Source organism: Bradyrhizobium sp. CCBAU 53340 (assembly GCF_015291645.1).
In the GTDB taxonomy this organism is placed as follows: Bacteria; Pseudomonadota; Alphaproteobacteria; order Rhizobiales; family Xanthobacteraceae; genus Bradyrhizobium.
In genome coordinates this window covers 288358-401174 of sequence record NZ_CP030056.1, presented here as the reverse complement: position 1 = coordinate 401174, position 112817 = coordinate 288358, and the positions used below count along the sequence as shown (strand labels likewise).

Below are 112817 nucleotides of genomic sequence, written 5' to 3'. Positions count from 1 at the left end.
ATGAGGGCGGTGCGGATTCTGCCGCCGATATCTCGTCAAACAGCAATGAGAAATAGCCCGGAAGCACAAAACGGATTTACTTTGCTTGAGATGGTCTGCGTGTTGTCCATCGTCGCAATGCTGGTCGGTATCCTTCTGCCACGGCTTTCGCCTGGAACGTCGCGGCCGCGGCTCGAGGCATCGGCACTCGAAATCGCGTCCCTATTGAAGATCGACCGGAACGCGGCAGTTAAGAGCGGGATGCGCGTGCTGACCAGAATCGACGCGAGCACCCGGCGCCTGCAATCAGGTTCGAACGGCAGCGTTCTCGTGGTACCGGACGATGTGACGCTGGACGCACTATTGCCACGGGATTGCGAAGGACGACCCGCCCTTTCGACCATAAGTTTTTTCCCGAGCGGGTTCTCGTGCGGTGGCACGCTTAGACTCTCGCGTCTGAATACTGTCTACGAAGTTCGTGTGAATTGGCTTACGGGGGGAATCGAGATTGTGCGCGTTCCGGCTGTGTAATGCCTCCCGCAGCGTCGCGGGGTTTACGATCGTCGAGGCATTGGCCGCTCTCGCGATCGCCACCGCCATGCTGGCGGCGATCGGCTCGCTCATGTCGACCAGCATAAAAGGCGCGCGGAGGATTGATGATCGCATGGTCTTGGTGGAGACGGCGCGCACTCTGGCGGCAGCATTGCCGCCGCGCGGCGACGCAACCACGGGCGTAACGTCGGGTGAACTCAACGGCATTGTCTGGCGCGTCGATATATCGCCCTTGCTCAGGACAGCGTCCGACAAGCAGCAATGGGTGCCGAAACGGGTCCGGATCCAGGTTAAATCTTCAGCAGGTACGAGCTTCGCCCTGGAAACTGCGCGTCTGGGCCGGAGGTCGCAGTGATAGCCCGGGATCACCTCTCCCAAGCCTTGCACCGCGCGAGTATCGCGGGGTTCACGCTGTTCGAAGCTCTCGCGGCGATCGTACTTATGGGGATTGTTGTTTTTTGTCTAAGCACAATCGCGACGCATTGGCTACCCAGCTGGGATCGTGGCCTGGCGCGCGCGCAACGCGCCGAGCTTATTGGCATCGCCCTTGACCGTTTAACCGCCGATCTTGCGGCATCGCAGTTCATTTCCGCCAACGGCGGAAGCAAAAAGCCGCTGTTCAACGGCACAGAAGGATCTGTCACTTTTGTGCGCACGGTTACAAGCCCCAACGCCAAGTCGGGCCTCGAGATCGTTAAAATCGAAACAATCAAGGACCCTACTGGTCTCGTCCTCATACGCTCTTCGAGGCCCTTCGTCTTGTTTGAAGGTGCGATTGACCCGTCTGGCTTTGGTAATCCCGTCGTCCTGCTGCGATCGCCCTATCGGGCCGAGTTCGCCTATGCGGGACCCGGCGGCGTGTGGAAGGCGAACTGGCTGAATGTCGGCCACTTGCCGGCCGCCATCCGCCTCACGGTCCAAGATCACACCCTTGGGGAGGCGAGGGTAATCTCGACCACGACGCTTATTCATGTTGACGCGCCTGCACTATGCATCAGCGGAAAGAGCACGGATTGCACGGGAGAGCCCGACACTAGTCCCGATACGGCTCCCGCAGCGGACTCTCTCGAGAGCCGTCGGACCTGAGGCCACAATGATATTTTGCAATCCGCAGGAAGGACACTTATCTGGGGGGCGGGAGGGCTTTATCCTCATTGCGGTCCTCTGGATGTTGATTGCACTCGCGACACTTGCGTCCATCTATTCGATTTACATAGGCAGTTCTTCCTGGTCGAGTTCGGTGATCGAGCGCCGTCTGCAAGCCGATCAATTGGTGTCAGCCAGCCTTAATCTCGCGACCCAACGCCTTGCTGTGGCAGACCAGCGCGATCGACCTACGCATGGCCACTTCAGCTTCCGGCTAGGCCAAGCCAACGCATCGGTCAGATTCGTTTCCGAAGCGGCCCGGCTCGATCTCAATCAGGCCCCGCGCGAACTACTATCGAGTTTCTTCATAGCGATCGGCGCATCGGAGGAGGATGCCCCGCGTTTTGCTGCGCGGATTGTTGGTTGGCGAGAGCGCTTAAGACCATCCGATCGCGCTAATGAAGCGCAGCTTTACCGCGCCGCCGGCCGCGGCTATGGACCGCGAGGCGCTCCCTTCGCACATGTAGGAGAGTTATGGTTAGTTCAAGGTCTGCCGCAGGTCATCATAGAACGAATGTTGCCTCTGGTGACCGTTTACAGCGGCAGGTCCGATATTAACGTCTTCGACGCGCCGCCCGAGCTTGTTGCGGCTTTGCCTGGCATGACCCTAGATCGTCTGAATGGTTTTCTTGGCCAACGGCAGCTCGTGGCTCCCAGTAAGGACGCTCTAGTCCGACTGCTCGGTTCAGATCAAACCGCCGCGACCGCCGATGCAAGTGACGCGTTCCGGCTGGACATAAAAATAGGGGGCGCAGGGGGATGGAATAGCTGTGCGGAAGCGGTCATCTTGCTACAGGGTCCGGACGATCCTTTTCATATCCTTGCCTGGGATGACAGTTTGCGCGGTGACTGTCGTCAGGGCATGGCAACGGCGAACCCGCCATGATCCTGTTTAATTCGATAGCGGCAGGCCTCGCTTCGTGGGTACAAGCCGTGGCGTCCGAAGTTTCATCGCTCTCGAACGGCTTGCGCCGACGCTCGCAGGTTCGGATGGTGGAATTCGAGAAGGATCAATTCACCCTTCATCTCGTGACCGACCCCAAAAACGCGAAAGCGCCTGACCACGCGCTCGCGGTCCTGGAGGGAGCGGTTGCTAGCCCAATCCCTCCAGCATGGAAGTTAGCTCTGACTGGAAGTCAGCTTGAACTTGTCCTTCACCCGGCGCGATTTCTGTTTCGCCCGCTGGATTTGCCGAGGCGCGCTGCCGAATATGCGGCGGGTGTCGTGAGGTCCCAAATCGACCGACTAACCCCGTGGGATGTGCAAGAAGCGGTCTATGGTTGGAGTGCTTCACCTGACGAGACTGGCGACCGCATTCAGCTGACAATCGCTGCCACGCCTCGCGCTAAGCTAACGCCCTTGCTCGATGCTATCGGATCGCTTGGGACTTGGTCAATCCTGGTCTCCACGTCACGTTCGAACGTGCCAATTAGGATCGTTGAGACACAAATACACGGACCGACCGATTTCCGTCGTGTTCGTACGTGCCTGATGGTAGTTCTGCTGTTAAGCGGCTTTGCTGCCACTTCGTCGCTTTGCATTTCAGCGCTCATTTCGGACGGTTTGGCCCTGAGACGGGAAGAACTCTCTCGAAAGATATCGGTGCTCACAAGAGCGTCGCAGAATGTTGTTGCCGAATCCGCTTTGCGAGAGCTCGAACAACAGAAGCGCAACACTCCTTCGCCCGTAATGGCGATTGAGGCGCTGTCGGATCTACTGCCAGACAACACGTTCCTAACGGAGCTGCGTATCGATCACGCGAAACTACAGATAGCGGGCCTTACGAGCGACGCCGCATCGCTCATCCGCCTGATCGAGCAGTCGCCCCAGTTTTCACACGCGATCTTCTTCGCTCCAACCACACGGTCTGAAGGAGCAACCAAAGAGCAATTCCACGTCGAGGCTCAAATCAACCCCGCATTCGCCGCTATCCATGAACCAGACCTACCGCATTAGACGCTACGTCAGCGCCATTCCGTTCGTTGCCACAATTTGTTACGCGGCAATGACGGGATTTCTATTGCTGATCACGGGCTGGACGGCGTTGGACCTGGCGGAACAGCATCGTACGCTGGCGAACGCGAACGAAATGTTCGACAGGTTGCAGTCACAACAGCGGGCGGCCCGCAGCACGAACGACGGGGCGCTCGCTGTGAGTCCACCAGTTGTCGAAGGTCCCACGGTCACAGTCGCGGCCGCCGTGGTGCTGCAGCACGTTTCTGCAGAAGCGACGCGGATGGGAAGCAACATCTTATCGTCGCAGGTCGATCTGCAGGACGCAGGAGCACAACACGGGATCGTCAGAGTCTCTGTCGATCTCGAGATCGAGCAGCCGGCCCTTCAAGGCCTCCTTTACGAGCTGGAGGCGGGATCGCCCTTCCTGTTCATCGATCAATTGGTCATACAGGTACCCGAGTCGTCGACAAGACACGCCGCGACGAAGGTGCGCGTCGCAATTGTCGTCTCCGGATGGTGGCGGAGTGTCAAATGAAGTGCCCCCTCACGATTCAAGCTCTCGCGCTGGCCTTCCTGATCTTGGCAGTCGAATCGGGGAGGCGGCCTGCCGAGGCGAGTCAGACTTCAACGGCTACTGGCCTGAATCCGCCAGTGTCGCCCACAATGGAGTACCTGCTTGCGAAGGAGCCATTCGAGGCTACCCGATCGGAGCATAATCCCATTGCCAAAGTCCCCCTTGCGCAGCTCAATAAAACGCAAGAGCGCCCGCTATTCTCTCCGTCACGCCGCCCTCCGTCTCTGCCGCCGCCGAACGCGCCCACTATCCCCGTTGTCGTCGCGGCTCCCAAGCCGCTCGAGCCTGAGCTTCCGCCATTTGAACTCGTGGGCACGATAACTGGGGGCGCCGACAGCATCGCCGTCTTTGTGAATCGCGCGACTGGCGAGACGGTGAAGTTGCGGCAGGATGAAGTTCAATCAGGATGGACGTTGCGCGACATCGGAGCGCGTGAAGCCACGCTTTCGAACGGCGAGAACATCAAGGTTCTGGCTCTCGCCTTGCCCGGCACGACCGCAGATCCGGCGCCTGTGGAAGCCAGCACCGCTTCAATACGGCATCCTGCGAAGCGTTAAGGGTAAATGCGATTATGTTAGCGGATCAATCGCAACCGCCAAGTGTGCCGCGCTGCGATGGGTCGCCTTCAGGTACACCGACACGACGATCTCGTAGCCGCTCGTGCCATTGCGTGCAATGCCGCAGACCCTACGTTGCAGCGCACAGAGGCAATTCATCTTGACAAGCAACACTTCGTGTCGCTCGACAACACACCTCAGATATTGATGTCCGTCATTCAGTCCCTAGCATCGCGAGAAAGCGCCTTATGAACCGCTTTTCGTTTGGCGCGGCTGGCGGGGGACTTTCAAACATCAATGGCCCGATCCGATCTGTCGCCTATCTACTCGGAAACACGAGCGAGGCTTTTCGAGATGGCGACCTTCACTCTAACGATTGAACAACCGAAAGAGGAACCTTTATATGTTACGCAGGAACTCAATCCCAACCAAGTGTGCCTTGGCTTTGGCCGCGACGCTCATGGCAGGTTCGGCGTTGTCGACCACGGCTCACGCAAACAATGGCGACTTGATCGCAGCGCGTCAGAAATTTTTCGGCGACGAGAACGTCGATCCCGAGTCCGGGCGGGTCAGTCCCGACAAGGTCATCTTGTCGTGGCTCTCGAATTCAACTCTGGCGGCTTCCATTGCCGGCCACGTTTTGCTTTTGGACACTTACGTCACTCGGCTCGAAGTTTCGCCGGGCCGCACGCCCTTCGTTATCGGCGATTTGGTTGCTCTCAAACCAGAAGGCCTTCTAATCGGGCATGGTCACTTCGATCACGCGGACAACGCGGCCTACATCGCTGCGATGACCGGCGCGAAACTCTACGCCACCGCGGAAACCTGCGTTGCCCTGCAAGCCGATTTCGCGCGCGAGCAGGCCGACCCGGCGATTCAAGGTAATCCGGCTACGGCGTTTCCTCACAAGGCGTCGATCTCCTGCAACACGGTCACGACGACCGGTTCGGTTCCCGGCACCCAAATTGTCAAACTGGACTTCCTGGAACCGGACGCCTGCGTAATCGCCTTCCGACACTTGCACTCGGTTGCAGTCCCGGTCGACCCGACCTGGCCGCGGGCACCTAATCCGTCCGTTTATTATGCGGTTGACCCGCGCGATCCGGGGCTGTTTCCGGCCGGAACGCCGCTTGCGCCCGGGAAAAGTGGGACGCTGCCTGGGCAGATCAACATTGCTACCAGCGGCAGTGGTGGTCCGGGTGGCCCTATTCCGCTGTTTTTCGATTTTGTGTTGCGCGAAGGTCGTCACTTCACCTTTGCTTGGTATAACTCGTCGGGAGCACTCAAAGAAGGATTGGGAAGCGGGTGGCCCAACGGCACGCCAGCTGACGGCCAGCGTATCACGAACATCCTGAAGAGTTTACCGGCCACCGATGTGGATGCCGGTACGATTGCGACAGCCAATTTCGATAACAATTCTTATCGTGATCCCTTCGCGTATATTCAAGCGCTGAACCCGAAGATCTTCATTCCGTTGCATCTGACCACCGGGTCGACCTTCAAGGAATCCATCTCGCCCGCCGTTTACGGCGGATACCTGGATCAAATTAAGCGCCTCGGCCTGACACTCGATCAATGGCCAGACACACGATGGCTCGTTGATCCCGAAGATTACGCAAAGCCCATCGTCTACGACATTCGGGACCCGCGCTGGGACAATCCAAAGAAGCTGCCCGCCATCAAGCATTATTGCGGTTCTGATCCAGACGACCACCACGACGACCACGGGAAGCCGTGACCACCGCGCCGACGGCTGCTCGAAAAGAGGAGCCGTCGCGCCCTTCCACGATCCGCGCGCCGGATGCAACTGAAATGATGCAATGAAACGCTCTCTGATTTGGTTCGTAATCGTCGCAACGCTGTGTGTGTGCATCCACGCAAGGCACGTCGACGCTCATCCGGATATATTGGTTCACATGCATGATGCGGTTATCTTTGATGGAAATGGCTCTATCAGCGGCGTCCGCGTATCTTGGACCTACGATAGGGAAACGTCGGTGACGGCATTGCGAAGTAGCGGCCTCAACGAAAGCGCCCCACACCTCGGGCGTGACCAGCTTGATCCGCTGGCCAGGGCGACGGTTAATTCGCTGCGCGCGTCTGACTTCTATACGTTCGCGCGCGTCAATGGCACCAAGCAGCCATTCGATGGCGCATCCGATTCATGGCTCGAGTGGGATGGATCGGTGCTAACATTGCATATGGCTCTCAACTTCAAGCAGCCCGTGAGCAACAGCAATTTCACGCTCGAGCTCTTCGATGAAACAGACGAGATCGAGTTCGATTTCCAAGAAGGAGACGCCGTCATCATGACGAAGGCACCCAAAGACTGCGCGCTCGTCGTCGCACGGCCAGGCGATGCCGCCGCTCAACGGGAACTTCTCGGCGATGCTTATCTCAATCCCAACGTTCAACCGGTCGGTTGGGATGCGCAATACTCAAACAAGGTTTCGGTGCGATGTCTAAGTTAGAGGCAATTACAGCCTTGCTCAACCGAATGAAGTCGCCGCTCGACGCTGAACAAGCTGTCTTATGAGCGATTTCGCGCGCGGAGACATTGCTTTGCAGAATTGTCACGGGCGAAACGAAAGTGTCGGTGCAGCGATATTGTTGCATGCGGCTTAGCCGTTGCGACAACAACATAAGGAGTAACGTCAATCATTGAGAAGATTGGGCGCCGCGCGGTTCACGCGCTCGACGATCTGCTCGCATTTGTAATGAAGACGCGAGAGAGTGAGAGGCTACGCGCTATGTTGACACGCCTGCACCGTTTGCGATGTGGCGCGAAGCTGAAGAAGACAATTGCCCTAGTTGCCGCGGGGGCTCTGACGGGATGCGGCGCGCCACTCACGTGGCAGGACACTCACACCAAACCTGACGTAATGGATGAGGTTCGTAATCAGGATCTGCTTCCCCGATTTCCGGAACGCACCGCAGAAGCCGATCTGCAAGGCACTGTCCGGCCAGGTCGCGCCCAACTCTTTTCGGCCGAGCCGGTCTCTTCTATGCAGGCAATCGTGGCCCCGGCGACGAGTACCGGCACCGGTCCCGGGTATGAACTGAATTTCGAAAACGCCACGATTGCGTCGGTTGCAAAAACTGTACTCGGCGACATCCTGAAGACGAGCTACACAATCGACCCGCGTGCTCAGGGCAATATCAATATTGCGTCGGGAAGGCCGGTTCCGAAGCAGGACTTGCTGTTCGTGTTCGAGAGTGCGCTCCGATTGGCAGGAGTCGCGCTCGTCCGCGACGGCGCCGCTTATCGAATTGTCCCACAGACAGAGGCACTCGCAGCCGGCAGTCTTGATTCGCAGCCTGCAAACGTGGAGCCGGGATTTGGCGTCTCTGTCGTGCCGCTTCAATACATATCGGCCGGGACGCTGATGCAGCTCCTGGATAGTTTTGCTACGAAGCCCGGTGCGGTTCGCGTGGATAAGGCTCGCAACATGCTGCTGGTTCAGGGCACAGGGCCCGAGCGTCGCACGGTCGTCGATACGGCTGTTGGTTTCGACGTTGATTGGATGCGGGGGCAGTCAGTCGGTATCTTTCCACTCCAGAACAGCGCTCCTGAGCCTGTCCTGACAGAACTCGAAAAAATCTTGAATTCAAAGGAAGGCGACGTTGGGCACGATCTTGTCAAGTTTCAGGTAATGGAGCGCCGCAACGCGATTTTGGCGGTAACCTCCAAGCCGCAGCTCCTGCGAACGGTCCAGACTTGGATTGGCCGACTCGACGCATCAGATCCTGCCCGTGTTGTTGTACATGTCCGCCGGGTCAAGTACGGCGACGCCCGGCAGCTCGCGAAAGTGCTCGGCGAAATCTTCGGCGGAGGCAGCTCAAATGCAACCGACAGCGCGGCGGGACAGGTCGCGCCTGGGAGCGGTTTGGTGAGGACATCGTCCAATGCCGACCGACTACCAGCCATCTCAACGACTTCCAGCTCCTCCACAAGCACAAAAGGCAATACTGATTTCGGCGGAGGCGCACTCGGGGGCGGATCGCGAACAGGGAACGACACTGGCGGCTCGGAGCTACAGAGCGCTGGCCTTAGCGGCAGGCCCGTGATGGAGGGGATTCGCATCGCAGCCGACGTTTCCACGAACTCCCTGCTTATCTATGCGAACGCTCAGAATTACCGGACCGTCGAACAGACCATACGCCAGCTCGACCAACCGCAGGCTCAAGTCGCGATCGATGCGACCATCGCTGAAGTTACGCTCAACAACAATCTGAGCTACGGGGTTCAATTTTTCATCCAAAGCAAAAACCTCGGTATGGCTCCCGATCGAGGCTCCGCCCTGAACGTCCCAAGCTCCCCCCCAGGACAGCAGTCGAGCGTCCTCAATGGCGTCGCATCCGCTTTCCTTAACCGCGCCTTCCCAGGCTTTAATTTCCTCGTCGGCCCTGAGGCGCAGCCCAACATGATCATAGATGCGCTGCACGCGGTGACAGATGTCAAGATATTATCGAACCCTTCGCTGGTTGTGATCGACAATCAGGTCGGCACACTACTCGTTGGGAACGAGATCCCGGTATCGACCGGCACCGGCAACGTTCTCAATTCGGCGACCGGCACCAACAACACGATCATCAACTCAATCGACTATCGCAACACCGGCATTATCTTGCGCGTCATTCCTCGGGTTAGTCCCGACGGCAACGTGCGCCTCGATATCGAGCAAGAAATCAGTCAGGCGACGAACGCGACCGCGAACTCGCTCACGCCGACCGTCTCGCAACGCAAAGTGAAGAGCTCTGTCGCCGTGCCGAACGGGCAAACCGTACTCTTGGCAGGCCTCATTCAGGAAAACACTGAAGTCGATCGTGGTGGGATTCCGGTTCTCGACGAGATACCGAAAATTGGCGACCTCCTGTCGCACCAGAACAAGACGACGACCCGGACCGAGCTCATTATCTTCATCCGTCCGCAAGTCATTCGGGACAGCATTGCCGCCCACTACGTCGCCGAGGAGTTTCGGGCAAAGCTGCGCGGAACGGTCGAGTCCCTTCCTTCCAAGGGAAGACAACCGCCACTACTTCAATGAAGGAGCAACGAGGAAAATGCCGGAACGCCTCTCGCGTTGCTCGCAAAAGTTTCTCACGTTCCGAGCACCGACCCACGTCACGGTCACGGCGGCATTCGTCCTCTGCGCCGTCTGCATGGCGACGAGCGTCGCAGCGGATCCGAGCTCCGCAGGCCTCCTCGGGGCGGCATTCTCCGCCGTTGCCATCGCAATCGCCGTTATAGATGCGCGACTCTTCGTAATACCAGACGAACTGACCATCCTGGCGCTTGTACTCGGATTGGCAAACGTGTTCGTGCAACCTCCAGACTGGATGGTGCCGACGCTCGCGACGGCAGCATCGCGCGGAGCGGCATTAGCCGCGATGTTCTGGCTATTGCGCATCGCCTACAGGTCCGTCCGTCTGCGCGACGGCATCGGGTTGGGGGACGTCAAACTCGCCGGCGTTGCTGGAGTCTGGCTCGATTGGAATCTGATTCCAATCGCAATCGAGGTCGCGGCCGGATCAGCTTTAATCGCCTGCGGAATTGCGGCGCTTCTCCGTCGCGACAGCATCCAAGCCATCACCCGGCTGCCGTTCGGTCTGTTCTTCGCGCCAGCCATTTGGGTCACATGGCTGATATGGAAGGTCTGGTGAGGTTCGAATGATCGTTGCAGATTGCAAATCGACTCGGGAACATCTATGAAGAATGCACGCCCCCTGATCGGAACTTTGTTCCTCACACTGTGGACTATCGGCAACGTGTTCGGCGCCGAACTCTCCGAAAACGGGCGCTCATTCGCGCGGCGACATGTTTCGGCGGCGGGCGGTGCGATTGAAGCATGCCGGTCCGCTCGAGCCGCAGCTGTCTTGGGCTTCAGGCACGAACATGGCTTCAATGTCCCGCAGTCCTACGAGATAGCCGCGGCGTATTACCACACGGCAGCCGCATGCGGTGATCCGACAGGCCAATATTTGTTCGGCCTCTCCTACGATAAGGGGCATGGCGTTGCGCAGGATGGCGTTCTTGCGTACATGTGGCTGAATTTGGCTGCCGCCCACGCTCCTCAGCTACGGCGCCCGTATTACCTTCGAACAAGAGACGCGGTAGCCAATAATCTCACGCCTGCACAACTCAGCCAAGCTCAATGGCTAGCCATTCAATGGCGGCCCGGAACGGCACCTTAATCCCACTTTTCGAGGTTCCGACCAGGCCTTCTTCGATCATGTGCGAATGGTGCTAGCCGTCGCTTTTCGCGGCGCAGCTAGGATGCATCTGTAGACTCTCGGTTCGGCGGCGTGGCGGTCGACGTCGGTTCTGATCTGCTCGGGTTCGGCGCACGAGCCACCGGTCTTGCGCGCCTTCTGCTCAATTCCTTCGCTCGGAATAGCGAAATTCACAGCGAGCAGATCATTGCCGTGCCTTCTTAAGTTACGCCTTGCTTGCGTATTCACGTGGAGCCAGCCCGGCAATTTGGCTATAAAATGCGGAAAGTCAGTCCCATGGGCGGGTGACAAGGTCTGCCGGAGTTGCCGCCCCGGCGCCGAGCGGTTTTGGCGGTCCCAATCCGTCCAACATGATTGCATCGCCTTCCGGCGGCACCAACCTACTCCGCATGCGCCGGCTCGGGCTGTCCTGTGTTCGTGCTGAATTCGTTACTGGGCGTCGTTGCCGAGTAAGAACTCTGCGGCGTAGCACTATATATATCGCGTCAGGGCCCAGAGTTGTGTTACCGCACACAGTTCGAGGGGATGACGGAGCGTGCGCGGTAAGACCCTCACGATCCATATTCGGCCGCAGCCAGTCCAAGAAGGATAGCCAGCACGAAACTTCTTGGGCATCGTTTGAACGCGGCTGCTGGAAGTCGCCTGAGTTGCCGATGCGAAGCGCGGGCCCCCGAGCCCTAGAGACCGATCCGGTCACGTCTTGTACAAGCTATACAGATTGGATTCGAAGCTCGCTTCTGCGACCCTGAACCAGGTCACGATGTCCTCACGAAACTTCAGCCATTCGCTGTAGATCTTGCGAAACTCGGCATTCTTCTCCGTCTCTTCGGCGTAGAGCGAGAATGCCGCGCGATAGCCGCCCTCCATGATCTCGCGCGAGAATGGCCTGAGCTCGGTGCCGTTTGCGATCAGCCGACGCAGCGGCGCCATGTTGCTGGCGTCGTAATGCGACAGCATGTCCCAGGAGGCCTCCGCGGCGGCCACCTCGAATGCCCGCTGATAATGAGCAGGCAAGGCCGACCAAGCCTTCGCTCCTACATAGAAGGCCAACTGCCCCGTGCAATCCCACCAGCCCGGGTAATAGTAATATTTTGCGACTTTGTTGAAGCCCAGCTTCTCGTCATCGTAGGGGCCGACCCATTCGACCGCGTCAATCGTGCCTCTTTCTAGTGCAGCATAGGTGTCGCCGCCGGCAATGTTCTGAGGAACGACGCCGAGGCGTGCGACCACGTCGCCCGCAATGCCGGGGATGCGCATCTTGAGGCCCTTCAGATCATTGAGCGTATTGACCTCGCGGCGAAACCAACCGCCCATCTGCACGCCCGTGCTGCCGCCGGGAAAGTTCACGACGCCGTAGGACTTGAAGAACTCCCTGAACAGTTCGAGCCCGCCGCCGCGATACATCCACGACAGATGCTGGCGTGGCGTCATTCCGAACGGCAGCCCGGTGTCGATCGCAAACGCCTTGTTCTTGCCGCTGTAGTAGATCGATGCCGTGTGTCCTATCTCGACCGTTTCGCTCTGCACGGCATCGAGTACCTGCAGGCCTGGCACGATTTCCCCGGGGCCGAACACCTGAATCTGGAAGCCGCCATCCGTCATCTCCTCGACGTGCTTGGCAAGGCGAACGGCGATACCGTGAATGGTGTCGAGGTTCTTGGGATAGCTGGACGCCAGGCGCCAGCGGATCGTGGCCTTTTGCGCTCGGACGACAGAGGGGGCGGTCAGCGGCAACAGGCCGACCGCGGCAACTCCAACAATAGCTCGACGGGTCTTCATGGTTCCACCCTGGTTCTTTATGATTGTTGATTGTCGTAGGTTGGATCGCTGACGGCGTGCCCGCTCCTCCGGCGCGCCGTCCGCCAATCTAGAGCTTCCGTTCCATCACGGCATCGAAATTGGTGACGGGCGGAAAGGCTTCCTTGTCGATGACGACGTCGATCACGAACGGATTGGATGCCTTCATTGCGACCGCCATGGCTGCCACAAATTCCTCGCGATTGGTGGCGCGTGCGCCCCTTGCACCCAGCGCGATTCCGGCCGCGGCGAAGTCGACGCGCCCGAAATCGTTCGCTTCCGCAACCACATTTCCCTTCCAGCGATATTTCTCGTGATATTCGAAGGCGAGCGCGCTGTTGTTCATGACGATGATCACGACCGGCAGCCTGTAGCGAACCGCCGTCTCGACATCAGCCAGGTGATAGCCGGCGCCGCCGTCGCCGGTAATGCATACCACCTTCTCCGATCGCGCGATCTGGACGCCGAGCGAGGCGGGGAGCGCCCAGCCGAGCGATCCGACTGCGCGGAAGAAGGCGTCGTAACGCAGCGTCGGGAACAGCACGCCGGTCCAGGCAGCCATGTAACCTGTGTCTGCGACCAGCGTGATCTCGCTGCCATAGCGGGAGAGCTCGTCGAGCACCGAAAGCGGGGAGAGGGCCGTGTTGCCACCTGACGCAGCGAGTTGTTCGCGGTGATTAGCTGTCCATTTATCAGTATCGCGGCGGCAGCGGTCCAGCCAGGCGGACGATGTCCGCAAATTCTGCTGTTTAACGAGGTCAAGTAGGTCGGTGAGGAAGATCTTGATGTCGGCGCGGACACCGAGGCGTGGCGCGTAGGTGTTAATGAGGGAAGCCGGATCATGGTCGATCTGGATCACGGTCGCCTTGCGGCTCGGCAAAGTGTAGCCGTTGGTTGCCAGTCCGCCCAATCGGGTCCCGAGAGCGAGGGCGCAATCGGCCTCTGCCACGAGCTTGTTGGCGCTCACCGAGGAATAGCGTCCGACGATGCCGCAGAAATTCGGGTGTGACGTCAGAATGGCCGGCTTGCCGCCAGCCGTGGCGACGATCGGGATGCCCGCAAGGTCCGACAGCAGTGCCAGTTCGGCCCACGCGCCGGCAAGCCGCACGCCCTCGCCGACAAACAGAACCGGGCGCTCCGCGCGCTTGAGGAGGTCGAGCGCCGTAGCAACCTCGGTGCCGAGCGCACGCACCTTGCTGGCGGCATTTGAGTAGGAACGTTCTAGCCGGTTCGCGGTTTGCGGGTCCCCGGGCAGCGCGAAGAAATTCTTCGGCACGTCGAGATGGGTGGGTCCGCATGTCGGTGTCGCCGCGATGTGAAGCGCCTGCGAGACGAGACTCCCAGTCATCTCAGGAGCGGCGACGGCACCGTTCCACTTCGTGACGGGCTGGAAAATGACATGTTGGTCGAGGTCCTGATACTCGTTCATGTGCAGGGCTTGCGTCGCGGTCGCTCCTGTCAGCGCGAATACCGGCGATTGGGCCCAGACGGCATCTGCCAGTGCGGCCGCGACGTTGGCGGCGCCGGGCCCGGCCTGCCCATAGGCCGGCGCGACGCGGCCGCTGGCGCGGGCATAACCGTCCGCCATGTAGACCGCGCTGGCCTCGCTGCGTGCGACCACCATTCGAATTCCGGCATCGCGAAGCGCGATCCACAACGGCTGGTCGCCGCCGGTGAGGAGGAAGAAGTTCTCGACACCGGCATGCTTTAGCGCAGCGGTGATGTCGGTGGCCACGTTGTTTGTCATTCTAGTCCTCCCCGCGCGGGTTCGTCGACCTGCAACGTCAATAAAGTATGTCATACCGTATTATTGCAAAAGATATTTTGTCAAACCTCCCTCAGGGCGCGTAGTAAGCAATAGCTTGACCTCACTAAAAGCCAATAATACGATATTATGATTCCAGATATTTATGCTGCAGGGAGGCGTTCCGTGAAGAAGTACCAGATGTATATCGGTGGAAAGTGGGAGGATCCGGCCTCGGGCGAGTGGTTCGAGACCATGAATCCCTACACCGCCGAGCCATGGGCGTTGATCCCGCGCGGCAATGCCGAGGATGCCGCGCGCGCAGTCCAGGCGGCGCATCGGGCGATGAATGTGGGGCCGTGGCCCAAGCTGAATGCAACGCAGCGCGGCGCGCTGATGCGCAAGCTGGGGGACCTGATCGCGGCGAATGCAGAGCGGCTCGCCGAGATCGAAGTGAGGGACAACGGCAAGCTGATCAGCGAGATGCGAGGGCAGCTCAATTACATTCCGCAATGGTACTATTACTTCGGCGGCCTCGCGGACAAGATTCAGGGCTCGGTCATCCCGATCGACAAGCCCAACATGTTCACCTACACCAAGCACGAGCCGGTCGGCGTCGTCGTCGGTATCATCCCCTGGAATTCGCCGTTGATGCTGGTCGCCTGGAAGCTTGCGCCGGCGCTGGCGGCCGGAAATACCGTGGTGCTCAAGCCCTCGGAATTCACCTCCGCATCGCTCCTCGAGATGATGGCGCTGGTGGAGGAGGCGGGCTTCCCCCCTGGGGTCATCAACGTGGTTACCGGCTTTGGCAATGAGGTCGGGCCGGCGCTGGTCGAGCATCCTCAGGTCGCCAAGGTCGCGTTCACCGGCTCCGATGCCACCGGCCAGAAGATCTACAAGGGCGCTGCGCGCGGCCTGAAACGCGTCAGCCTGGAGCTGGGCGGCAAGTCGCCCAATATCGTGTTCGACGACGCCAATCTCGACAATGCGGTCAACGGCGCCATTGCCGGAATCTTCGCGGCCGTCGGGCAGGCGTGCATCGCCGGTTCGCGAATGCTGGTACAGGAATCTGTCCACGACGCCTTCGTCGAAAAGCTCCTGAAGGCGGCGGCCACGATCAAGATGGGCGATCCAATGCAGAACGAAACACAGGTCGGGCCGGTCGCCAACCGGCCGCAGTTCGACAAGGTCCTCGCCTATATGGAGATCGGCAAGAAGGATGGCGCGCATCTGGCACTCGGAGGCGATCGTGCCCATCGGCCGGAATGCGGCAAGGGTCTCTTCGTCGAGCCCACGGTCTTCACCGGCGTCAAGAACAGCATGAGGATCGCGCAGGAGGAGGTGTTCGGCCCGATCCTGTCCGTGATCCCATTTCGCGATGAGGAGGAAGCCGTCGAGATCGGCAACGACATCCTCTTTGGTCTGGCCGCAGGCGTCTGGACGCAGAACATGAAGCGCGCCCATGTCATGGCTGACCGGCTAAAGGCCGGCATGGTCTGGGTCAATACCTACCGCACGGTGAGCTACATGGCCCCGTTCGGCGGTTACAAGCGCAGCGGTCTCGGTCGCGAAAACGGCATCGAGGCCATCAACGAATACATGCAGACCAAGACCGTCTGGATGAGCAGCGGCGACGAGCCCTATCCGTTCGTGCTGCGATAAATCGCTGAGTTAGGTGATCCAGGGCGCATCGTCTCGGGATCAATTGCTAATTGCTCGTAATATAGTACTATAAGATTTAATGGCCCCTGGGACCAACCCGTGGGGAACGAGGAAACAGGGAGGAGCGCCGCATGAGAGCCGCATCGGTCGTCATCTTGGCCATCGCGGGCCTGTGTCTATCGGGCATGCCGGGACAGGCGCAAACAAAGTCAGTCGTCCTGAAGGGAGCCACTCTGATCGACGGAGCGGGTGGAAAGCCGCTTCCCGATTCCGTCTTGGTCATTCGCGACGGACGCATCGCGGCCGTTGGGTCCGTAACGGCGGTGCCGGTGCCATCCGATGCCGATGTCGTTGACCTCAAGGGCAAGTCCATCATCCCCGGCATGATCTCGGATCATTCCCATGTGGGTATCGTCAGGGGCCTCAAGGCGAGTCCGGACAACTATAATCGCGACTACATCTTGTCCCAACTTCGACAGTGGGAGGCCTATGGCGTCACCACGATCACGTCGCTGGGCCTGAACGCACCTGAATTCTACGATCTGCGAGCGGATCTACATGCCGGCAAGGCGCCAGGGGCCGACATCTTTGGCGCCGACCGCGGCATTGGGGTTGCGATGGGAGCACCGCCCGTGGCGATCGTTCCCGTCGGCCCGAACCAGATCTATCGCCCGGATACGCCCGACGCAGCGCGCGAAGCGGTGAGGGAGATGGCGGGACGCAAGACCGACCTGATCAAGATCTGGCTTGACGACTTCGGCAAGCTGCTGCCAGTCAAAGTGAAGCCGGAGGTCTATACCGCCGCCGTCGACGAGGCCCACAAGAACGCGCTTCGGGTCGCCTTCCACATCAACGACCTCGAAGATGCTCAGGCCGCCCTGAAGGCCGGCGCTGACATTCTGGCGCACGGCATCCGTGACAAAGAGATCGATCCGCCGACGATCGAATTGATGAAGAAGAATGCCGCCTGGTACGTTCCCACCTTGGCGCTCGACGATTCAAATTTCATTTTTGCCGACAAGCCGCAGGTCTCGGCGGATCCGTTCGTGAACCGGGCACTGGATCCCGCCGTGAAGACGCAATTGGAGGATCCGGCTTGGCAGCAGAAGGTCCATGACGCACCAGCTTCCGAGCGCGCCCGCAAGGCGCTGGCGATGAACCAGAAGAACCTGATGACGCTTTACAAGGCAGGTATCGGCATCGGGTTCGGATCCGATTCCGGCGTGGGCCTGCGTTTCCCCGGCATTGCCGAACATCGTGAGCTCGATCTCATGGTTGAAGCCGGCCTCACGCCGATGCAGGCGCTGACCATCGCGACCAGCGGCGCGGCGAAGCTGCTCAAGCTGGATGACCGCGGTGTCCTGCTAGCTGGCAAGCTCGCCGATCTCGTCGTGCTCGACGCCGATCCATCGGCCGACATAGCCAACGTCCACAAGATCTCGGCGGTCTGGCACCGCGGAAAACCTGTTGCAGGGCCGATCGCAACGTTTGCGCAGCGATAAGGAGAATGGGCGGGGCCGGCGACGCTTGCATGCCGTCCTGGGCCACCCCCCGAACTGTTGGTCCGAAGTCTTGTTCTCGATCATCACCTCGGGAGAAACACATGGGACAACTGACACGACGTGCCGTGCTCGCCGGCGCACTCGCCACCCCCTTTGTTGCCAGGGCAGAGGACTGGCCTGCGGGTCAGATGAAGTTCATCATCCCGTTTCCTGCCGGCGGAACGCTGGACGCTATCGCCCGTCTGGTTCAGCCGGGTTTGCAGCAGAGACTGGGAACGACGATCATCATCGAAAACCGTCCGGGCGCAGCGGGCAGCATCGGCGCGGCGGCAGTGGCGAAGTCACCGCCAGATGGCCGCACGTGGCTGTTCGTATTCGATACTCACGCGACCAACCCGGTGACGCAGCCGAGCCTGCCATATAATTCCGAGACAGATCTGGATCCGGTCATGCTGGTCGGTACGGCGCCGAACATCATTGCCTGTCAGCCGTCACGCCCTTACCAGACTTTGGCTGAGTTGATCGCTGCGTCGAAAGCCAAGCAGGGCGGCTTCGCATTTGCGTCGGCTGGAACGGCGAGTCTTGGCCATCTCACGATGCTGCTGCTTGCCAAACGCTCCGGCGCGCAGTGGAGCCACGTTGCCTATAAGGGAGCAGCCCCCGCGGTGAACGACGCGATTGCGGGACATATTGACCTGATCATCGCAGCGACCACGGTGCTCAACAGCCAGATCGACGCCAAGTTGCTGCGCCCTCTCGCTCAGACCGGCGCAACACGCCACCCGACCCTTCCCGACGTACCGACGCTCGCCGAAAGCGGGTTTCCCGATCTCGTCGCGACGCCTTGGTGGGGACTGTATGCGCCCGGGAAGACGCCCAAACAGATCATCGCGCGTTTCAATACAGAGATGCGCGCGGTTCTGAAGGACGCCAGCGTGACGGGACGGATCAACGCGATGGGGCTGACGGTCGCTGCGAGCGATCCGGACTACATGCGCAACTTTTACGCGGAGCAGGCGCATATTTGGGGGCAGGTGGTTCGAGACAACGGTCTCCAGGCCGAGGGTGGATAGCAGATAGACCATCGCGCGGACCGGTTTTTACATCGTCACCCTACCGACCGGATTATTTGGTGCCGCGTCACGGCGCGGCCGTCCCCGCGGACGTTTCGCCCGAAGCGCGGCTTCCGCGTCCAGCGCGGCCTGGTGTTCCGCCGCCACCTCCAGCTGCTCCAGCACCTTGAGGGTTGCTCTCGCGCCCATGTTGACGTGATTGACGGCAGCCTGCCACGCCGCCTGCGGCTTCCGTGTGATGATCGCGTCGATTATCGCATGGACCTCGACAGCGTTTTCCTTCAGGCGTTCGGGCTGCGACAGAACAATGGGACGAAGATAGCTGAGACGTGCGCGAATGACGCTCACGAAGCCCTTGACGACGCTGTTGGCCGAAACGCTCATCAGGAATTCGTCGAGCTGATTCTTGCATTCGAGCACCTTAGCAACGCTACCTGATTTGAAGGCGCGGTCCAAATCTCGTTTGAGCCGGTGCAAGTCCTTGATTTCGCGCTCAGAGATCCGCTCGGCGGCGGTCCTTGCCGTCAGCCCTTCCAGCATACCCCTGACTTCATAGTGTTGCCGCGCCTCGTCGGGGGATACCCGCGCCACCACGGGTCCTTGATTGGGGATGTTGTCGACGATGCCCTCGGCCTCCAGTTGCCGCAGGGCTTCACGGACGGCAGTCCTACTGACGCCGGTCCATGCACACAGCTCGCCTTCCTTCAACCGCTCGCCTGGTTGAAAGCGGCCATCAATGATGGCGGTGCGCAGATTGCTTGCGACCTGTTGCCGGAGCGGTGCGGCCTTGGCCGGTACGCGCTGGACTTTGGAAACCTTCACGCAGTAATTCCTTGTACTAATTCGGTAATTGGTATCATACAATACTAGTTGATTATCCTGCTGCCTAGCTGCGATTTAGTCTCCTCAGGCTTGAGACGCTCGGACTGACATTGCCGAATATCCAACTTGCACTGGGCGAGAACGAGCCGCGGTCGAAAGAGTTGCCGCCGCACGCGCCTTGCCATCCTTGCTCACCAGGCGTCAAGGTCGGAAAGGGGTCCTGCGGATTGCGGCTCAACGAAGCACGTTCTCGCGGTCCTTTTCGCAGATCGCCGTTCAGGCCCCGCAGACCCATTCATACCTACGATGCCGGAGAGCTCGGCAGCCGCCGCCCTTGCGATGCGTTTGCCCAAGCTAGCTGGCGAATGGGCGAGGAAGAAACCAACGTCTACTGGTGCGCTCTGCCAGGCTCGCATAAGCTGAGTGGCTAACATGTGAGGGCCAAAAATTCATGCGGCAAGCTCGGTTTGACGGTTGGTTGCAGAGCTGTCGCGGTCCCGTCCGCACAAGCCGAACGGCATTTGCTATGTATCAATTCGCCCGTTCATAAGCCATGGACCTACGACAGCTTCGGTACTTCGTTTTCGTCGCGGATCTGAAGAGCATCGCCCGCGCTTCGGCTCACCTCGGCGTAGCAGGCCCTGCCATCAGCCGGTCAATCAGTGCTCTCGAAGACGAACTGCGAACGCCGCTGTTCGACCGAGACGGGAGAGGCATGCAGATGACGGAAGCAGGCCTCATGCTGCACCGAAGCGCATCCCAAATCCTGCGCGACGTGGAGCTTGTTCGTCAGGAGGTCATGGCCGAAGGAAAACACCTGACCGGCGACGTGATTATCGGAGCCACGCCGTCGGTTATCGCCATGGCGGGAGCGGAGCTCATCAGGGCCTGTCGCGAACGTCTGCCTCGCGTTCGTCCGCGCTTACTTGAGGGATATAGCGCTTATTTGCAAAACTGGGTGCTGACCGGCTCGATCGATGTCGCATTAGTCAACGGCCTTCAGCCAGATAGCCCGCGCCTCGTCAGTGAGTGCCTTGCCGTCGAGCGGCTGTTCGCCATCGGGCCACCAGGGATGTTCGCTGGCGATCCGGTCGGCCTTGCGAGCCTCCTTGAACATGCTCTGCTGCTTCCGTCGGCTCAAAATCCGATCCGAAGTTTGCTGGATGCGGGCGCCGCTGGCCTCAATCTCTCCGTATCCACGGTGCTGGAGATCGATTCCGTTACCCTTCTGAAAGACCTCGTGCGACAGGGCCTTGCTCCCGCTGTCCTCCCCTTCGGCGCTGTCAAATACGAGCTCGAGACTGGCGTCTTGAGCGCCAGCCCCATTGTCACCCCCGAAATCAGAAGCGATCTGGACCTCATTTACCTTGCCGATCGTCCGCCAACGCGAGTGGCATCCGAGGTGATCGACATGCTTCTGGAAATCCTACGCCAGATCGTTTCCAAAAAGGAGCCGAATGGTTTCGTCGAGATCCGGCATCGCGCCAGCGTCCGCCGCAAGGCAAAGACGTAGCCAAATCGCCGACAGCCAGAAGCGCGTGCCCACATAGCTCGATAGTGTCCACTGCTCGTAAAGGCCGGTGCGCAACACTCGAAACGAGGCAATGGTACCGGAGCCAAAGGCCATCATGGGTGTTAAGCGCTGGCGACTTCGCAATGAAGGCGTGATCCCTTTGTCGGCCTAACTGTTTCTGCGCGTTTGAGATGGGGCGTCTGAGGTTGACCTTCGCCAAACCGTCGCACGGATTCCGGCCGCCGTGAACGGCAGCAACTCCAGCCAAGGCTCAATTTCCCAGACCGTGATCTTCACTGGCCTTTCCGCGTCGGAATTGTGGGGCAGGCAGGGGTCAATGTCGATTTCACCAAGCGTAAGTTTCATGTTCATGAGCGCGCCGACGAATACAATCAGCTCGGCCGCCCGAAATCAGGCTCGGAGGAGCGTTCGTCCCATTGCCGCCGATCGCATTCAATGCGTTGCGTGAATGGAGGCTGCAATGTCCCAAGCCCGATCTCGGATCGGTGTTTCCAGTCCGGTGAAGGACGTCGAGATCGTCACCCGCGATTACATGGTCAAACGGGGCCCTGTGACCGGTGCAAATCGCCGCCGGTATCACCAAGTTAGGTAAGGCTCCAACGAGAAGGCCATGGACGCCGCAAAATATCCGGGCTTCACTCTCTTTCGGCACTTCTTTGCGAGCTGATATATAAACCGCAAGGTTGATGGCGGGCTTGAATTGCGGCGCCTAAGGTGGTCCAGGAGCGGCTCGGCCATTCGGTACTGGGGCAGTTGGATTGTGACGCCATTAGAGTGCGTCGATGGCAGTTTCGATAGGGAGGAAAAATGTTCGGGACCCAATCGGACTTTCTATGAATTCCGCTTCTTTCCAAAAAGCGGCAGCCTTCTCATCGATCGCGTGTACCAGGATGGCGCGAATACCGATCGTTTCAGATGCGTGAACGATTTGGTGGAGGGCATGTTGAAGCAGGTCTTGGCCGAGCCCCTTGCCCTTGTAGGTAAGATCTCGCGCCAAGCGGCCTATAATGGCTACAGGTACGGGATTTGGGAGTCCGTGCCTTTTTATGGGCGGCTTGGGAATTGCAGCCCTCTCAACACTTCCAGAGGCGATGCAGTAGTAGCCTACGACCGAATTGCCCTCGCAAACAACATAGGTGCGAGCAGTCTTGCCCTCGCTGTCGAGGGCGCGATTCTTCAACCAATCGGTCAGGGCTTCATTACCGCAATCAAAGCGGCTAAAGTCATGCGTCGGCTTGAGAAGCGTGGGGGAGGTTATGCCCGCACGCTTCCTCGGATGTTCGATTACTTCTGCCAAAGCGGCTTACGCTTCATCAGTGCCTTCAACTTGGTCCCGGCCGGAGGCGGGTTATCAAGTGCATTCAAGAAGGCATCGTGCTTCTCTGGATCAAGGACAAATAACCTTTGGTCCAAAAGCACATCGATGGCATGTTGCCGCGCACTATCCAGCATGAATTCGCTAAGCGTCTTGCCCACCGCCACTGCAGCGGTATCGATCAAGTGCTTTACCTGTGCGGTAGCGCGAATGTGGATATTGGTTTCGCTCCGGACGCGGCGCGACCTTACTCGCGCCGCAGGGCGCTGTAGTGCTGCTTCCATTGCGGTTACTCCTCACTTCTTATGAAGCGTTATATTGCATTCGTGTACACAATGTCAACACGGTTCGAATGGTTCCGAAGAAACTATCCAAAAAAGGGCCGAAGAGGACATAAGTGACCAATGGATCAACCGAAACGTTCACATAACCCAACTTAACTCCCCAAGTCGATTCTCAACGGGCGAGGTCCCTGGCAACGGTCGGAAAACCAAAAGCGGAAAAAACCCAGCTGCGGTCGAGCGGGGTCGCCGCTTGCTTGGTCAATGCCAAACTAAGCCGCTGTCGGCGTCTCAAATGATTGGACATCCCGGCGCAGATGTCGTCGATCGGCGACATTCTAAAATGTTGTCAAACGCTGACATTTCCGATTGTCAGCGAACGGCGACACGGTAATGTAAGCGATCGCTGACATTTGGATGTTCCATGCTCACACGTACCGCAGCCGATCTTGGCGCCGTCATCCGCGACCGGCGCAAGCGCCTCAAGCTCGATCAGTCGACGCTAGCTAAACAGGTTGGTGTCAGTCGCCAATGGATCATCGAAGTCGAGCATGGCCACCAGCGCGCAGAACTCGGGCTCATCCTTCGCGTCCTTGATGCTCTCGGCATCAAGCTCGATGCAGACAGCAATCTCTCCTCGGGCCACGCCGCCCCGAAGTCCGCCGTCGATCTGGATGCCATTGTGGCGAAAGCCAAGAAAGGCAAGCCATAATGGCCGAGCTCATTGCACTCCTTGAACGAAGTCGGTCGCGTCCGTAGTGATGCACGCGGCCGGCTGATCGTCGACGTTGGAAATCAGTGCATTGAACGTCATGCGTCGAAAAAGTTCTTTCGCATCCTTTCCCGGCTCCTCCGTGACCCGGCGCATCTCTTCCGCCATCAACACATAGGACCAGCGATCGCGCATCTCGACGGCTTCATCAGCTCGCAAACCGGTTAGCCCGCTGATCATCCGCGAACGCAAATATCCCTTGCCCGTCTACGTGCGATCAAAGCGCTTGACGAGAAGAACGTCCTTCGCTGCAAACCTTGGCCAACTCGAGCATCGCGCGTTCGACGCGAGTGTTGTTCCAGCGGTCGTCCGGACGATTGAACTTTGCGATCCAGAATCCGTGGTCATCTTCGACGACAGCTTTCGGACGGGCTCCGCCCATGGAGGTGCCGAGCAGCATCCAGTCTCGAACCTGGGCGCCTTCCTCGGTTTTACATCTTCCTAGAGCATCAAGGCTTCGGCGATTTCCTGAAGCTTTGCAAGTTCGAGCGTCTTGTTGAATTTGCGACGTGGTGCCGGAGGTTGTTGACCAAGTCCAAACCAAGCGCCCCTACGCCGTCGTCGGCTGAATTCAGCAGATAGTCGAGTTCGCCAAGCTGGGGAACCCCGGCATGCTTCTCGATGACGCGGCGACCCCAATAGTCCGAGCTTGCATCGCGTAACGCGCCAAAGACCGCCATTCAGTCGGCCTGTTTCGTAAGTCTCATCCGATAATTCAAGCTCGATAGGATCAATCGCGACCGCATCTCCGTTTGAGAGGTACAACTTGCCGTAGACGAAGCGAGCCAATGCATTGCCACGGCGATCCTTAGCGAGCTAGAATCGGGCCGGCGGTTATCGGTTCGGTCTGACACGGCAGCGTGATGTAGACGAAGCATTCGGTGTTGCTTTAGAAGTCATTGTCGAGCCCTCCGGACTTGCGCGCCCGCTTGCGTTCCCGCGTCGCTTGCAGAGCAATCCCTTCCCTGTCCTTTGAGGGGTCAGCGAGTTCTTCGAGGGGCTGGAGCATATCGTAGAGCCACAGCAGCCCGGCATACACCACGATACCCGTCGATGCTTTGCCCTTTTCGGCGTCCATAACAGCGCGCACGCCCGTTCCAATTCTGCTGGCTGCGTCCTGCATGGTCATGTTGCGGCGGATGCGTGCAGTACGCAGATCCGCTCCCAATTGCGTGAGCGTCCGTGACACCGGGTAAGGGGGCGCCTTTTGAAGTTTGTTGGTTGCTACCATGCTCTTGAAGGCCATTAAGCAGATTATTATGCTCTTAAGAGCATACAGCAATTTCCTGCAGTTTGCCATATTTTGCTTTTAAGAGCGCTTTATGTGCGATAATTTGCTCTCAAGAGCACTTATTCCATTTTCTAGTGCCGTAAATATATCAACGGGATATGTAACCAAAATATGCAGCTATTAGTTGTGAAAGTTCCTATGATAATCTATTTGGGAAGCTCTTTGACTCGTCAGGGGCAGCCATTTGGGACCAGCACCGAGGGTGCCGCCAGTCACGACTAACCAGGCGGGTCGGAATCCAGAAACATGTCTGGAGCCAACAACGAACAGCTTCGTCCGCCGCCGAGCTGGGACAAATTCGAGGAAATCTGCGCGGATCATTTTTCGCGCATCTGCAAGGACAACCAACACGACCGTGCCGGGCAAGGCAACTCGGCGTCGATGACTACGGCAAGGATAGCGGAGCTGATGCGAGATGAAGCGTGAGTTGACCTCCGAGATCGTCACGCGCGTTGTCAAGGAGGTGCGAAGCACTAATGTTGTTGCTGGTCCCAGCCCTGCGCAGGCACCGACCGGTCGGTCTGATCCACTGGACAACGGCTGACGGAAGCGCTCGAGCGCGACTACGCTGCGCGTTGCGAACCCCTTCTCCAGCAATCGGTCTTTCCCGAACTCCACAAACGAGACGAGCTCCCGCCGCTCCTTCCGATTTGCTGGAAACGAAAGGCAGGCCGCGTACGCTTCTCCCGGCACAGACGCTCGCGTCCGTGAATCAGTCGCAGAGATCCAGGCTTCGCCATCGTCTCCGGATCTCTCGCGAAATACGGCCTTGCTGACTTTGTCGCGTGACAGATTGGCCCTCCCAGGCTTGTCACCGTACGCATCAAGACTCTGGAGAAGAGGCTGCTTAGATGGGCACGGAACGGGAGGAACTCTTCTCACACGATGATCAAGAAGGGGGCGTCGGGCACGCCGCCGCCGCAGCAGGCAGCCGCGGGCGGAGGACTAATGCTCCCTTAAAGCTGGATTGCCCAAACGGTAATTCGGCTGTCACCCCATAGTCGCTAATCCTACCAAATCCTGAATTTGGAGGAGCGGATGCGTTTAGGCGCCGATATTGGGGGAACTTTCACAGATATCGTCCTGGTCGACGATGAGACCGGTTTATTTCGGCTCGGTAAGGTCCTGACAACTCCAGATCAGCCTGACAATGGCGTAATCAATGGAATTAAGCAGGTCATCAACGGTGATGCAGGCCAAGTTTCGCATGTTGTGCATGGGACGACGCTTTTCACCAACGCGCTGATCGAGAGAAAGGGGGCGCTGACCGCTCTCGTCACGACCCGCGGATTCCGCGATGCCGTCGAAATTGCGCGCGAGCACCGCTACGACATGTACGACCTTCGGCTGCGTCGTCCCGCCCCGATTGCCCGGCGGCGTCACCGGTTTGAGATTGCCGAGCGAATTCTGTCGGATGGAACAATCCGCCAGGCCCCCAACGAAGACGACGTCGCGCGCATCGCCGAGGAGATGCGCAGAATAGGCATCGAAGCGGTTGCCGTCAGTCTCATCAACGCCTACGTTTGTCCGGATCACGAGCGCATCGTTGGCCGCATCCTACGGGAAAAGCTCCCCGGCGTTGCGATAACTCTCTCCAGCGACATCTCCCCGGAAATCAGGGAATTCGAGCGTTCGACGACGGCGCTCTGCAATGTCTATGTCAAGAGCATCGCCGAGAAATATCTGACGCGGCTCGAAGCGCGTACGCGCGACGAGCTCAGCGATGCAGCCGGTCTTTATGTGATGCAATCGAATGGCGGTCTGCTCACCGCCAGCCAAGCCATCGAAGCGCCGATCCGTCTTGTTGAGTCGGGACCTGCGGCCGGCGCGTTGGCTGCGGCACATTATGCCAAGTCACTCGGACTTTCAGACGTGCTCTCTTTTGACATGGGCGGCACCACCGCCAAGGCCTGCCTCATCGTCGATGGCGAGCCTCTGCTGGCCCCGGAATTCGAGGTCGATCGGCAATATCAGTTCAAGAAAGGCAGCGGTCTCCCAGTCAAGGTGCCCGTCATCGAAATGATCGAGATCGGCACGGGCGGCGGTTCGATCGCGCAGATCGATGCACTCGGCCGCCTCAAGGTCGGGCCGCATAGCGCCGGATCCGTGCCAGGACCTGCCTGCTACGGGGCGGGCGGGGAACGACCAACGGTCACTGATGCCGATCTGCTGCTCGGTTACCTCAATGCAGGCTTCTTCCTCGGCGGAGATATGAAGCTCGACAAGACCGCCGCAGAACGTGCCATTAACGAACAAGTCGGGGCCTCGCTTGATCTCGACACGATAGCCGCAGCCTGGGGAATCCATCAACTGGCAAACGAAGCAATGGCTTCTGCTGCACGCATCCACGCCATCGAGCGGGGGCGCACCATTTCCCAGTTTCCGATGTTTGCGTTTGGTGGCGCGGGGCCGGTTCACGCCTACGGCGTCGCGCGCGTCCTGAAGTTGCCGAAGATCATCTATCCGTTCGGTGCGGGCGTCATGTCGGCCGTCGGCTTCCTCACCGCGCCACTGGCATTTGACTTTGTGCGATCAAGCCCGGCACGGCTGGAACAACTGGATTGGGGCGCAGTCAATCGGTCTCTCAAAGAAATGGAGGAGGAGGGGCGAAGCCGTCTTGCTCATTCAATGGGTGATCGAGAGGTCTCGTTCCGTCGCTGGGCCGATATGCGCTACCGCAAGCAAGGCTTTGACATCCGTGTGCCGATTCCCTCCGGTAAACTTGGGCCAGACAGCATCGCGGAAATCACCGCTTCGTTCGAGCGGGTCTACACCGAACTCTACGGACATACCGTACCCAACACGCCAATCGACGTGATGTCATGGCGAGTGGTCGCATCGGGGCCCAAGCCTGACTTCAAGCTACCGGTCAATACGTCGAAGTCCGACGGTCCACTCAAGGGCTCCAGAAAGATCTACGTCCCTGACGCAGGACTCATCGACGTGCCGGTCTACGACCGTTATCGCCTTGGAGCCGGTGATCGCCTGCAGGGGCCAGCCATCATCGAAGAACGTGAATCGACCGTTGTTATCAACGGACCCGGCGAAATTAGCGTCGATCAGAACCGTAATCTCATTGTCGATCTCGAGGTGGCCCGATGAGCGCCAAGGAACTGGACCCCATTACGCTCGATATCATGTGGGGGCGGCTCATTGCCGCCGTGAACGAGCAGGCCGCGGCCCTGATGCGTTCGTCCTTTACGTCCATCGTCCGGGACGCCGAAGACCTTTCTGCGTGCGTGTTCGATCGCCGCGGCCGGATGGTGGCCCAATCGGTCACGGGCTCGCCGGGGCACATCAATTCCATGGCGACAGGAATGGAACACATCTTGAAGACGTTTCCGCTGGATACGCTCCAGCCCGGGGACGTCATCATCACGAATGATCCTTGGATTACGGTCTCTCAGCTTCACGACATCACGATTGCAACGCCCGTATTCCACAATGGGCGAGTCGTTGCGCTTTTTGCAAACTGCTGTCACGCGCTCGATATCGGCGGCAGGGGGCTGTCGTGTGATGCCCGCTCCGTCTATGAGGAGGGTCTCTTCATCCCGATCATGAAGTTGCATTCGAAAGGAGAACCCGTCGAAGCCGTTTATCGGCTGATCGCGGCCAACGTGCGGACCCCCGATGAAGTGATTGGCGATATTCATGCACAGATCACCGCGAACGAAGTCGGAGCAAAGCAGCTCAAGTCTTTCCTCGAAGAGTTCGATCTTGCGGATATCGAAGGGGTGGCAGACGCCATCGTCGCGCGCACCGAAAGGGCGATGAGAGCCGCCATTACGGCTCTGCCCAACGGATCGCATCCGTTCAAGATCACCATTGACGGGTTCGACAAGCCGATCGAGATTCAGGCCAAGGTCACTATCAAGGACGATGAGGTCATCGTCGACTATGAAGGGTCTTCCTCAACGGTTGATCTCGGTATCAACGTCGGTTTCAATTATACCGTTGCTTACACCACCTATGGCGTGAAGTGCGCAATTGCGCCAGACGTGCCCAATAACGCCGGTTCGTTCACGCCGATACGCACGATCGCCGCCGTCGGGTCAATCCTCAACGCTCAGCATCCTGCTGCCGTCGCTGGCCGTCATACGGTCGGTCACTTCCTCCCTTCAGCCATCATGGGCGCGTTGTCAGGTATCCTGCCGGATAAGGTGATGGCACCCGGCGCCGACAGTCTCTGGAATACGCATATCAGCGGCTTCGATAAGCGCGACAATCAGTTCTTCTCGTACACTTGGTTCTCTACCGGCGGAACTGGCGCCCTCAAGGGACTCGATGGCCTCTCGGCCACCTCCTATCCAAGCGGTGTCGCCGGTGTGCCCGTGGAAATCATCGAAGCTTTGACGCCTCTGGTCGTACGGCAAAGAGCGCTTCGACCTGACTCCGGCGGAGCCGGCGAACATCGTGGTGGCTTGGGCCAGACAATGGAAGTCGAGGTTCTGACCGAGAAGCCCTATCTCTTCTCAGGCATGTACGATCGATGTCACTATCCAGCACCAGGTTTGTACGATGGCAAATCCGGCGCGACCGGTTCGATCGCCAGTTCGAATGGCGAGGAGGTCCGCCCCAAGCTGAGCCGCATGTTGCCGCCAGATACGGTTTTAACGCTCTCGCTACCCGGCGGCGGCGGATTCGGTGACGTTAAACGTCGGGACCGGGAGGCGATCCTCAACGACGTGCTGGACGGTTACGTAACGCCGGAGGCGGCGAAACGTGACTACGGCTTTGAATACACTCCTCCTCACAAGTAGCAACGGAGCGCTTGATGCCGATCCAATCCCGCTTTGTCCTGATTGCTTCAATGGACGTCGATCCTGCGCACGAAGATCTCTTCAACGAGGTGTACGATGGGGAACATGTCCCGCATCTCCTGAAAGTGCCAGGGGTTCACAGCGTTACGCGCGTCAAAGGAGTTCCCTTCGCGTTCGCCATTGCCAACGGCATCAAGGATATGCCGGCGCCCAAGCCGATCTATACGGCCATTTATGAGATTGACCATCCGGACGTCTTGAAGAGCGCCGAATGGGCAAAGGCAGTCGAGGCGGGCAGATGGGCAAGCGAAGTGAGGCCGCATACCCGCAATAGGCACCACGCTGTCTATCAGAGGCAATCCACTAGCCCATAGAGCACAATCACCAATCAAACGTCGTGACGCTTGCCGGGGCGCCAACGACGGGCAGATCAAATGATAACGCGCAGGAGATAGGGATGACGACAAGCGCAGAGACGACATTGACGCCGCAGCTCGACACTGTCGGCCCAAGCACGGCAGGAAAGATGACGCGGCTTGCACTCGCCAGCATGGTGGGTACCTCGCTGGAATGGTACGAGTTCGTAATCTACAATTCCATGGCAGCTCTGATCTTCAATAAGCTCTTTTTCCCGTCATTTGATCCGATTGTCGGTACAATTCTTGCGTTTTCGACTTATGCCGTAGGTTACATCTCGCGTCCCATCGGCGGAATTATCTTCGGTCGCCTCGGAGATAAGGTCGGGCGTCGTGCCGTCCTCGTCTATACGCTCGCTTTGATGGGCATTTCTACCCTGGCGATGGGCTTGCTGCCTACGTACGGGAGCATCGGAATCGCCGCGCCCCTGCTGCTCGTTAGTCTCAGGACCATTCAGGGCATCGCGCTCGGTGGCGAGTGGGCTGGCGCCATCCTTCTTTCCGTGGAGCATGGCAAGCCACAAAATCGCGGGCTCAATGCGTCGTGGACGCAAGTCGGCCCCTCTGCCGGTACTCTTCTCGCCGCAGGGGCCATCGCCGTCACGACGACGCTGCTGAATGAGGCCGATTTCCTGTCCTGGGGCTGGCGCCTTCCGTTTCTGGCCAGCACCGTGCTGGTGTTCTTCGGATTCTGGATCCGCTGGAGCGTTGAGGAAACACCCCACTTCCATCAGCTGCAGGCCGGCCATGCGACGACCAAGGCGCCGGTTGCCGAGGTCCTGAGGGACCATTGGCGCAACCTGTTAGTGGCCGGTAGCGTTCGAATCGGTTCGGACGTGGTGTATGGACTGCTTGCCGTATTCACCTTGACGTATGTCACTCAGAAGCTGGGTTTGAGCCGCACATTGGCCCTGACCGCTGTTCTGATCGGCGCCGGCGTGCATGCCATATCCGTTCCCCTGCTTGCGGCGCTCTCTGACCGGATTGGTCGACGCACTGTCTATGGGCTCGGTGCTCTGGCATCTATCATCGGCAGCTTCCTCCTGTTCGGCTTGTTCGATACAAAATCACCAGCCATCATCATTGCCGCAGTTTCAGTCGGCATGGTGTTTCAAGCCGCGATGTTTGGTCCGCAAGGTGCTTTCGTCACTGAGCAGTTTCCAACACGTGTGCGATACACGGGGTCCTCGCTCGCCTACACCTTCGCAGGTGTCCTCGGTGGCGGTTTTGCCCCGCTGATCTTCGCCACCTTGTTGAGAGAGTATCCCGACACGTATGCGATTCCAGCCTACGTGACCGGAGCCCTCGTCATCACGCTCATTGCTTTGTTGGCAGCAACGGAAAAAGCCGGCCGCGAGATCGATTAGCCACCTTGTGCGATTTGGCGCCGCACATTTGCGATGCGGCGCCAGATCGCCGGATTGACCGGATGTGAACCATGAACGTCAAAACCGCGCTTGCCAGCGTGCCAAAGCCGCCTTCCGCTCTCATTGAAGCCTTCAAAGATGCCCCCACTTCGGTCATCTCGGACAATCTCGACCGATTGGCGGGTGCTGTTGGCTTGAGGCCATTCCATCGTTCCGGACGGTTGGTCGGAACGGCTTTCACCGTGCGGACGCGTCCTGGAGACAACCTCGCAATTCACAAGGCGCTTGAACTGGTCGGCCCCGGGGATGTCATCGTCGTGGACGGAGGCGGCGACGAGACGCGGGCACTGGTGGGTGAGATCATGAAGAATATCGCAGAAGAGAGGGGAGCTGCCGGCTATGTAATCGACGGCGCCATCCGAGACGTCGCGGCCTTCAGCGGTTCGGATTTCCCCTGCTTTGCCCGCGCAGTGACCCACCGCGGCCCCTATAAAAGTGGCCCAGGCTGCATCAACGTGCCAGTGTCGATCGGTGGGTCACCGATCGCCCCTGGCGACATCGTCGTTGGCGATGAGGATGGCGTTGTATCCTTTCCGGCCGCGATGGCAGATTCCCTGATTGAGGCTGTTCGTGCCCAGATCGCGCGCGAAGAGGAGACCATGAAGGCTATTCGCGAGGGGCGTTACGAGGGCTCTTACGGACGGTAGTAACCAGAACCAGAGGACGACATGACTGACCAGAAAAAGGAATTTCACAATCTTGATACACCGGATGACGGCTTGCTTCGCGAGCTGGCGCCCGGACTCACCACGCGCATCTTTTCGGGCGAACACGCGATGCTCTCGGTGGTGAGCTTCGCACCGCACGCCGAAGGCGTGCTCCATCATCATCCTGAGGAACAATGGGGCGTGCTGCTGGACGGCACTGCCATTAGGATTCAGGGAGGGGAGGAGATCCCTGTGCGCAAGGGCGACTTCTGGCGTACGCCCGGCAACGTCCCTCACACCATGCGAGCTGGTCCCGAGGGCGCCCGTGTGCTCGACATCTTCAGCCCACCCCGGCCCGAATATAAGAAGCCGGGATCCGGGTTCGGACAGACTTAGCCAGTGGCCTGGCTCTTGCTGCAAAGCGAGAGCCAGCTTTGCCCGTTAACGCTTCAAAGGGAAAGCCGTGCCGGAAAACCGTGAACTGGCCTTGGTTCGGTTGCCGTCACAAGTTGATGGCGTCGAATTGAACCTGTCAGCGATTCATCGCGCCGGAAAAGCGGCGCCAATCGTCTTCCTGCACGGCTTCGGATCTACCAAAGAAGACTACGCTGACATCGTGCGCCACGAAGCTCTCGCGGCGCATCCGTTTCTCGCCTATGACGCACCGGGTTGCGGAGAGACGTATTGCGCGGATCTATCAGACATTTCAATTCCGTTCTTGTTAAAGACTGCGCAGCGCGTAATCGAGCATTTTAAGCTCGACCGATTTCATCTCGTTGGCCACTCCATGGGTGGTCTGACGGCACTTCTGCTCGCGCACAAGTATCCCCAACACGTACTCAGCTTCGTCAATATCGAGGGAAACATTGCGCCCGAGGACTGCTTCCTCAGCAGGCAGATCTTGCAATTTCCGGAGCAGAACGTGGAGCGGTTCTTCGCCGATTTTATCGACCGAACCCGGCATATGCCAGCCTATGCCAGCGCGCTCTACGCTTCCAGTCTTCATCACAAAGTGAGGGCGGCTGCGGTACCTGGAATATTCCGCTCGATGGTCGATCTGTCGGACAGTGGAAAGTTGATGCAAAAGTTTATCGGCCTTCGCTGCCCGAAGATGTTCATGTACGGCGAACAGAATGCGACGTTATCCTATCTCGGCCTGCTTCGCACAAATGGCGTACGCCTTACCGAGATTCCGGCGTGCGGCCATTTCCCGATGTATTCCAATCCGATCGCCATGTGGACGCAAATTGCAGCGTTCCTGGCTGACGTTTAGAGGTCCCGGCGATCGCTAAAGCGCTCACCGAGGCTGTGCGCAATGAGGCCTTCGGCGGCTGAACGCGGGGTTGCTATTCGAGTGGATTCATCAGCAAGATCGTAATGAGCAAAGGAAGCGTCACTGCCGACAAAAGCGTGCCTAAAGCAACCGCAGCAGACGTTGAGTTCGCCAGCAATTTGTACTGCGTGGCGAACAGGTACGCATTGGCCCCTGCCGGCATGGCCGCAAATAGAACGATGACGTCGCCAACCAAGGGCGGCAGATGTAGAACGGGAAAGGCCAGCGTCCAGGCAACAAGGGGCATGATGATGAGCTTCAGAAAGCACATGACCGCGAGGCTCAGTGCTTCTCCGCGGAGTTCGAATCGCATAAGGCCGACCCCCAGCGCGATCAGAGCTGCCGGAGACCCGGCTTGAGCGAGTTGCTCGCAAGTCCGATCTACCAGCGAATTCAGTCCTGCCCCGGTCATTCGCCAAAAGAAGCCAGCTGCAATCGCGATTATGATCGGATTGCGCAAAAGATCTAACAGGAGGCGAAGCACAAGTGCCCAAATCGAGGCGCCATCTTTCCGCTCGATCCAGGCGATCTGAAGTGTTCCGCTGAGCCATAACAACGGTGTGTTAATGGCAAGGATCAGCGCCATTGGCCCCGCCGCCTTCGGACCGAACGCCGTGAGCGCGAGCGGAATACCGAGCATCGCTATGTTGCCGTACACAGCGCTCGTGGCTGCGACAACGCCGGCCGCGGGCGTCACGCGAAGCAGGCGTGCCGACAGAGCTAGAGCGGCGATCCAGGTGAGGGCGACAGCGCCATAGTAGGCGCCCCATGCCAGCAAAGGATTCATAGCAGGAAATTGCGAGATGACGATGGTCCGGAAGAGAAGCGCTGGTATTGCAATCGAGAATGCGAACTCGGAAATGCCCTTCTGCGCACCTTCTGAAACCAGTCCGCTAACAGCTGCGGCGTAGCCCACAGCAATGAGCCCAAAGGTCGGAGCAACGATCGCAAGTACATTCATATCGGGGTTGACGAGCAGACTGATTGTGATGCCGACGATTAGTCCAGACCGGCGCCGCGGTCCACCCGAAATTCAATAGGCAGTCTGTTTGAATTTCGATGAAGCGCAGCGAGCGAAAAAGCGGTGAGGTGCACCTCGCTCTCGACCGCCTGGCACGCGGCTTCGTTCCAGCAGCAGACTAACTTCGATGTCGAGGCGCATGCGCATCAGCTCGCGCTAAGGCCAGTCGTGGCATCCTGGTGAACTTGGCGCGAGGATGCGCGCGCATCAGCCGCCTGATTGCGAATGGCCAATGTCTTCTCCTTGTAAACGATACGGTCAAGATTTGATTAAGAGTCTAAAAGGGGCAGATCCGATTTAGCAGGCCGATCAAAGTGGATCGCTCCGTTTCATTAAGGGGAGCAAGCATTCGGCGGTTATAGGGCGCCGTGAGCCGGACGGCGTCCCTCATCAATTTCTCGCCTTTCGACGTCAATGTGATCTCAATCGCACGCCGGTCGATTTTGGACCGGCTTCGCTTCACCAGACCCGCGTCCTCGAGCTGGTGCAGAATTTTTGTCAAATTCGGGAGTTGAAGCCGCAACAGTGCTGCGATGCTACTCGGAACGACCCCCGGGTTGTCCCGCACCAGCATGAGGATTGCGTAGGTCGCAGGCGTCAGTCCGAGCTCGGCGAAGGTCTCATAGAAGCCGTCGAAGAACTTCAACTGGATCAATCGGATCACGAAGCCCGGGACGTTGCGAAGTGCGGCCAAATCGAGCTGCTTCTCTGCCGCCGTTGTTGCTATTGTCATTAGCTCCCCTGGGTCATCCACGTTCGCATCTATCATGACGCATGCCGAATTGACATCGCCCAATATACTTATAAAATATAAGTATTATGCGGCTGAGACCGCAACGGTAGCCGGGAGGAGTATCCATGAGGGTGACAAGCCTATTGGCGACGTGCGTCTCCTTGCTTGCGCTGATTTGCGGATCGGCCGATGCGCAGGAAACGGTGAAGCTCGGCGTTCTCAATGACCAGTCCGGAGCATTTGCAAGCTATCAGGGCATTGGGTCCGTCATCGCGGCTCAATTGGCTGTCGAGGATTATGGCGGAAAGGCTGGCGGCAGGCAGGTCGAAGTCGTCAGTGCGGATCACCAGAACAAGTCGGACACCGGCGTCAACATCGCGCGTCGCTGGTATGAGAATGAGGGCGTCGATGCAATCTTCGACGTCCCCAACTCGGCGATTGCGCTGGCAGTCGCGGGGATGAGCGCCGAAAAGAACAAGGTGTTCGTCGGCTCTGGCGCCGGTACGGCATTGTTGACTGGAGAAAAGTGTACGCCGAATACGGTGCACTGGACTTACGACACCTATGCTTATGGCCGCGGGCTCGGCAAGACCATCGTCGAGCAGGGCGGCAAAAAGTGGTTCTTCATCACGGCCGATTATGCCTTCGGCCACGATCTGGAGAAGCAGGCGTCCGAATCGGTCAAGGCATCCGGGGGACAGGTCCTCGGAGCCGTCCGTCATCCCCTCGGGACGGCCGACTTCGCCTCGTTCCTGCTGCAGGCGCAGGCTTCCGGCGCCGACATCATCGGTATCGCCAACGCCGGCGACGATACGATCACTTCGATGAAGCAGGCCGCCGAGTTCGGCCTGACCAAAGATCACAAACTGGTCGGTCTGATTCTGGGCATGAACGGCATTCCGTCTCTCGGGCTGCAATTCGCCCAAGGCGCCCAAATCATGAATCCGTTCTACTGGGACCTCAACGAGGCCACCCGGTCCTTCGCCAAGCGCTTCTCGGAGCGCATCCCATCCAAGGCCTATCCCAACGACATGCAAGCCGGCGTCTACGCTGGCGTCATTCACTACCTGAAGGCCGTCGACAAGGTCGGTGGCGCGAAAGACGGTAGGGCGGTCGTTGCCGCCATGAAGGAGCTTCCGACCGACGATTCCTTGTTCGGCAAAGGTTTCATCCGCAAGGACGGACGTAAGATCCATCCGCTCTATCTCCTCCAGGTCAAATCGCCCGACCAGTCGAAATCCAAGTGGGACCTCCTGAAGGTTGTCGGGATCATCAAGGGCGAAGATGCCTTCAGACCCGAGAACGAGGGCAATTGTCCTCTCAGCAAACAATAAGTCGAGGGGCCGCCATGAGCCAGTTTGCTTCTACTCGGATCGATCCGTTCGCTGATGAGGTGCTGAGGGATCCGTATCCGGCGTACCAGACCTTTCGCGAACTGGGACCGGTGTTCAGGATCGAGCCGTACGACATCTGGGCCATGGCGCGGTATGAGCAGGTTGATTCCACGCTCAAGGATTGGCAGACCTTCATCAGCGGAGAGGGCGTCGGCCTAAAGGGTATGAACCCAGCGCTGCCCCGGCCGATGACGCTACAGATCGACCCGCCCGATCACGAGAAGGGACGCCGAATCCTCGCCCGGACCATGTCACCGGGCGTAGCGAAGAACCTGCGCGACACCTTTCAGAAGGAGGCCGAGAGGAAAATCGGCGAGCTCGTCGAGCGGGGGACCTTCGACGCGATGACAGATCTGGCCATAGCTTATCCCCTAAAGGTGTTCCCCGACGCCATTGGCGTCTCAGAGGAGGGACGCGAGAACCTGCTTGCCTGGAGCACGTTCGTCTTCAACAGCTTCGGACCGGATAATCACATTCTCGCCAGATCTCGTGATCCAGGGCTGACCGCGCAGAAATGGATCATGGACCGTTGCGCACGCAGCGCGCTCAGACCCGATGGCATTGGAACGATGATCTACGAAGCTGCTGATGCAGGTGAGATTACTGAACACGAGGCCACGCATTTGGTCCGGCCATTCCTAACTGCGGGTGTCGACACGACGATCAATGGACTGGGGAATACCTTGCTTGCACTCGCAAGCCATCCAATGCAATTCGCCAAACTACACGAGCGCCCGGCACTCGCCCGCAATGCGTTTGAGGAAGGGCTACGCTATGATTCACCTGTGCAGACCTTCTTCCGCACCACCTCGCGTGAAGTGGAAATGGCGGGCGATATCATACCAGCGAGGACCAAAGTGCTGGTCTTCATGGCATCCGCCAACCGTGATCCGGCTCGTTGGCAAGAGCCCGAGCGCTTCGATGTGGAGCGACCTGTAACAGGACATGTGGGCTTCGGCTCCGGCATTCATGCTTGTGTGGGCCAGATGATCGCACGCTTGGAGGGTGAGTTGGTTCTAACGGAACTTGCGAAGCGGGTAAAATCAATTGAACTCATTGCCGAACCCGAGCGCATGCTAAATAACACCCTTCGGGGGCTCAAAAGTATGCCAGTCCGCGTGACTGCTGCCTGAGCGACCAATGGTGGCACTGTCCGATCTTGAGACCACCATCATCGACAGAGCAATTCCCATGCTACCAACTAGGGTCGGCCGCGAGGCGGGCAAGCCGCAGTTGGTTTGCTGCCCTGTTCAACAGCGTAGCCTCTCAGGCCTTGAAACGTCGCAAGACTACCGTTTTCAGGAGGCGCCAAGTCAAGGACAGACAATCGGCAGAATTTCAGCGTTGGTGCCAAACGACAATGAGCGAGACGATCACGCACTTGTCCCGAATTGGGCTCGCGATGCATGCGGCCTGAGCAATACAAAGGCGCAGTGTCAGGTCAAAAAAGACGAGAGGGAGCTCCGCCAAAAGACCGGTTGTCTGCCCCCTCCCTGACTTGGCCGCCACAAGAGTGTAGGGAGGTCCTTTCAGGCATTCGGGCTTTCTAGAATAGCGTGAAAAGCTTCAAAGCCATGATCGGAGTAGGCAAGGCGTTTTGTTGCCTGAGGGCTGTTTTGTTCTCCTGATCTCCTCGTTGAGTCTCTCCTGCCAGCATGTAGACTAGCTTTGCCCCCAATGGCTACATCAGTAGCGGCCCGCCGCGGTGTTGGCGCGAACGGCTCGAAGTGTTAAGGTGCATCAAGACCTCAGCGGGTGGCTTCCGCTTTAAAATAGCCGAGGGGTTCTCGAACCTTGGGCAGCTCCAGATTAGGCAACAGCTTTCAGCTCCTCAATGACGCGGATCAGCTGCGCCGCAGGCTGGGGGTAAGCGATGAAGTAGCCTTGGGCTTGCGTGCAGCGTTGGTCACCAAGAATCCTAAGCTGCTCAGCTGTCTCAACCCCCTCAGCGACAATGGTCATGTCCAAGGCTTGCCCCAACTCGGAAATTGCCCTGACAATCGCCGCCGCGCTCGTCTCGCGGCTGAGATCCTGCACAAAGGATCGGTCGATCTTGATCTTGTCCAATGGGAAGCTCCGCAGATAGCTCAATGCGGAGTAGCCTGTGCCGAAGTCATCTATGGCGATGTGAACTCCTAGCACCCGCAACCTATTGAGAATGTCGCGCGTGATCTCTTCGTCGTGCAGCAGAATGCTCTCGGTAATCTCCAGTTCGAGACGAGACCCATGCAAGCCCGCAGCAGCCAGGGCGCGGGTCACGGACAGTTCCAAGGCTCCGCGCCTGAATTGAACAGACGACAGATTGACCGCAACTCTTACGTCTTGCGGCCATGATGCGGCATCGCGGCAGGCCTGCTGAAGCACCCAATCACCAATCGGAACGATGAGCCCTGTCTCTTCGGCGAGGGGAATAAAGGTCGTAGGGGGTATCGTCCCTTTTTGCGGATGATGCCAGCGTAAGAGCGCTTCGAACGTGACAATCTGCTTGGATTCGATATTCACGATGGGCTGATAAAACAGTTCGAACTCAGATCGTTGCAAAGCCTGGCGAAGGTCTACCTCGAGCTGCAGGCGCTCTTGCAAACGGACGTTCATTTCGTTCTGGAATATTCGATAGGTGCCGCGTCCATCGGACTTTGCCTGATAGAGCGCCACATCGGCATTCTTAATCACTTCGTCTGTTCCGTTTTCGGAGCATGCCGTGATATTTATGCCAATGCTCGTGCCAATCATCACCCGGTGTTCATCGAGGAAGTAGGGTTCGCCAATGGATGCGAGGATTCTCTCAGCGAGGCTGCTGGCGTCCTCAGGATCGGCGGCATCAACCCGCAGAATCGCGAACTCGTCCCCGCCAAGCCGAGCGACGAGGTCTGTCGTCTTGGCGCAAGATTTCAATCGCTGCGCCACCTCAAGCAGCAGGGCATCGCCAACGCCATGTCCAAGCGTATCATTGACGCTTTTGAAGCCATCAAGGTCCAGACACAAAATCGCAATGCGCTTGTGCCGCCCTCGTGTTCCAACCGCGCGCTCCACAAGCTCGTGAAAGCTGCGCCGGTTGGCCAGTCTTGTGAGGGGATCGTGGGCCGCCAGAAATGCAATTTGCGCCTCGTGCAGCTTGCGCTCGGTCACATTCCGGCAGGTGCCTCGATAACCCTGGAATTTACCCCTCGCAAATGTCGGATTGCCGTTGATCTCCAGCCAAAGCTCGTCCCCCGCACGTCCGTCCAAGCAGATTTCGAACCCCCGAAATGGCTTTCGATTGGAAAGAGCCTGCAGATATTCGATCCAGGATTTGCTCGCGAGCGGATTGATCCCCAAGGCCTCCGCCAACTTGATTCCAATTTGGCCGGCCGGCAGCCCGAGGTCTTCCTTGCCGCTTGTAATCGTCAGCTGGTCATCGGTTTCCCAGACGACCTCCGAAGAGGTATCAAGGAAATCGCTCAGGCGTTTGAGCTCGCGCCTCAAACGGTCATTGTCCAATCTAAGCTGCTCGAGCGGGCCGGCTTCGCCAGAGCGACATGATTCTAGCGGGCTAGGCTTTGCTGCAGTCAACCAACAGCGGACATCGTTCATGCAGCTTGCAAGCGCCGCCGCGATAAAGTTGACCGGAAATGCCATTTGCACTGCCCCCAAACAGCGAGGCCGCGATAGTAAGTGGGGGAAGCTGCGAAAAGGTTGCCGGCCTTTGGGGAATTGCGGCGGGGTTAATTGCGGGTTCACGGACCTGCCGAACCACTATGGACAGCGCAAGCCTCGCGAAGTTGATTTATCTTGCAGATATTGCTAACCTGCTTTGCATTTTGGAAAGAATGTTGCATGCGCGACCTGCAAACAGTGCTGATCATCGCGCGGAGCGGCCCTGAATGGGCTGCCATCGCAGACACCTTGTCAGACCAATACGACTACCGCGTTCTTTCCGCCGATTCGGTCGAAAATGCGAGGGCATCCCTGGCCGACGCCCAAGTAGACATTGCTCTCGTCGAGTATGGCGAAGGCAAAGGTCTGAAGTTCCTCGTTGATCTACGAGTATCTCATCCTGACGTGATCCGCATCCTGGCGCTCGAGGCCAAGACCGAGATCGGCCAACGGGAAATGGCGCCCGCCGGCATCTATCAGCTCATCCGTAAGCCGCTGGACGCCAACCAGATTGGACTTATGGTGGAGCGTGGCCTTGAGGCCCGTGAACTTGCCCGTCGACATCGCCTTCTTACACGAGAGTTCAAATTTCCAGCGAATGCCACAGGCATTCACGCAAGGCCCATTCTGCCGATGCAGCCGGAGAGCCGCCGTTTCGAAAAGCTCGTCTACGTCAGTGAAAAACTACACAACCTCAGCGAGCTCGCGCGAAAAGCAGCCAAAACGGAGCTGCCTATCTTGATTCAGGGGGCAACGGGGACGGGCAAAGAGCTTCTCGCTCGCGCCATTCATTACAACTCTGGCCGCCGCGACAGCCCGTTGCTGGTCCAAAACTGCGGGGGGATGTCCGATGAGCTCTTACAATCCGAGCTCTTTGGGCACAAGCGCGGCGCTTTTACGGGCGCTGTCTCAGACCGGCTGGGCCTTTTTCGCGCCGCGGACCGGGGAACGGTATTCCTCGATGAAATATCCGAGGTGTCTTCATCTTTTCAGGTGAGCCTGCTTCGTTTCCTGCAGGAGGGAGAGGTCAAGCCGCTCGGCTCCGACAAGATCGTCACCAGCAATGTCCGCATTATCGCTGCCTCCAACCGTCCTCTCCGCGCGTTGGTCGCCGCGGGCAAATTCCGACAGGATCTCTATTTCCGCCTGCGGGGATTCGAGCTGGAAGTTCCCTCGCTGAGTGATCGCCGAGAGGATATCCCGGTGCTAGCGGAGTTCTTTGCCGCCAAGCACAGCGAGGCGATGGGGCGCAAGATCCTTGGAATTTCTGCAGCCGTTCTCGAAAAGCTCTCCGCTTACGACTTTCCGGGAAACGTTCGAGAACTTGAGAACGAAATCCGCCGCATGGTGTCACTGACGGAGGAGGGGGAGTACGTCACCACCACGCACATGTCGCCCGCTATATTGGCGGCCCCGCCGCGCTCCCGCTTCAAGTCAGCCGGCGGGTACGAGCTGCGGGGCACCACCTTGAAAGAAAAGGTCGAATGCCTCGAAAAGCAAGTTGTCGCCGAAGTGCTGTCGCGGCATCGGTGGAATCAAAGCAAGGCTGCGAACGAACTTGGACTCTCGCGCGTTGGACTTTCCAACAAGATCAAGCGCTATAGCCTCGATGAGGCAGAGTGAGACAGCCGATGGTACGCAACGAAGATCAGTTTAAGAGGGATCCCTCACCCAACCTGGTGCGCTTCCCCCAGTCGCGAGTTTCGCCTGCTCGCAGGACGCCAGCAAAGGATCTCGGGCTGAGCCTGCTTTCCAGAAGGCTCGGTCTGCCGGAGCGCCAATTGACTGGACATTGGTGCAGCCGCTGCGAGGGCATCTGGTACGGTTATCTGCTCGAGGTCGATTGTCCTGCATGTGGCAATCGTCACGGCTGAGTACCGCTGCTCGTCTTCAAAAAATCAGCACCGAACGAGCGATACTTCAGCCTGCCTCAGGGAAGGAGCTTTGGGCACCGTCACCCCGTAACAAGGACTAATGCCAACCCTTGCAATATTTGATGCGCTGCAACGATCATTGCTTACATTGACAAGCTGGTATGCATAGCAAACTTAGTATGCGCGGCGTCACACACCGTAGATCGCCCTGCGAAGTCAGCTGACGCTTAGAATCCTTGAGCTTTTTGAAAATTGCAAGGTACGAGCCGCTCGGCATGGTCCTTGCTACCTCCTTCCGACAAAGATGCCATGCCAGCGCGTCTGATTTGGTGGAGGAAATAGATGACTAATCTTCTTTGGCTCCAGGGGGGAGCGTGCTCCGGCAACACGATGTCGTTTCTCAATGCCGAGGAGCCAAGCGCCTGTGATCTCGTCACAGATTTCGGCATCAACGTCCTATGGCACCCATCGCTCGGCCTTGAGCTCGGCGAGAATCTGAAGAAGCTTCTCAACGCGCTGACATCAGGACAGATGCCGCTCGATATTTTCGTGTTCGAGGGCACGGTGGTCAACGCGCCGAATGGCACTGGCGAATGGAATCGCTTTGCGGGCCGCCCGATGAAAGATTGGGTCACCGATCTTGCCAAGGTCGCCGGCTATACTGTCGCGATTGGCGACTGTGCAACATATGGCGGTATTCCCGCGACTGCTCCCAATCCGTCAGAAAGCCAAGGACTACAATTTCTCAAACGTCAGCAAGGTGGCTATCTCGGCACAAGCTACCGATCAAAGGCAGGCTTGCCCGTCATCAACATACCGGGATGCCCAGCCCATCCGGATTGGATCACGCAAATTGTCGTCGCGGTGGCGACCGGCAGAGGTGCTGAACTCTCGCTCGACGAGTTTCAACGCCCAAAGACGTTTTTCACGAGCTTCACCCAGACCGGCTGTACGCGGAACATGCATTTTGCCTATAAGGTCTCAGCCACGGAATATGGCCAGCGAAAGGGGTGCCTGTTCTACGATCTCGGCTGCCGTGGACCGATGACGCATTCACCCTGCAACCGCATTCTCTGGAATCGGCAATCGTCGAAGACCCGAGCAGGCATGCCGTGCATGGGCTGTACCGAGCCGGAATTTCCGTTCTTTGAGCTGGCCCCCGGGACGGTATTCAAGACCCAGACTCTGATGGGCGTGCCCAAGGATCTGCCGTCCGGCGTTGACAAAGCCGGTTACGTCAAGCTGACCGCGGCCGCGAAAGCCGCCTCACCAGCATGGGCCGAGGAAGACATCTTCGTCGTCTGACGAGTGTCCTGCTCACAGACCTGTCGCTCAACCATCAGTCATCAGGAACCGATTCACATGCCAAGCGCAGTGCAAACTCTGGACATTTCGCCGGTCGGCCGGGTCGAAGGCGATCTCGACGTGCGTGTCAACATCCAGGATGGGGTCGTGGTCGACGCCTGGACCCAAGCGGAGCTGTTTCGCGGTTTCGAAATCATTCTGCGTGACAAGGATCCCCAAGCCGGCCTCGTTGTCACACCGCGCGCCTGCGGCATTTGCGGCGCCTCGCATCTGACCTGCGCCGCATGGGCGCTCGATACGGCCTGGCAGACCGAGGTGCCACGCAACGCCATCCTGGCCCGAAATCTCGGCCAGCTCGTCGAGAGTCTGCAGAGCCTTCCGCGCCATCACTACGGGCTCTTCATGATCGACTACACTCACAAGAATTATTCGAGCTCGAAATATTATAAAGAGGCGGTGAGGCGCTACGCTCCCTTCACCGGCGCAAATTACGAAATCGGCGTGACGATTTCTGGCAAGCCCGTCGAAATCTATGCTCTGCTGGGCGGGCAATGGCCCCACTCGAGCTACATGGTACCGGGCGGGGTGATGTGTGCCCCGACGCTCACCGACGTGACGCGCGCCTGGTCGATCCTCGAGTATTTCCGCCGCGAATGGATGGAAAAGATATGGCTAGGCTGCTCGCTCGAGCGGTACGAACAAATCAAAAGCTATGACGATTTCATGGCCTGGCTTGATGAAACGCCGCACCACGCCAATTCTGATCTGGGCATGTTCTGGCGGATGAGCATCGATTGCGGCATGGACAAGTATGGTCAAGGTCACGGCCGCTTCGTGTCCTGGGGATACCTTCCCCACGAGGACAAGTATCAGAAACCGACGATCGAAGGCCGCAACGCCGCGGTCATCATGAAGAGCGGCGTCTACGATGGCCGTAGCGATACGTTCAAGCTCATGGACCAGAACTTTACGCGCGAAGACACAGCCCATGCTTGGTACGATGAGCCGGGTGGGCTGCATCCGTTTGACCGCAAGACTGTACCGACCCAGAAGAACGCCGTCGACATGGGTGGAAAGTATTCCTGGGCCACCGCCGTGTGTCACGATGAAAGCGGCCGGCTCGAAGCTGGGCCGCTATCGCGGCAGCTGATCGCAGGCGGCAAGCACGGCGAGAGCTGGCAACATTACGATCCGCTGGTCCTTGATATGTACAAGAAGCTGGGGGGCGCCAGCGTCATGCTCAGGCACTTCGCCCGCATGCACGAAGGTGTCAAGTTATACCGGCAAGCTGAACACGCGCTTCGTGAGTTTCGGCTGAACGACCCGTGGTATATCAAGCCCAACGAGCGCGACGGGCGCGGCTGGGGCGCCACAGAGGCAATCCGAGGAGCGCTGTGCCATTGGATCGACGTCAAGGACGGCAAGATCAAGAACTACCAGATCATTGCGCCGACTACCTGGAATGTTGGACCGCGGGCGGCGGACGGCACCCGAGGACCGATGGAGCAGGCCTTGATCGGCTCGCCTATCAAGGATCCGAGCGATCCCGTTGAAGTCGGCCATGTCTGCCGCTCCTATGATTCGTGCTTGGTTTGCACGGTCCACGCGCACGACGCAAAGACAGGAGAGGAACTGGCGCGCTTTAGAACAGCCTGACCGCAAACTCGCTCGAGTCACTGGATTGCATCAACAGGCTTCGTTTGGTCATTCTCGCAGGCCGAGCGAACCACGGTGGATCACTACGTCAAAAGGCGCGTCGCACAATGGCGTCCGAAAACGGGGCTACCCTGAAAGCCATCGCCGATATGCTTGCGGATGGGCTCGAAACGCAAGTCGAGCCCTTTCCCGAGACGGACAAGGAATTTGCGGAAATTTTGCTGCAGCTGCGTCAGCTCGATACGAAGGACCTCAAGGCCAAACTCGTGATCTCGGGGTTCCTCGACCATCCTTACGGACCTGACAGGCAACGCTGCCTGGAATGCATGTACTATCTCGTGCACCGCAAATGGTGCGATCTGCCAGAGCTGTCTGTGCCTGTCGAGCCGGACTGGTGGTGCCGGCTATGGCGCATCTAGCTTCTCACCCGAGGCGCTCGTCATGGCCTCCGCCAGCGATGAAAGCTTACGTTCCCGCATCATCGGTCTCCTGACCTCTGGTCTTGCCACGGACGTGTATCCGCGCGCAGACAGCCATGAGCAAGTTCAGCGGCTTGTCTGCGACCTTCGCCTTGCAGGCGATGATCTGGAGGCTAAGCTCAAGCTCGCGGGGTTTACCTCATATCCGATTGAGCACGCCGGCATTACGCAGCTTTGCGAAACTTGCATGTACTACAAGGTGCACCAGCGCTTCTGCGAGCTGCCGGAACTGAATGTGCCGGTCGAACCCGATTGGTCCTGTAAGCTCTGGCGCATCTGATGCGCCTCATGGAAAGGGCACGCCGTGATTGCCGTGGTTGCTTGTGGAAATCCAAATCGTTCCGACGACGGCGCCGGTCTTGCTGTTCTCGGGCAGCTCAAAGATCGGGGGTTCGGACAGAATGCTGACATTCGTCTGCTCGACGCTGGCACCGACGGGATGGCGGCGATGTTCGCTGCGCGGGGCTGCCGAACGCTGATTATCGTCGATGCCTGCAGATCCGGCTCCGAGCCGGGCGCAATCTTCGAGGTCCCAGGACACGAATTGACCAAACCTTATGGAGGTGGACTTAATCTGCACGACTTTCGCTGGGAGCACGCACTTTTCGCCGGAAAGGCGATATTTCGCGATGCGTTTCCCGACGATGTCATCGTATTTCTGATCGAGGCAGAGCAACTCGATCTTGGTCTGTCGCTATCTTGTCGTGTATCGCAGGCGGTCATGAAGGTCGCCGCTAGGATCGAAGAGTTGCTGCGAACGCCCCAGGAGGCCGTGCCGGTGGGCTGATGCCAAATCTTGCGGTCACCATCAAAGACGGCTCGCTCTACTTTTCTGCCGCGCTCTGCAGACGCTTCTTCGATGGCCTTCAATGCGTCATCCTGCTCCGACGAGACAACGATCTTTGCATCCTGCCAGTCCGTCACCAGGCGGGCGGTGGATATCTGTTGAAGATGCGCAACATCGCTGGTGATCGCGTGGTGCATGCACCCGACTTCTTCAGCGAGCACAATGTCCCGATAGACGTCCGCGAGTTCGCAGCCGAATGGTCCTCCGCTGACCAAGCTCTCATCATCGCGCATGCGTTCGATTTGTAAACTTTCTTTACATTTCGCTTATTGAGTAGACAGACTGAAAATTTGGCTGCAAGATTGATCCGCATCAATGACGCGCGGCAAATCAAGCGCTCGGTCCGGGAGGACACCTTGGCGGCAGGCCTTCTGAGCGAACAGGTACGCGCAGCCTTGCAAGCAGCGGAGGCCGAGACGGCTACGCCGGCCGAGCGAGCCGAGATGCTCATGGAGATCGGAATAGGGCTGCAAACGAGGCCCAAGTCGCCGGATGAGATCAACTCCGCAATAGAACTCTACGACAAAGCCCTGACCGTCTGTCCCGGTGAGCTGGCTTTGCTGCGATCTCGTATTCTGGCGCGCAAAGCAACGGCGCTGCAGGCGATGCCCGAGCAGGGCACAAAGTCAATCGAGCTCGCTCGGTCCATCTTCGAAGCCATCATGCCAGAGCTCACTCAACTCGCAACGCTTGAAGAAACCGCGGAAGCCGAGATGAATCTCGGGCTGTGCATCCAAAGCCTCGCTGCCGTTGGCCGCGCAAAGATCTCTGAGGCGATAGCAGCCTATCAACGCGCCCTTCGTACCTTCACTCGAACGAGCCACCCCAAAGAGTACGCCATTCTTCAGAACAATTTGGCGACGGCCTTTCTCTCCATGCCGATGACCGATCAGCGCGGCAAAATGCGAGAGGCTCTTGCTGTTCAAGCCTTCGAGGAAGCGCTCAAAGTCGTGACTCTCGTCGATGATCCTGTCGAATACGCGATGTTGCAGAACAACCTCGGCAATGCCCTCCAATATGTCGCCTCGAGCCACGTGCTCGAGAATAATCTTCGCGCGCTTGAGGCCTATGACGAGGCACTTAAGGTCCGCACCCGCGAGACGATGCCGATCGAGTACGCGAACACCATCTCGAACAAGGCAAACTGCCTGTGGAATCTGCCCGGTCATGCCTCGAACTCGGAAACCGGCAGGGGCATCAATCTCTCAATGGCCCTCGTCTATTACAGAGAGGCGCGCGAAATATTCCTGGCCCATGGAGATCCCGGTCGCGCTCAGATCGTCAGCGAGGCCTCCATGCAGATCGAGCGCGAGCTGATGGAGCTGTCGGCGCTTCTCGATCGACCTACCACCCTGCATTCCTAGCAAATCTGGATCGAAGGAGTTCTTGCAAATGAGCGTGTCACTTACTCCGGCAATATTCGCCTTAAGTCTCGGTCTGGCGATGATTGCATCAATCGCAGGAGGAATGGTCGGCGGCCTCATCGTCGGCGGAAAAGTGCTCGGAAATGAGCTCGCAGCGCTGCTCGGTGGTTTCTACGGCCCGTTGGCTGGAATTGCCGGCGTTTTCGTCGGCCTTATCGCTCTTTCGATCATCGCTTGAGGAAGATGACATGTGGGCAATGACACAGAACTCCATCTTGTTGTTCTTCCGCGGAAAGCTTTTCGCAGACCCAGCCAAGGCTTACCGGCAAATTGCGATCGGGGTGGCGGTCACAGCCATGCTGCTCATCATTCTTACGCTGGTCGGGGCGCCGATATGGGCGGCTTCAGCCCTGGCAGCAGCAATTGGTGGGGGCTTGCAGCCTTATCTCTTCCGAAACCTCCGCTATAGGTGAGGAGCGCGGCCGGCGCGAGATCGCATGAACGCTCACGAATCGACACCAACACTTCGGGAGGATCTCGCCGGCTTTGTCGGCGATATCGAGCGGTTGGAAACGGTCGTGGCGACCTGGGATGAAACGCAGCGGGGCGTCGTTTCCGCCTACAAGATCGCGATCGAAGCGCTCAATGCGGAAGCGTTCCGGCGCCTGATACGTGCCTTGAAGGCCGATCCCGCCGCGCTGGCCGCCATGAAGAGCGCAGCTTCGGACGAGCTCGTCTACGCGGTGCTGCGGCGCTACAACCTCTTGAGGGCGGCCCTCAACGAGCGGGTCGAGCAGGCACTCGAAAGCGTCCGGCCGATGCTGAAATCGCATGGTGGGGATGTCGAACTCGTCTCGGTTCGCCCGCCGGCAGTGGAGGTTCGGTTCAAGGGAGCCTGCGACGGCTGTCCCGCCTCGGCGCTGACATTCCATGCCGGCGTGAAGAAGGCGCTTCAGGATGTCTGCCCCGAGATCACCGACGTTATTCAGGTCAAGGGGCTGGCCGCGGCGAGCGAAGGCGGCGTTCGGTTCATCAGCCCCTTCGCGCTGAATGCGGAAGGACAGTGGATACCGGCGGGAGCTTGGGCGGATTTTCCGGAGGGCTTGGTCCGCGCGATGGAATTGGGCGGACGCAAGATCATCCTGTCACGTAGTGGGGAATCGATCTCCTGTTTCGAGAATGCCTGCGCGCATCTCGGCCTTCCGATCCATGATGGCGAGGTGCAGGGCGGCATCATCACCTGTCCCTATCATGGGTTCAGATACGACCTCGCCAGTGGCGAATGCCTGACCGCGCCTGAGGTGCAACTGCAGCCGCACGCGGTCAGGATCATCGGAACCAGGGTTGAAGTGAGGATAACGGCATAGCCATGATCACTTCAGCCGCAACCATTCGCTTGGACCGACCGCGCGCTAGGATGCGCGACAACCACGTGCCACGCCGGTTTCTCTCGCCGGCCGGCGCCCGCGTGATTCTGGGTGGAGAGGTCACGCCGGACGGACTTGTGCAATCGATCGTTCCGTCGGCCCAGACGTTGTTCGGCCCGCGTGGGGTGTGTCTCGACAAGAACGGGCCCATGTTCGTCTGCGACAGTGGCCATCATCGGCTGCTGATCTGGAGCCGCTGTCCGTCCTCCGATCAAGCGCCCGCCGATATTCTGATCGGTCAATCCGACTTCTCGCGCGAGGGCCGCAACGCCAAGCGCGACATCGGCCCCGACACGCTCAACTTCCCGACCGGCGTCGCTGCCGCAGACGGCATCCTGGCCGTGGCGGATGCATGGAATCACCGGATCCTGATCTGGAATCGCTATCCATCCGCCTCGAACCAGCCCGCCGATGTGGTTCTAGGTCAGGCGGACTTCGTCTCAGGCCTAGCCAATCGCGGAAGAGCGGTGTCTCGCTCCGACACACTGAATTGGTGCTACGGGGTCGCGATCTTCCAGGGCAGGCTGATCGTCTGCGACACCGGAAATCGCCGCGTTCTGATCTGGAACGGCATTCCGACCGCCAACGGCACGCCGGCCGATCTGGTCCTCGGCCAAAGAGACTTCGTCACCCGTGATGACAATGCCGGCGGCGACGTCTGTGCCACCAGCATGCGGTGGCCGCACGGCATCGCCTGCCATGACGGCGCACTCGCGATCTCGGACGCGGGCAACAATCGCGTCATGGTATGGCGCCATTTCCCCACCGTCAGCGGGACGCCGTGCGATTTCGTGCTGGGCCAGGACGATTTCGCGGGCGTCGATCACAATCGCAGCTCGTACGATCCATCCTCGAGCGCGATGAGCATGCCCTATGGTCTCGTCATCTGGGATGGCCAGCTCGTGGTCTGCGATACCGCAAATTCGCGGCTGCTTGGCTTCCATCTCCAGGACCTCGCCATGGATGCGCCGGCCACAGGGCTGGCGGCCCAGAACGGCTTTGCCGACAAAGGTGACAATCGCTGGCGCGCGGCAAGTCGCGACAGCCTGTGCTGGCCTTATGCTGCTTCGGCAGTCGGTCGGACTCTGGCGATCGCCGACACCGGCAACAACCGGATCCTGATCTGGGACAAAACACCATGAGCAGGCTCAACCTCGCCGCGCCGCAGAACCCTGTCGAGGTCGTTGAAATCCGGTTTCGCGGACGTGTGCAGGGCGTCGGCTTCCGGCCGGCGGTCTGGCGCCACGCGCGGGAACTGCGGCTTGGCGGCGAGGTGCTGAATGACGGAGAAGGCGTTCTGGTTCGCGTGCAGGGAGAACGGGCGATCATTGACATGCTCGTCGACCGCATCGCTGGCGATCCGCCGCCGCTGAGCCAGATCGAGGCAATCGAGATCACCGCCTATGCGGGCGTGCTGCGCGACGATTTTGCGATAGTCGAGAGCGCACATGGCGGGGCTCATACCGAGATTTCACCTGACGCGGCGCTCTGTGCCGATTGCGCGCGCGAAACCACCGATCCCTTTGCGCGCCGCTTCCGCTACCCCTTCACCAATTGCACCAATTGCGGGCCGCGGCTGAGCATCGTCGACGGCATCCCCTACGATCGCGCCAAGACCGCGATGTCGCCGTTTGCAATGTGCGCCGACTGCGCCCGCGAATACCGCGACCCTTCCGACCGGCGGTTTCACGCCGAACCGATCGCCTGCCATGCCTGCGGGCCCAAGGCGAAGCTGGTCAGGCTCGACGGGCGTCACTTTACCTTCGAGCAGTTTTCCATGCTTGACGATGTGGATGCGGCGTGCAGCCTGATCCAGAAGGGCGAAATCGTCGCCGTCAAAGGGCTCGGCGGCTACCAGCTCGCCTGTGACGCCACCCAGGCCGACACGGTCAGGAGGCTGCGCAAACTGAAACAGCGGGACGGCAAGCCGTTTGCCCTGATGGCCAGGGACGTTGACGTTATCCGCCGGTTCTGCGATCTCGCCGAACACGAGTTGGTCGCGTTGACAAGCCCGGCGGCCCCCATCGTGCTCCTGCATGCGAATGGGCCGGAGCACCTGCCTGACGAGATTGCACCGGGATTGCGGACGCTCGGTTTCATGCTGCCGACGACGCCGCTGCATGTCTTGCTGCTGCGGCGGATGGACCGGCCGGTCGTCATGACCAGCGGCAATTTGTCGAGCGAGCCGCAGGTGACGGGCGATACGGAGATGACGGAGCGCCTCGCGGGGATTGCGACGTTCGCGCTCACCCACGATCGGCGCATCGCCAACCGTGTCGACGATTCTGTGGTCCGGGTGGTGGCGGGCGGGCCGCGGCTCCTGCGTCGCGCCAGAGGATACGCACCGGCGCCGATCGCCCTGCCCAGGGGGTTCGCGAAAGCGCCCGATCTGCTCGCCATGGGCGGGGAGCTGAAGGCCACGTTCTGTTTGCTCAAGGACGGCGCTGCGATCCTGTCCCAGCATCAGGGCGACCTGGAGGATGTCGCGACATTCGACGATTACAGGAAGAACCTATCGCTCTATGCCGCGCTCTTCGAGCACGAGCCTACGGCAGTGATCGCCGACATGCACCCCGAATATCTGTCCTCCAAGCTCGCGCGCGAGCACCTGGCGGGCGGGACGCTGCCTTTGATGGAGGTGCAGCATCATCACGCCCATGTGGCGGCCTGTCTTGCCGAGAACGGATATGCGCTCGACGGCCGTCCGGTCCTCGGGATCGTTCTCGATGGTCTCGGATGGGGCGAGGACGCGACGTTCTGGGGCGGCGAGTTCATGCTCGCCGACTATGTCGGCTACACGCGGGCCGGTACGTTCAAGCCGATCCCGATGCTTGGCGGCGTCCAGGCCGTGCGCGAGCCCTGGCGCAATCTCTATGCGCATCTCATGGCGGAGATGAGCTGGGCCGAGCTGACAATGAATTTCGCCGAGCTCGAGCTCCATTCATATTTGGCGGCAAAGCCGCGCGCGCTGCTGGATTCGATGGCGCGCAACCGCATCAACGCTCCGCCAGCATCATCCTGCGGGCGCTTGTTCGACGCCATGGCCGCCGCCCTCGATGTCTGCCGGGACGCGCAGAGCTATGAGGGCGAGGCGGCGGCGCGGCTGGAAGCCATGGTCGACGAGAAAACTCTCGCCGATGAAGACGAGGCGCTGGCCTATCCGCTGACGATCCCCAATCTCGCCGGCACGGGTTTGCCCTATATCGAGCCGCTCGCGATGTGGCATGCGGTGCTGGGTGACCTGATCCTGAAGACACCGGCGCCGGTGATGGCTGCACGGTTCCACAAGGGGCTGGCCAAGTCCATCGCCGCCATGACACGCAAGCTCGCCGGCTCCCCCGAGGACGGCGAGCGACGCTTCTCGACCGTCGCGCTCACCGGCGGCTGCTTCCAGAACCGCATCCTATTCGAGGAGGTGGTGCGCCGGCTGGAGCGCGAGCAGTTCACTGTGCTGTCACATGCGCGCGTTCCGTCCAACGATGGCGGACTTGCTCTCGGCCAAGCCGTCATTGGAGCTGCGCATCTGATGAAATCAAACAAAGACTTCAGGGAAGGAAAGCCGTCATGTGTCTCGGTATTCCCGGGCGGATCGTAAGGATCGACGACGAAGCGAGAAAGCTTGCGACCGTCGACGTCAGCGGCGTCAAGCGGCAGGTCAACATCGCCTGCATCGTCAGCGAGGATCATCCGCCGTCGGCCTGCCTCGGCGACTGGGTGCTCGTCCATGTCGGATTCGCGATGAGCCGGATCGACGAGGAAGAAGCCGCGCAAACGCTCAAGATTCTCACAGAACTGGGTGAAGCACAGGCTGAAATCGAAGCCATGAAGCGTTCGGCAGCTGAGCCGGGAGGGTAGCGCCATGTCAGGCAACAGCGACCTGAAGGAACTTTATCCGTTTCTGCATGGCGGACAGCAGGAGCCGGCGCGGCTGGATGCCGCCCTCCTGCTCTCGGTCGAAGAGAAGGCACGCGATTCGCGCGACACCAATGCGCGCTTCTTTGCCGAGAACGCCGCGGTGCTGATCGCCGCGGCGAAAACGGTCGCGGATGTCTATCGCAACGGCGGACGGCTATTCTCGATGGGCAATGGCGGCTCGAGCTGCGACGCCTCGCATGTCGCCGTGGAGTTCGTCCACCCGATCACGGCGGGCAGGCCCGCACTGGCCGCAACCAACCTCGTCGCCGATCTGGCGATGATCTCGGCGGTCGGAAACGACCTCGGTTTCGATCACGTCTTCGTCCGCCAGATCGTGGCCCAGGGGCGGAAAGGCGATGCGCTCATTGGCATCTCCACCAGCGGCAATTCGTCGAACCTGATGGCCGCCTTTGCCAAGGCGAAGGAGATGGGCCTCGTGACCATTGGGCTTGCGGGCGGCGACGGCGGAAAGATGAAAACCGCGGGTGTCGTCGACCATTGCCTGGTCGTCCCGACGACGTCGATCCATCGCACCCAGGAGTGCCATGTAACCGCCTACCACATCCTCTGGGATCTCGTTCACACGCTCTTGGCTGACGACCGGGGATCGGCGCGAACGAAGGGAGCCGTGGCATGAAATATGTCGACGAATTCCGCGACGGCGAAAAGGCGCGCGTACTCATCGGCGAGATCGAGTCGCTGGTTTCCGGCATGAAACTTCCGGAGGGCCGGCCGCTTTACCTGATGGAGGTCTGCGGCGGGCACACCCATTCGATCTTCCGCTATGGGCTCGAGGGCATGTTGCCCAAGGCTATCGAGCTGGTTCATGGTCCGGGATGTCCGGTCTGCGTCCTGCCGATGGGACGGGTCGATGATTGCGTCGCGATCGCGGAGAACCCGAAGGTCATCTTCACAACCTTCGGAGACGCGATGCGCGTGCCCGGCTCGCGGAAGAGCCTCCTGCAGGCCAAGGCGGATGGTGCCGACGTGCGCATGGTCTATTCGCCGATGGACGCGCTCCAGCTCGCTCGGCGCAATCCCGCTCGCGAGGTCGTTTTCTTCGGCCTCGGCTTCGAGACCACCATGCCGTCGACCGCATTGACGATCCTGCAGGCGGAGAGCGAGGGGATCCGGAACTTCTCCGTGTTCTGCAACCACATCACGATCGTTCCGACCATCAAGGCGATCCTCGACAGTCCCGGCCTGCAGCTCGACGGCTTCCTCGGGCCCGGCCACGTGTCGATGGTGATCGGCACGGCTCCTTACGAGTTCATCGCCAATTTCTATCGCAAGCCGATGGTGGTCGCCGGCTTCGAGCCGCTCGACATCCTCCAGTCTATCTGGATGCTGCTGAAGCAGATCGCGGAGGGGCGGGTCGAGGTCGAGAACCAGTATGCCCGCGTCGTGCCGAGCGAGGGCAACAACGCGGCGCTGCGCGCGGTGGCCCAAGTATACGAATTGCGCGAGTTCTTCGAGTGGCGCGGGCTTGGATCGATCGATCATTCCGGCGTGCGCCTGCGCGATGCTTATGTGCATTTCGACGCGGAGCGCAAATTCGCGATTCCCAACGTCAGGATCGCCGACCCGAAATCGTGCCAGTGCGGCGAGGTGCTGAAGGGCGCACTCAAGCCGTGGCAATGCAAGGTGTTCGGCACCTCATGCACGCCGGAAACGCCTCTCGGAGCACTGATGGTGTCCTCCGAAGGAGCCTGTGCTGCCTACTACCAGTATGGCGGCCAAAAGCGCCAAGCGGAGGTCGTATGAATTTCGTCCCCTTCGTCAAGACGCGCACGCGCGGCAAAGTCAATGTCAGCTCGGTGACGCTGGCTCATGGCGGCGGCGGCAAAGCCATGAAGGACCTGATTGACGACGTGTTTCTGACGGCCTTCGGCGAGCACGCCTGTGAGCCGCTCGAGGATCAGGCGCGGTTCGATCTGGCGGTCTTCGCAGCCCATGGCGACAGGCTCGCCTTTACGACCGACTCCTTCGTGGTCGATCCCCTGTTCTTCCCGGGCGGCGATATCGGAAAGCTCGCGGTTTGCGGCACGGTGAACGATCTCGCCGTCGGCGGGGCGGTGCCCATGTATCTGTCCTGCGCGGTCATCATCGAGGAGGGCGTGCAGATCGATCTCTTGCGACAGGTCGCGCTTTCCATGGCGCGAACGGCTTCGCAAGCGGGGGTGCAGATCGTCACGGGCGACACCAAGGTCGTGCCACGGGGAGCGTGCGACAAGATCTTCATCACGACCACGGGCGTAGGCGCGATCCCTGCCTCGCTCGCGCTCGGCGTGGACAAGGCCCGCGCCGGCGACGCCGTCCTCGTGAACGGACTGCTGGGTGACCACGGTGCCGCCATCCTGTGCGCCCGCGGCGACATGGCGCTCGAGACGCCGATCGCCAGCGATTGCGCCTGTCTGCACGAGCTGATCGGCGCGATCCTCGCCGCCGCACCGGGCACTCGCTTCATTCGGGACGCGACGCGCGGCGGCGTCGCGACGGTGCTGAACGAGATCGCGGACGGCTCGGGGGTCTCCATCGAGATCGAGGAGGGCATGACGCCGATCCGCGAGGAAGTGAAGGCGTTCTGCGAGGTGCTTGGGCTCGATCCGCTCTATCTCGCCAATGAGGGCAAGATCGTCGTGATCGTTCCCCCCGATCAGGCCGAAGCCGCGCTGGCTGCCATGCGGCGAGATCCACTGGGTTTGGATGCCGCCCGTATCGGCCGGATCACCTCGGACCAGGATAGCCGCGTCATGATGCGGACGAGCTTTGGCGGACACCGAATGGTCGACATGCTCGTCGGCGAACAGCTGCCTCGGATCTGCTGAGAGGACCCATGCACGAGCTCGGCATCACCCGTAACATCGTGGCGATCGTCAGCGATGCCGCCAAGGGCCGCAAGGTCCGCCGCATCACCGTCGATGTTGGAGATCTCTCCGGCGTGATGGGAGAGGCGATCGCATTCTGCTTCGAGACCGTCGCCCGCGGGACGCCTCTTGACGGCACAGCGCTCGACATCAGGCGCGTGGCCGGGCGAGCGCTGTGCGCGACGTGTCGTTCGGAATTCGAGCAGGCGAGCCTGTTTGCGCCGTGCCCTTGTGGCTCGCGGCAGTTTACGCGCCTTCAGGGCGAGGAATTGAAGATCAGAAGCATGGAGATCGAAGGGGAGGCTGCCTGATGTGCGGACATTGCGGTTGCGGCGCCAAGGCGGGTGCCACGGTGATCAATCTCCAGACCGGACATGAAGCGAGCCTGGGCGGTGGGGAGACCGGTGAGCACCTGCATGATCATTTCCATGTCCACGCGGATGGCGTTGCTCACGCCCATTCGCATGACCATGATCCCGCCCACGTCCACTCTCACGCTGGACACGGCCATGATCACCATCATCATGACCATCATGATCACGGACATCATGGACGCCGACATTCGCATGACCATGCCCACGAACACGGGCATACCAATCATGACGAAGCTGCGGGCCTGGTGCTCGATCTGGAAGCCCGGATCCTCGCCAAGAACGACGTTTTGGCAGCAAGGAACCGGGCCTGGTTCGCCGGTCGCGAAATCCTGGCCCTGAACCTCGCAAGCTCGCCCGGCGCCGGCAAGACCACGCTGCTGGAGCGAACCATTGGCGACCTTCATCACGAGGTCAATCTCTTCGTCATCGAAGGAGACCAGGTGACGGCCAATGATGGGGAGCGAATTCGACGCGCAGGCGCCCCAGCAGTCCAGGTCAATACGGGCACGGGTTGCCATCTCGAGGCCGACATGATTGCGCGCGCTCTTTCAGAGCTGCGTCCACCGCCGGAATCGATCGTGATGATCGAGAATGTCGGAAATCTAGTTTGTCCTGCGATGTTCGACCTTGGCGAACATGCAAGGGTCGTCATCCTCTCAGTGACCGAGGGAGAGGACAAGCCGATCAAATATCCTCACATGTTCCGGTCGGCTGACCTCATGATCTTGAACAAGCTCGACTTGCTTCCGCATGTGGATTTCGATGTCGATCGCGCGGTGGCATACGCCAGAGACGTCAACCCGGCCATCGAGGTTCTGCAGGTCTCGGCCAGAAACGGCGCAGGATTTGAGGAGTGGTACGGTTGGATACGACGGCAAAGCAAGTTGCTGAAGGACACCGTATTTCCCTCTTGATGATTGGATCTTGCCATGTTCGGAATATTGGGGCTGGGACTGCTGCTGGGCATGCAGCACGCGCTCGAGGCCGATCACATTGCGGCGGTATCGAGCATTGCGGCGCGCCGCAGCGATGTGGGCGAGATCGTCAAGCATGGGTTGACGTGGGGAATTGGACACACCATCACTTTGTTCCTGTTCTCCGGGGCGGCTTTGGTGCTCGGATATGCAATTCCGCCGGGCGTTTCGCAACCGCTAGAGGCGGCCGTCGGCTTCATGTTGATTCTGTTAGGAAGCAACGTCATATGGCGCTTATGGCGCGAACGTGTCCATGTTCACCATCACATCTCAGATTTTCGTGCTCCTAGTCACAAGAGCGAAATTTGGCGCCCTGAGGCGCGCGCGCATGATCATGACCATGGTGCGCGCTGGCGGACGCTGGCGGTCGGGCTCATGCATGGGATGGCAGGCTCAGCCGCGCTCCTCGTCTTAACCGTCTCACAAGCGCCGAACCATCTAGCGGGGATACTTTACGTGTTACTATTTGGTATGGGCTCGATGATGGGGATGGCCGCACTGTCGTCGCTGATTGCGGTTCCCTTAGTCATCTCAGCCCGAACCTTAACTTGGGTCAACCGGTCTTTGCAGTTCGTTATCGGAAACATCGCGATGGGACTTGGCCTCTTGACCATCTATGGAACAGTCGCCGCCGCTGGCTAGCGAGAGGTCAGCTACCCTTCGCCATTTGAATGCGTCTTTTTTCTAAGGATGGTCCGGAGAATCGATACCGGGGGTGTCTCGACCGCCCCTAGCAGCGCGCTGCTCTCCTCGGTCGTGCCGCTTGGGTGCGACCCGGTAGATACGCTGCGCGAGCCAGCAAGCTCCCAATGACGGCGGCTCCCTTCGCTCTCGCATTTACGGACTTTATCTCTTCATCCTCTCGGCAGTCCCGGGTTGACATTAAACCGCTAGCGCCGTCTCGAACTTGGCCTCTATGTTAGTAGCGATCCTTTCCGATGGCTCGACATTGAGCATCTCGCCGCGCGCGCTGCCAGGATGCTCTGCCAGACGGCGGATTGTCGGCCCCTCGCAATCGACAAAGGGTCTATAAGCGGTTGCCGCCTATCCGCGAACCAGGAGAGGTTCGCGAATAAGGAAGGGAGGGTTCAAGCCGGAGGCAAAGGTTTTTTGTTGCCTAGGCAACTAATTCATGCGAACCTTCGCGCAAGGGAAGATGGCGGGACAACCGCTACGCCTTTCCTGGGAGGACCGATGTTCGGCAGGGATGGTATCGCCAGCAAACGCCGGCGCAAGCGTGAAGGTAACGAAGCCTTGCGTGCACATCGTGCTGTGCGCCCTGGCTTAGCTATCGGTATCCGTCACCGCGCCGAGATTTTCATGCAAACGGCGCAGCAGCCCGATCAGTATTTCCTGCTCATCCCTGGAAAGGCACGACAGCAGCCGCCGCTCGCGCCCAAGCGCCACGGCGATCACCTTGTCGTGGGTGGTGCGCCCCTTCGCTGTCAGGGAGATCGAATGGGTGCGGCCGTCATTCGGGTCGATGCGGATCGCGATCAGGCCTCGCTTCTCCATGGCGGCGAGCGTCCTGCTCACCGGCCCCTTGTCGAAGCCGATGACGTGGCAGATGCGGGCGGCCGGAATGCCTGGCTCGATTGCGAGCAGGGCAATGATGCGCCACTCGGTGACGTTGACGCCGAACGCGGGCTGATAGAACGCGTTCGCGCTCTTGGACAATTTATTGGCGATGAAGGTGATCAGAGCCGGGATGTAGCGGTCGAGATCGAGCAGCGGCGCATCGCCTTCAGTCGCGGTGTTGTGTCTCGATTTGCTGGTCGGTGGCTGCATCACGTCGGGGCTCGCTTCATGCGCTGCTCCAGAAATAAGGACATGCGCGAACGCTTCACAAGCCCAAATTTGCGAGGACTGCAATGACTGTACCGAGCGCCTGTGCTTCGACCGCCGGTCCAATGGCCATTCCACACCTTGACGTCGACCCCTTCGCGATCTCGTTCTTCGACGATCCCTATCCGACCCATGAAAGGCTGCGAGAGGCCGGCCCTGTCGTCTATCTCGATAAATGGAACGTCTACGGCGTGGCGCGTTATGCCGAGGTCTATTCAGTCCTCAACGATCCCCAGACCTTCTGTTCCAGCCGCGGCGTCGGTCTTTCCGACTTCAAGAAGGAAAAGCCCTGGCGGCCGCCGAGCCTGATCCTGGAGGCCGATCCCCCCGCGCACACCCGCACCCGCGCCGTGCTGTCAAAGGTGCTGTCGCCCGCGACCATGAAGCGGATCCGCGACGGCTTCGCTTTGGCGGCCGAAGCCAAGATCGACGAGCTGCTGCAGCGGCGCAAATTCGATGCGGTCGCCGATCTCGCAGAGGCCTATCCGTTGTCTGTATTTCCGGATGCGCTCGGACTGAAGGCGGAAGGGCGCGAGCACCTGATTCCTTATGCTGGTCTCGTCTTCAATGCCTTCGGCCCGCCAAACGAGCTACGTCAGACCGCAATCGAGCGATCGGCGCCGCACCAGGCCTATGTCGCCGAGCAGTGCCAGCGACCGAATCTTAAGCCTGGCGGCTTTGGCGCCTGTATCCATGCGTTCTCCGACACTGGCGAGATCACGTCGGATGAGGCGCCGTTGCTCGTGCGCTCACTGCTGTCCGCAGGCCTCGACACCACAGTCTATGGCATCGGAGCCGCTCTCTATTGCCTGGCACGCTTTCCGAAGGAATTCGCGCGGCTGCGGGCCGATCCGTCGCTGGCGCGCAACGCCTTCGAGGAAGCCGTTCGCTTCGAAAGCCCGGTGCAGACCTTCTTCCGCACCACGACGCGCGAGGTCGAGATCGGCGGCACGCGCGTCGGCGAGGGCGAGAAGGTCCTGATGTTCCTCGGCGCGGCGAACCGCGACCCGCGCCGCTGGATCGAGTCCGATCGCTACGACATCACCCGCAAGACTTCGGGCCATGTCGGCTTCGGCTCCGGCATTCACATGTGCGTTGGCCAGTTGGTAGCGCGGCTCGAAGGTGAGGTGGTGCTGTCCGCGATCGCGCGAAGGGTTGCATCGATCGAAATCTCCGGTCCCGTCGAGCGCCGCTACAACAACACGCTGCGCGGGCTAGAGAGCCTGCCGATATCCATCACCCCGGCCTGACGAGGACCTTTGATGCCAGCCATTACTTTCGTTCATTCCAACGGCAATAGCGATCACCTCGACGCCAGCGACGGGGAGAGTGCGATGCAGGCGGCAACCCGCTACGGCCTCGACGGCATCCTCGCCGAGTGCGGCGGCAACGCCATGTGCGCGACCTGCCATGTCTATGTCGACGACGCCCTGGCTGGCGCGATTGCCGGCCGTCCGCGACGACGAGGACGCGCTGCTCGATGGCACCGCCGCGGAGCGGCGGCCGACGAGCCGGCTGTCCTGCCAGATCAGGATCACGTCTGAGCTCGACGGTCTCGTGCTGCGTCTGCCGGAGCGGCAGGTCTAGGTTCCAGTTTTCGGCAACGACCGACTCGCGGGAGTGAGGGAGGACAAAGAATGAAGCACCTGGGGTGGACCATTGCGCTTGCCGCAAGCTTTTGGGTCGGCGCCGCGAACGCGGAGATTTCGGATGGCGTCGTGCGTATCGGCGTGCTCAACGACATCTCCGGCATATTCCAAGACACCAACGGCATGGGCTCGGTCGAAGCCGCACGCATGGCGGCGGAAGATTTCGCCGGCGGCGGCAAGGACGTCAAGGTTGAAATCGTCTACGCCGATCATCAGAACAAGGCGGACGTCGGCTCGGCCATTGCGCGAAAATGGCTCGATGTTGAAGGTGTCGATGCCATCGTCGACGTGCCGAACTCGGCGGTGGGCCTTTCCATCAACAATGTGCTACGCGACAGCCGGATGACGTTCCTGGCGTCCTCCACCGCGAGCGCCGACCTAACCGGCAAGGCCTGCTCGCCCAACACCATCCAATGGGTCAACGACACCTGGGCGACCGGCAACACCACGGCGGCGGCAATGATGTCGCACGGCGGCAAGGAGTGGTACTTCCTCACCGTCGATTACGCGCTCGGTAAAGGCATCGAGGCGGAAGCGCAGAAATATATCGAGGCGCATGGCGGCAAGGTGATCGGCTCCTCCAAGCATCCACTCGGCACTTCTGACTTCGCCTCCTTCCTGCTTCAGGCGCAGGGCTCGAAAGCCCAGGTGATCGGGCTTGCCAATGCAGGCGGCGACACCATCAACGCGGTGAAGCAGGCGGCTGAGTTCGGTATCCAGCAGAGCGGACAGAAGCTCGTTGCCTTCCTCCTCTTCATCAACGACGTCCACGGAATGGGATTGAAGGTCGCTCAAGGACTGCAACTCATGGAGGCTTTTTACTGGGACATGAACGACGACACCCGTGCCTTCGCCAAACGCTTTGCGGCACGCCCCGGCATGAACGGCAAAATGCCGAGCGGCAATCAAGCCGGCGTCTACGCCTCCACGCTCGCCTACCTCAACGCGGTCGCCGCTACTGGCAGCGACAACGCCAAGGACGTCGTGCCGCAGATGAAGACGTTCAAAGGCCACGATAGGCTTTTCGGCGATACCGCGATCCGTCAGGATGGCCGCGTCGTGCATCCGATGTACCTGTTCGAGGTCAAGAAGCCGGAGGAGACGAAATATCCGTACGATTATTACAAGCTTGTTTCGACGATCCCGGCAGACCAGGCGTTCCGGCCAATGGTGGAGGGCGGCTGTGCGTTGGTGAAGTAGGGAGCGCTGCCGAGTAACCAGGACATTGGCACGCTTCACGTTTTGGTGCGGCGTTTCCAGCCTGCAGGAAGTACCTGCGAACTGGCTGGTTGGTAGCGGCCGGGGTTGCGATTTCGCTGTCCGGGCTGCGCCGCGAGCCATGATCTCAAGAGCGCATATCCGTGACTCCGCCCGGTGTCCTTATCTCAAGAGTTCACCTGGCTCTGCGGTTGTTCTGGCGTGAAGACGCCGCAGCAAGCTTTAACAGAGGCAGAAACGCGCTCAATTGGCGCAGCGCGCTTCCAGCGCGTCGACAAAGGAACGGTCCCAGCGGCCCTCGCGAATGGCCTGCATCGTCGCCTCCTCCTTCTGATGTTGAGCCATCGCCTTCTCGATCACGCTTGCGGCAAGACCGGGCGGGAAGGCGAGAAGTCCATCTTGGTCCCCGACGATCACGTCTCCCGGATTGACCACCATACCGCCGACCGTGATCGGCACGTTGATCTCCCCTGGACCGTCCTTGTAGGGGCCGCGGTGGTTCACGCCGCGGGCATAAACGGGAAAAGCTCGTGCGCCGATTTCGGCCGCGTCCCGAATGGCGCCATCGAGCACCATGCCGGCGAGACCCAGCGAAGCGGCGGCGAAGGTCATGATGCCACCGACCAGAGCGTTGGTAGTGTCTCCGCCGGCATCGACCACCATGACGTCTCCGGGCCGGCAGAAATCATAGGCGCGCAGAATGGCGAGGTTGTCCCCGCCACGCGTCTTCACGGTCACCGCCGTGCCGGCCATGGGGGCGGGCGAATGGTAGGCGCGAAGACCGATGCTGCCGCAGTTGCGGTGCAGTTGATCGCTCAGCAGCGCCACCGCGATGCTCCGCAGCTTGGCGACGGTGGACGGGTCGACCTGGGGAGCGGAGGGGTTTCTGACGATTCCGGGATTGGTCATGGAGGATGCTTTCGATCAATTTCAGGTTAGTGCAGCTCGGCAACTGCACGGGCGATGCGATCCGTGCCTTCGTCGAGCGCCGCTTGCGATGTCGCGATCGAGGCACGGAAGAATGGCGACAGACCGTAGGCGGTGCCCTGGACGACGGCCACGCCGGCCGCCTCCAACAAGTACATCACGACGTCACTGTCGCTCTCGAGGCGAGTCCCGGCCGGCGTTGTCCGGCCGATCAGGCCTGCACAATTGACGTAGAGATAAAACGCTCCGTCGGGCGGCCGGCAACTCAGCCCGGGGATCGCGTTGATACGCGCGAGCGTGCGATCGCGACGCGCCCGATAAGTCGCAACGGTCTCGCCAACGAAGCTCTGGTCGCCGGTGAGCGCCGCGACCGCCGCCGCCTGGCTGATCGAGCAGGCATTGCCCGAGGCCTGCGACAGCAGCGTATTCAGCGCGCCGACGAGGTCCGCGGGGCCGGCGATCCAGCCGATGCGCCAGCCGGTCATCGCATAGGTCTTGGATACGCCGTTGATGGCGAGGACGCGCTCACGCAGCTCGGGTGCTGCGTTGAGCAGATGCGGCGTACTCTCGCCGTCGAAACGGATGTGTTCGTAGATGTCGTCGGTCATGACCAGCACATGCGGATGGCGGGCGAGAACCTCGGCAATCCCGCGATATTCCGCTGCGGAATAGCTTGCGCCGGTCGGGTTCGATGGCGAGTTGATCAACAGCCAGCGCGTCTTCTCCGAGATCGCCGCCTCCAGCTGGGCCGGCGAGATCTTGAAGCTCTGGCTTTCCGGACAGGCCACGATCTTAGGTATTCCTTCGCAGGCGAGCACCATGTCCGGATAGGACACCCAATAGGGCGCTGGGATGATCACCTCGTCGCCGGCCTCGAGGGTCGCTTCGAGCGCGCTGTAAATGGCGCTCTTGGCGCCGTTGGTGACGACGATCTCCGCGGGATCGTAGACGAGGCCGTTTTCGCGCTTCAGCTTGGCGACGATCGCCTGGCGCAGCTCCAGCGTGCCGGCAAGCACCGTGTACCGCGTCTCTCCCTTCTCCATCGCCCAGACGGCGGCAGTGCGAATATGCGCGGGCGTGTCGAAATCCGGCTCGCCGACCACAAGGCTGACGATGCTCTTGCCCTCGCGCTTGAGCGCGCTCGCCCGATCCGCAGCCGCCGTGCTGGGCGAAGGCTTGATGCGTCTGACGCGCGCGGAAATACGAGAACGGTTCATGGCAATTGACCCCGGTCTGGAGAGGTGCGACGCTAAAGACAGCCGCCGGCGCTGACCAACACGAGTTCAATCTGGCCTGATAGGCATATCTTATGGTTGGATTCCTCCTCGGCGCCCCGTTGAATGCCGCGCAGCCGGGAAGGCCGCTGCGCCGATCGATCCGAGGGACAAGGTGAATCTGAGGCGTCTTCAGTATTTCGTGAAGATCGTCGACGTCGGCAGCCTGACGCAGGCCGCCGATGTGCTCCATGTCGCGCAGCCGGCGCTCAGCCAGCAGCTCGCGACCTTGGAGGGCGAGGTCCGCCAGCAGCTCCTGGTGCGCACCAAAAGCGGCGTCGTGCCCACGGAAGCGGGCAAGGTGCTGTATCGCCACGCGCAGCTCATCTTGCGTCAATGCGAGCAGGCGCGCGCCGATATGAGCGCGGCGGCCAAGAGCATCTCCGGTGCGGTCGCCGTCGGACTTGCGCCTGGAACGGCCGCGGCCGGACTCGCGCTGCCGCTGCTGCGGACCGTGCGCGCCCGCCACCCTGGCATCCTGCTCTACCTCAACGAGACCTACGGAACGACGCTCTCGGAGCTCGTCATGAACGGCCGGATGGATCTCGCCGTGCTCTACGGCGGCAAGACGGCCGTTCATGGCCTCTCGTTCGTGCCGCTGCTGCGCGAACAGCTCTACGTGGTCGGCCCCGCCAGCATGATGGCCCCGCCGGGCGAGATCAGCGTGCCAGCGCTGGCCGACATGGATCTCTATCTCGCCCGTCCCTACAACGTCGTGCGCAAGATGGTGAACGAAGCCTTTGCGGCGATCGGTCAGGCGCCGAAGGTCGTCGCGGAAATCGAATCGGCGAGCACATTGACGGCGGTGATCGCCGACGGGCTCGGCGCGACGATCCTGCCGGAATCGATGGCCCGACAGGTGGCGGGCTCCTGCGGCGGCTGGCAGTCCCGCATCGTCGATCCGATCATCGAGGCGCCGTTGGCATTGTGCCAGTCCGATCATTTGCCGCTATCGGAGCCGGCCCAGGCCATCAAGGAAATCCTGCTCGAGCTCGTTGCTGGGCTGCCTGGCAATCTCGTCGTCGCCGAGGAGCGGGCGCAGAAAGCGTCATAGCGCTCTCTTATATGGGCAAAGCCAAACCGTCTTGGTCGGGGAAGACCGCCAGCGGTAGCGTTCGTCGGTAGGTAGCGACGCCGCGGGCGCCGACCTCGACGAACGGCCGGAGCATGGATCTCGATCGTATCAAGTCACTGATTGACGCCATGGCGGCTTCCGATCTGGCCGAGATGGAGTTCAGCCAGGGCGGCATGTCATTGCGGCTGGTGCGCCGACCGCAGCCGACCGAATCGCGGCCGGCGGTGCCAGTGGTCGCCGCCACGGCGCGCCCCCCGAGCCGTCCCGAGCCTGCGCAACCGGCACCGGTCAACGCCGCGGCGGATGGCGTCGTCGCGCCGCTGTTTGGCGTTGCCTATCTGCAGCCCGATCCTGACGCGCCGCCCTTCGTCACGGTGGCCCAGGCGATCACCGCCGGCACGACATTGTGCGTCATCGAAGCCATGAAGATGTTTCACGAGGTCCGTGCCGATCGGGACGGCGCCGTGATCGCAATTCTCGTCTCCACCGGGCAGGAGGTCGAGGCCGGGCAAGAACTGATGCGGATCAGGTAGGCACATGTTCGGCTCGGTCCTCATAGCCAACCGGGGCGAGATCGCGCTGCGCATCCAGCGTGGTTGCCGGCGGCTCGGGCTGCGCACCATCGTCGTCCATTCGGAGGCCGATCGCGATGCGCCCTACGTGCATCATGCCGACGAGGCCATCTGCATCGGGCCGGCCGCGGCAGCGCAGAGCTATCTCAACCAGACGGCGTTGCTGTTCGCCGCCGAGGTCAGCGGAGCGGAGGCGATCCATCCGGGCTACGGGTTCCTGTCCGAGAACCCTGGCTTCGCCGAGCAGGTCGAAGCTGCCGGCCTGACCTTCATCGGCCCGACGGCCGCGGTGATGCGCGTCATGGGCGACAAGGTCGCGGCCAAGCGGGCGATGCGCGCCGCCGGCGTTCCCTGCGTACCCGGTCCGGATGCGGCGCTCGGCGACGACCTCGATCTCGCGCGCGCAACCGCGCGGCAGATCGGCTACCCCGTGATCCTGAAAGCGGCGGGCGGCGGCGGTGGACGCGGCATGCGCATGGTGGAGAGCGAGGCTGGCCTCATCGATGCGATCGCCGTGACGCGGGAAGAGGCGCGGCGCGGCTTCGCCAACAGCGCGATCTACATCGAGAAATTCCTGCGCCGGCCGCGACATGTCGAGATCCAGGTGATTGCCGATACCCATGGCAATGCCGTCTGGCTCGGCAGCCGCGATTGCTCGCTGCAGCGACGGCACCAGAAGGTGCTGGAGGAGGCGCCGGCACCGGGACTGGACCAGGACGTGCTGGCGCAGATCGGCGAGCGCTGCGCGGAGGCCTGCCGGCAGCTCGAATACCGCGGCGTCGGCACGTTCGAGTTCCTCGTCGAGGATGACGCGTTCTACTTCATCGAGATGAATACGCGCCTGCAGGTCGAACACCCCGTCACCGAGATGACCGCTGGGATCGATATCGTCGAGGCGCAGATTCGTGTGGCTCAGGGCGAGGCGCTGCCGTTCGCGCAAGCCGACATCGTCTGCCGCGGTCATGCCTTCGAATGCCGGATCAACGCCGAAGATCCCGACACGTTCGTGCCGTCCCCCGGTGTGATCACCGCCTGGGAGCTCCCCGGCGGCCCCGGCGTGCGCATCGATAGCCATGCCAGCAGCGGATATCGCGTGCCGCCATATTACGACTCGCTGATCGGCAAGCTCGTCGTGCACGGCGCGAATCGCGCCGAGGCCCTGGACCGGCTGCGCATCGCCCTCGACGAAATGCGCGTGGAAGGAATCGCGACCAACCTGCCGCTGCACCGGCGGCTCGTCAGGGATGCCGCGTTCATCAGGGGCGGCGTCAGCATTCACCATCTCGAGCAGCAGTTGTGCGGGAGCGGCAAGGCATGACGACGGACCTGCCACAACTCAGCCTGCTGGGAACGACCGCGCTGCTGTTCGAAGCTCCGGGCGAGACCTCGCTGACGACGCAGTGCCGCATCTGGGCCCTGGCGCTGGAGGCGGGCCGTCTGCCCGGCGTTCGGGAGGCCGTGCCGGGCATGAACAACCTCATGATCGCTTTCGCCGAGCCGCCGCGGCACCGGGGACAAATCGAGCACAGACTGATCGAGCTGTGGCACGCCCTCGAGCCGCTTCCTGTCGCCGGGCGCTGCCTTGATCTGCCGGTGGTCTATGGCGGCGACGGCGGCCCGCACATGGCCGATGTCGTGGCCCACACCGGATTGAGCGTCGACGATATCGTCGCGATCCACAGCGCACCGACTTACACCGTCTACGCCCTCGGCAGCCATCCCGGGTACTGCTATCTCGGTGGCATGGACCAGCGCATCGCGACGCCGCGGCGCAAGGTGCCGGTGCTGCGCATCCCACGCGGCGCCGTCTCCATCGGCGGCAGTCAGACCGGCGTCTCTGCCTCCGATGGGCCGAGCGGCTGGAATACGATCGGCAGCACCGAGGTCGCATTCTTCGATGTCGAGCGCACGCCGCCAGCGCTGCTGCAGCCCGGTGACTGCATCCGCTTCAAAACCATCCGGGTGCTGCGATGATCGAGGTGCTGTCGGCCGGCGCGCTCGCCACGGTGCAAGATCTCGGCCGCACCGGCGCGCTCAACCTCGGCGTCGGGACATCGGGTGCGATGGACCCGTTGGCGCTCGCCGCTGGAAACATCCTGCTGCGCAACGAGGAGAATGCGGCAGCCCTCGAGATACCGCTGTTCCCGTTCCGCGTCCGCTTCACCCATTCGACGGTGTTCGCCGTGACCGGCGCGGATTGCGCGCCGCGGCTCGACGAGGCGCCAGTGCTACCATGGTGGGCGCACCGCGCCGATGCCGGCCAGGTCCTCTCGCTCGCCGTTCCCTCAACTGCGACCTGGCGCGCCAGCCGCGTCTACCTGTGCATCGCGGGCGGGATCGATGTTCCCTCGGTGCTCGGCTCACGCAGTACCCAGCTGCGCGGCGCCTTCGGCGGGTTAGAGGGCCGTCCGCTGCGCGACGGCGATCGGTTGCCAATTGCCGAGCCCCCCGGTCGCGCCAAGACAGGCTTCGGCATCACGCCGCCCGGCCTCGCCTTGCCATTGGAGGTGGACGGGTTGACCGCCGTGCGGGTGCTGCCGGCTGCCGAATACGATAGCTTCACGCCGTCTTCCCACGAGGCGCTATGGTCCGAGCCTTGGAAGATTACGTCACAGAGCGACCGCTACGGCTATCGTCTCGCCGGCCCCGAACTCAGGCCGCAGCGACCCATGGAGCTGCGCTCCCACGGCATTGTCCCAGGCGTGATCCAGGTCCCCCACGGCGGCCAGCCGATCATCCAGATGCGCGATGCGCAGCCATCGGGCGGCTATCCCAAGATCGGCACCGTCATCGACGCCGACCTCTGGCGCCTCGGCCAGGCTCCCATCGGCAGCCGGATTCGTTTCGTGCTGTGCAGCTGGGACGAGGCGCTGGACGCGTCGGCGGCGACCCGGCGCTGGCTGAGCAACGCCCGCCGATTGGTCGAGCTCTACTGCAACCAGGGAGCGGTGCGATGACCAACCCGCTCGACCATGTCGACCAGCTCTGCGCCTTCCTCGCGGCGACCGACATCGGCCTGCTCGAGCTGAAAGGCCCAGCCGGGGTGCTGCGCCTGCGGCATGACGGCGCCCGAGTCGAAGTCGAAATGATCGAGGCTGCGACGGCGGCGCTGTCTTCTTCCCCCACGCAGATCATTCGGGCACCGGTGCCGGGTCTCTACCTCGACCGCCATCCATTGCGCTCGCAACCATCGGTCGCCGTCGGCGACGAAGTTGCGGCCGGCACGCCGCTCGCCTTTCTCCAGATCGGACCGCTCTTGCTTCCGGTCCCGGCCCCGGAGGACGGCATGGTGGTCGAGACGTTCGCCGAGCATGGCGCGACGGTGGGATACGGCGCGCCGCTGATCGGATTGCAGCCGCACGGGAGTGACGCCGAATGAAGATCGATCTCAATGCGGATCTGGGCGAGGGCTACGGTCCCTGGTCCATGGGCGACGACGACGCTCTGCTCGGCCTCGTCTCGTCGGCCAACATCGCCTGCGGCTTTCACGCGGGCGACCCGCTGATCATGCAGCGCACCGTGGAATCGGCAAAGGCGCGGGGTGTCGATGTCGGCGCCCATGTCGGCTTCCCGGATCGCCAGGGCTTCGGCCGCCGGGCGATGCACATCGATCCTACCGAGCTCGCGGCGATGGTCACCTATCAGCTCGGCGCGCTTGCAGGGATCGTCCGCGCAGCCGGTTACCGCATGACCCACATGAGTTTCCACGGCGCCTTGGGCAACATGGTGGCCGCCAACGCCAAACTCGCCGAACCGCTGGTCCGCGCTGTCGCCGCCTTCGATCGAGAGCTCCTCATCGTATCGTCGACCAGCCGCGCCATCGAGGGGGCGGCGGCGGCCTGCGGCCTGCGCGTCGCCACCACTTTCCTCGCGGATCGCGCCTACGACGATGACGGACTGCTCGTGCCACGGGGCACGGCCGGCGCGGTCATTCACGACCCGGCGCTCGTGCTCGAACGGGTGCAGCGCCTGCTCTGCGACGGCGTCGTCATCACCGCGACCGGCCGGGCGCTGCCGATGCAGGCCACATCGATCCTGCTGCATGGCGACACCCCGGGCGCGGTCGAGTTCGCCCGGACGATCCGTGCGGCGATCGAGACCGCCGGTGGCGAGATCGCGCCGGTGTCGCACCTGATCGCCGGCGGCCCCGGGCGTGGCCCATCATAAGCGCCCCTTATCCCGCCAAAGTGATTCCATCTTGGCGGCGGAACTGCTCCGTCGGTAGCCTCTGGAGAACAGCGAGGACTCAGATGCCATTTTCCGACTACAGGACGGCTCTCGTCACCGGCGCCTCGTCAGGCATCGGCCTCGCCGTCGTCGAGCGCCTGGCGCGCGAGGGACTGCAGGTGCACGCGTTGGCGCGTAGCGCCGATCCACTGAAGGCGCTGGCAGATCGCACCGGCTGCATTCCCCATGCCGTCGACGTTCGCGATCTGCCTGCGCTTACCAAGCTCGCCGGCAGCGTCGAATTCGACGTTCTCGTCAACTGCGCCGGCGTCGACCGGCCCAAGAAATTCCTGCAGGCGGATGCCGAGGATATCGAGCTACTGCTCGGCGTGAATCTGGGGGCCGTCCTGCATCTGTGCCGCCTCGTCGTGCCCGGCATGGTGGCGCGCGACCGCGGTCACGTCGTGAACATCACTTCAATCGCCGGCGCCTATAATTTCGGCGGCAACTCGACCTACCACGCCACCAAGGCGGCGGTCAGCATGCTGTCCCGTCAGCTCCGGATCGATGCCTTCGGCAAGCGTGTTCGCATCACCGAGATCTGCCCGGGGCGGGTCGAGACCGATATCTTCGCTCACGTCCACGGCGACTCCGCCGCGACCCGCGCTGCCTTCATCGACGGATTCGAGCTGCCCAAACCGGAGGACATCGCCGACACGATCGCTTTCGCCATTGCCGCGCCAGTGGCGGTAAACATCGGCCATATCGAGATCACACCGACCCTGCAGGTGCCGGGCGGACTGTCGACGGTCCGTCCCGAGCACCCCGCCAGCCCTCCAGCCGTCACCTAGAGCGGAGGGTGCGATGAAGGGCTTCGACCTCATGGCGATCCTGCTGAACCCCGAGTTCAGCCGCATGCTCGTCCACGGGGTGAAGATGACCTTCATCATCTTCGCAGGCTCCTGGCTGCTCGCCATGAGCCTCGGTATCACCCTCCTTGCAATTCGAATGCTGCCGGGCCGGATCGCCGACGCCCTGGTCGAGGCCTACGTTGCCTATCACCGCAACGTGCCGACACTGGTGCAGCTGATGCTCTGGTATTTCGGTGTCTCCAGCCTGCTGCCCGAGCGGCTCCAGGTCTGGCTGTCCGATCAGAACGGCGAGGCAATCTTCGCGGTGATCGCGCTCGGACTGTGTCAGGCCGCATATTTCAGCGAAGACCATCGGTCGGGCTTGCGCGCCGTGCCCAAGGGCCAGTGGGAGGCCGCTCGCGCGCTGGGTCACAGCTATCTCGGCGCGATGACTTACATCCTGCTGCCGCAGGCGGTCCGAAATGCGATGCCGGCGCTGGTGAACCACACGGTGTCGCTGTTCAAGAACAGCAGTCTTGCCATGGCGATCGGCGTCACCGAGCTCACGCATGCGGTGAAGGAGGTCGAAAACCAGAGCTTCCGCGCTTTCGAGACCTACCTGATCGCGACCGTCTTCTACCTCGTGTGCTCGCTGCTCCTGATGTGGCTTGGCTATTATTTCGAGCGGCGCAGCCGCATGGCGGGAGCGCTCTGACATGACGCTCCTGTTCAACATGATAGGCATCGTCAGCGACAACTGGCTGCTGCTGCTGGTCGGCCAGTTTCCGAACGGCCCGCTCGGCGGGATCGCCGCGACCCTGATCCTGTCGATTCTTGGAATTGCGCTGGCATTCCCGCTCAGCGTGGCGATGGCGCTCGCGCGTCTATCGCCTTGGCCCGTGCTGCGCTGGCCGGCGACGGCGCTGGTCTATGTCGTGCGCGGCGTTCCGCTGCTGCTGATCATCCTCTGGGTCTATTTCCTGCTGCCGCTCCTGATCGGCGAGAGCGTTCCCGGCTTCGTGACCATGCTCGCCACCTTGGTCATCTACGAGGGGGCCTTTCTCAGTGAGATCGTGCGAGCCGGAATCACGGCATTGCCGCGAGGGCAGATGGACGCGGCGCGGGCGCTCGGCCACAGCCACCTCGGCGCGATGCGCTACGTGATCCTGCCGCAGGCGCTGTTCAACATGATCCCGAGCATCATCAGCCAGTTCGTCTCCACCATCAAAGAGACGACGTTGGGCTACATCATCAACGTGCCAGAGCTGACCTTCGCGGCGGGACAGATCAACAACCGGCTTCTGACCAAGCCGTTCGAAGTCTACTTCATACTCGCCATCATCTATTTCGTCGTCTGCTGGACTCTCACTAAGCTGGCCAGCACGCTCGAACGTCGGATTGCCGTTCGGCGCGCCAGGTCGATGGATGGTGCTGCAGCGCCGGCTTTGGCAGCCGCATCGAGGACATGATCATGTCAAACCAGGCCTCGAACAGTACGGCAACTCCGATGATTGAATTCATTGGCATCAACAAGTTCTACGGTTCGCTGCCCGCCCTCGTCGACATCAACGCGGAGGTGAAAAAGGGCGAGGTGGTCGTGGTATGTGGCCCCTCGGGCTCTGGCAAGTCGACGCTCATCCGCACCGTCAACCGGCTTGAGGAGATCCAATCCGGAGTGCTGCGCTTCGACGGACAGAATGTTCATGCGAAGATTAGCAGCTTGGCAATGAACCACCTGCGCAGCCGTATCGGCTTCGTTTTCCAGAGTTTCAATCTGTTTCCACACCTCAGCGTGCTGGACAATGTGATGCTGTCGCCTGTGAAGGTGAACGGCATCAAACGGAGCAAGGCAAGGGAGATCGCGCTTCAGTTGCTCGACCGGGTAGGCCTTTCCAGCAAGGCGCAGAACTATCCGGCGCAGCTGTCCGGCGGCCAGCAGCAGCGTGTCGCGATCGCGCGAGCGCTGGCCATGGAGCCGCCGGCGATGCTGTTCGATGAGCCGACCAGCGCGCTCGACCCGGAGATGGTCGGCGAAGTTCTGGCGGTGATGCGGGGACTTGCTCGCGATGGCATGACCATGATGTGCGTCACCCATGAGATGAATTTCGCACGCGATGTCGCTGATCGTGTCTGGTTCATGGATGCCGGGCGCCTGCTGGAATCGGCGTCGCCGAGCGCGTTCTTCGGCTCGCCGCAGCATCCGCGTGCGCAGCGCTTTTTGTCGGATCTGCGGGCACGATGACAACGCCTGCCATCATTGCAAAACAGGGAGTTCGAAATGTCGATCGGGATCGGGACTAAGACTGGAAAATGCGTGCTCCGCGCCGCCATCGTTGCCACGGGCCTGAGTTGCTTTGCCAGCGTGGCCATGGCTGATCAGCTGGCCGATATCATGCAGCGCAAAGAGCTGCGCTGCGGCACCTTCGCCGACGTACCCCCGTTTGCCGCGCCCGATCCGAAAACGCGGGAGATGGTTGGCTTTGATGTCGACCTCTGCAGAGCCATTGCCAAGCGCTGGGGCGTCGAGGCGAAGATCAGCCCGCTCTCGGTCGAGGCGCGGGTGCCCGAGGTCAAGCTCGGCCGCGTCGACATCACAGTCGCCAATCTCGCCTATACGCTGGGCCGCGCCGAGCAGATCCAGTTCTCCGACCCCTATTATCTCGCCAAGGAGATGTTGGCGGTGAAGGCTTCGGATCCAGGAACCAAGAAGGCCGACTTCAAAGGTAAACGTCTGGCTTCGACCAAGGGCTCGACCTCCGAGCTCGCGATCAAGCTGAATGAGTCGGATCCCCTCACTTTCGTCGACACCGGCTCGGCTTTCATGGCCGTCCAGCAGAACAAGGCGGTCGGAATGGTGGCCAATACCATGACCATCACCAAGCTCGTCAACGAATCGAAGTCCGCTGGCCAACCGCTGAAGATGATCGATGAGCCCATGGTCTTGCAACCGATCGGCATCGGCATGAAGAAGGACGAGCCGGCGCTGCTCGCCAAGATCAACGAGACACTGCTCGCACTCGACCAGGCAGGTGAGATCAACCAGCTCTGGGACAAGTGGCTCGGCCCGAACACCGAGTTCAAGATGACCCGCACCGACAAAGTCGTGCCGCTCGGCCAACTTAAGTTCACGCCGTTGCCGTAACCGGTGCACCGGGGCACACCTCCAAGAACCGGCCCGGACAGACTTGGTGGTTGAAACGGCGTCGGCTCCTGGACGCGGTGGGTCAATGCCTGGTCGACGTGCAATAAAACATTGGAAGAAGTCGAGAAAAAAGCGCGATGGGTTGAATCGTCATGGCGCTTTAGCTCTTTGTTTGAGCATGAGTTTTGGGAAAACCGCTTCACACTTTTCCGGATCTTGCTTTAGCGCCCGCCGAGTTCAGGTAGGTACGGCAAATAATTCGACCCTTCAGAGCCAAGAAAATCGAACATAGCCTGCGCCGGCGGCAGCAGGACCTTGTCACTGCGGCGGATCACGTACCATTGCCGCACGATTGGTAGGCCCGCGACGTCGAGCACGACGAGGCGGCCCTCGCCGAGCTCGTGCGCGACGGTGTGCGCCGAGATGAAGGCGATGCCGAGCCCGGCGATAACAGCCTGCTTGATGGTCTCGTTGCTGCTCATCTCCATGCCGATGATTGGCTCGAGATCCGATTTCTGGAACATGCCCTCCATTAGTGTTCGCGTGCCCGAGCCCGGCTCGCGAGTGAGAAAGGTCTCGTGCACAAGGTCGGTCAGACTGAGTCCTCGGTCCTTTTCCAGCCAATGTCCCCTGCGGGCGACGATGATGTGCGGATTGCGGCCGAGCTGGCGCACGTCGACGTGGACGTCGGCGGGTGGCCGGCCCATCACCGCGAAGTCGAGATCATAACCGTGCATGGCTGCGCGGATCTCATCGCGATTGCCAATCGTCAGCTTGATCTCGATCTTGGGGTAGCGCTTGGAGAACGCCGCGATCGCATGCGGCACGAAATATTTAGCGGTCGAGACCGCACCGAGATGCACCGCGCCGCCGCTCCGTCCGGCGAGCAGGTCGAGCGCGCCCTGGCAGTCCGCGATCGCGGCCTCGACCCGCTCGGCCAGCGCCAACACTTCCTTGCCCGCCGCGGTCAGCTGCATGCCGTCGCCGGTCCGCTGCACCAAGGGCAGGCCGGCGAGGTCCTGAAGTTGCCGCAGCTGCTGGGTCACGGCCGGCTGGGTCAGCCCAAGATGGCCGGAGGCCGCCGTCACGCTGCCCTTGGCCGACAGCGCCGCGAGCGAGCGCAGCTGCCTGATCGTCAGATGCCGGAGCTGTGCAGCCGCCTGTCCGGGTCAATTATAAGAAAATTCTTTGGTGCTCATTACGAATAGAAATTTTCCTTATTAATCTGTCCCTGTCAATCTCCTGGTGCTGGGACTGACCGCGACCGACCTTCAGAGGGGAGGGCATGGCTGCGGCGCCGGCCAAGGGGATGGACGCAGATGACTGGGCAACTCAGGCTGGACGATCACCTTCAACGGTATTCCGAGACCGCGCCGCATGCGCTGGCCGTGGCGGCCGCAGTCGATGCCATCGCGGCGGCGGCCATCGAAATCGCCGACCTCATCGCGTCAGGTGATCTCGCTGACGCCTCTGGCCTGACCACGGAGCGCAACAGCGACGGCGACATCCAGCGCGACCTCGATGTCCAGGCCGATGCGATCCTGCGCCGCTGCCTCAGCAAGCTGCCGATCGCGGCGCTGGCGTCGGAGGAGATGCGCGAACCCCAGATCGGCGACCGCGAGGGCCGCGTCTGCATCGCGATCGATCCGCTCGACGGATCCTCCAACATCGACATCAACATGACGGTGGGGACGATCTTCTCGATCCTGCCGGCACCCGACGACCTCTCGCTCGCCTTTCACCAGCGCGGATCAGTGCAGCTTGCGGCGGGCTTCGTCACCTACGGGCCGCAGACCTCGCTGGTGTTGACGCTCGGCGAAGGCGTCGACATCTTCACGCTCGATCACAAGGCCGGCTGCTTCCGTCTCGCCCGCAGCGGCGTGCAGATCTCCGAGGCCTGCGAGGAGTTCGCGATCAACGCCTCGAACCGTCGGCACTGGGATCCGCCGGTGCGCGCCTTCATCGACGAATGCCTCGCAGGCGTCGAAGGCCCCGCCAACCATGATTTCAACATGCGGTGGGTCGGCTCGCTGGTTGCCGAGGCCTACCGAATCCTCACCCGCGGCGGCGTCTTCCTCTACCCTTCGGACGCGCGCCCCGGCTACGGCGAGGGCCGCCTGCGCCTGACTTACGAGGCGCATCCGATGGCCATGATCATCGAGCAGGCCGGCGGCTCCGCCTCCACGGGACGCGAGCGCATCCTCGACCTCTCCGCGCAGAGCCTGCATCAGCGCGTGCCCCTGATCATGGGCTCGAGCAACGAGGTGCGGCGCGTCGAGGAGCTTCATTGCGATCCAGTGCTGGTCGCCAGCGTCTCTGCGCCGCTGTTCGCGCGGCGCGGATTCTTCCGGCTCTGAGCGAGGTGTCCCATGTCCAGGAAGCATCCGATCATCTCCATCACCGGCTCCTCCGGCGCCGGCACCACCTCGGTCAAGAAGACTTTCGAGCAGATTTTTTTCCGCGAGAAGGTCAATGCCGCCTACATCGAAGGCGACGCCTTCCACCGCTACGACCGCGCCGAGATGCGCGCGCAGATGGCGAAAGAGGCCGAGCGCGGCAACAAGCATTTCAGCCATTTCAGTCCCGAGACCAACCTGTTCGAGGAGCTGGAGCGCGCGTTCCGCGACTACGGCGAGACCGGTACGGCGGTGACGCGGCACTATGTCCACGACGCCGAGGAATCCGCGCTGCATGGCACGGCGCCCGGTACTTTCACCGACTGGAAGCAGCTGCCGGAGAACTCCGACCTGTTGTTCTACGAGGGCCTGCACGGCGCCGTCGTCACCGACAAGGTCAATGTCGCGCGCTATGCCGATCTCAAGATCGGCGTCGTGCCCGTCATCAACCTCGAATGGATTCAGAAGCTGCACCGCGACCGCAGCGCGCGCGGTTATTCGACCGAGGCGGTCACCGACACCATCCTGCGGCGGATGCCCGACTATATCCACTACATCTGCCCGCAATTCACCGAGACCGACATCAACTTCCAGCGTGTGCCGACGGTCGACACGTCCAATCCGTTCATCGCGCGCTGGATCCCGACGCCGGACGAATCGATGGTCGTGATCCGCTTCAAGAATCCACGCGGCATCGACTTCCCCTATCTGCTCTCGATGCTGCCGCAGAGCTGGATGTCGCGCGCCAATTCGATCGTCTGTCCCGGCGCGAAGCTCGATCTCGCCATGCAGCTGATTCTGACGCCGCTGATCATGCAGTTGATCGAGCGCAAGCGCAGCCTGAAGTGAACGAGGAGAGACACCGATGAATATCTCCGTCCACGCCGAAGCCGACATCACGGCAGTCGCGCATAACGATCTCGCCAACGCCGTCCGCTTCCTCGCGGTCGATGCCATCGAGACCGCGCAGTCGGGCCATCCAGGTCTGCCCATGGGTATGGCCGATGTCGCGACCGTGCTGTTCTCGCGCTTCCTGAAATTCGACTCGGCGCATCCCAATTGGCCGGACCGCGACCGCTTCGTTCTGTCGGCGGGCCACGGCTCGATGCTGCTCTATGCGCTGCTGCACCTGACCGGCGGCGACCTCAGTCTCGATGACATCAAGGCGTTCCGGCAGTGGGGCTCGAAGACGCCGGGCCATCCCGAATACGGCCACACGCCGGGAGTCGAGACCACGACGGGTCCGCTGGGGCAGGGGATTGCGACCGCGGTCGGCATGGCGCTTGCCGAGCGCATGGCCAATGCGCGGCATGGCGACGGCCTCGTCGATCACTTCACCTACGTGATCGCGGGCGACGGTTGCCTGATGGAAGGTCTCAGCCAGGAGGCGATCTCGCTCGCGGGTCATCTCGGGCTCGGCCGTTTGATCGTGCTGTTCGACGACAACGGCATCTCCATCGACGGTCCGACGTCGCTCGCGACATCGGATGATCATCTCGCGCGCTTCGCGGCCTCCGGCTGGTCGGTGCGCCGTGTCGACGGACACGATCCAGAAGCCGTGGCCCAGGCGATCGCGGAGGAGCGGGAGACCGCCAAGCCGTCGCTGATCGCGTGCCGCACCATCATTGGTTATGGGGCGCCTGATCGGCAGGGCACCGAGAAGGCGCATGGTGCGCCACTCGGCACCGAGCAGACCGCGGCGGCGCGCCGCGCGCTCGGTTGGGATTATCAGCCTTTCGTGGTGCCGATCCCGGTGCTCAAGGCGTGGCGGATGATCGGACAGCGCGGGCAGGTCGAGCGACTCGCCTGGCTCGATCGTTATGAGCGCGCAACGCCCGAGCAGCGCGATTTGTTCGTGGAAGGTAGGGCGGTTGCCCTGCCTGCTGCCTATGTGCTCGCCGCGGCGAAGTTGCGCGAGCGCTTCGCATCCGAACGGCCGAAGCTGGCGACGCGGCAGGCTTCGCAGCAGGTGCTTGACGGCATCGCCAGCACCATTCCCGGACTGGTCGGCGGCTCGGCGGATCTGACGCATTCGAACCTGACGCAGGCGAAGGCGCAGACCCCCGTTAAAGCCGGTGCGTTCGCCGGTGGCTACATCCACTACGGTATCCGCGAGCACGGGATGGCTGCAGCAATGAACGGCCTCGCGCTGCATGGCGGCTTCATTCCCTATGGCGGCACGTTCCTCGCCTTCTCCGACTACAGCCGTCCCGCGATCCGGCTCGCAGCGTTGATGCGGCTGCGGGTTATCCACGTGATGACGCACGACTCCATCGGGCTCGGTGAGGACGGCCCGACGCATCAGCCGGTCGAACACCTTGCCGCGCTGCGGGTGATCCCGAACTTGCTGGTGTTCCGTCCCGCCGACGCGGTCGAGACGCTGGAGGCTTGGGACTGCGCACTCGGCTCCGAGCATCGCCCGTCCGTGCTGTGCCTGTCGCGTCAGGCGCTGCCAACTTTCCGCAGCGATGCCCGCGGCAAGAACCGCGTCGCACGCGGCGCCTATCTCGTCGTCTCGCCCGACGGCGGCCGTGACGTGACGCTGATCGCGACCGGCTCGGAAGTCTCGATTGCGCTGGAAGCAGCCCGCCTGCTCGCGACCGAGCACATCCGCGCGGCCGTGGTGTCCGCGCCCTGCTTCGCCTTGTTCGAGGAGCAGCCGGACGATTACCGCGCCACCGTGCTCGGCACGGCGCCGCGCGTCGGCGTCGAGGCAGCGGTTGTCGGCGACTGGCATCGCTGGATCGGTGCCGACGGTGAGTTCGTCGGCATGCGCAGCTTCGGTGCCTCGGCGCCGGCGCCCGTGCTGTACCGCGAATTCGGCATCACACCGCAGAGCATCGCAGAAGCGGCCAGGCGCTCGGTCGCACGTCGGAACCAGGGAAGAACAGCATGAGCTTGCGTGTCGCCATCAACGGATTTGGCCGGATCGGTCGCAACGTGCTGCGTGCGATCGCCGAGTCCCGCCGCAACGACATCGAGGTGGTCGCGATCAACGACCTCGGTCCGGTCGAGACCAATGCGCATCTGCTGCGCTTCGACTCGGTCCACGGCCGCTTTCCCGGCGAAGTCAAGGTCGACGGCGATACGATCGACGTCGGCGGCGGCCCGATCAAGGTGACCGCGATCAAGGACCCGGCGCAGCTGCCGCATCGTGCGCTCGGTGTCGATATCGCCCTGGAATGCACCGGTCTGTTCACCTCGCGTGAGAAAGCCGCCGCACATATCCAGGCCGGTGCCAAGCGCGTGCTGGTCTCGGCGCCGGCAAGCGAGGTCGATCTCACCGTCGTGTTCGGCGTCAATCATCTCGCCCTGACCGGCGATCACATCGTGGTCTCCAACGCCTCGTGCTCGACCAACTGCCTCGCGCCGCTCGCTCAGGTGCTGGACGACGCCGTCGGGATCGAGAAGGGGTTCATGACCACGATCCACTCCTACACCGGCGACCAGCCGACGCTCGATACGTTCCACAAGGACCTCTATCGCGCCCGCGCCGCGGCGCTGAAGGCGCTGCGGCTCGAGGACATGCGGCTGCCGGTCGCCTATGTGAAGACGTTCCAGGGGCCGGCCACCGGCATCGTGGTCGAGCGCGAGCGGCTCGACAAGTTCGGCCGGCCGCTGCTCGGCGCCACCATCAAGCCGAAGCTCGGCCTCTCGGGCCGCAATTACGGCCGCGTGGTCTATGAGGCGCTGAAGGGCGGGCTCGACTTCACCAAGGACGACGAGAACATCAACTCGCAGCCCTTCATGCACTGGCGCGACCGCTTCCTCTACTGCATGGAAGGCGTCAACCGCGCGCAGGCGGCGTCGGGCGAGGTGAAGGGCACCTATCTCAACATCACGGCCGCGACCATGGAGGACATGTACGAGCGTGCGGAGTTCGCCAAGGAGCTCGGCTCGGTCGTGGTCATGATCGACCTCGTGATCGGCTACACCGCGATCCAGTCGATGGCGAAATGGGCGCGCCGCAACGACATGATCCTGCATCTGCACCGCGCCGGTCACTCGACCTATACGCGCCAGAAGAGCCATGGCGTGTCGTTCCGCGTCATCGCCAAATGGATGCGGCTCGCCGGAGTCGATCACATCCACGCCGGCACGGTCGTCGGCAAGCTCGAGGGCGATCCCAACACCACGCGCGGCTATTACGACATCTGCCGCGACGACTTCAACCCGATGAAGCTCGAGCACGGCGTGTTCTTCGACCAGAGCTGGGCGAGCCTGAATAAGCTAATGCCAGTGGCTTCCGGCGGCATCCATGCCGGCCAGATGCACCAGCTGCTCGACCTGCTCGGCGAGGACGTCGTGCTGCAGTTCGGCGGCGGGACCATCGGCCACCCCATGGGTATCCAGGCCGGGGCGACCGCCAACCGGGTGGCGCTGGAAGCGATGATCCTCGCTCGCAACGAGGGACGTGACTACGTTCACGAAGGCCCAGAGATCCTGGCCAAGGCCGCAGCGACCTGCACGCCGCTGAAGGCCGCGCTGGAGACCTGGAAAGACGTCACTTTCAACTATCAATCCACCGACACGCCGGACTTCGTGCCGACGGCGCTCGCCGCTGTCTAAAGGAGAGCAAAGATGAAACTGACCCAAGGCTGTTTCTCCTTCCTGCCCGATCTCAGCGACGAGCAGATTACCAAGCAGGTGCAATATTGCCTGAGCAAGGGTTGGGCGGTGAACATCGAGTTCACCGACGACCCGCATCCCCGCAACACCTATTGGGAGATGTGGGGTCTGCCGATGTTCGATCTCGCGGACGCTGCCGGCGTGATGATGGAGCTCGCCGAATGCCGCAGGGTGTATGGCGACCGCTACATCCGCGTCTCGGGATTCGATTCCAGCCATGGCTGGGAGTCGGTGCGCATCTCGTTCCTCGTCAACCGGCCCGCGAAGGAGGCTGAGTTCGAGCTGGTGCGCCAGGAGATGGCCGTACGCTCGGTACGTTACACCACCGTACACCGGCAACCTCAGCCGGCTTCCTCTTAGTCGCTTTCCGCTCGGAGCGACTCTTTCTCCCCGCTCCGACTCCCTGGCGGACAACTGCTTCGCCGTCATTTGCGGCGGCGAAGCCTCTTTATTCGAGGTCCAAGATGCTGGATGTGCCGCACACGACGACCATTGAGGTCAATGAGGTGCCTACTGCGTTTGACCTGCGCAAGGAGGCCGAGGCGGCGGGGATCACGGAGACCTTGCACCAGCTCGAACAAGAGTTGATCGGCTTGAAGCCCGTCAAGCAGCGGGTGCGGCAGATCGCTTCGCTCCTGTTGATTGAGCGGATCCGGCAGCGGGCCGGGCTCGTCTCCTCGGCCCCGACGCTGCACATGTCCTTCACCGGCAATCCCGGCACCGGTAAGACTACCGTCGCCCTGCGCATGGCGAAGATCTTGCACGGCCTCGGCTTCGTGCGGCGCGGACAGGTGATCTCGGTGACGCGCGACGACCTTGTCGGTCAGTATATCGGTCACACTGCGCCGAAGACCAAGGAGATCCTGAAGAAGGCGATGGGCGGCGTACTGTTCATCGACGAGGCCTATTACCTGCACCGGCCCGACAACGAGCGCGACTATGGTCAGGAAGCCATCGAGATCTTGCTGCAAGTCATGGAAAACCAGCGCGAGGATCTCGTCGTCATTCTCGCGGGTTATGGCGAACGGATGACCAGTTTCTTTGCCTCCAATCCAGGCTTCCGATCACGCATCGCCCACCACATCGAGTTTCCCGACTATTCGGAGGCGGAGCTGCTCTACATTGCCGAGCTTATGCTGAGGGAGCGCGGCTACCGCTTCTCGGCCGCGGCACGCGAGTCGTTCGAAAGATACATTGTGCTGCGCCGGACTCAGCCGTTCTTCTCCAATGCGCGCTCGGTCCGCAACGCTGTCGATCGCATCCGGTTGCGCCAGGCCGATCGGCTGGTCTCCGATCTCGACCGGATGCTCGAGATCGCTGATCTCGAAACCATCGATCCCTCCGACGTATTGGCGAGCCGCGTGTTCAGCGGCGGAGCTGGCAGCGAGCAGGCGACCGGGAGCAAATGTCCATGACCAGGGATATCGTCATTGCTCCCTCGATCCTGGCGGCGAATTTCGCGCGTCTCGGCGAGGAGGTCGCGGCGATCGACGCAGCCGGCGCTGACTGGATCCATTGCGATGTCATGGACGGGCACTTCGTGCCGAACATCAGTTTCGGTGCGGACGTGATAAAGGCGGTGAGGCCGTTCACCACGAAGACGTTTGACGTTCACCTCATGATAGCGCCCGTCGACGCTTATCTTGAAGGCTTTGCCAAAGCCGGTGCCGACATCATCACGATTCATGCGGAAGCCGGTCCACATCTCGATAGTTCGCTGCAGGCTATTCGCGCGCTCGGCAAGAAAGCGGGCGTAAGCCTGTGTCCGTCGACGCCGGAGGGTACAATCGAATATGTGCTCGATAGGTTGGATCTGGTGCTTGTCATGACCGTCAATCCGGGCTTCGGTGGCCAGGCGTTTTTGGAGTGCCAGATCCCCAAGATCAGGCGCATTCGCGCCATGATCGGCGATCGCCCGATCCGCCTTCAGGTCGATGGTGGTATCACGTGCCACAATGCTGCCGCCGTCGTGGAGGCTGGGGCCGACACGTTGGTGGCGGGTTCAGCCCTGTTTGGCGGCAATATCGCTGCCGAGTACGCCACCAATATCGCGGGCCTACGAATGGCAACTAGGGTTGGCCGGTCCCCGAGTTAGACTTCGGCATGGGTCAACAAACACGCAGGACGCGGCGGCTAGGCGCTATGCCGGAGGGACGATGGGGCCGTCGCGGTGAATTCCTCTGCCGTGCGCTTTAGTGGGAACTGCTCGGCTCGACCTCATCGTGATGAACCGCTGAACCATCACAAAGGCGTCAAGTCGAGCGCAAAAGCCATTGCGACGAGTAGAGAGAGCAGAAGGCCTGCTCCACAAAATATACCAAGAATCTTGAGAGTATCGCCGTCCTCAGCTGGTTTTCTGACCGTGCTGGAAACGACTCTTGCGATTTGCGCGATCATCCTGCAACTCCAATTGGCAATGCCAGACTGAAAGCAATTTATACTGAGAACAGCGTCATCGGGCCAGCATTGCAAGCATGAGAGGCTACTCTGCCTAGACCAAATGTCTGGCGGAGGCTTTTTTCAGATCGTTTTCGTATGCCTGCAAAAGTGCTGTTGAAGCGTCCACTGGCGCTTCGCATTGCGTAGCCTCGTCGCGGCCAGCCGATCTTATTTTAGAAACCCCGATTTCTGGCTCTTACCCAACCTTACCCAAACTCTGTGTCAAAAGCCGCTTAGCCCGTTAGAATGGCGCATAGCCTTCGCCTACCACGGCCTCTGCTAGAGGAGAGGGCGCGTGGTTTGCGGGCCAAAGAGCCCATCGGAGGGAATCATGCCAAGGACGCTAGCCGTTGTTTGCGGTCATTCGGCTCAACTTATCAAAAAAGCTCTCATTAACTCCACCGTGTGCGCCGGGGCGGCACTGGCTGCCACCCAGGCCTACGCAGAAGACATCAACTGGCGGCAATTCGAAGGCACGTCCATCGTCTGGGCCTACGATATTCACCCCTATGCTGACGCTGTTGCGGCTCAACTGCCCGAGTTCGAGAAACTCACCGGCATCAAGGTGACGCCGGAGCTTTATCCGGATGATGCCTATTGGAATAAGCTAACGATCCAGCTCAGCACGAAATCGCCAAGCTGGGATGTCGTCGGCACGGGCATCCAGCCCGCCTGGGACCTTGCCCCGGGCCAACTGCTCGAACCGCTCGATCGCTATCTAAACGATTCAAAGCTCACCTCTGCAGCCTACGACTACAAGGACTTCTTCCCAGCCTTGCGCGAAGCGCTGACATGGAAGGTCAAGGAGGGCCAGATCGAGGCCGGCAGCGGGCAGGTCTGGGCGATCCCCCATGGCTTCGAGAACATCCAGTTGTTCTACCGCAAGGATGTGCTGGACAAGCACGGTATCAAAGTCCCGAGCACCCCGCCGGAGATGTCGGCCGCTTGTGAGAAACTCAAAGCTGCCGATCCCACCATCACGCCTCTCGGCGTTCGCGGCGTAAGGTTCTGGAGCAGCATCCACACGGCTGCGATCTCGATTGCGAGGTCCTATGGCGTGCACGATTTCGTCGTCAAAGACGGCAAACTCGACACGGGCCTGGATTCGCCAGAGTCGATCGCCTTCCACAAAGACTATGTCGACATGATCAAGAAATGCGCTGCTCCCTCCTTTGCCAATGACAATTGGTACCAGGTGGTCGAAGGGATCAATTCAGGGCGGACCGCCATGGCGATCGATTCCAACATGTTCGGTTTCTGGAACGACGTCGCCGGCAAGCCCGCCTCCGGCAAGATCGCCTTTGCACCACCGTTGCGCGCACCGAACGGCAAGAACTTCGAATCCAACATCTGGATCTGGTCTCTGGCCATGAACGCCGCCTCCCAGAAGAAGGGCGCGGCCTGGCTCTTCATCCAATGGGCGACCTCCAAGCAGGTCGAGCTGAACGGTGCCGTTGCGGGCAAGCTCGTCAACTCTCCGCGCGCATCGACCTGGAGCGACAAGGCCTGGCTCGAATACGCCGCAAAGCCTGAATTCAACAACTTCGTCGAGACGTTCAAGACTGTGCAGGACCAGGCGCAACTCGCCTTTACGGCCCGCGTCGGCTTCGCCGAGGCAATGAATGCCTGGGCGGTGGCGATGCAGAAGATGGTCAATGGAGCGGATGTGAAGGCAACGCTGACCGACCTTGCCTCCGAGATCCGTTCGTCGATGTGAAGTCCCAAAGGGGGTGGTAGGCTTGCATGCCGCCCCCTTGGATTTCGATGTCAGTTGAAATGTATTCTTCAGGATTAGACGCAATCGTGACGCTGCAGTCTTCAGTGAGCCAACTCGCTTCGGCGCAAGACGGCGCGGCCAAGAGTGCCAGCCCGCCGCGCCTTGACTGGTGGAGCATCGCCGCGATCGCGCCGGCGGTCTTGATCCTTCTTGGCTTTCTGTTCCTGTTCTTCTACGGCGTATTTCAGTCCCTGACGGATCTCAAGTTCGGCCGGCCACTGGTCCACTTTATTGGCCTTACCAATTACGCCGCGTTGATCAAGACAGACGACTTCTGGAATAGCGTCCGAGCAACACTTGTCTACGCTGGTTCAGCGGTCCTTGCGGAAGCCGTGCTCGGCGTTGCCCTCGCCAAGCTCTTTGCCACCGAAGTGTTCCTGGCACGCGTGATGCGGCCGGTCATTCTGTTGCCACTCGTGCTTCCGCCCATGAGCGTTGCCTTGATGTGGACGACGATGATGGATCCGCAGAGCGGCATCCTGAACTATCTGCTGTCGCTTGTAGGAATGGGCCGGTTTGCATGGATTTCTGATCCCGCGACAGCGATGATTTCCCTCGTCCTGATCGACATATGGACTTACACCCCCTTTTTCACGCTGATCATCTTCGCCGGCCTCCAGGGCATCAATGAGGAGATCAGGGAGGCCGCGCGCGTCAATGGTGCAAAGGGCTGGGCAACCTTCCTCTACATCGAGCTGCCGTTGATCGCGCCCTACATCCTGATTGCTGCGGTCTTCCGTCTGATCGAATCTCTCAATCAATTCGACATCATTTTCGGAACGACGCAAGGCGGTCCCGGCAACAGCACCTCCGTTCTTTCCGTGCGCGCCTACATCACCGCATTCCAGAACCTCGCCTTCGGCCGGGGCGCGGCCCTCATGGTCGTCAATTGGATCATCGTCCTGGCCGGAGCGTTCCTCACGGTCAAGTTGTGGCGATACGTCCGACAACGCGTTAGCTGAAGAGACGCGACATGCGCCTAAATCGCTCAGGATCGACAAATATCGCTCTCAATCTGCTGGTTGGCATCTGCGCGCTCACTCTCGCTTTTCCGCTGATCTGGATCCTGCTGATGTCGTTGAAACAGCAGGGCGAGGTCATGGCCTGGCCGCCCAAGTTCATCTTCTCGCCGACGCTTGAGAATTTCCGGGTGCTGTTCGACGCCGCGCAGGCCGGCGCGACAAGCTATGGCACCATCAAGGTTGATTTCCTCACGCCAGTGACAAATAGCGTCGCCATCGCGCTCGGATCTGTTTTCGTCTCAATGCTCCTTGGCGTGCCCGCCGGTTACGTTCTGGCAAGGCGAGACATCCCGATGAAGGAGGACATCGCCTTCTTCATTCTTGGCTTCAGGTTCGCCCCGGCCTTGCTCGTCGTCATCCCGCTCTTCAACGTGTTCCAGACCATCGGACTCTACGACACCTATCTCGGCATGATCTGGGTCTACCAGGTCGTCACGCTGCCTATGATCGTGTGGTTGAGCCGCTCCTACATCGAGGATATTCCAAAGGACATCGAGGAGGCTGCAGCGATGGACGGGGCCAAACCTGTCAGGGTCATTCTGCATATCGTGCTGCCGCTTCTCAAGCCCGGCCTGATCGGCGCCTCCTTGCTGATCTTTCTGCTGGCCTGGCACAACTTCGCGCTCGGCTTGATCCTGAGCTCCACCAAGGCGCCGGTGACCGTCGCGCTACTCAAGCTGCTCAATCCGGGGGTGCAGTTCTATCCCGTCATGGCTGCAGGACTGGTCGTTACCATGATCATTCCGGTGATCTTGATCGTGATGGGCCAGCGCCACCTCGAACGTGGTCTCACTTTCGGGGCAGTAAAATGAATCCCAGGCCCTTGATGTTCTTTGGAACGACCAATCTCGACCTCTGCTTCAATGTCGAGCGGCTGCCAACGCCGGGTGAAAGTTTGATGGGCAAATTGAACCGCAATCCTGGAGGGAAGGGCGCCAATCAAGCCGTAGCGGCCGCACGGCTTGGACTGAAGCCCCTATTCTACACCCGTCTTGGCGGGGACGAGGCTGGCCAGTCCCTCTTGCAGTCACTGCGCGAAGCCGGAGTCCGTGCTGAGGCCATCACCATTTGTGCCGGTGAGGTCTCCGGCTCGGCCCTCGTCCTGGTGGGAGACGACGGTTCGAACATGATCGTGATCGATCCGGGCGCCAATCTGAATGTGATGCCGGCCATGGTTGAGAGCGCGGCCGCATTCATCGCGCCAGGCGCGCTCGTTGTTGCCGAAATGGGCTTGCCCATCTCCGCCCTCAACCGGCTCTTTGAAATGAAAAGCGAGAAGGGCTTCGAACTCATTTTTAATCCGGCGCCGGTCAGACCCGGGCTTTCGCCGGCGGCATGGCGACAAGTCGATTACGTGACCCCCAACCAGACCGAGGCCTTCGAGCTGACCGGGGTAGAGGTGACCGATTTCGACAGCGCCGCAGTGGCGGCGTCCAAGCTTCTGCACCTCGGACCCAAAGCCGCACTGATCACGCTGGGAGCGCAGGGCGCCTTCTATGCCGACGCGGCGCACTCGTTTGCGCTGCGTGCCTTTCCCGTCAAAGTCGTCGATACCACGGCCGCCGGGGACGCCTTCAATGGCGCTTTTGCCGCTTCGCTCGCTCAAGGCCTGCCTCTGAGGGATTCGGTCAGACGAGCACTAGCCGTTGCTGCCCTGTGCGTAACGCGCCGCGGGGCGCAGGCCTCAATGCCGCTGGCAGCAGAGGTCGATGAATTCCTCAAATCACAAACGATCTTGGAGTTGGAATGACCGAACAGTTCTCAGTCTCAGACAGAACGGTGCTCGTGACAGGGGCAGGGGGCGGCATCGGATCTGCCATTGTGAATGCGTTTCGGGCAGGAGGGGCCAACGTCGTTGCCACCGACGCCAATCTCGAAAGCCTCAGGCAGACATTGGTAGGACTTCCCCATGGCAATGGCGTGTTGCCGATGGCCATGGACGTTTCGCGCGAAGAGGACGTGGCGCGCGTGCTCGAGGAGATCGGAAAACGATTCGGCCGGCTCGACGTGCTCGTCAACAATGCCGGCGTTAAATCTGCCCAGCCGCTCCTCAGCGGGGCGGCCGACAAGATCGAACGCACAATCCAGATCAACTCGGTCGCAATCCTCCGCTGCTCGAAGCTCGCGATCGAGCGCTTCATGACAACCAAGGGCGGCCGCATCGTCAATGTCGGTTCCTCCTTGTCTTCGCAAGGCGCCGTATTCAACTATCAGGCCGGAGGGGCGGACTATTGCCTCTCCAAGGCAATCGTTCACGACATCACAAAGCTCCTTGCTTATGAATGCGCGCCGCTCAAGATCAATGTGAATGCAATCGCACCGGGGATCATCGACACCCCCATGCATGGCCGTCCGCGTGAGGAGACGGAAGCCCGCCATAGCGGCCGAATCCCATTGGGACGGGTTGGATTGCCGAACGACATTGCCGGCCTTGCCGTGTTTCTCGCAAGCCCTGCGGCCTCCTACATGACCGGCCAGATCGTTCACGTGAACGGCGGGATGCTGATGAATGGCTAAGTCCGGCACTCAGCTTCAATGGCCCGAGATCGCCGGTGTCATTTCCGATCTGGATGGCGTGGTCTACCGGGGGAACGCCGCGATCGCGGACGCCATCGAAGCCTTCAAGAGCTGGCAGCGGGCAAAACTTCCCTTCTGCTTCGTCACTAACAATTCGACCCACACGCCGGAAGATGTTGTGCGCAAGGTCGGAGGTTTCGGGCTTTCGATCTCCCCGAGGCAGGTCGTGACGAGCGCCATCACGGCCGCGGCGCTCATTCGCGCCCAATACCCGAAACTGACACGGGCCTTTGTCATCGGCGCGCCATCCCTTGCCAAAGCGATCGAGGAGGCGGGCCTCGAAGTCACCGATGCGAAGCCTGAAGTCGTGGTGATGGGGCTCGACCGCCAGATTACGCATGACAAGCTGCGAATTGCTGCTGCGGCTATCCTGGGCGGCGCCGTGTTCATAGGCACAAACCCTGATCTTCTCTTGCCGACTGCGGACGGCTTCGAACCAGGGGCAGGGGCCATGATCACGGCAGTTGCAGCCGCAACTCAAGTCCAGCCTCTGATCGTCGGCAAACCCGAGACGCACATGATCGAAGCCGCGCTTTCGCGGCTTGGAACGCCACGTCAATCCACATTGATGATCGGCGACCAGATACAGACAGATATCCAGGCCGGCAAGCGCGCCGGCCTTCCTGCCGTGCTCGTCACGACAGGCGTCCCACCTCGCAAGGACGCCGCGCTGCTGCCAGCCGACTTTACCGTGTCCAGCCTTTCAGAAATCGCCGTGAAGGCTGGTGTAGACACCGTACGGCAGAGGAGAGCGTGATGGCCAATGTTCGCCTGGAAGGCCTCAACAAGGCCTATGGCACTATCCAGATCCTGCGCAATATCGACCTCACCATCGATCACGGCGAATTCGTCGTCTTCGTCGGGCCTTCAGGGTCGGGCAAGTCGACCCTGCTGCGCATGATCGGCGGTCTCGAGCCGATTAGCGGAGGACGGCTTTTCATCGACAATGAGCTCGTCAACGACGTGGACGCGGCCGACCGCAATCTAGGCATGGTGTTCCAGAGCTACGCCCTCTATCCGCACATGACCGTCCGGGAAAACCTGGCTTTCCCCTTGCGGATGGCCAAAGCGACGAAAGCGGAGATCGGGAAGCGTGTCGCTGAGGCCGCGTCCTTATTGCAGATCGACCATTTGCTCGATCGCAAGCCACGGCAGCTCTCCGGCGGCCAGCGCCAGCGCGTGGCGATCGGGCGGGCCATCGTCCGCGAGCCCAAGGTGTTTCTGTTTGACGAGCCGCTGTCCAACCTCGACACCGAGCTGCGGGTGCAGATGCGGGTCCAGATCGCCAAGCTCCACGAGCAGCTTGGAAACACCATGATCTACGTCACTCACGATCAGGTCGAGGCCATGACCATGGCTGACAAGATCGTCGTGCTCAAGGACGGCAATATCGAGCAGGTGGGGAGCCCCCACGAGCTCTATCACTACCCGGCGTCGCGCTTCGTCGCCGGCTTCATTGGCTCGCCTAAGATGAATTTTTTGGGCGGTCATATCGAGGCCGCGCACGAGACAGGGGTGGAGGTCAGGCTTGACGCGGGCTCGACCGTCTCGGTCCCCGTTCGGCCGGATCAATTGCTGGTCGGCAAGCCGATCACGCTCGGGATCCGTCCCGATGATTTCTCGCAGCCGGCAGAAGACAAAGAGATCGCTCTCGAGCTGGACGTCGATTTCGTCGAGCACCTTGGCAGCGTCACCTACATCTACGGCAACGCGGGCAAGGAAGCCGTGGTCGCCAAAGCGCCACGGCTCGAGCCAGCCAAACGATCTGGCAAGGTCCGCCTTGCGGCTTCACCAGCCGATTGCCACCTGTTCACGGCCAACGGCAAGGCCCTGCAGCGGTTGCACGCACCGGCAAATTGGAGCTAATTTTCGGGCCTGCCGCACAGGAGGGGCGGCCGGTATGCACAACCGGGTAGAGCAGGTCAAGAACGCAGGAATCAGGCAGTTCTTCCGCAATTCCCGTTCATTCGTGCTCGGGGCAGGCATCGGCTCGGGCATGACCGCAAGGGCGGCCGAACGGGCGGGTGCAGATTTTGTCCTTGCGCTCAACGCTGGCCGTTTTCGCGCCATGGGCGGCTCCTCGCCAGCCTCGATCCTGCCCATCCGCGATAGCAACGAATTCGTCGCCGGATTCGGCCGAACCGAGATCCTGCCCAGCACCAAACTGCCGGTCTTTTTCGGCGCATGCACCTTCGATCCGCGCCTCGATCTCGATCGCTTCCTCGACCGGATCATCCGATGGGGCTTTACAGGGGTTACCAATTTCCCCTCCGTCATCCACATCGACGATTTTAGAAGGTCCTTGCTCGAGAAATCTGGCCTCGGCTACGAGCGAGAAATCGAACTTCTAACAAAAGCCCGTCAACGCGGTTTGATGACGATTGCCTATACCCGCTCCCAGGCCGAAGCGCGGCGCATGGTCGAGGCAGGCATTGAGGCGATCTGCATCAACTTCAATCTCAATCGCAGCGTCGAAAGCGGATCTGATCCATCGATCAGCCAGTCCGAGCTCGCAGCGCGGACCAGCGCCGTGACACGGGTGGCGCACTCCACCGACAAGAACGTCATCTGTCTACTCGGCGGCGGACCCATTACAAAGCCGGACGAACTCCTCGATATCTGCCGCGAAACGGGCGTCCAGGGCTTCATAGGCGGCTCTTCGCTGGACCGGGTCCCGTTGGAGATGTCGGTCCTCGAGGTCACATCCGGGTTCAAGACGATTCATCTCTTGCGCGAGAAAGTCGATCTGCTCGAGCGTCAGCTCCAATTGAGCGGGTTCAGGCACGGCGTCATTGCCCAATCCTCAGTCATGAAGCGGGTGCTCGAGACCGCCAAACGCCTGGCTGCCAATCCTAATCCTGTGCTCGTGTGGGGCGAAACGGGCTCGGGAAAACGCAGGATAGCGAATCTCGTTCACAGCTTCAGCGACCGCAAACATACAAAGGCTGCGCTCTTCCAGTGCCGCGCGGGGCCGGCAGCGGGCAACATCGGTGCATTGTTCGGCGCGGAGCGCGACGAGACCAGGAAGCGCCAACTATCGATTCTTGAAGCTGCAAACGGCACTGCCGTCCTGCTGCTGCATCTGGATCAACTGCCGCGGGATGGCCAGGAGCGTCTTGCTGATTACCTCGAGACCGGCGGTTTTGCACCCCTGAACGGGGTATCGGTCGTGCGGTCCAACGCACGGATCATTGCAACAGCGACAATTGCTCGCAGCGCCAGCCTTCAAACCGTGCTCTGTCCTCGGCTTCTTGCCCTGTTTACCGGGCTTGACATTGCCCTGCCGGCCTTGCCGGACAGGCTCGAAGACCTTCCCCAACTGGTCCAGCATTTCACGGTGGAAGCGAAGGGAGATTCAAACGCGCCGACGTTGGGAATAGAGAATTCTGCCTTCCTGGCGCTTGCCGGGCATGATTGGCCGGGAAACCTGCGAGAGTTGCGCCAAATCGTCAACCAGCTGGTGACGCTGCAACTGTCACACATTACGGCTGACGTCCTAAGGCCTTTGCTGACCGCGTCATCGGCCGTGAAACGGACAAATGTGTTCTCCGAGCGCGAGTGGATCATCGAAGGGCTGAAACGAAACAAGCTCCACCGCGGAAAAACTGCCCAGTCCCTTGGACTCTCCAGGAAGACCCTCTACAACAAGATCAAGAAGCTGCGGATCCTGGAGTAGCTCTGCTCCTCATTATTTTCGCGCTGGCGGCTTCGTGCCGCTCAGAAGCGCGAACTTCGCCACCGGCGCTCCTCGCTTCCCGGCGCTTACCAAATCGACGCCATCGCCAATCACGAACTTGAGCGCTTCTTCCGGCATCTGGACCAGGCCGGCCAGATGCGAGCCGATGCGCCGCTCGGCCATTGCGGTCTTAGAGATGTCGTCCGTCGCGAACAACACCCTGAAGTCCAAATTGGCAAACCATTCCAGACGTCGAAGCTCGATCTCCTGTCCGCTTTCAATGGGCGTCCCTGTCGTTGACCGCTCAATGAGAGACGCCGGCGGGAAGTTGATGATCCCCTTGATCCCGGCCTCTTTCAACGCATCGGCAAGATCCTCCCAGCACGCGAAGGGATCGATCATGACGATCGCGGCGTAAACACCCGCAGATCTCTCCTTTCGGAACGTGCGCAGATCCCGTAACAGACAATCGTTCCAGTCAACGACGGGCAAGGTCGCCATGACCAGCATGGAGCCTTCCGGAAGGCTCCCTAAAGCCGGCGCATAGATTGCTAGGCAATAACCCTCGCGCGTGTCCGACCTGCTTGAAATGAGCTCGCCGACTGCTCTTTGCTTCAACCGCCTCTACCCAATCTTACCCATTTAAACATCGCACTGATCTTATACGGCATTTCAGTTCGGTCTAGAGATCTGCACGACATCTAGGCACGTCAGGCTTCCGACGACGTCTCATCTATCCGCTGGCAGGCCGGCCTCGTCTGCTTCCTCCCTCGACTTACGCCGCTGTTGGAGAGCTCCAGCAGCGGTCTCTTTTTAGAATTCAATTCACAGGCATTGAACCGCGCGAGCTGTCCACCCGCCCGCCACTTGGCACTTTTTGCAATGGGTGAAACAGCGTCCCAAGGGCTGGCGGAGATGACCTTCGCCTGCTGCGCACCGCGTGCGTCTCATGGGCCCGAAAGGACGCCGGACAGAAGATGCCGGAAGAGGAGAGGGGAAGACACGCCGCAGACAGGACAGGCAACCTTGGCTAGAGCCACCGGTGCGCTCCCGAGCGCTTCGAGACATCTACCCAATATTACCCAACTCTCCCCGGCGCGGCACTTATTGAGCGTCTCGGCCGCGTTTAGACCATTCGTATCAAGCAGGATCGGAGAGGAAAGATCGTGTCGCACCATTGCACCGACGACGCGAAGTCGGCCAGGCTTGGGCGCTCGCCCAAGGTCGGAGCCGCTGGCGCCGTTGCAATCGTGGCGACGCTCGATACGAAGGGCGCAGAAGCATCTTATCTCCGAAACGTCATCGAAGGCCTGGGCCGCACGACGGTGGTCTTAGACGTCGGTACGTCCAAGGCAGGGTCGGACAAAGAGCCGACAGATGGCGGCCGCGCCGTTTCTCCCGTCGAGCTCTTGAACGACATTGCCCAATCGGCCCGCAAAATGGTCGATGATCTTCGCCAATCAGGCGCGATCAGCGCAATTGTCGGAATTGCGGGTGGCAAGGGCAGCGCCGTCTTTGGCGAAGTCGTCCGCGATTTACCATATGGCTTCCCGAAGCTCCTTGTGAGTAGCGCCAGGCCCGCACTGCTCGCCGAACTGGCCGTCCATAACGACATCATCCTCTATCCGACCCTTGTCGACCTCTTCGGGATCAACGCCTTCACCCAACGCGTGCTGGACAATGCCGGCCGCGCCGTGGCCGCCATGCAATATGAGCCATCCCGTCAGAGGAGACGGAAGAAAATCGTCGCCATCACGGCCTTCGGAGTTACGACGCCGGCGGCCAATCAATGCGTAAGACGTCTTGGAGAGGCCGGCCTCGATGCGATCGTTTTCCCCGCTAACGGGGCCGGCGGGCGCAAGATGGAACAGCTAATCGCGGCCGGTGAGTTTGACGCTGTAATCGATCTGACCACAACCGAGCTTGCTGACGAAATCGTCGGTGGCACCGCCAGCGCCGGACCGGATCGGCTCAAGGCAGCCGCGGATCGATCAATCCCGCAGGTCGTCGCGCCAGGCGCAGTCGACATGGTCAATTTTGGTCCACCATCCAGCGTCCCCGATCAGTTTCGCTGCCGCCAGTTCTACTCCCATACTCGCTACACCACGCTCATGCGCACAACTCCGTCCGAAAACGCAAGCATCGGCCGGCTTACGGCCGAGCGGCTGTCGCGGGCCGAAGCGCCAGCCATCGTGCTCTGGCCGGCGAAAGGCGTCTCCGACTACGACCGCGACGGCGGCGTGTTCCGTGATTGCAATGCCGACCGCGCTTGGCTGGACGCGGTCAAGAACAATCTGCCGCCCAAAATCACGGTGCGCGAATTGAACTGTCACATCAACGATCCCGAATTTGCCGAGGCGGCCGCGAGTTGGATCCTCGAGCAATTGGCGCAGGAAGGCTGACTGCGATGCGGATGTTTGAGCGAAGCGAAATCCTAGCGAAGATCGCAAGCCAGGTGGCCGAGCGCAGAGCGGTTCTTGCCGCAGGCAGCAGCTGCGGCCTGGTGGCCAAATGCGCTGTCCTCGGGGGCGCGGACATGCTGGTGGTCTACTCTACCGGGCTGTCGCGCCTGATGGGGCTTCCGACCAGCCGGATCGGAGACTCCAACGCGCGCACGCTCGAGCTTGCCGCAGAAATCCGCAACGTTGTCTCTTCCATCCCCGTGATCGGCGGCGTTGAGGCCTGGGATCCCGTTCGGCTCGATCTCGATGCGTTGCTCGACAAATTCTGGGCGGCCGGCTTCTCAGGCGTGATCAACTATCCCACCATCTCGACCATGGGCGACAAATGGCGCGACCGCCGCGGCCGCGTCGGGCTCGGCTTCGAACGCGAAGTCGAGATGATCGCATCTGCGCGCAAGAAGAACATCTTCTCGCTCGCCTATGTCGCAAACCCGGACGATGCCAAGGCGATGGCAAGCGCCGGGGCCGACTGCATCATCCCTCATGTCGGCGCCACACGGGGCGGGCTCGTTGGCCATGAGGAAGGGCGGTCGGTCAAAGACGCGATCAATCGCATCAACGACATCAACGCCGCGGCCAGGAGCGGGCGCTCCGACGTTGTCCTGCTCTGCCATGGTGGTGCGATCGCAGAGCCCGCGGATACGGCCGAGGTGTACCGGTCGACGCAATGCGTCGGATTTGTCGGCGCCTCCTCCATCGAACGAATTCCGATCGAACGGGCAGTAAAGGCGGCAGCCGAGGAATTCAAAGCCGTCCCGCTTCCCCAACATCACTGACCTCAGTTCCAAGAAATCGCAGCGAGGCTGGAATGGACACACCGATGGGCCAATCAAGCAAGGGCATGACCGTGGCGATCGCCCGAAGCGCAAGGGCGGATCACGAATGGGCAACCGACGTTCTCGTAGTCGGGAGTGGTGCAGCCGGGCTCTCGGCCGCCCTCTATGCGGCAAAAGCAGGACTGCGCGTCACTGTCTGCGAAAAATCCGCCCGGCTCGGCGGCACGACAGCTCTTTCCAATGGTATGATCTGGGTTCCTTGCTCACCCCAGGCGCGCTCAGCGAAGATCGACGACTCGCTTGCGAAGGCAAGGACCTACCTGCAGCACGAACTTGGCACCTATTACCGGGCAGGCTTCATCGATGCTTATCTCGAGGACGGCCCAGCTGCACTTGCCGCCCTTGAGGACGGGACAGAGGTCAACTTCACGCTGGCCTCGGCGCCCGATTATCATTCGAGCCAGATCGGCGGCGTCGACAAGGGCCGGGCACTGAGCCCGGCTCCCTATGATGGGCGCCTTCTCGGAGCCGATTTCGATCTGATCGGCGATCCCATCCGGGTTGTGCTTGGTGGAATGATGATCTCATCCAGCGAGGTCAGAAGCTTCCTCAATCCCTTCCAATCCTTTGCCGCCCTCAGACACGTCTTGCGGCGTGTCGGTCGCTACGCGCGTGACCGGCTGGGCCACAGGCGCGGGACAGAGCTCAGCGGAGGGAACGCCCTGATCGCGCGCCTGGTCGTCAGTCTGCGCAAGCACGGCGTCGAGATATGGCCTGGCTCCCCGCTGATAGAGCTGATCAGGGAAGATGGGCGTGTCACCGGAGCCGTCGTCAAGCGGAACGGTTCCGACCTTCGCGTGCGCGCCTCGCATGGCGTCATCCTCGCAACGGGCGGATTTGCTCGCAGCGCAGAGTTAAGAGCCAGCCTCAGCGGTCCCCACCAGCACGATGACACGCTGGCCCATGTGGACGTTGTGGGCGATGGCATTTCCCTGGCGTCCAGGCTTGGAGCTGCGATTGACAACAATGTCGCCTCTGCCGGCTTTTGGACTCCCGTCTCAATTCTCAAGAGCGGCAGCTCCTCCCAAGTGGTCCCCTATGGCTGGCTCGATCGCGGCCGTCCCGGCGTCATCGCAGTGGGGCCGGATGCCAAGCGTTTCGTCAACGAATCCAATTCGTATCACGACATTTGCCTGGCGATGTTCACCAGCGGCTATCCGGCAGATAAGCGATTTTACTTCATCTGCGACCTGGAGTTCGTACGGTTGAGAGGTATGGGACATCTGCTGCCCTGGCCCTGGACCTTGAGGATCGGAAAATATGCGCGCCTTGGGTACATCAAGGTCGGCCGGACAATTCCTGAACTTGCCAAACAGCTGGGGCTAGATCCGGCTGCGCTTGAAAAGACCGTCGAAGAGCACAACACGCACGCTGCTGAGGGGCGCGATCCGCTGTTCAAACGCGGTGAATCCGCCTTTAATCGCACGCTCGGCGATCCGGCCGTGAGCAAGAAAAACCCAAATCTCGGACCCATCAAGACAGGCCCGTTTATCGCGCTTCCAATCGTTCCGGCAACGCTCGGCACGGCCACCGGCCTGGCAACCGACACTTGCGGCCAGGTCCTAGACGGGCAGGAAAGATCCATCGCGGGCCTTTACGCTTGCGGCAACGACATGACATCCCCGATGCGCGGCATCTATCCAGGAGCAGGCATCACCATCGGGCCTGCGATTGTGTTCGCGTACCGGGCTGTCAACGCCATCCTATCGGCGACGCAGCAAAAGACAAAGGCTGCCGCTTCTGGAGCTTGACATCGTTTGCATGGGGCGAGCGCGTGATCGACGAAGCATTGGCTTTCGCCAGGAGCGGCTGGCTCGAAGGCGGCTCATCCAAGGGGTTTGATTTTTGATGCGCCGCTCGCGCCATGCCAAGATCGTCGCAACCATCGGCCCGGCAACCGTCGAGCTCGACCAACTCCGTGCTCTCGATCTTGCAGGTGCCGATACATTCCGCCTGAACTTCAGTCATGGCACCAAAGACGATCACGCGCGCGCCTTTACCGCCATTCGCGCGCTCGAGCGCGAATTCGGCCGACCCATCGGCGTGCTACAAGATCTGCAAGGCCCGAAGCTGCGCATCGGTTCGCTTGAAGAGGGTGAGCTCACGCTGCAGGCCGGCGAAACGGTCCGCTTTGTTCTGGACGGAGCAAGAGGCGGAAAGCAGGCGATCCCTCTGCCACATCCGGAGATCTTTGTAGCTGCGTATCCAGGTCAAAATCTGCTCATCGATGACGGCCGTGTTCGCCTAAGCCTCGAAAAGCCAGGCGATGGCGACATGATAGCGCGCGTCATTGTCGGTGGAACGATCCGCGATCAAAAAGGCGTAAACGTGCCGGGAGCGTTGCTTGATATCTACCCCCTGACCAAGAAGGATCGTGACGATCTCGTCTTCGGCCTAGAGCTGGGCGTCGACTGGGTTGCCTTGTCCTTTGTTCAGAAGCCTTCAGACCTGATTGAGGCACGAGCTCTAATCGGTGAGGCAGCCGGCCTCGTCGCCAAAATCGAAACGCCAATGGCGCTTGATCACATCGATGATATCATCAAATTGTCCGACGCCCTCATGGTCGCCCGCGGCGATCTTGGGGTCGAGATTCCCCCGGAAAACGTGCCTGGCCGACAAAAAGAGCTCATTCGTGCTTGCCGAATGGCCGCAAAGCCCGTGATCGTCGCAACCCAAATGCTTGATTCCATGGTGGCAGCGCCGACGCCGACGCGCGCGGAAGCCTCCGATGTTGCGACCGCCATCTATGATGGAGCCGATGCTGTGATGCTATCAGCCGAAACGGCAAACGGCGCTTATCCGGCCGAAGCCGTCGCCATGATGGATCGTATCATCCGGAGTACGGAGCAACATCGTCTCTATCGCTCCTTGATCAGGGCTGCGCAAGTCGACGAAGAGATTACCCCTCCACACGCTGTCGCAGCGGCAGGCGCAGATCTTGCCGCCACGATCGAGGCCAAAGCCATCATCGGCTTCACGGCGAGCGGGACGACCGCAGCCCGCATTTCGCGCAAACGACCACCGATCCCCGTTCTTGCTCTGACGCCAGACGACATTGTGGCGCGACGCATGTGCCTGTTGTGGGGCGTCCATAGTGTCGTGGCCAGCGATCCCTCCGGCCATGAAGAAATAACCCGGATCGCGGCCGTGGCAGCGCAACGGGAAGGCTATGTGCGGTCCGGCGACTTGGCCGTCGTGGTCTTTGGCCTCCCATTCGGACAAATAGGCGCGACAAACAACGTACGCGTTGCTGTCTGCTAGAACAGTCCGTTCGCCCTGAAACGTCTGTCGAGCCATCTTGATGTCGATCCGGACTGCGGCGAGGCTCTACGCATGGTCGTGCACGAGATGCTCCAAGCCCGGCTGCAACTCCGGCCAGGAGCTTACATTGCCTGACGACCACGAGGCAGCTCTGCGCGGATGGGCGGTTTCGGTCGAAACCGCACAGCCTTTTTAGTCGAATGCCGCTTGCAGCGAGCAGACGGGCTGTATCGCTGGCATGAGGGCCTCAGCGGCAGGCATCTGCGTGCCGCCCGCGGCCTGTTGAACTGGTCCGTCAAGGAAGTGGCCCAGCGGGTGTGCGTCTCCACGGCGATCATCTGGCGGATCGAGGAGTACAGCGACACACCAATGTCCGACGCGCAGAGGGAAAGCTTGAGAAAGACCTTTGTCGATGCAGGAATCAAAGTTACCCTTCCGGTCGTAGGCAAGCCCCGGTGTTCAGCCGCGATGACGCTCCATCGGCAAATCGAGATGGCTATCAATCGTTATCTTTTTTGCAGCGCAGGAGGGCAGCGCCGGTCTCAAGAATCAACAAAATTGAGCTTCCGGCAGCTTCTCCTCGTGTGAAAGTGCTACTCAGGTGCCCCATGCTGGCAAGTCTCGGTCTTATCCTCCTCTGCCAATTGATCGGAGAGGCCATTACGCGCGGGTTCGGCCTGCTGCTGCCTGGTCCGGTCGTCGGGCTCCTGCTGCTGTTGATTTTGCTGCTCGTCCGTGACCGTTTCGCAATCATCGCTCAAGGACCGCTGCGAAACGGCGGCGTTGAGACTGCCAGCAGGGGGCTGCTCAACAATCTGTCTCTCCTGTTTGTCCCGGCCGGCGTGGGTGTCGTGGAAAAACTCGATCTCATTTATGCTCATGGGATAGCAATTGTGTTGATTCTTGCCCTTTCCGTCGTAGTGACCCTTCTCGCGACCGTGCTAACGTTTCGCCTGGTCAGCCGGCTGTTCGGTCATGAGGCGCCATGAAGGACCATGCATTCTCGCTCTGGGTCTATCTGTCGCAATCGCCTCTGCTTTGGCTGACGATCACCTTACTGGTTTATGCAGTCTCGGAAGCGCTGTCGCTTGCCCTCCACCGACATCCGCTCGCCAATCCTGTTCTCCACGCGGTCTGGATCATCGGCGTGTTTCTGTTCGTGACCAGCACGCCATATCCGGTCTATTTTAGCGGAGCGCAGTTCGTACATTTCTTGCTCGGCCCAGCCACAGTCGCGCTCGCTATCCCGCTCTACGAGAACCGCAGGATCGTCCTTGCCTCGATCGTGCCAATGCTGGCAGCCCTCGTTGTGGGCTCGGTCACAGCGGCCGCGTCGATTGTGCTGCTTGCGAAAGCTGCAGGCTTGCCGCGCGATGTTGTACTGTCCCTTGCGCCTAAGTCCGTGACAGCCGCGGTCGCAATGGGGATCAGCGAAACACTGCACGCCGACCCTTCTCTGACCGCCGTCGCGGTGATCCTCACGGGGATCATGGGAGCGATCATTGTCACGCCATTGATGAATTGGAGTGGTATCATTGATTTTCGTGCGCGTGGTTTTGCCGCGGGCATCGCCGCGCACGGCATTGGTACCGCGCGAGCGTTTCAGGTGGACGAGGTTGCGGGCGTGTTCTCGGGGATTGCGATGAGCCTGAACGCGCTGGTTACGTCTTTGCTCGTCCCTCTCGCAGTCACACAATTGTTGCGATAAGCCACCGCGCATGGCCGTTCTGACGAGGCCCATCCTCACTTTTTCGGATAGCCAAACCATCGCGGCAACGAGCGATACTTACTGGGAGGAAAGGCTAGCTTCGCCTCCGAGCTGGGCGACGATCCAATCGGCAAAAGCGCGCACCGCCGAGCGTTGCCGGCTGGCGCGCGGATAAATTAGCCTGTGACCGACGTATCGAATATCGGTTGCGCGGCCGGCCAATGGAGCAACCAGTCGTCCGCTAGCCAATTCGCGCTCCGCTAGAAGCGTTGATTCCAAGGCTACTCCCAGTCCTTCGGCGGCGGTTGCAATCGCCAGGAAACTTCGATCGAATCTCATGCCGTGAATCGCTGGAGCTTCCAATCCATTGGCGGCGAACCACTGATGCCATTGAACTTGCTTCACGTCTGAACGGATCAATGTCTGATCCAGGAGGTCGATCGGCTTCTTGATTGATTTTGCAAGCTTCCGGGAGCATAGGGGAGTGACTGTTTCCTCTGGCAGAGGAACAATCTCGACGCCCTCCGCCCTCGGCGGACCGTAAACGATGTCGACATCGAAATCATCGTTACTGAAACGCGCATAGTCTGTGCTGGCAGCCAAGCGAACTTCTAGCTTCGGATGGGCTGCAAGAAACTGCGCCAGTCGTGGCGTTAGCCATTGCGCTGCAAAGCTCGGAGCGGAGTGAACCCGCACCAACTGCGGACCACGAGCAGCGACTTCCTCCAAGCCGCGGCGGAGCTGATCGAATGCAGCGCCGGTATGTCGCATCAGGTTCTCGCCGGCCGGCGTGAGCCGCACCGCGCGTGCACTGCGCTCGAAGAGAACGGTCCGGAGCGTGTCCTCCAGCTTACGGATTGCATGACTGACTGCACTTGGCGTCAGGTGAAGCTCATTCGCCGCATCGCGAAACGATCCGGTGCGGGCCGCCGCCTCAAAGGCGCGAATTGCCGATATCGGAACATTCGAGAGCATCGCATAAGTGAACCAGATTCATCGACCCATGACAACTGTGCGCTTGTCGGCGCGGAGAGCGAGGGTCATTCCTAGCATTGTCAAGGAAAACAATTTGCGGGAGGAACTGATGCTGCTCAGCGGGAAGACAGCCATCATTTCGGGCGCGGCCTCGCCGCGGGGGATCGGGCTCGCCACCGCCCGGCGGTTTGCCTCCGAGGGCGCTCGGGTCGCAATCCTCGATATCGATGCCGGAGCCGCGGCAGGGGCAGCAGCCACTCTTGGCAAGGAACACCTCGGTTTGCGCTGCGACGTCGCTGACAAATCGTCCTGCGAGCGGGCAGTTGCAAGCGCGGTCGAGGCATTCGGTGGTATCGATATACTGATCAACAATGCCGGCATTACCCAGCCGGTGAAGCTCCTGGACATATCAGCCGCCGATTGGGATCGCATTCAAGACGTCAATCTCAAAGGCGTTCTCTTCCTCTCCCAGGCCGTGATCCCGCATATGCGTGCGCGGAAGTCCGGATCGATCGCATGCATGTCGTCGGTGTCGGCCCAGCGTGGCGGCGGAATTTTTGGGGGACCACACTATTCGGCAGCGAAAGCCGGCGTTCTTGGTTTAGCCAAGGCCATGGCTCGCGAGTTCGGTCCTGACAACATCCGCGTCAACTGCGTCACGCCTGGCCTGATCGGCACCGATATCACGGCCGGCAAGCTGACTGATGAAATGCGTGCGAAAATTCTGGAAGGCATTCCACTCAATCGTCTCGGCACCGCAGAAGATGTCGCCGGCATCTACACTTTTCTGGCCTCCGATCTCTCCGCGTACGTCACTGGTGCCGTGATCGACGTCAATGGCGGCATGCTCATCCACTGAGCCAGCAAGAGAAGGTCCAGATCGATGGAAGCGCCGACCAAAACGTTGACCAACACGCCCAAGCTGGCGGACCGCGCCTATAACATTCGCCGCAATGCGCTGCGCATGGGGGAAGTTCAGGGCCAAGGCTATATCGCTCAGGCGCTCGATATCTCCGACGTTCTCGCCGTGGCTTACTTTCACGCGATGCGCTATCGGCCGGAGGATCCGACCTGGGAGGAACGCGATCGCTTCCTGCTCTCAAACGGGCACTACGCTATTGCGCTTTATGCGGCTTTGATAGAAGCGGGGATCGTCCCCGAGGAAGAGCTTGAGACCTATGGCAGTGACGAGAGCCGCTTGCCAATGTCGGGCATGGCCTCCTACACGCCCGGAATGGAAATGTCGGGTGGCTCGCTCGGCCTCGGGCTCAGCATTGCTGTCGGCATGGGCCTTGGCCTCAAACGCAAAAGGTCCGAGGCGCGGGTATACACCTTGTTCTCCGACGGCGAGCTCGACGAGGGCTCCGTGTGGGAGGCCATCCAGTCGGCGGCCCACTACAAGCTGGACAACCTGATCGGCATTGTCGATGTCAACAACCAGCAGGCCGACGGTCCCTCGACGCAAGTCATGGCCTTCGAACCCTTGGTCGACAAGCTCCAGGCATTCGGCTGGTTCGTACAACGTATCGATGGCAATGATCTCGATGCCGTGCTCGCAGCATTCGACCGTGCAAAGTCGCATCCCGAGCCGAAGCCGCGAATGATCGTCGCCGACACCCTCATGGGGAAGGGCGTTCCTTTCCTCGAGCAGCGCGAGAAGAACCATTTCATTCGCGTCGAGCAGCACGAATGGCAACTTGCCCTTGCCGCGCTGGAAGCCGGGAGGCAGGCATGAAGACCGTCAGATCAGCACCGCAAGCGGGCAAGCCGCGCCTAACCACCTCTGCCATGATCGCCTCGATTGCGGCCGAGGGCCAAAAGACGAAGCCAGCGCCGTTCGGACATGCACTCGTCGAACTGGCACGGAGCCGGCCAGAGGTGGTCGGCATGACCGCCGATCTCGGCAAATACACCGACCTGCACATCTTCGCCAAGGAATTTCCAGACCGCTATTACCAGATGGGCATGGCCGAGCAACTTTTGTTCGGAGCAGCCTCCGGACTCGCCGCAGAGGGCTTCATGCCCTTTGCGACGACATATGCCGTGTTCGCATCGCGGCGCGCCTACGATTTCATTCATCAGACCATTGCGGAGGAAGACCGCAACGTGAAAATCGTCTGCGCCTTGCCCGGCCTGACCTCGGGCTATGGCCCAAGTCATCAAGCCGCCGAGGATCTCGCGTTGTTTCGGGCCATGCCAAATATGACGGTGATCGACCCCTGCGATGCCAGTGAAATCGAGCAGGTGGTGCCAGCCATAGCCGCGCATCAAGGTCCAGTCTACATGCGCCTGCTGCGCGGCCAGGTGCCTGTCGTTCTGGATGAATACGACTATAAGTTCGAGCTTGGAAAGGCCAAGCTGATCCGTGATGGCAAGGACGTCCTGATCATCTCGTCCGGCATCATGACCATGCGGGCACTCGAGGCCGTCCAAGCTTTGAAGGATGACCGCGTGGATGCAGCGGTGCTGCATGTTCCAACCATCAAGCCCCTCGACGCAGAGACTATCCTGCGTGAGGCCAGCAAGCCGGCACGGCTTGTCGTCGTTGCCGAAAATCACACGACCATTGGTGGCCTCGGCGAAGCAATTGCCGCACTCCTCTTGCGTTCTGGGGCACATCCGCCTTTCCGCCAGATCGCATTGCCGGACGAATTTCTCGACGCCGGCGCGCTTCCAACGCTGCACGACCGTTACGGGATTTCCACCGCAGAGGTCGCAAGGCAAATCAAACAGTGGCTTTAGCGCCGCTGGGCTGAGGTCCAACAAGCTGTACTCAACGTTGCCCGCCGCACCTTGCAGCGGCGAACGCTGGCTTTTGCCCAAATGCCGGCACTCAAGACGCGGGCACACGAATGAGCGGAACGGCTGCGCCGCCTGCGCTGAGATCGCCACCGCTAGGTAAATAGAACGAGGAGGAAGACATGAGCGTATCGAAACGCAGAGATATCAGCCGGCGTTCCCTGTTGAAAGCTGCAACGGCCGTACCTCTCTGCGCAATTCTCACTCGACCGGCATCTGCGGCCGAATTCGTTTATAAATTTGCAACCGGCCAGGATCCGACGCATCCGGTGAACGTCCGCGCGCAGGAAGCCATCCAACGCATTCTAGAGGCTACCAGTGGCCGGCTCGAGATCAGGCTGTTTCCGGCCAACCAGCTCGGGTCCGACACCGAGCTCATGACCCAGGTCCGCAGCGGCGGCGTCGAATTCTTTAATCAGTCCTCTTCGATCCTCGCCACCCTGGTCCCAAGTGCGGGCCTGGTGAACACCGGCTTCGCGTTTACTGACTACGATAGCGTTTGGAAAGCTATGGACGGAGATCTCGGAACCTACATCCGGACGCAGATTGCCAAAACTCCGATCATGGCGGTTTCCAAAGCGTGGGATAACGGCTTTCGTCAGGTGACTTCTTCCGGACGTGAGATCCGCAGCCCTGACGATCTAAAGAATTTCCAGATCCGCGTCCCCCCGGCGCCGCTTTTGACCTCGCTTTTCAAGGCGCTTGGAGCCGGCCCGACGCCTATTAACTTCAACGAGGTCTACTCCGCGTTACAGACCAAAGTCGTGGACGGCCAGGAGAATCCGTTGCCGATCATTGCAACCGCCCGCCTCTACGAAGTGCAAAGCACGTGCAGCCTGACCGGGCACGTTTGGGACGGATACTGGATCCTCGCCAACAAGCGCGCATTCGAGCGCTTACCGAAGGATGTTCAGGAGGTCGTGACCCGCGAACTAGATCGCTCCGCCGTCGATCAGCGGGCTGATATCGCAAAGCTCAGCCAGTCCTTGCGCACCGATCTGTCGGCCAAAGGTCTCAAATTTATCGAAGTCGATCGCGCCGCCTTCCGACAAGCCTTGTCCAAGACTAGCTTCTACTCCGACTGGAAGGGCAAATTCGGCGAGGAGGCGTGGTCGCAGCTCGAAAAAGCGGCGGGTCAGCTGTCATGAGCAGCGTGAGCCACGCTCCACATGCTGATGACGGTGGAGCGACCGCCTCGACTGAACGGGGTCCCCGACATTGGGCGGTAACAGCGAACACGATGTTGGGCCACCTCGTCGCGGTCCCAGCCGCGCTACTCGTCCTGGCCGAAGTCGCAATCCTGGCCGCAGGAATCGTAGGCAGATACGTATTCCGCTCCCCCATCGTCTGGTCCGACGAACTCGCCGGTATTCTCTTCCTTTGGCTTGCCATGCTCGGCTCCGTCATTGCTTTCCAGCGCGGCGAGCACATGCGTATGACAGCCATCGTCGGCGTGCTCAGTGCCCAGGTGCGTGCGTTTTTGGACGTGGTGGCGGCCGCAGCCTCGCTGGCGTTTCTTTTGCTCGTCGTTTGGCCGGCCTATGAATTTGCCGCCGACGAGGCCTTCGTCACCACGCCGGCGCTGGAGATCATCAACACTTGGCGTGCGGCGGCGCTACCGATCGGAATTGGGCTGATGCTGATCGCCGCGGCCCTCCGGCTCTGCCGAATTGCCAATCTACGCAGCTTGTTGGCCTCTCTAGCGATCGTCGCCGGTCTCATCCTTGCGTTCGTGCTGCTCGCGCCGGTTTTTAAGCCGCTCGGCAATCTGAACCTTCTGATCTTCTTCGTCTTTGTTGTCGGTGCGATGGTCTTTGCCGCCGTTCCGATTGCCTTTGCATTCGGTCTCGCCACCGTGGGTTATCTCACGCTTACGACGAGCACGCCGGACGTAGTGATGATCGGGCGGATGGATGAAGGGATGAGCCATCTGATCCTGCTCGCCGTGCCTCTTTTCGTCTTCCTGGGCCTGCTGATCGAGATGACGGGCATGGCTCGCGCAATGGTCGGTTTCCTCGCAAGTCTCCTCGGCCACGTCCGCGGCGGGCTGCACTACGTCCTGGTCGGGGCTATGTATCTGGTCTCCGGTATCTCAGGGTCCAAGGCGGCAGATATGGCGGCCGTGGCCCCTGTGCTGTTTCCCGAGATGCGGCAGCGTGGCGCCAAACCCGGCGACCTCGTTGCGTTGCTGGCCGCCACGGGGGCGCAAACCGAAACGATTCCGCCGTCGCTGGTTCTGATCACGATCGGCTCGGTGACGGGCGTGTCGATCTCCGCGCTATTCACCGGCGGATTGCTCCCGGGCGTGGTGCTCGCAGTTATGCTCGGGGCGATCGTGTGGTGGCGCTACCGGCGCGAGGACCTCTCTCACGTCAAAAGGGCGACTGGGCGGGAGATCGGCCGAGCCTTTGTCATTGCTCTTCCTGCGATCGCCTTGCCTTTCGTGATCCGGACCGCCGTCGTCGAAGGCGTTGCAACGGCAACGGAGGTCTCGACCATCGGCATCTTGTACTCGGCCTGCGCCGGTCTCCTCATTTACCGCCAGTTCGACTGGCGACGCATCTATCCTATGCTGGTCGAGACGGCCTCCCTGTCGGGCGCGATTCTGCTCATCATCGGCGCCGCGACAGGAATGGCCTGGGCGCTGACCCAGTCGGGATTTTCAGCCTCGCTTGCCAAGTTCATGACCAGCCTTCCCGGCGGTGTCCCCGTCTTCCTAGCGGTGACGATCGTAACTTTCGTGATTCTAGGCAGCGTGCTGGAGGGGATCCCAGCCATCGTCTTGTTCGGTCCGCTCCTGTTCCCGATCGCGCGGCAGGTTGGGGTCCACGATGTCCATTACGCAATGGTCGTGGTTCTCGCGATGGGCATCGGCCTGTTCGCACCGCCGTTTGGGGTCGGCTACTACGCGGCCTGCGCTATCAGCCGCATTAACCCGGACGACGGTATGAGACCAATCGTGGGATACATGATTGCGCTGCTCATTGGCACGCTGATCGTCGCCGCGGTGCCCTGGCTGTCTATCGGCTTCCTGAAATAAGACTATCCGGTCCCGTGACCGGACCGCGATCGGCTGCCACCTTAAGTGACGCGAGCGGATAGAACTTGCTGGCACCGGCAGCAGTTTATAACGCTGGCGAAGCGAAGCGCCCCGATCAGCGTGTGAACTGGTTCATATGCGCGGCGTGCAGCCTTGGATAACCAACAGAGCGAAGCAGGCTCCGGCTCGGCTGAGGCGGTACGTCAGCCGTTCGTCTTCTGATGAACGCTTGGCCCGCGCTTTGCAGGTGATTCATTGCGCCTAAAGCAGCAAAGTAGGCTGCCATGACGTGGATAGAAGCTTGTGGCTATCTGGCCTCTTCGCTCGTCCTCGTGACATTCTGCATGCACACCATGCTGACTCTGCGGGCCGTCGCCATCTGCAGCAATCTCGCATTCATCGTCTATGCCACTGGCGCCGGTATCTACCCTGTGCTGATTCTGCACTTTATTTTGCTTCCACTAAACGCTGCCTACTTCGTCCGCATGGTCTTGGTACTACGCCGCGCCAAGCTCGCCGCTAATACAGATCTTTCTCCGAACTGGCTTCAGCCGTTCATGCACACACAGCGGATCAAGGCTGGAGAGACAATCTTCGAGAAAGGGGATCACGCCGATGCACTCTATCTCATCGGATCAGGACAAGTCGAGCTTCCCGAAATAGACAAGCTCTTGTATCCAGGAGAGGTTTTTGGTGAGGTTGGGCTGTTCGCCGTGGATCGACGCCGCCGCACGCAATCTGCTCGAGCGGCCAGCGATTTGGAGCTTTTCTGGATCAAGGCCGACGCATTAAAGAGGATTTGCGAACGGAACCCTGGCCTCTCGCTGTACTTTCTTCGTCCTGTAGCCACTCGGCTTAGCTCAAATGCTTCCGAGCGAACAGAGCCCCGGCAAGCCCCGTCCGCGCGTTGCGCTGGGGACATTAGATGAACCGCATACGCTCTCGCTGACACCGCGGTGGCGGGCGTTGCGTAGCTTCTTTGATCTCTACGCTTTGTGGTGAGCGATATTGTAATCTCCCGGCATGCATTTGTGCCGCTGAATATGCCAAGTATCTGAGCGGTAAATTGGATGCGCTTCTTTCCACTGGGCCAGCCCTGTCTGGCCGTTCATAACGCAGCCCTGGAAAGTAAGCGTGCTGTCGAATGCAGAGCTCGTCACGATCTTATCAACGCAATCGGCGGATGCAAATTGGCAAAGCACGGCAACCATCGTCACGAACAAATCGTCCTCGAAATGAAACTCTTCAAAAACAAACTATGGACCTATGGACTGCAATTACCACAAGAGCTGCTCTCGTGCTAGCTGATGGTGGCTTTTTGACCAGCTCATAAAGCAAAGACGGGAAGCGGAGTCAGCAAATCGGCCAACTGGTGGAGGAGCATCGAATATCCAGGCTCAAAGTCTTTTGGGTACGTATGCATCCCTGGGGCTGATAATCGATCGGAATGCAGCGACACTTCCAGCTCCATCCTCCTCCTTGTTGATTGTCTCCTTGGTTTGAGATTTGATGCGAAATCATTTCAGATGAGGTCCTATGAGCGTCAAGGCCGTGATGGCAACAATCCTGCAGCACGAGCTCGCCTCCCGTGGCGTGAACTCACTCACGCGTTCTGATTACGAGGCGGTTATTGAGCAGCTGATCAAAAAGCTGACAGAGCTAGAGTTTGAGCTCCGCTCGCGATCAACTAACGGCTCGCAAGGAGTTCCGACCTAACCAATCACTCAACTCGCGTCGTAGCCGGACGAGTAATTGCCCAACTTCCGTTCGCGGCTCCGCGACATAGGCCGTCCTGGTGGGCGACGATCACGGCACTTCAACTGGCGGCACCGCCATGCTGACCAAAACAAAACATAACATCACCTCGCGCCCTGCCATTTACGTTAACTGCAGCCGAGATTTGCGGAGGAGCCGCCGCCGGGCCATCTCGTGCCTGTCAGCTATCGCTACTGCACCTGGGGCAGGGCAATTTCAAGTAGCTGACGCCGGGGCCGGTGGCCATAATCCTCGGCAAGCCAGCGGCCCCACTTGTCTTAGCTCCTGTTTTGAACTGTTCATGCTCGTATGTATCCGCCCCAGGCGCGCCGTCGCGAAATGCTAAGACCGCGAGCTGCCGCCAACTCATCTGCGGCCTGCACCAGCTAGTTGCTCTGTGCCAAGTGCCGCGTGCCGACCGGAAACGAGTTTCCAACCTTAACCGAATTTAGGCAGATGTAGAGGCACCCCTTCGCAGGGCACATCGAGCTCTTCAACCTGGCCCTTGCCGACCTCTGTCACGCGCAACTTCTTGCCTTCAATCGTGAAGGCGCAATTTGTCGGTTGCGGCCCATCCAGCATGAGCCGGTCCACGACGTTGCCGCCGCGGTCGAGCACAGTGACGTTCTTCTGATTATAGACTGTGCAATAGAGCCGGCCGTCGGTGCCAAAAGCCATCCCGTCGGGCCCCTTGAAGTCAGGATTGGAGTCGGGCTGCAGCACATTGCCGAAAACAACACGTTCAGGCATTGGCTTGCCGAGTACGTCATAGCGGTAGATTTCGCCTGTGAACGATGCGTTGGCATAGAGATGGTCGTCGGGCCCGAAAGCAATCCCGTTGGTGAATCGGATCTTGCGATCGAGGACGCGAAGGACCTTCATGGCCGCGGGATCGATTTCGTAGACGCGGCCGTCCCAATCAAGGTCCATATAGCCCTCGACGAAGGCCTGCCCGTTGATGAAATCCTCAGCCGCCATGCCTGAATCAGTCATGTAGAGTAGTCCGTTGGGGCCGAAGCAGAGGTCATTCGGAAATAGAAAGCGATCGGCGCCTTCGCCCTGCATGCGCCGGATCTCGTTTCCGGCTTGGTCGATGCAAATCAGCGCCCGCAGGCCCGCTTCCGCGATCCAGATGCGGCCGTGGCCGTCCGTCGTCAGTCCGTTCGGGCGGCCGCCCGTCGCGCGAACCACTCTGCGATTGCCTCGCTGATCGAGCCGCGTGATGCACAACGTCGATGCGGACATCTCCGTGACATACATCGATCCGTCGGGGAGGCAGATTGGCCCCTCGGGCGCTCCGATTCCGCTAGCAAAAAGTCTCGATGCCATGCTTTTCCCCCTGCATCCCGTTGTTGGGTTTGCGAACTCTTGCGCTTAGGCGATGACCGAGCCTGTGGCCGGATCGATCAGCACCATCCGATTGAGGTCGATGGCGAGCTGGATTCGCTCGCCATGGCTCTGAACATCATGTGCTTGCAGCTCCGCGACTGCGTCTACTCCGCCGATCTTGATGGTCGTGAAGGTACGAGTACCTGTAGGCTGGATGAGATCGGCGACCGCTGAATAGGGCACCACCCCATCGCGCAATGGTCCGTCGCCGGCTCGGCCGAAATGCTGAGGCCGAATGCCGACAATGACCTCACGTCCCGCCACGCTAGAAAGGGCAGTGGCCTTCGCAGGCGGCACAGTCAGGGACTCTCCGGAACCGAAAACGACAGAAAGCCCGCCATTCATCGCCGTCAGGGTTGCCGGTATGAGATTGATCGAAGGAGAGCCGAGGAAGCCCGCCACGAAGCCCGTTCGCGGCCGCTCGAACAGTTCGAGTGGAGCTCCCTGCTGCTCTATTTTTCCATCGCGTAGCAGCACGATACGATCCGCCAGCGTCATCGCCTCGACCTGATCGTGTGTAACGTAGATCATTGTGGTGGTGATCTCGTGATGCAGACGCTTGATCTCGGTTCGCATTTCGTCACGCAATTGGGCGTCCAGATTCGAGAGCGGCTCGTCAAACAAGAAAAGATCCGCCTTGCGAACGATGGCCCGTCCGATCGCGACGCGTTGACGCTGTCCACCGGAGAGCTGACGTGGATAACGCTGGAGGAGATTGCCGATGCCGAGCATCTCGGCGGCTTCGCTGACCCGCTTCCTGATCTCGATTTCTGGCGTCTTGCGGGCGCGCAGGCCGAACGCGATATTCTCATTGACGGTTAAATAGGGATAGAGTGCGTAGTTCTGAAAGACCATCGCAATGTTGCGTTCGCGCGGACGCAGATCGTTGACGATAGCGCCGCCAATCGCGATCGTGCCGTCGTCCGGATCTTCGAGACCGGCGATCGTCCGCAAAAGCGTGCTCTTGCCGCAGCCTGACGGACCCACGAGCACAGCGAATTCGCCATCGCTGATGGTTAAGTCTAGTCCCCGAACGGCATGCACGTTACCGTAGTATTTGTGCACTCCGGTCAACTTGACGTCGGCCACTCTAATCTCCTCAACCTTTGACGGCGCCGAGCGAGATGCCGCGCACGAGATAGCGCTGCATTACCGTAACTGCGACGAAGATCGGCAAAGTCCCCAGGACGGACATCGCCGCGATTTTGGCCCAGAAGTTCGACTGGCCACCGAAATAGTGCGTCAGCATGACCGGAAAAGTGATCACTTCGGTACGCGTGAGCACCAGCGCGAAGAGGAAGTCGTTCCAGGCGAACACGAAAGTAAAGACCGAAGTCGCCATGAGCCCCGGGCGCACCATCGGGAAGACGACTTTCCAGATGACCTGCCATCGGTTCAGTCCGTCGACGAGGGCGCTTTCCTCCAGCTCGAGCGGAACATCAACGATATAACCCCGCATCATCCAGATGACATAGGGCAGATTGAACGCGGTATAGAGCACGATCAGGCCGAAGTAGCCGTCAACCAAACCGAAATAGACGTAGATGAGGAAGATCGGGAAGACGACCGCAATCGGCGGGATCATGCGCTGGGAAATGATCCACATCGCAAGGTTCTCGCCACCCGTGCCGAAGCGGGCGAGGCTGTAGGCGCATAGGGTACCAAGAATGATGGCAATGGCGGAGCTAACGCCGGCGACGATCAGGCTGTTCAGGATGGCCATGACGTCACCATCCTTGAATAGGACATAATAATTCGAGAACTGGATCTGCCCAGGCATCCACAATGGCGGCACGTGATAGATCTCGTCCGGCGTCTTGAACGAAATCATAAACAGCCAATAAACCGGAAATAGAAACAGCAAAGTGACGACGCCGGCGCCGATATAGCGTAGCACCAGAACGCGCCCCTTCCTGGTGGGCAGCTTCATCAGCCTCATCGCGCAATCTCCATGCGCTTGAGGACAAGCGTGGTAATGAGAGTGAGCAGCGCAATCACCAGGAAGGAGATCGCGGCGGTGTAGCTGGTTTCGAATTGCGAGAAGCCCTGCACATAGGTGTAGAGTGAAATCGTCTCGGTCATCGAGCCCGGCCCGCCTTCGGTGAGGGCCCAGATG

General features: G+C 60.6%; 113 protein-coding genes and 4 pseudogenes (3 of these 117 cut by a window edge). 93 read left to right on the top strand and 24 right to left on the bottom strand.

What is annotated here, in order from left to right; genetic code table 11:
- Positions 1–56 carry the end of a type II secretion system major pseudopilin GspG gene (gspG, locus tag XH89_RS38515; protein WP_128930065.1) on the top strand. It extends 415 nt beyond the left edge of the window, so only the last 56 of its 471 coding nucleotides appear in the window; the start codon falls outside the window, past its left edge; the stop codon is at positions 54–56.
- Positions 1–510: the 3' portion of a GspH/FimT family pseudopilin gene (locus XH89_RS38510; RefSeq protein ID WP_313753858.1), read on the top strand. Its footprint begins 63 nt before the window's first position; 510 of the gene's 573 nt are visible here — the last part of the coding sequence; the start codon falls outside the window, past its left edge; its stop codon occupies positions 508–510. The genes gspG and XH89_RS38510 overlap by 119 nt, the downstream gene beginning before the upstream one ends.
- A complete protein-coding gene (locus tag XH89_RS38505; protein ID WP_128930067.1) occupies positions 488–886 on the top strand; it encodes a general secretion pathway protein GspI in 399 nt (132 codons plus the stop codon). The genes XH89_RS38510 and XH89_RS38505 overlap by 23 nt, the downstream gene beginning before the upstream one ends.
- A complete protein-coding gene (locus XH89_RS38500; protein WP_128930068.1) occupies positions 883–1617 on the top strand; it encodes a general secretion pathway protein GspJ in 735 nt (244 codons plus the stop codon). The genes XH89_RS38505 and XH89_RS38500 overlap by 4 nt, the downstream gene beginning before the upstream one ends.
- Before the next feature lie 82 nt (positions 1618–1699).
- Entirely contained in the window at positions 1700–2563 is an 864-nt protein-coding gene (locus tag XH89_RS38495; RefSeq protein ID WP_164933593.1) for a general secretion pathway protein GspK, read from the top strand.
- Positions 2560–3633 (top strand): PilN domain-containing protein, encoded by a 1074-nt coding sequence (locus XH89_RS38490; RefSeq protein WP_128930070.1) that lies wholly within the window; start codon positions 2560–2562, stop codon positions 3631–3633. The genes XH89_RS38495 and XH89_RS38490 overlap by 4 nt, the downstream gene beginning before the upstream one ends.
- Positions 3611–4168: a type II secretion system protein GspM gene (gene gspM / locus XH89_RS38485; RefSeq protein ID WP_128930071.1), complete on the top strand. Its 558-nt coding sequence runs from the start codon at positions 3611–3613 to the stop codon at positions 4166–4168. Before XH89_RS38490 ends, gspM begins: the two co-directional genes overlap by 23 nt.
- The gene (locus XH89_RS38480) at positions 4165–4764 is read left to right on the top strand and encodes a hypothetical protein (RefSeq protein ID WP_128930072.1); all 600 of its coding nucleotides are present in this window, start codon (positions 4165–4167) and stop codon (positions 4762–4764) included. The genes gspM and XH89_RS38480 overlap by 4 nt, the downstream gene beginning before the upstream one ends.
- A gap of 460 nt (positions 4765–5224) precedes the next feature.
- Positions 5225–6502: an MBL fold metallo-hydrolase gene (locus XH89_RS38475; protein ID WP_128955148.1), complete on the top strand. Its 1278-nt coding sequence runs from the start codon at positions 5225–5227 to the stop codon at positions 6500–6502.
- Positions 6503–6584: 82 nt separating this feature from the next.
- Positions 6585–7235: a DUF1007 family protein gene (locus XH89_RS38470; protein WP_128930074.1), complete on the top strand. Its 651-nt coding sequence runs from the start codon at positions 6585–6587 to the stop codon at positions 7233–7235.
- Positions 7236–7514: 279 nt separating this feature from the next.
- On the top strand, positions 7515–9812 hold the full coding sequence (gene gspD / locus XH89_RS38465) for a type II secretion system secretin GspD (protein ID WP_128955149.1): 2298 nt from the start codon (positions 7515–7517) through the stop codon (positions 9810–9812).
- Positions 9813–9828: 16 nt separating this feature from the next.
- Entirely contained in the window at positions 9829–10428 is a 600-nt protein-coding gene (locus XH89_RS38460; protein ID WP_128930076.1) for an A24 family peptidase, read from the top strand.
- A gap of 45 nt (positions 10429–10473) precedes the next feature.
- On the top strand, positions 10474–10959 hold the full coding sequence (locus XH89_RS38455; protein WP_128930077.1) for an SEL1-like repeat protein: 486 nt from the start codon (positions 10474–10476) through the stop codon (positions 10957–10959).
- Between the two features lie 732 nt (positions 10960–11691).
- Here the strand turns inward: XH89_RS38455 and XH89_RS38450 are convergent.
- Both XH89_RS38450 and XH89_RS38445 read right to left on the bottom strand, forming a co-directional pair.
- Positions 11692–12777: a TRAP transporter substrate-binding protein gene (locus XH89_RS38450; protein WP_128930203.1), complete on the bottom strand. Its 1086-nt coding sequence runs from the start codon at positions 12775–12777 to the stop codon at positions 11692–11694.
- Between the two features lie 88 nt (positions 12778–12865).
- Positions 12866–14542 carry a thiamine pyrophosphate-binding protein gene (locus tag XH89_RS38445; protein ID WP_164933594.1) on the bottom strand — a complete coding sequence of 559 codons (1677 nt, stop codon included), beginning with the start codon at positions 14540–14542 and terminating at the stop codon, positions 12866–12868.
- A 183-nt stretch (positions 14543–14725) separates the two neighbouring features.
- Between XH89_RS38445 and XH89_RS38440 the strand changes: the two genes are divergently transcribed.
- The 3 genes from XH89_RS38440 to XH89_RS38430 all read left to right on the top strand — a co-directional run bounded on the left by XH89_RS38440 (position 14726) and on the right by XH89_RS38430 (position 18776).
- On the top strand, positions 14726–16201 hold the full coding sequence (locus XH89_RS38440; RefSeq protein ID WP_128955150.1) for an aldehyde dehydrogenase: 1476 nt from the start codon (positions 14726–14728) through the stop codon (positions 16199–16201).
- Between the two features lie 131 nt (positions 16202–16332).
- Positions 16333–17703, top strand: coding sequence for an amidohydrolase family protein (locus XH89_RS38435; protein WP_128930081.1), 1371 nt, complete (start codon positions 16333–16335; stop codon positions 17701–17703).
- A 101-nt stretch (positions 17704–17804) separates the two neighbouring features.
- Positions 17805–18776 (top strand): tripartite tricarboxylate transporter substrate binding protein, encoded by a 972-nt coding sequence (locus XH89_RS38430; RefSeq protein WP_164933595.1) that lies wholly within the window; start codon positions 17805–17807, stop codon positions 18774–18776.
- 27 nt (positions 18777–18803) lie between these two features.
- On the opposite strand, the gene XH89_RS38425 is transcribed toward XH89_RS38430, so the two are convergent.
- Complete coding sequence (locus XH89_RS38425) at positions 18804–19598, bottom strand: GntR family transcriptional regulator (RefSeq protein ID WP_128930083.1); 795 nt, start codon at positions 19596–19598, stop codon at positions 18804–18806.
- A gap of 553 nt (positions 19599–20151) precedes the next feature.
- On the opposite strand from XH89_RS38425, the pseudogene XH89_RS42235 reads away from it, so the two are divergent.
- Together XH89_RS42235 and XH89_RS38420 are read left to right on the top strand one after the other, a co-directional pair.
- Positions 20152–20274, top strand: a pseudogene (locus tag XH89_RS42235) (LysR family transcriptional regulator); the annotation flags it as partial.
- Between the two features lie 39 nt (positions 20275–20313).
- A complete protein-coding gene (locus XH89_RS38420; protein ID WP_232995557.1) occupies positions 20314–21111 on the top strand; it encodes a LysR substrate-binding domain-containing protein in 798 nt (265 codons plus the stop codon).
- A gap of 790 nt (positions 21112–21901) precedes the next feature.
- On the opposite strand, the gene XH89_RS38415 is transcribed toward XH89_RS38420, so the two are convergent.
- Both XH89_RS38415 and XH89_RS38410 read right to left on the bottom strand, forming a co-directional pair.
- Positions 21902–22429 carry a GNAT family N-acetyltransferase gene (locus XH89_RS38415; protein WP_128930085.1) on the bottom strand — a complete coding sequence of 176 codons (528 nt, stop codon included), beginning with the start codon at positions 22427–22429 and terminating at the stop codon, positions 21902–21904.
- Positions 22417–22731: a DUF1778 domain-containing protein gene (locus XH89_RS38410; protein WP_128930086.1), complete on the bottom strand. Its 315-nt coding sequence runs from the start codon at positions 22729–22731 to the stop codon at positions 22417–22419. The genes XH89_RS38415 and XH89_RS38410 overlap by 13 nt, the downstream gene beginning before the upstream one ends.
- Before the next feature lie 421 nt (positions 22732–23152).
- On the opposite strand from XH89_RS38410, the gene XH89_RS38405 reads away from it, so the two are divergent.
- Entirely contained in the window at positions 23153–23440 is a 288-nt protein-coding gene (locus XH89_RS38405; protein WP_128930087.1) for a type II toxin-antitoxin system Y4mF family antitoxin, read from the top strand.
- Between the two features lie 9 nt (positions 23441–23449).
- Here XH89_RS38405 and XH89_RS38400 read toward each other — a convergent pair whose 3' ends face one another.
- From XH89_RS38400 to XH89_RS38385, 4 genes are all read right to left on the bottom strand, one after another.
- Complete coding sequence (locus XH89_RS38400) at positions 23450–23680, bottom strand: hypothetical protein (protein WP_188637393.1); 231 nt, start codon at positions 23678–23680, stop codon at positions 23450–23452.
- A 37-nt stretch (positions 23681–23717) separates the two neighbouring features.
- Entirely contained in the window at positions 23718–23900 is a 183-nt protein-coding gene (locus XH89_RS38395; RefSeq protein ID WP_188637394.1) for a hypothetical protein, read from the bottom strand.
- A 49-nt stretch (positions 23901–23949) separates the two neighbouring features.
- Positions 23950–24180, bottom strand: coding sequence for a hypothetical protein (locus XH89_RS38390; protein WP_188637395.1), 231 nt, complete (start codon positions 24178–24180; stop codon positions 23950–23952).
- Between the two features lie 209 nt (positions 24181–24389).
- Positions 24390–24746, bottom strand: a complete 357-nt coding sequence (locus XH89_RS38385; protein ID WP_232995558.1) for an XRE family transcriptional regulator — start codon at positions 24744–24746, stop codon at positions 24390–24392.
- Positions 24747–25037: 291 nt separating this feature from the next.
- Between XH89_RS38385 and XH89_RS38380 the strand changes: the two genes are divergently transcribed.
- The 8 genes from XH89_RS38380 (at position 25038) to XH89_RS38345 (ending at position 33314) form a co-directional block, all read left to right on the top strand.
- Positions 25038–25217 carry a hypothetical protein gene (locus tag XH89_RS38380; protein ID WP_128930088.1) on the top strand — a complete coding sequence of 60 codons (180 nt, stop codon included), beginning with the start codon at positions 25038–25040 and terminating at the stop codon, positions 25215–25217.
- A 612-nt stretch (positions 25218–25829) separates the two neighbouring features.
- The gene (locus XH89_RS38375; protein WP_128930089.1) at positions 25830–27893 is read left to right on the top strand and encodes a hydantoinase/oxoprolinase family protein; all 2064 of its coding nucleotides are present in this window, start codon (positions 25830–25832) and stop codon (positions 27891–27893) included.
- A complete protein-coding gene (locus XH89_RS38370) occupies positions 27890–29551 on the top strand; it encodes a hydantoinase B/oxoprolinase family protein (RefSeq protein ID WP_128955152.1) in 1662 nt (553 codons plus the stop codon). The genes XH89_RS38375 and XH89_RS38370 overlap by 4 nt, the downstream gene beginning before the upstream one ends.
- Before the next feature lie 14 nt (positions 29552–29565).
- Positions 29566–29925: a DUF4286 family protein gene (locus tag XH89_RS38365; protein ID WP_128930091.1), complete on the top strand. Its 360-nt coding sequence runs from the start codon at positions 29566–29568 to the stop codon at positions 29923–29925.
- Between the two features lie 152 nt (positions 29926–30077).
- Positions 30078–31334, top strand: a complete 1257-nt coding sequence (locus XH89_RS38360) for an MFS transporter (protein ID WP_245477392.1) — start codon at positions 30078–30080, stop codon at positions 31332–31334.
- A gap of 71 nt (positions 31335–31405) precedes the next feature.
- Positions 31406–32041 carry an RraA family protein gene (locus XH89_RS38355; protein WP_128930093.1) on the top strand — a complete coding sequence of 212 codons (636 nt, stop codon included), beginning with the start codon at positions 31406–31408 and terminating at the stop codon, positions 32039–32041.
- Between the two features lie 21 nt (positions 32042–32062).
- A complete protein-coding gene (locus XH89_RS38350; RefSeq protein WP_128930094.1) occupies positions 32063–32437 on the top strand; it encodes a cupin domain-containing protein in 375 nt (124 codons plus the stop codon).
- Between the two features lie 67 nt (positions 32438–32504).
- Positions 32505–33314 carry an alpha/beta fold hydrolase gene (locus XH89_RS38345; protein ID WP_128930095.1) on the top strand — a complete coding sequence of 270 codons (810 nt, stop codon included), beginning with the start codon at positions 32505–32507 and terminating at the stop codon, positions 33312–33314.
- Between the two features lie 73 nt (positions 33315–33387).
- On the opposite strand, the gene XH89_RS38340 is transcribed toward XH89_RS38345, so the two are convergent.
- Positions 33388–34335, bottom strand: coding sequence for an AEC family transporter (locus tag XH89_RS38340; RefSeq protein ID WP_128930096.1), 948 nt, complete (start codon positions 34333–34335; stop codon positions 33388–33390).
- A gap of 337 nt (positions 34336–34672) precedes the next feature.
- Positions 34673–35164, bottom strand: coding sequence for a MarR family winged helix-turn-helix transcriptional regulator (locus XH89_RS38335; protein WP_237864937.1), 492 nt, complete (start codon positions 35162–35164; stop codon positions 34673–34675).
- Positions 35165–35253: 89 nt separating this feature from the next.
- On the opposite strand from XH89_RS38335, the gene XH89_RS38330 reads away from it, so the two are divergent.
- On the top strand, positions 35254–36462 hold the full coding sequence (locus XH89_RS38330) for an ABC transporter substrate-binding protein (RefSeq protein WP_128930098.1): 1209 nt from the start codon (positions 35254–35256) through the stop codon (positions 36460–36462).
- A gap of 14 nt (positions 36463–36476) precedes the next feature.
- Complete coding sequence (locus XH89_RS38325) at positions 36477–37655, top strand: cytochrome P450 (protein ID WP_128930099.1); 1179 nt, start codon at positions 36477–36479, stop codon at positions 37653–37655.
- A 676-nt stretch (positions 37656–38331) separates the two neighbouring features.
- Here the strand turns inward: XH89_RS38325 and XH89_RS38320 are convergent.
- Positions 38332–40140, bottom strand: a complete 1809-nt coding sequence (locus XH89_RS38320; protein WP_128930100.1) for a bifunctional diguanylate cyclase/phosphodiesterase — start codon at positions 40138–40140, stop codon at positions 38332–38334.
- Between the two features lie 198 nt (positions 40141–40338).
- Between XH89_RS38320 and XH89_RS38315 the strand changes: the two genes are divergently transcribed.
- From XH89_RS38315 to XH89_RS38225, 19 genes are all read left to right on the top strand, one after another.
- Positions 40339–41781 carry a sigma-54 dependent transcriptional regulator gene (locus XH89_RS38315; RefSeq protein WP_128930101.1) on the top strand — a complete coding sequence of 481 codons (1443 nt, stop codon included), beginning with the start codon at positions 40339–40341 and terminating at the stop codon, positions 41779–41781.
- A gap of 593 nt (positions 41782–42374) precedes the next feature.
- A complete protein-coding gene (locus tag XH89_RS38310; protein WP_128930103.1) occupies positions 42375–43337 on the top strand; it encodes a hydrogenase in 963 nt (320 codons plus the stop codon).
- Positions 43338–43394: 57 nt separating this feature from the next.
- Positions 43395–44993, top strand: a complete 1599-nt coding sequence (locus XH89_RS38305; protein ID WP_128930104.1) for a nickel-dependent hydrogenase large subunit — start codon at positions 43395–43397, stop codon at positions 44991–44993.
- Positions 44994–45100: 107 nt separating this feature from the next.
- Positions 45101–45412: a hypothetical protein gene (locus XH89_RS38300; protein ID WP_128930105.1), complete on the top strand. Its 312-nt coding sequence runs from the start codon at positions 45101–45103 to the stop codon at positions 45410–45412.
- 22 nt (positions 45413–45434) lie between these two features.
- The gene (locus tag XH89_RS38295) at positions 45435–45752 is read left to right on the top strand and encodes a hypothetical protein (RefSeq protein ID WP_128930106.1); all 318 of its coding nucleotides are present in this window, start codon (positions 45435–45437) and stop codon (positions 45750–45752) included.
- Between the two features lie 24 nt (positions 45753–45776).
- The gene (locus tag XH89_RS38290; protein WP_128930107.1) at positions 45777–46259 is read left to right on the top strand and encodes a hydrogenase maturation protease; all 483 of its coding nucleotides are present in this window, start codon (positions 45777–45779) and stop codon (positions 46257–46259) included.
- Positions 46259–46567 (top strand): hypothetical protein, encoded by a 309-nt coding sequence (locus XH89_RS38285; protein ID WP_128930108.1) that lies wholly within the window; start codon positions 46259–46261, stop codon positions 46565–46567. Before XH89_RS38290 ends, XH89_RS38285 begins: the two co-directional genes overlap by 1 nt.
- 54 nt (positions 46568–46621) lie before the next feature.
- Complete coding sequence (locus tag XH89_RS38280) at positions 46622–47683, top strand: hypothetical protein (RefSeq protein WP_232995559.1); 1062 nt, start codon at positions 46622–46624, stop codon at positions 47681–47683.
- A gap of 28 nt (positions 47684–47711) precedes the next feature.
- On the top strand, positions 47712–47921 hold the full coding sequence (locus XH89_RS38275) for a hypothetical protein (RefSeq protein WP_128930109.1): 210 nt from the start codon (positions 47712–47714) through the stop codon (positions 47919–47921).
- Positions 47922–48180: 259 nt separating this feature from the next.
- On the top strand, positions 48181–49050 hold the full coding sequence (locus XH89_RS38270; RefSeq protein WP_128930111.1) for a NifU family protein: 870 nt from the start codon (positions 48181–48183) through the stop codon (positions 49048–49050).
- Between the two features lie 65 nt (positions 49051–49115).
- A complete protein-coding gene (locus XH89_RS38265) occupies positions 49116–50252 on the top strand; it encodes an NHL repeat-containing protein (RefSeq protein ID WP_232995560.1) in 1137 nt (378 codons plus the stop codon).
- On the top strand, positions 50249–52705 hold the full coding sequence (hypF, locus tag XH89_RS38260; RefSeq protein WP_128955153.1) for a carbamoyltransferase HypF: 2457 nt from the start codon (positions 50249–50251) through the stop codon (positions 52703–52705). The genes XH89_RS38265 and hypF overlap by 4 nt, the downstream gene beginning before the upstream one ends.
- Positions 52675–52965, top strand: coding sequence for a HypC/HybG/HupF family hydrogenase formation chaperone (locus XH89_RS38255; protein ID WP_128930114.1), 291 nt, complete (start codon positions 52675–52677; stop codon positions 52963–52965). The genes hypF and XH89_RS38255 overlap by 31 nt, the downstream gene beginning before the upstream one ends.
- Before the next feature lie 4 nt (positions 52966–52969).
- Complete coding sequence (locus XH89_RS38250; protein ID WP_128930115.1) at positions 52970–53662, top strand: SIS domain-containing protein; 693 nt, start codon at positions 52970–52972, stop codon at positions 53660–53662.
- Entirely contained in the window at positions 53659–54789 is a 1131-nt protein-coding gene (gene hypD / locus XH89_RS38245) for a hydrogenase formation protein HypD (RefSeq protein WP_128930116.1), read from the top strand. The genes XH89_RS38250 and hypD overlap by 4 nt, the downstream gene beginning before the upstream one ends.
- Positions 54786–55853: a hydrogenase expression/formation protein HypE gene (gene hypE / locus XH89_RS38240; protein WP_128955154.1), complete on the top strand. Its 1068-nt coding sequence runs from the start codon at positions 54786–54788 to the stop codon at positions 55851–55853. The genes hypD and hypE overlap by 4 nt, the downstream gene beginning before the upstream one ends.
- Before the next feature lie 8 nt (positions 55854–55861).
- Complete coding sequence (locus XH89_RS38235; protein WP_128930118.1) at positions 55862–56203, top strand: hydrogenase maturation nickel metallochaperone HypA; 342 nt, start codon at positions 55862–55864, stop codon at positions 56201–56203.
- Positions 56203–57180, top strand: coding sequence for a hydrogenase nickel incorporation protein HypB (gene hypB / locus XH89_RS38230; protein ID WP_128955155.1), 978 nt, complete (start codon positions 56203–56205; stop codon positions 57178–57180). The genes XH89_RS38235 and hypB overlap by 1 nt, the downstream gene beginning before the upstream one ends.
- A 15-nt stretch (positions 57181–57195) precedes the next feature.
- Positions 57196–57882, top strand: coding sequence for an urease accessory protein (locus XH89_RS38225; RefSeq protein ID WP_128930120.1), 687 nt, complete (start codon positions 57196–57198; stop codon positions 57880–57882).
- A gap of 642 nt (positions 57883–58524) precedes the next feature.
- Here the strand turns inward: XH89_RS38225 and XH89_RS38220 are convergent.
- Positions 58525–59028, bottom strand: coding sequence for a MarR family winged helix-turn-helix transcriptional regulator (locus XH89_RS38220; protein ID WP_128930206.1), 504 nt, complete (start codon positions 59026–59028; stop codon positions 58525–58527).
- A gap of 83 nt (positions 59029–59111) precedes the next feature.
- Here XH89_RS38220 and XH89_RS38215 point away from each other — a divergent pair, with 83 nt between their 5' ends.
- The 3 genes and pseudogenes from XH89_RS38215 to XH89_RS38205 all read left to right on the top strand — a co-directional run bounded on the left by XH89_RS38215 (position 59112) and on the right by XH89_RS38205 (position 61934).
- On the top strand, positions 59112–60335 hold the full coding sequence (locus XH89_RS38215) for a cytochrome P450 (protein WP_128930121.1): 1224 nt from the start codon (positions 59112–59114) through the stop codon (positions 60333–60335).
- A 12-nt stretch (positions 60336–60347) separates the two neighbouring features.
- Positions 60348–60672: pseudogene (locus XH89_RS38210) on the top strand (2Fe-2S iron-sulfur cluster-binding protein).
- Positions 60673–60722: 50 nt separating this feature from the next.
- A complete protein-coding gene (locus XH89_RS38205; RefSeq protein ID WP_128930122.1) occupies positions 60723–61934 on the top strand; it encodes an ABC transporter substrate-binding protein in 1212 nt (403 codons plus the stop codon).
- A gap of 261 nt (positions 61935–62195) precedes the next feature.
- Here XH89_RS38205 and XH89_RS38200 read toward each other — a convergent pair whose 3' ends face one another.
- The gene (locus XH89_RS38200) at positions 62196–62861 is read right to left on the bottom strand and encodes an RraA family protein (RefSeq protein WP_128930123.1); all 666 of its coding nucleotides are present in this window, start codon (positions 62859–62861) and stop codon (positions 62196–62198) included.
- A gap of 26 nt (positions 62862–62887) precedes the next feature.
- Positions 62888–64096, bottom strand: a complete 1209-nt coding sequence (locus XH89_RS38195; RefSeq protein ID WP_128955156.1) for an aspartate transaminase — start codon at positions 64094–64096, stop codon at positions 62888–62890.
- A gap of 172 nt (positions 64097–64268) precedes the next feature.
- On the opposite strand from XH89_RS38195, the gene nac reads away from it, so the two are divergent.
- From nac to XH89_RS38135, 12 genes are all read left to right on the top strand, one after another.
- Positions 64269–65207: a nitrogen assimilation transcriptional regulator NAC gene (nac, locus tag XH89_RS38190; RefSeq protein WP_128930125.1), complete on the top strand. Its 939-nt coding sequence runs from the start codon at positions 64269–64271 to the stop codon at positions 65205–65207.
- Positions 65208–65320: 113 nt separating this feature from the next.
- Positions 65321–65761 (top strand): acetyl-CoA carboxylase biotin carboxyl carrier protein subunit, encoded by a 441-nt coding sequence (locus XH89_RS38185; protein WP_128930126.1) that lies wholly within the window; start codon positions 65321–65323, stop codon positions 65759–65761.
- 4 nt (positions 65762–65765) lie between these two features.
- On the top strand, positions 65766–67118 hold the full coding sequence (gene accC / locus XH89_RS38180; RefSeq protein WP_128930127.1) for an acetyl-CoA carboxylase biotin carboxylase subunit: 1353 nt from the start codon (positions 65766–65768) through the stop codon (positions 67116–67118).
- Complete coding sequence (gene pxpB, locus XH89_RS38175; RefSeq protein ID WP_128930128.1) at positions 67115–67774, top strand: 5-oxoprolinase subunit PxpB; 660 nt, start codon at positions 67115–67117, stop codon at positions 67772–67774. Before accC ends, pxpB begins: the two co-directional genes overlap by 4 nt.
- Positions 67771–68757 carry a biotin-dependent carboxyltransferase family protein gene (locus XH89_RS38170; protein ID WP_128930129.1) on the top strand — a complete coding sequence of 329 codons (987 nt, stop codon included), beginning with the start codon at positions 67771–67773 and terminating at the stop codon, positions 68755–68757. The genes pxpB and XH89_RS38170 overlap by 4 nt, the downstream gene beginning before the upstream one ends.
- A complete protein-coding gene (locus tag XH89_RS38165; protein WP_128930130.1) occupies positions 68754–69179 on the top strand; it encodes a biotin/lipoyl-containing protein in 426 nt (141 codons plus the stop codon). The genes XH89_RS38170 and XH89_RS38165 overlap by 4 nt, the downstream gene beginning before the upstream one ends.
- Positions 69176–69967 (top strand): LamB/YcsF family protein, encoded by a 792-nt coding sequence (locus XH89_RS38160; protein ID WP_128930131.1) that lies wholly within the window; start codon positions 69176–69178, stop codon positions 69965–69967. The genes XH89_RS38165 and XH89_RS38160 overlap by 4 nt, the downstream gene beginning before the upstream one ends.
- 83 nt (positions 69968–70050) lie before the next feature.
- Entirely contained in the window at positions 70051–70818 is a 768-nt protein-coding gene (locus tag XH89_RS38155) for an SDR family oxidoreductase (protein ID WP_128930132.1), read from the top strand.
- Positions 70819–70831: 13 nt separating this feature from the next.
- Entirely contained in the window at positions 70832–71533 is a 702-nt protein-coding gene (locus XH89_RS38150; protein WP_128930133.1) for an amino acid ABC transporter permease, read from the top strand.
- Position 71534: 1 nt separating this feature from the next.
- A complete protein-coding gene (locus XH89_RS38145; RefSeq protein WP_128930134.1) occupies positions 71535–72287 on the top strand; it encodes an amino acid ABC transporter permease in 753 nt (250 codons plus the stop codon).
- Between the two features lie 38 nt (positions 72288–72325).
- Complete coding sequence (locus tag XH89_RS38140) at positions 72326–73060, top strand: amino acid ABC transporter ATP-binding protein (RefSeq protein ID WP_128930135.1); 735 nt, start codon at positions 72326–72328, stop codon at positions 73058–73060.
- 126 nt (positions 73061–73186) lie between these two features.
- Positions 73187–73960 (top strand): ABC transporter substrate-binding protein, encoded by a 774-nt coding sequence (locus XH89_RS38135; protein ID WP_232995647.1) that lies wholly within the window; start codon positions 73187–73189, stop codon positions 73958–73960.
- 221 nt (positions 73961–74181) lie between these two features.
- On the opposite strand, the gene XH89_RS38130 is transcribed toward XH89_RS38135, so the two are convergent.
- A complete protein-coding gene (locus tag XH89_RS38130) occupies positions 74182–75099 on the bottom strand; it encodes a LysR family transcriptional regulator (RefSeq protein ID WP_232995648.1) in 918 nt (305 codons plus the stop codon).
- 180 nt (positions 75100–75279) lie between these two features.
- Here XH89_RS38130 and XH89_RS38125 point away from each other — a divergent pair, with 180 nt between their 5' ends.
- The 8 genes and pseudogenes from XH89_RS38125 to rpe all read left to right on the top strand — a co-directional run bounded on the left by XH89_RS38125 (position 75280) and on the right by rpe (position 83080).
- A complete protein-coding gene (locus tag XH89_RS38125; RefSeq protein ID WP_128955157.1) occupies positions 75280–76317 on the top strand; it encodes a class 1 fructose-bisphosphatase in 1038 nt (345 codons plus the stop codon).
- Between the two features lie 12 nt (positions 76318–76329).
- Positions 76330–77205 (top strand): phosphoribulokinase, encoded by an 876-nt coding sequence (locus XH89_RS38120; protein WP_100233973.1) that lies wholly within the window; start codon positions 76330–76332, stop codon positions 77203–77205.
- 16 nt (positions 77206–77221) lie between these two features.
- The gene (gene tkt / locus XH89_RS38115) at positions 77222–79252 is read left to right on the top strand and encodes a transketolase (RefSeq protein WP_128955158.1); all 2031 of its coding nucleotides are present in this window, start codon (positions 77222–77224) and stop codon (positions 79250–79252) included.
- Positions 79249–79800, top strand: a pseudogene (locus tag XH89_RS41535) (type I glyceraldehyde-3-phosphate dehydrogenase); the annotation flags it as partial. The gene tkt and the pseudogene XH89_RS41535, both read left to right, overlap by 4 nt.
- A 57-nt stretch (positions 79801–79857) precedes the next feature.
- Positions 79858–80925: pseudogene (locus XH89_RS41530) on the top strand (ribulose-bisphosphate carboxylase large subunit); the annotation flags it as partial.
- Between the two features lie 12 nt (positions 80926–80937).
- Entirely contained in the window at positions 80938–81345 is a 408-nt protein-coding gene (locus XH89_RS38105; RefSeq protein ID WP_128929478.1) for a ribulose bisphosphate carboxylase small subunit, read from the top strand.
- A gap of 104 nt (positions 81346–81449) precedes the next feature.
- A complete protein-coding gene (gene cbbX, locus XH89_RS38100; RefSeq protein WP_128955160.1) occupies positions 81450–82400 on the top strand; it encodes a CbbX protein in 951 nt (316 codons plus the stop codon).
- Complete coding sequence (rpe, locus tag XH89_RS38095; protein WP_128929480.1) at positions 82397–83080, top strand: ribulose-phosphate 3-epimerase; 684 nt, start codon at positions 82397–82399, stop codon at positions 83078–83080. The genes cbbX and rpe overlap by 4 nt, the downstream gene beginning before the upstream one ends.
- A gap of 146 nt (positions 83081–83226) precedes the next feature.
- Here the strand turns inward: rpe and XH89_RS38090 are convergent, their stop codons facing one another.
- A complete protein-coding gene (locus XH89_RS38090; protein WP_164933596.1) occupies positions 83227–83382 on the bottom strand; it encodes a hypothetical protein in 156 nt (51 codons plus the stop codon).
- 373 nt (positions 83383–83755) lie between these two features.
- Between XH89_RS38090 and XH89_RS38085 the strand changes: the two genes are divergently transcribed.
- The 8 genes from XH89_RS38085 to XH89_RS38050 all read left to right on the top strand — a co-directional run bounded on the left by XH89_RS38085 (position 83756) and on the right by XH89_RS38050 (position 92476).
- Positions 83756–85141, top strand: coding sequence for a sugar ABC transporter substrate-binding protein (locus XH89_RS38085; protein WP_128929481.1), 1386 nt, complete (start codon positions 83756–83758; stop codon positions 85139–85141).
- Positions 85142–85227: 86 nt separating this feature from the next.
- Complete coding sequence (locus tag XH89_RS38080) at positions 85228–86163, top strand: carbohydrate ABC transporter permease (RefSeq protein ID WP_232995562.1); 936 nt, start codon at positions 85228–85230, stop codon at positions 86161–86163.
- A gap of 11 nt (positions 86164–86174) precedes the next feature.
- Positions 86175–87035, top strand: a complete 861-nt coding sequence (locus tag XH89_RS38075; protein ID WP_128929482.1) for a carbohydrate ABC transporter permease — start codon at positions 86175–86177, stop codon at positions 87033–87035.
- Entirely contained in the window at positions 87032–87973 is a 942-nt protein-coding gene (locus XH89_RS38070) for a ribokinase (protein ID WP_128929483.1), read from the top strand. The genes XH89_RS38075 and XH89_RS38070 overlap by 4 nt, the downstream gene beginning before the upstream one ends.
- Positions 87970–88740, top strand: a complete 771-nt coding sequence (locus tag XH89_RS38065) for an SDR family NAD(P)-dependent oxidoreductase (protein ID WP_128929484.1) — start codon at positions 87970–87972, stop codon at positions 88738–88740. Before XH89_RS38070 ends, XH89_RS38065 begins: the two co-directional genes overlap by 4 nt.
- On the top strand, positions 88733–89557 hold the full coding sequence (locus XH89_RS38060; RefSeq protein ID WP_128955161.1) for an HAD-IIA family hydrolase: 825 nt from the start codon (positions 88733–88735) through the stop codon (positions 89555–89557). Before XH89_RS38065 ends, XH89_RS38060 begins: the two co-directional genes overlap by 8 nt.
- Positions 89557–90666 (top strand): ABC transporter ATP-binding protein, encoded by a 1110-nt coding sequence (locus XH89_RS38055; RefSeq protein WP_128929486.1) that lies wholly within the window; start codon positions 89557–89559, stop codon positions 90664–90666. Before XH89_RS38060 ends, XH89_RS38055 begins: the two co-directional genes overlap by 1 nt.
- Before the next feature lie 34 nt (positions 90667–90700).
- On the top strand, positions 90701–92476 hold the full coding sequence (locus tag XH89_RS38050) for a phosphoenolpyruvate hydrolase family protein (RefSeq protein WP_128929487.1): 1776 nt from the start codon (positions 90701–90703) through the stop codon (positions 92474–92476).
- A 12-nt stretch (positions 92477–92488) separates the two neighbouring features.
- Here XH89_RS38050 and XH89_RS38045 read toward each other — a convergent pair whose 3' ends face one another.
- Entirely contained in the window at positions 92489–92986 is a 498-nt protein-coding gene (locus XH89_RS38045) for a hypothetical protein (RefSeq protein WP_232995564.1), read from the bottom strand.
- A 656-nt stretch (positions 92987–93642) separates the two neighbouring features.
- Here XH89_RS38045 and XH89_RS38040 point away from each other — a divergent pair.
- From XH89_RS38040 to XH89_RS38010, 7 genes are all read left to right on the top strand, one after another.
- Positions 93643–94878 carry a Tm-1-like ATP-binding domain-containing protein gene (locus XH89_RS38040; RefSeq protein WP_232995565.1) on the top strand — a complete coding sequence of 412 codons (1236 nt, stop codon included), beginning with the start codon at positions 93643–93645 and terminating at the stop codon, positions 94876–94878.
- Positions 94879–94931: 53 nt separating this feature from the next.
- Positions 94932–95714 (top strand): phosphoenolpyruvate hydrolase family protein, encoded by a 783-nt coding sequence (locus tag XH89_RS38035; RefSeq protein ID WP_245478030.1) that lies wholly within the window; start codon positions 94932–94934, stop codon positions 95712–95714.
- A 32-nt stretch (positions 95715–95746) separates the two neighbouring features.
- Positions 95747–97525 carry an FAD-dependent oxidoreductase gene (locus XH89_RS38030; protein WP_232995567.1) on the top strand — a complete coding sequence of 593 codons (1779 nt, stop codon included), beginning with the start codon at positions 95747–95749 and terminating at the stop codon, positions 97523–97525.
- A 97-nt stretch (positions 97526–97622) separates the two neighbouring features.
- A complete protein-coding gene (gene pyk, locus XH89_RS38025) occupies positions 97623–99035 on the top strand; it encodes a pyruvate kinase (RefSeq protein WP_128929489.1) in 1413 nt (470 codons plus the stop codon).
- Between the two features lie 207 nt (positions 99036–99242).
- A complete protein-coding gene (locus XH89_RS38020) occupies positions 99243–99623 on the top strand; it encodes a helix-turn-helix domain-containing protein (RefSeq protein WP_128929490.1) in 381 nt (126 codons plus the stop codon).
- 20 nt (positions 99624–99643) lie between these two features.
- Complete coding sequence (locus XH89_RS38015) at positions 99644–100024, top strand: CidA/LrgA family protein (protein WP_128929491.1); 381 nt, start codon at positions 99644–99646, stop codon at positions 100022–100024.
- Positions 100021–100743 (top strand): LrgB family protein, encoded by a 723-nt coding sequence (locus XH89_RS38010; RefSeq protein ID WP_128929492.1) that lies wholly within the window; start codon positions 100021–100023, stop codon positions 100741–100743. The genes XH89_RS38015 and XH89_RS38010 overlap by 4 nt, the downstream gene beginning before the upstream one ends.
- 78 nt (positions 100744–100821) lie before the next feature.
- On the opposite strand, the gene XH89_RS38005 is transcribed toward XH89_RS38010, so the two are convergent.
- Complete coding sequence (locus XH89_RS38005; RefSeq protein WP_128929493.1) at positions 100822–101718, bottom strand: LysR substrate-binding domain-containing protein; 897 nt, start codon at positions 101716–101718, stop codon at positions 100822–100824.
- Between the two features lie 109 nt (positions 101719–101827).
- On the opposite strand from XH89_RS38005, the gene XH89_RS38000 reads away from it, so the two are divergent.
- The 6 genes from XH89_RS38000 (at position 101828) to XH89_RS37975 (ending at position 108486) form a co-directional block, all read left to right on the top strand.
- A complete protein-coding gene (locus XH89_RS38000) occupies positions 101828–102577 on the top strand; it encodes an SDR family NAD(P)-dependent oxidoreductase (protein WP_128955190.1) in 750 nt (249 codons plus the stop codon).
- Between the two features lie 24 nt (positions 102578–102601).
- A complete protein-coding gene (locus XH89_RS37995) occupies positions 102602–103453 on the top strand; it encodes a transketolase (protein WP_128929495.1) in 852 nt (283 codons plus the stop codon).
- Positions 103450–104460 carry a transketolase family protein gene (locus XH89_RS37990; RefSeq protein WP_188637396.1) on the top strand — a complete coding sequence of 337 codons (1011 nt, stop codon included), beginning with the start codon at positions 103450–103452 and terminating at the stop codon, positions 104458–104460. The genes XH89_RS37995 and XH89_RS37990 overlap by 4 nt, the downstream gene beginning before the upstream one ends.
- A gap of 179 nt (positions 104461–104639) precedes the next feature.
- Positions 104640–105665, top strand: a complete 1026-nt coding sequence (locus XH89_RS37985) for a TRAP transporter substrate-binding protein (RefSeq protein WP_128929497.1) — start codon at positions 104640–104642, stop codon at positions 105663–105665.
- Positions 105662–107557, top strand: coding sequence for a TRAP transporter large permease subunit (locus XH89_RS37980; protein ID WP_128929498.1), 1896 nt, complete (start codon positions 105662–105664; stop codon positions 107555–107557). The genes XH89_RS37985 and XH89_RS37980 overlap by 4 nt, the downstream gene beginning before the upstream one ends.
- Positions 107558–107901: 344 nt before the next feature.
- Positions 107902–108486, top strand: a complete 585-nt coding sequence (locus tag XH89_RS37975; RefSeq protein ID WP_237864935.1) for a cyclic nucleotide-binding domain-containing protein — start codon at positions 107902–107904, stop codon at positions 108484–108486.
- Between the two features lie 57 nt (positions 108487–108543).
- Here XH89_RS37975 and XH89_RS37970 read toward each other — a convergent pair whose 3' ends face one another.
- Positions 108544–108774: a hypothetical protein gene (locus tag XH89_RS37970; RefSeq protein ID WP_128929500.1), complete on the bottom strand. Its 231-nt coding sequence runs from the start codon at positions 108772–108774 to the stop codon at positions 108544–108546.
- A 319-nt stretch (positions 108775–109093) separates the two neighbouring features.
- Here XH89_RS37970 and XH89_RS37965 point away from each other — a divergent pair, with 319 nt between their 5' ends.
- Entirely contained in the window at positions 109094–109273 is a 180-nt protein-coding gene (locus XH89_RS37965; protein ID WP_128929501.1) for a hypothetical protein, read from the top strand.
- Between the two features lie 477 nt (positions 109274–109750).
- Here XH89_RS37965 and XH89_RS37960 read toward each other — a convergent pair whose 3' ends face one another.
- The 4 genes from XH89_RS37960 to XH89_RS37945 form a co-directional block, all read right to left on the bottom strand.
- A complete protein-coding gene (locus XH89_RS37960) occupies positions 109751–110377 on the bottom strand; it encodes an SMP-30/gluconolactonase/LRE family protein (protein WP_347338575.1) in 627 nt (208 codons plus the stop codon).
- Between the two features lie 309 nt (positions 110378–110686).
- Positions 110687–111790: an ABC transporter ATP-binding protein gene (locus XH89_RS37955; RefSeq protein ID WP_128929503.1), complete on the bottom strand. Its 1104-nt coding sequence runs from the start codon at positions 111788–111790 to the stop codon at positions 110687–110689.
- A 10-nt stretch (positions 111791–111800) separates the two neighbouring features.
- On the bottom strand, positions 111801–112640 hold the full coding sequence (locus tag XH89_RS37950) for a carbohydrate ABC transporter permease (RefSeq protein WP_128929504.1): 840 nt from the start codon (positions 112638–112640) through the stop codon (positions 111801–111803).
- Positions 112637–112817, bottom strand: partial view of a carbohydrate ABC transporter permease gene (locus XH89_RS37945; RefSeq protein ID WP_128969536.1) — the 3' end only. It continues 746 nt past the right edge of the window; the window shows 181 of its 927 coding nt (coding positions 747–927); the start codon falls outside the window, past its right edge — the gene reads right to left on this strand; the stop codon is at positions 112637–112639. Before XH89_RS37945 ends, XH89_RS37950 begins: the two co-directional genes overlap by 4 nt.

Excerpts from the sequence above, each read along its gene's own strand:
- XH89_RS38495 (WP_164933593.1), top strand. The coding sequence starts at position 1,700 with ATGTTGATTGCACTCGCGACACTTGCGTCCATCTATTCGATTTACATA.
- XH89_RS38490 (WP_128930070.1), top strand. The coding sequence starts at position 2,560 with ATGATCCTGTTTAATTCGATAGCGGCAGGCCTCGCTTCGTGGGTACAA.
- gspM (WP_128930071.1), top strand. The coding sequence starts at position 3,611 with ATGAACCAGACCTACCGCATTAGACGCTACGTCAGCGCCATTCCGTTC.
- XH89_RS38480 (WP_128930072.1), top strand. The coding sequence starts at position 4,165 with ATGAAGTGCCCCCTCACGATTCAAGCTCTCGCGCTGGCCTTCCTGATC.
- XH89_RS38475 (WP_128955148.1), top strand. The coding sequence starts at position 5,225 with ATGGCAGGTTCGGCGTTGTCGACCACGGCTCACGCAAACAATGGCGAC.
- XH89_RS38470 (WP_128930074.1), top strand. The coding sequence starts at position 6,585 with ATGAAACGCTCTCTGATTTGGTTCGTAATCGTCGCAACGCTGTGTGTG.
- gspD (WP_128955149.1), top strand. The coding sequence starts at position 7,515 with ATGTTGACACGCCTGCACCGTTTGCGATGTGGCGCGAAGCTGAAGAAG.
- XH89_RS38460 (WP_128930076.1), top strand. The coding sequence starts at position 9,829 with ATGCCGGAACGCCTCTCGCGTTGCTCGCAAAAGTTTCTCACGTTCCGA.
- XH89_RS38455 (WP_128930077.1), top strand. The coding sequence starts at position 10,474 with ATGAAGAATGCACGCCCCCTGATCGGAACTTTGTTCCTCACACTGTGG.
- XH89_RS38450 (WP_128930203.1), bottom strand. The coding sequence starts at position 12,777 with ATGAAGACCCGTCGAGCTATTGTTGGAGTTGCCGCGGTCGGCCTGTTG.
- XH89_RS38445 (WP_164933594.1), bottom strand. The coding sequence starts at position 14,542 with ATGACAAACAACGTGGCCACCGACATCACCGCTGCGCTAAAGCATGCC.
- XH89_RS38435 (WP_128930081.1), top strand. The coding sequence starts at position 16,333 with ATGAGAGCCGCATCGGTCGTCATCTTGGCCATCGCGGGCCTGTGTCTA.
- XH89_RS38430 (WP_164933595.1), top strand. The coding sequence starts at position 17,805 with ATGGGACAACTGACACGACGTGCCGTGCTCGCCGGCGCACTCGCCACC.
- XH89_RS38420 (WP_232995557.1), top strand. The coding sequence starts at position 20,314 with ATGCAGATGACGGAAGCAGGCCTCATGCTGCACCGAAGCGCATCCCAA.
- XH89_RS38410 (WP_128930086.1), bottom strand. The coding sequence starts at position 22,731 with ATGGAAGCAGCACTACAGCGCCCTGCGGCGCGAGTAAGGTCGCGCCGC.
- XH89_RS38405 (WP_128930087.1), top strand. The coding sequence starts at position 23,153 with ATGCTCACACGTACCGCAGCCGATCTTGGCGCCGTCATCCGCGACCGG.
- XH89_RS38400 (WP_188637393.1), bottom strand. The coding sequence starts at position 23,680 with ATGATCAGCGGGCTAACCGGTTTGCGAGCTGATGAAGCCGTCGAGATG.
- XH89_RS38395 (WP_188637394.1), bottom strand. The coding sequence starts at position 23,900 with ATGCTGCTCGGCACCTCCATGGGCGGAGCCCGTCCGAAAGCTGTCGTC.
- XH89_RS38390 (WP_188637395.1), bottom strand. The coding sequence starts at position 24,180 with ATGGCGGTCTTTGGCGCGTTACGCGATGCAAGCTCGGACTATTGGGGT.
- XH89_RS38385 (WP_232995558.1), bottom strand. The coding sequence starts at position 24,746 with ATGGCCTTCAAGAGCATGGTAGCAACCAACAAACTTCAAAAGGCGCCC.
- XH89_RS38380 (WP_128930088.1), top strand. The coding sequence starts at position 25,038 with ATGTCTGGAGCCAACAACGAACAGCTTCGTCCGCCGCCGAGCTGGGAC.
- XH89_RS38375 (WP_128930089.1), top strand. The coding sequence starts at position 25,830 with ATGCGTTTAGGCGCCGATATTGGGGGAACTTTCACAGATATCGTCCTG.
- XH89_RS38370 (WP_128955152.1), top strand. The coding sequence starts at position 27,890 with ATGAGCGCCAAGGAACTGGACCCCATTACGCTCGATATCATGTGGGGG.
- XH89_RS38365 (WP_128930091.1), top strand. The coding sequence starts at position 29,566 with ATGCCGATCCAATCCCGCTTTGTCCTGATTGCTTCAATGGACGTCGAT.
- XH89_RS38360 (WP_245477392.1), top strand. The coding sequence starts at position 30,078 with ATGACGCGGCTTGCACTCGCCAGCATGGTGGGTACCTCGCTGGAATGG.
- XH89_RS38355 (WP_128930093.1), top strand. The coding sequence starts at position 31,406 with ATGAACGTCAAAACCGCGCTTGCCAGCGTGCCAAAGCCGCCTTCCGCT.
- XH89_RS38350 (WP_128930094.1), top strand. The coding sequence starts at position 32,063 with ATGACTGACCAGAAAAAGGAATTTCACAATCTTGATACACCGGATGAC.
- XH89_RS38340 (WP_128930096.1), bottom strand. The coding sequence starts at position 34,335 with ATGAATGTACTTGCGATCGTTGCTCCGACCTTTGGGCTCATTGCTGTG.
- XH89_RS38335 (WP_237864937.1), bottom strand. The coding sequence starts at position 35,164 with ATGATAGATGCGAACGTGGATGACCCAGGGGAGCTAATGACAATAGCA.
- XH89_RS38330 (WP_128930098.1), top strand. The coding sequence starts at position 35,254 with ATGAGGGTGACAAGCCTATTGGCGACGTGCGTCTCCTTGCTTGCGCTG.
- XH89_RS38325 (WP_128930099.1), top strand. The coding sequence starts at position 36,477 with ATGAGCCAGTTTGCTTCTACTCGGATCGATCCGTTCGCTGATGAGGTG.
- XH89_RS38320 (WP_128930100.1), bottom strand. The coding sequence starts at position 40,140 with ATGGCATTTCCGGTCAACTTTATCGCGGCGGCGCTTGCAAGCTGCATG.
- XH89_RS38315 (WP_128930101.1), top strand. The coding sequence starts at position 40,339 with ATGCGCGACCTGCAAACAGTGCTGATCATCGCGCGGAGCGGCCCTGAA.
- XH89_RS38310 (WP_128930103.1), top strand. The coding sequence starts at position 42,375 with ATGACTAATCTTCTTTGGCTCCAGGGGGGAGCGTGCTCCGGCAACACG.
- XH89_RS38305 (WP_128930104.1), top strand. The coding sequence starts at position 43,395 with ATGCCAAGCGCAGTGCAAACTCTGGACATTTCGCCGGTCGGCCGGGTC.
- XH89_RS38300 (WP_128930105.1), top strand. The coding sequence starts at position 45,101 with ATGGCGTCCGAAAACGGGGCTACCCTGAAAGCCATCGCCGATATGCTT.
- XH89_RS38295 (WP_128930106.1), top strand. The coding sequence starts at position 45,435 with ATGGCCTCCGCCAGCGATGAAAGCTTACGTTCCCGCATCATCGGTCTC.
- XH89_RS38285 (WP_128930108.1), top strand. The coding sequence starts at position 46,259 with ATGCCAAATCTTGCGGTCACCATCAAAGACGGCTCGCTCTACTTTTCT.
- XH89_RS38275 (WP_128930109.1), top strand. The coding sequence starts at position 47,712 with ATGAGCGTGTCACTTACTCCGGCAATATTCGCCTTAAGTCTCGGTCTG.
- XH89_RS38270 (WP_128930111.1), top strand. The coding sequence starts at position 48,181 with ATGAACGCTCACGAATCGACACCAACACTTCGGGAGGATCTCGCCGGC.
- hypF (WP_128955153.1), top strand. The coding sequence starts at position 50,249 with ATGAGCAGGCTCAACCTCGCCGCGCCGCAGAACCCTGTCGAGGTCGTT.
- XH89_RS38255 (WP_128930114.1), top strand. The coding sequence starts at position 52,675 with ATGTGTCTCGGTATTCCCGGGCGGATCGTAAGGATCGACGACGAAGCG.
- XH89_RS38250 (WP_128930115.1), top strand. The coding sequence starts at position 52,970 with ATGTCAGGCAACAGCGACCTGAAGGAACTTTATCCGTTTCTGCATGGC.
- hypD (WP_128930116.1), top strand. The coding sequence starts at position 53,659 with ATGAAATATGTCGACGAATTCCGCGACGGCGAAAAGGCGCGCGTACTC.
- hypE (WP_128955154.1), top strand. The coding sequence starts at position 54,786 with ATGAATTTCGTCCCCTTCGTCAAGACGCGCACGCGCGGCAAAGTCAAT.
- XH89_RS38235 (WP_128930118.1), top strand. The coding sequence starts at position 55,862 with ATGCACGAGCTCGGCATCACCCGTAACATCGTGGCGATCGTCAGCGAT.
- hypB (WP_128955155.1), top strand. The coding sequence starts at position 56,203 with ATGTGCGGACATTGCGGTTGCGGCGCCAAGGCGGGTGCCACGGTGATC.
- XH89_RS38225 (WP_128930120.1), top strand. The coding sequence starts at position 57,196 with ATGTTCGGAATATTGGGGCTGGGACTGCTGCTGGGCATGCAGCACGCG.
- XH89_RS38220 (WP_128930206.1), bottom strand. The coding sequence starts at position 59,028 with ATGCAGCCACCGACCAGCAAATCGAGACACAACACCGCGACTGAAGGC.
- XH89_RS38215 (WP_128930121.1), top strand. The coding sequence starts at position 59,112 with ATGACTGTACCGAGCGCCTGTGCTTCGACCGCCGGTCCAATGGCCATT.
- XH89_RS38205 (WP_128930122.1), top strand. The coding sequence starts at position 60,723 with ATGAAGCACCTGGGGTGGACCATTGCGCTTGCCGCAAGCTTTTGGGTC.
- XH89_RS38200 (WP_128930123.1), bottom strand. The coding sequence starts at position 62,861 with ATGACCAATCCCGGAATCGTCAGAAACCCCTCCGCTCCCCAGGTCGAC.
- XH89_RS38195 (WP_128955156.1), bottom strand. The coding sequence starts at position 64,096 with ATGAACCGTTCTCGTATTTCCGCGCGCGTCAGACGCATCAAGCCTTCG.
- XH89_RS38185 (WP_128930126.1), top strand. The coding sequence starts at position 65,321 with ATGGATCTCGATCGTATCAAGTCACTGATTGACGCCATGGCGGCTTCC.
- accC (WP_128930127.1), top strand. The coding sequence starts at position 65,766 with ATGTTCGGCTCGGTCCTCATAGCCAACCGGGGCGAGATCGCGCTGCGC.
- pxpB (WP_128930128.1), top strand. The coding sequence starts at position 67,115 with ATGACGACGGACCTGCCACAACTCAGCCTGCTGGGAACGACCGCGCTG.
- XH89_RS38170 (WP_128930129.1), top strand. The coding sequence starts at position 67,771 with ATGATCGAGGTGCTGTCGGCCGGCGCGCTCGCCACGGTGCAAGATCTC.
- XH89_RS38165 (WP_128930130.1), top strand. The coding sequence starts at position 68,754 with ATGACCAACCCGCTCGACCATGTCGACCAGCTCTGCGCCTTCCTCGCG.
- XH89_RS38160 (WP_128930131.1), top strand. The coding sequence starts at position 69,176 with ATGAAGATCGATCTCAATGCGGATCTGGGCGAGGGCTACGGTCCCTGG.
- XH89_RS38155 (WP_128930132.1), top strand. The coding sequence starts at position 70,051 with ATGCCATTTTCCGACTACAGGACGGCTCTCGTCACCGGCGCCTCGTCA.
- XH89_RS38150 (WP_128930133.1), top strand. The coding sequence starts at position 70,832 with ATGAAGGGCTTCGACCTCATGGCGATCCTGCTGAACCCCGAGTTCAGC.
- XH89_RS38145 (WP_128930134.1), top strand. The coding sequence starts at position 71,535 with ATGACGCTCCTGTTCAACATGATAGGCATCGTCAGCGACAACTGGCTG.
- XH89_RS38140 (WP_128930135.1), top strand. The coding sequence starts at position 72,326 with ATGATTGAATTCATTGGCATCAACAAGTTCTACGGTTCGCTGCCCGCC.
- XH89_RS38135 (WP_232995647.1), top strand. The coding sequence starts at position 73,187 with ATGGCTGATCAGCTGGCCGATATCATGCAGCGCAAAGAGCTGCGCTGC.
- XH89_RS38125 (WP_128955157.1), top strand. The coding sequence starts at position 75,280 with ATGACTGGGCAACTCAGGCTGGACGATCACCTTCAACGGTATTCCGAG.
- XH89_RS38120 (WP_100233973.1), top strand. The coding sequence starts at position 76,330 with ATGTCCAGGAAGCATCCGATCATCTCCATCACCGGCTCCTCCGGCGCC.
- tkt (WP_128955158.1), top strand. The coding sequence starts at position 77,222 with ATGAATATCTCCGTCCACGCCGAAGCCGACATCACGGCAGTCGCGCAT.
- XH89_RS38105 (WP_128929478.1), top strand. The coding sequence starts at position 80,938 with ATGAAACTGACCCAAGGCTGTTTCTCCTTCCTGCCCGATCTCAGCGAC.
- cbbX (WP_128955160.1), top strand. The coding sequence starts at position 81,450 with ATGCTGGATGTGCCGCACACGACGACCATTGAGGTCAATGAGGTGCCT.
- rpe (WP_128929480.1), top strand. The coding sequence starts at position 82,397 with ATGACCAGGGATATCGTCATTGCTCCCTCGATCCTGGCGGCGAATTTC.
- XH89_RS38090 (WP_164933596.1), bottom strand. The coding sequence starts at position 83,382 with ATGATCGCGCAAATCGCAAGAGTCGTTTCCAGCACGGTCAGAAAACCA.
- XH89_RS38085 (WP_128929481.1), top strand. The coding sequence starts at position 83,756 with ATGCCAAGGACGCTAGCCGTTGTTTGCGGTCATTCGGCTCAACTTATC.
- XH89_RS38075 (WP_128929482.1), top strand. The coding sequence starts at position 86,175 with ATGCGCCTAAATCGCTCAGGATCGACAAATATCGCTCTCAATCTGCTG.
- XH89_RS38070 (WP_128929483.1), top strand. The coding sequence starts at position 87,032 with ATGAATCCCAGGCCCTTGATGTTCTTTGGAACGACCAATCTCGACCTC.
- XH89_RS38065 (WP_128929484.1), top strand. The coding sequence starts at position 87,970 with ATGACCGAACAGTTCTCAGTCTCAGACAGAACGGTGCTCGTGACAGGG.
- XH89_RS38060 (WP_128955161.1), top strand. The coding sequence starts at position 88,733 with ATGGCTAAGTCCGGCACTCAGCTTCAATGGCCCGAGATCGCCGGTGTC.
- XH89_RS38055 (WP_128929486.1), top strand. The coding sequence starts at position 89,557 with ATGGCCAATGTTCGCCTGGAAGGCCTCAACAAGGCCTATGGCACTATC.
- XH89_RS38050 (WP_128929487.1), top strand. The coding sequence starts at position 90,701 with ATGCACAACCGGGTAGAGCAGGTCAAGAACGCAGGAATCAGGCAGTTC.
- XH89_RS38045 (WP_232995564.1), bottom strand. The coding sequence starts at position 92,986 with ATGCTGGTCATGGCGACCTTGCCCGTCGTTGACTGGAACGATTGTCTG.
- XH89_RS38030 (WP_232995567.1), top strand. The coding sequence starts at position 95,747 with ATGGACACACCGATGGGCCAATCAAGCAAGGGCATGACCGTGGCGATC.
- pyk (WP_128929489.1), top strand. The coding sequence starts at position 97,623 with ATGCGCCGCTCGCGCCATGCCAAGATCGTCGCAACCATCGGCCCGGCA.
- XH89_RS38015 (WP_128929491.1), top strand. The coding sequence starts at position 99,644 with ATGCTGGCAAGTCTCGGTCTTATCCTCCTCTGCCAATTGATCGGAGAG.
- XH89_RS38010 (WP_128929492.1), top strand. The coding sequence starts at position 100,021 with ATGAAGGACCATGCATTCTCGCTCTGGGTCTATCTGTCGCAATCGCCT.
- XH89_RS38005 (WP_128929493.1), bottom strand. The coding sequence starts at position 101,718 with ATGCTCTCGAATGTTCCGATATCGGCAATTCGCGCCTTTGAGGCGGCG.
- XH89_RS38000 (WP_128955190.1), top strand. The coding sequence starts at position 101,828 with ATGCTGCTCAGCGGGAAGACAGCCATCATTTCGGGCGCGGCCTCGCCG.
- XH89_RS37995 (WP_128929495.1), top strand. The coding sequence starts at position 102,602 with ATGGAAGCGCCGACCAAAACGTTGACCAACACGCCCAAGCTGGCGGAC.
- XH89_RS37990 (WP_188637396.1), top strand. The coding sequence starts at position 103,450 with ATGAAGACCGTCAGATCAGCACCGCAAGCGGGCAAGCCGCGCCTAACC.
- XH89_RS37985 (WP_128929497.1), top strand. The coding sequence starts at position 104,640 with ATGAGCGTATCGAAACGCAGAGATATCAGCCGGCGTTCCCTGTTGAAA.
- XH89_RS37980 (WP_128929498.1), top strand. The coding sequence starts at position 105,662 with ATGAGCAGCGTGAGCCACGCTCCACATGCTGATGACGGTGGAGCGACC.
- XH89_RS37975 (WP_237864935.1), top strand. The coding sequence starts at position 107,902 with ATGCACACCATGCTGACTCTGCGGGCCGTCGCCATCTGCAGCAATCTC.
- XH89_RS37965 (WP_128929501.1), top strand. The coding sequence starts at position 109,094 with ATGAGCGTCAAGGCCGTGATGGCAACAATCCTGCAGCACGAGCTCGCC.
- XH89_RS37960 (WP_347338575.1), bottom strand. The coding sequence starts at position 110,377 with ATGCAGGGCGAAGGCGCCGATCGCTTTCTATTTCCGAATGACCTCTGC.
- XH89_RS37950 (WP_128929504.1), bottom strand. The coding sequence starts at position 112,640 with ATGAGGCTGATGAAGCTGCCCACCAGGAAGGGGCGCGTTCTGGTGCTA.